General features: G+C 67.9%; 102 protein-coding genes, 4 tRNA genes and 1 pseudogene. 80 read left to right on the plus strand and 27 right to left on the minus strand.

The genetic code is table 11. The features are described from left to right. Window positions 1-211: 211 nt before the first annotated feature. Window positions 212-1,207, minus strand: a complete 996-nt coding sequence (locus ACWGE0_RS35860) for a M64 family metallopeptidase (RefSeq protein ID WP_452265338.1) — start codon at window positions 1,205-1,207, stop codon at window positions 212-214. A gap of 129 nt (window positions 1,208-1,336) precedes the next feature. Between ACWGE0_RS35860 and ACWGE0_RS35865 the strand changes: the two genes are divergently transcribed. The 4 genes from ACWGE0_RS35865 to ACWGE0_RS35880 all read left to right on the plus strand — a co-directional run bounded on the left by ACWGE0_RS35865 (window position 1,337) and on the right by ACWGE0_RS35880 (window position 6,038). Beyond that, window positions 1,337-2,113 carry a cytochrome c biogenesis CcdA family protein gene (locus ACWGE0_RS35865; protein ID WP_452265339.1) on the plus strand — a complete coding sequence of 259 codons (777 nt, stop codon included), beginning with the start codon at window positions 1,337-1,339 and terminating at the stop codon, window positions 2,111-2,113. Window positions 2,114-2,154: 41 nt separating this feature from the next. Beyond that, on the plus strand, window positions 2,155-3,642 hold the full coding sequence (gene resB, locus ACWGE0_RS35870) for a cytochrome c biogenesis protein ResB (RefSeq protein WP_452265422.1): 1,488 nt from the start codon (window positions 2,155-2,157) through the stop codon (window positions 3,640-3,642). Further along, window positions 3,642-4,565, plus strand: coding sequence for a c-type cytochrome biogenesis protein CcsB (ccsB, locus tag ACWGE0_RS35875; RefSeq protein ID WP_452265340.1), 924 nt, complete (start codon window positions 3,642-3,644; stop codon window positions 4,563-4,565). Before resB ends, ccsB begins: the two co-directional genes overlap by 1 nt. Before the next feature lie 102 nt (window positions 4,566-4,667). Beyond that, complete coding sequence (locus ACWGE0_RS35880; protein ID WP_452265341.1) at window positions 4,668-6,038, plus strand: AAA family ATPase; 1,371 nt, start codon at window positions 4,668-4,670, stop codon at window positions 6,036-6,038. 63 nt (window positions 6,039-6,101) lie between these two features. On the opposite strand, the gene ACWGE0_RS35885 is transcribed toward ACWGE0_RS35880, so the two are convergent. Both ACWGE0_RS35885 and ACWGE0_RS35890 read right to left on the minus strand, forming a co-directional pair. Then, the gene (locus ACWGE0_RS35885) at window positions 6,102-6,269 is read right to left on the minus strand and encodes a hypothetical protein (protein WP_452265342.1); all 168 of its coding nucleotides are present in this window, start codon (window positions 6,267-6,269) and stop codon (window positions 6,102-6,104) included. Window positions 6,270-6,326: 57 nt separating this feature from the next. Then, the gene (locus ACWGE0_RS35890; RefSeq protein ID WP_030473853.1) at window positions 6,327-6,533 is read right to left on the minus strand and encodes a BldC family transcriptional regulator; all 207 of its coding nucleotides are present in this window, start codon (window positions 6,531-6,533) and stop codon (window positions 6,327-6,329) included. 162 nt (window positions 6,534-6,695) lie between these two features. Between ACWGE0_RS35890 and ACWGE0_RS35895 the strand changes: the two genes are divergently transcribed. Genes ACWGE0_RS35895 through ACWGE0_RS35935 form a run of 9 tightly spaced genes read left to right on the plus strand, consistent with a single transcriptional unit; the run spans window position 6,696 to window position 14,491 of the window. Then, window positions 6,696-7,160 (plus strand): Lrp/AsnC family transcriptional regulator, encoded by a 465-nt coding sequence (locus tag ACWGE0_RS35895; RefSeq protein ID WP_452265343.1) that lies wholly within the window; start codon window positions 6,696-6,698, stop codon window positions 7,158-7,160. A gap of 4 nt (window positions 7,161-7,164) precedes the next feature. Further along, window positions 7,165-7,434 (plus strand): DUF4229 domain-containing protein, encoded by a 270-nt coding sequence (locus ACWGE0_RS35900; RefSeq protein ID WP_452265344.1) that lies wholly within the window; start codon window positions 7,165-7,167, stop codon window positions 7,432-7,434. A 26-nt stretch (window positions 7,435-7,460) separates the two neighbouring features. After that, a complete protein-coding gene (locus tag ACWGE0_RS35905) occupies window positions 7,461-8,549 on the plus strand; it encodes a PLP-dependent cysteine synthase family protein (protein WP_452265345.1) in 1,089 nt (362 codons plus the stop codon). A gap of 55 nt (window positions 8,550-8,604) precedes the next feature. After that, window positions 8,605-8,910 (plus strand): hypothetical protein, encoded by a 306-nt coding sequence (locus tag ACWGE0_RS35910; RefSeq protein WP_452265346.1) that lies wholly within the window; start codon window positions 8,605-8,607, stop codon window positions 8,908-8,910. Continuing rightward, window positions 8,907-12,233: a hypothetical protein gene (locus ACWGE0_RS35915; RefSeq protein ID WP_452265347.1), complete on the plus strand. Its 3,327-nt coding sequence runs from the start codon at window positions 8,907-8,909 to the stop codon at window positions 12,231-12,233. The genes ACWGE0_RS35910 and ACWGE0_RS35915 overlap by 4 nt, the downstream gene beginning before the upstream one ends. Next, entirely contained in the window at window positions 12,233-12,649 is a 417-nt protein-coding gene (locus ACWGE0_RS35920) for a hypothetical protein (protein ID WP_452265348.1), read from the plus strand. The genes ACWGE0_RS35915 and ACWGE0_RS35920 overlap by 1 nt, the downstream gene beginning before the upstream one ends. Continuing rightward, window positions 12,646-13,629 carry a hypothetical protein gene (locus ACWGE0_RS35925; protein WP_452265349.1) on the plus strand — a complete coding sequence of 328 codons (984 nt, stop codon included), beginning with the start codon at window positions 12,646-12,648 and terminating at the stop codon, window positions 13,627-13,629. Before ACWGE0_RS35920 ends, ACWGE0_RS35925 begins: the two co-directional genes overlap by 4 nt. Continuing rightward, window positions 13,629-14,090: a hypothetical protein gene (locus ACWGE0_RS35930; RefSeq protein WP_452265350.1), complete on the plus strand. Its 462-nt coding sequence runs from the start codon at window positions 13,629-13,631 to the stop codon at window positions 14,088-14,090. The genes ACWGE0_RS35925 and ACWGE0_RS35930 overlap by 1 nt, the downstream gene beginning before the upstream one ends. Beyond that, window positions 14,090-14,491 (plus strand): hypothetical protein, encoded by a 402-nt coding sequence (locus ACWGE0_RS35935; protein WP_452265351.1) that lies wholly within the window; start codon window positions 14,090-14,092, stop codon window positions 14,489-14,491. The genes ACWGE0_RS35930 and ACWGE0_RS35935 overlap by 1 nt, the downstream gene beginning before the upstream one ends. Before the next feature lie 2 nt (window positions 14,492-14,493). Here ACWGE0_RS35935 and ACWGE0_RS35940 read toward each other — a convergent pair whose 3' ends face one another. Together ACWGE0_RS35940 and ACWGE0_RS35945 are read right to left on the minus strand one after the other, a co-directional pair. Then, a complete protein-coding gene (locus ACWGE0_RS35940; RefSeq protein ID WP_452265352.1) occupies window positions 14,494-15,366 on the minus strand; it encodes a 1,4-dihydroxy-2-naphthoate polyprenyltransferase in 873 nt (290 codons plus the stop codon). Window positions 15,367-15,412: 46 nt separating this feature from the next. Continuing rightward, window positions 15,413-16,519, minus strand: a complete 1,107-nt coding sequence (locus ACWGE0_RS35945; RefSeq protein WP_452265353.1) for a hypothetical protein — start codon at window positions 16,517-16,519, stop codon at window positions 15,413-15,415. 175 nt (window positions 16,520-16,694) lie between these two features. Between ACWGE0_RS35945 and ACWGE0_RS35950 the strand changes: the two genes are divergently transcribed. Further along, a complete protein-coding gene (locus ACWGE0_RS35950; RefSeq protein ID WP_452265354.1) occupies window positions 16,695-17,891 on the plus strand; it encodes an RNA-guided endonuclease InsQ/TnpB family protein in 1,197 nt (398 codons plus the stop codon). 76 nt (window positions 17,892-17,967) lie between these two features. Here ACWGE0_RS35950 and menE read toward each other — a convergent pair whose 3' ends face one another. Both menE and ACWGE0_RS35960 read right to left on the minus strand, forming a co-directional pair. Then, window positions 17,968-19,002, minus strand: coding sequence for an o-succinylbenzoate--CoA ligase (menE, locus tag ACWGE0_RS35955; RefSeq protein WP_452265355.1), 1,035 nt, complete (start codon window positions 19,000-19,002; stop codon window positions 17,968-17,970). A gap of 9 nt (window positions 19,003-19,011) precedes the next feature. Beyond that, on the minus strand, window positions 19,012-19,914 hold the full coding sequence (locus ACWGE0_RS35960; RefSeq protein ID WP_452265356.1) for a 1,4-dihydroxy-2-naphthoyl-CoA synthase: 903 nt from the start codon (window positions 19,912-19,914) through the stop codon (window positions 19,012-19,014). Between the two features lie 72 nt (window positions 19,915-19,986). On the opposite strand from ACWGE0_RS35960, the gene menD reads away from it, so the two are divergent. Together menD and ACWGE0_RS35970 are read left to right on the plus strand one after the other, a co-directional pair. Continuing rightward, the gene (gene menD, locus ACWGE0_RS35965) at window positions 19,987-21,561 is read left to right on the plus strand and encodes a 2-succinyl-5-enolpyruvyl-6-hydroxy-3-cyclohexene-1-carboxylic-acid synthase (protein WP_452265357.1); all 1,575 of its coding nucleotides are present in this window, start codon (window positions 19,987-19,989) and stop codon (window positions 21,559-21,561) included. 55 nt (window positions 21,562-21,616) lie between these two features. Beyond that, window positions 21,617-23,131, plus strand: coding sequence for a M1 family metallopeptidase (locus ACWGE0_RS35970; protein ID WP_452265358.1), 1,515 nt, complete (start codon window positions 21,617-21,619; stop codon window positions 23,129-23,131). 104 nt (window positions 23,132-23,235) lie between these two features. On the opposite strand, the gene ACWGE0_RS35975 is transcribed toward ACWGE0_RS35970, so the two are convergent. Then, window positions 23,236-24,045 carry an IS3 family transposase gene (locus ACWGE0_RS35975; protein ID WP_452265359.1) on the minus strand — a complete coding sequence of 270 codons (810 nt, stop codon included), beginning with the start codon at window positions 24,043-24,045 and terminating at the stop codon, window positions 23,236-23,238. A gap of 41 nt (window positions 24,046-24,086) precedes the next feature. Then, entirely contained in the window at window positions 24,087-24,410 is a 324-nt protein-coding gene (locus ACWGE0_RS35980) for a transposase (protein WP_452265360.1), read from the minus strand. 272 nt (window positions 24,411-24,682) lie between these two features. On the opposite strand from ACWGE0_RS35980, the gene ACWGE0_RS35985 reads away from it, so the two are divergent. Both ACWGE0_RS35985 and ACWGE0_RS35990 read left to right on the plus strand, forming a co-directional pair. Further along, window positions 24,683-25,231, plus strand: a complete 549-nt coding sequence (locus ACWGE0_RS35985) for a GrpB family protein (protein WP_452265361.1) — start codon at window positions 24,683-24,685, stop codon at window positions 25,229-25,231. A 33-nt stretch (window positions 25,232-25,264) separates the two neighbouring features. Further along, complete coding sequence (locus ACWGE0_RS35990; protein ID WP_452265362.1) at window positions 25,265-26,017, plus strand: SDR family NAD(P)-dependent oxidoreductase; 753 nt, start codon at window positions 25,265-25,267, stop codon at window positions 26,015-26,017. A gap of 160 nt (window positions 26,018-26,177) precedes the next feature. On the opposite strand, the gene ACWGE0_RS35995 is transcribed toward ACWGE0_RS35990, so the two are convergent. Further along, on the minus strand, window positions 26,178-27,410 hold the full coding sequence (locus ACWGE0_RS35995; RefSeq protein WP_452265363.1) for an isochorismate synthase: 1,233 nt from the start codon (window positions 27,408-27,410) through the stop codon (window positions 26,178-26,180). A 78-nt stretch (window positions 27,411-27,488) separates the two neighbouring features. Here ACWGE0_RS35995 and ACWGE0_RS36000 point away from each other — a divergent pair, with 78 nt between their 5' ends. From ACWGE0_RS36000 to ACWGE0_RS36035, 8 genes are all read left to right on the plus strand, one after another. After that, a complete protein-coding gene (locus ACWGE0_RS36000; protein ID WP_452265364.1) occupies window positions 27,489-27,920 on the plus strand; it encodes a DUF3592 domain-containing protein in 432 nt (143 codons plus the stop codon). Between the two features lie 9 nt (window positions 27,921-27,929). Next, window positions 27,930-28,871, plus strand: coding sequence for a 1,2-phenylacetyl-CoA epoxidase subunit PaaA (gene paaA, locus ACWGE0_RS36005; RefSeq protein WP_452265365.1), 942 nt, complete (start codon window positions 27,930-27,932; stop codon window positions 28,869-28,871). Continuing rightward, window positions 28,868-29,152: a 1,2-phenylacetyl-CoA epoxidase subunit PaaB gene (paaB, locus tag ACWGE0_RS36010; RefSeq protein WP_090065945.1), complete on the plus strand. Its 285-nt coding sequence runs from the start codon at window positions 28,868-28,870 to the stop codon at window positions 29,150-29,152. Before paaA ends, paaB begins: the two co-directional genes overlap by 4 nt. After that, window positions 29,149-30,033, plus strand: coding sequence for a 1,2-phenylacetyl-CoA epoxidase subunit PaaC (gene paaC, locus ACWGE0_RS36015; protein WP_452265366.1), 885 nt, complete (start codon window positions 29,149-29,151; stop codon window positions 30,031-30,033). Before paaB ends, paaC begins: the two co-directional genes overlap by 4 nt. Continuing rightward, window positions 30,030-30,521 carry a 1,2-phenylacetyl-CoA epoxidase subunit PaaD gene (paaD, locus tag ACWGE0_RS36020; protein WP_452265367.1) on the plus strand — a complete coding sequence of 164 codons (492 nt, stop codon included), beginning with the start codon at window positions 30,030-30,032 and terminating at the stop codon, window positions 30,519-30,521. The genes paaC and paaD overlap by 4 nt, the downstream gene beginning before the upstream one ends. 1 nt (window position 30,522) lies before the next feature. Continuing rightward, window positions 30,523-31,578 carry a 1,2-phenylacetyl-CoA epoxidase subunit PaaE gene (gene paaE, locus ACWGE0_RS36025; RefSeq protein ID WP_452265368.1) on the plus strand — a complete coding sequence of 352 codons (1,056 nt, stop codon included), beginning with the start codon at window positions 30,523-30,525 and terminating at the stop codon, window positions 31,576-31,578. Window positions 31,579-31,652: 74 nt separating this feature from the next. After that, window positions 31,653-32,183, plus strand: coding sequence for a hypothetical protein (locus ACWGE0_RS36030; protein ID WP_452265369.1), 531 nt, complete (start codon window positions 31,653-31,655; stop codon window positions 32,181-32,183). A 120-nt stretch (window positions 32,184-32,303) separates the two neighbouring features. Next, window positions 32,304-32,921, plus strand: coding sequence for a hypothetical protein (locus ACWGE0_RS36035; protein ID WP_452265370.1), 618 nt, complete (start codon window positions 32,304-32,306; stop codon window positions 32,919-32,921). Here the strand turns inward: ACWGE0_RS36035 and ACWGE0_RS36040 are convergent. Further along, the gene (locus ACWGE0_RS36040; protein WP_452265371.1) at window positions 32,906-33,739 is read right to left on the minus strand and encodes an inositol monophosphatase family protein; all 834 of its coding nucleotides are present in this window, start codon (window positions 33,737-33,739) and stop codon (window positions 32,906-32,908) included. The genes ACWGE0_RS36035 and ACWGE0_RS36040 overlap by 16 nt on opposite strands. 144 nt (window positions 33,740-33,883) lie before the next feature. Between ACWGE0_RS36040 and ACWGE0_RS36045 the strand changes: the two genes are divergently transcribed. The 20 genes from ACWGE0_RS36045 to ACWGE0_RS36140 all read left to right on the plus strand — a co-directional run bounded on the left by ACWGE0_RS36045 (window position 33,884) and on the right by ACWGE0_RS36140 (window position 57,119). Beyond that, on the plus strand, window positions 33,884-34,957 hold the full coding sequence (locus ACWGE0_RS36045) for a glycosyltransferase family 4 protein (RefSeq protein WP_452265372.1): 1,074 nt from the start codon (window positions 33,884-33,886) through the stop codon (window positions 34,955-34,957). Next, a complete protein-coding gene (locus ACWGE0_RS36050) occupies window positions 34,954-36,051 on the plus strand; it encodes a glycosyltransferase (RefSeq protein WP_452265373.1) in 1,098 nt (365 codons plus the stop codon). The genes ACWGE0_RS36045 and ACWGE0_RS36050 overlap by 4 nt, the downstream gene beginning before the upstream one ends. Before the next feature lie 36 nt (window positions 36,052-36,087). After that, the gene (locus ACWGE0_RS36055; protein WP_452265374.1) at window positions 36,088-36,795 is read left to right on the plus strand and encodes a demethylmenaquinone methyltransferase; all 708 of its coding nucleotides are present in this window, start codon (window positions 36,088-36,090) and stop codon (window positions 36,793-36,795) included. A 33-nt stretch (window positions 36,796-36,828) separates the two neighbouring features. Continuing rightward, window positions 36,829-38,928, plus strand: a complete 2,100-nt coding sequence (locus ACWGE0_RS36060; protein WP_452265375.1) for an ATP-binding protein — start codon at window positions 36,829-36,831, stop codon at window positions 38,926-38,928. A gap of 49 nt (window positions 38,929-38,977) precedes the next feature. Beyond that, window positions 38,978-40,243, plus strand: a complete 1,266-nt coding sequence (locus ACWGE0_RS36065) for a geranylgeranyl reductase family protein (RefSeq protein ID WP_452265376.1) — start codon at window positions 38,978-38,980, stop codon at window positions 40,241-40,243. 266 nt (window positions 40,244-40,509) lie between these two features. Further along, complete coding sequence (locus tag ACWGE0_RS36070; protein ID WP_319971353.1) at window positions 40,510-40,875, plus strand: NADH-quinone oxidoreductase subunit A; 366 nt, start codon at window positions 40,510-40,512, stop codon at window positions 40,873-40,875. Between the two features lie 7 nt (window positions 40,876-40,882). Continuing rightward, window positions 40,883-41,434 (plus strand): NuoB/complex I 20 kDa subunit family protein, encoded by a 552-nt coding sequence (locus ACWGE0_RS36075; protein ID WP_090013186.1) that lies wholly within the window; start codon window positions 40,883-40,885, stop codon window positions 41,432-41,434. Continuing rightward, window positions 41,431-42,174: an NADH-quinone oxidoreductase subunit C gene (locus tag ACWGE0_RS36080; protein WP_452265377.1), complete on the plus strand. Its 744-nt coding sequence runs from the start codon at window positions 41,431-41,433 to the stop codon at window positions 42,172-42,174. The genes ACWGE0_RS36075 and ACWGE0_RS36080 overlap by 4 nt, the downstream gene beginning before the upstream one ends. Then, complete coding sequence (locus tag ACWGE0_RS36085; RefSeq protein WP_452265378.1) at window positions 42,171-43,565, plus strand: NADH-quinone oxidoreductase subunit D; 1,395 nt, start codon at window positions 42,171-42,173, stop codon at window positions 43,563-43,565. The genes ACWGE0_RS36080 and ACWGE0_RS36085 overlap by 4 nt, the downstream gene beginning before the upstream one ends. After that, the gene (nuoE, locus tag ACWGE0_RS36090; RefSeq protein ID WP_452265379.1) at window positions 43,562-44,281 is read left to right on the plus strand and encodes an NADH-quinone oxidoreductase subunit NuoE; all 720 of its coding nucleotides are present in this window, start codon (window positions 43,562-43,564) and stop codon (window positions 44,279-44,281) included. The genes ACWGE0_RS36085 and nuoE overlap by 4 nt, the downstream gene beginning before the upstream one ends. A gap of 12 nt (window positions 44,282-44,293) precedes the next feature. Further along, on the plus strand, window positions 44,294-45,574 hold the full coding sequence (nuoF, locus tag ACWGE0_RS36095; protein ID WP_452265380.1) for an NADH-quinone oxidoreductase subunit NuoF: 1,281 nt from the start codon (window positions 44,294-44,296) through the stop codon (window positions 45,572-45,574). Next, a complete protein-coding gene (locus tag ACWGE0_RS36100; RefSeq protein ID WP_452265381.1) occupies window positions 45,571-48,030 on the plus strand; it encodes an NADH-quinone oxidoreductase subunit G in 2,460 nt (819 codons plus the stop codon). The genes nuoF and ACWGE0_RS36100 overlap by 4 nt, the downstream gene beginning before the upstream one ends. Continuing rightward, window positions 48,027-49,346, plus strand: a complete 1,320-nt coding sequence (gene nuoH, locus ACWGE0_RS36105) for an NADH-quinone oxidoreductase subunit NuoH (protein WP_452265382.1) — start codon at window positions 48,027-48,029, stop codon at window positions 49,344-49,346. Before ACWGE0_RS36100 ends, nuoH begins: the two co-directional genes overlap by 4 nt. A gap of 2 nt (window positions 49,347-49,348) precedes the next feature. Continuing rightward, window positions 49,349-49,864, plus strand: a complete 516-nt coding sequence (gene nuoI / locus ACWGE0_RS36110) for an NADH-quinone oxidoreductase subunit NuoI (protein ID WP_093605905.1) — start codon at window positions 49,349-49,351, stop codon at window positions 49,862-49,864. Beyond that, window positions 49,861-50,709 (plus strand): NADH-quinone oxidoreductase subunit J, encoded by an 849-nt coding sequence (locus ACWGE0_RS36115; RefSeq protein WP_452265383.1) that lies wholly within the window; start codon window positions 49,861-49,863, stop codon window positions 50,707-50,709. The genes nuoI and ACWGE0_RS36115 overlap by 4 nt, the downstream gene beginning before the upstream one ends. Beyond that, entirely contained in the window at window positions 50,706-51,005 is a 300-nt protein-coding gene (gene nuoK / locus ACWGE0_RS36120) for an NADH-quinone oxidoreductase subunit NuoK (protein ID WP_109628915.1), read from the plus strand. Before ACWGE0_RS36115 ends, nuoK begins: the two co-directional genes overlap by 4 nt. 10 nt (window positions 51,006-51,015) lie before the next feature. Further along, a complete protein-coding gene (gene nuoL, locus ACWGE0_RS36125; RefSeq protein WP_452265384.1) occupies window positions 51,016-52,953 on the plus strand; it encodes an NADH-quinone oxidoreductase subunit L in 1,938 nt (645 codons plus the stop codon). Beyond that, entirely contained in the window at window positions 52,950-54,518 is a 1,569-nt protein-coding gene (locus ACWGE0_RS36130) for an NADH-quinone oxidoreductase subunit M (RefSeq protein WP_452265385.1), read from the plus strand. The genes nuoL and ACWGE0_RS36130 overlap by 4 nt, the downstream gene beginning before the upstream one ends. Window position 54,519: 1 nt before the next feature. After that, a complete protein-coding gene (gene nuoN, locus ACWGE0_RS36135) occupies window positions 54,520-56,097 on the plus strand; it encodes an NADH-quinone oxidoreductase subunit NuoN (protein WP_452265386.1) in 1,578 nt (525 codons plus the stop codon). Between the two features lie 56 nt (window positions 56,098-56,153). Further along, window positions 56,154-57,119: a polyprenyl synthetase family protein gene (locus tag ACWGE0_RS36140; protein ID WP_452265423.1), complete on the plus strand. Its 966-nt coding sequence runs from the start codon at window positions 56,154-56,156 to the stop codon at window positions 57,117-57,119. On the opposite strand, the gene rarD is transcribed toward ACWGE0_RS36140, so the two are convergent. Continuing rightward, a complete protein-coding gene (gene rarD, locus ACWGE0_RS36145; protein ID WP_452265387.1) occupies window positions 57,116-58,048 on the minus strand; it encodes an EamA family transporter RarD in 933 nt (310 codons plus the stop codon). The genes ACWGE0_RS36140 and rarD overlap by 4 nt on opposite strands. Window positions 58,049-58,193: 145 nt before the next feature. Between rarD and ACWGE0_RS36150 the strand changes: the two genes are divergently transcribed. Then, entirely contained in the window at window positions 58,194-60,269 is a 2,076-nt protein-coding gene (locus ACWGE0_RS36150) for a sunset domain-containing protein (RefSeq protein ID WP_452265388.1), read from the plus strand. 69 nt (window positions 60,270-60,338) lie between these two features. Here the strand turns inward: ACWGE0_RS36150 and ACWGE0_RS36155 are convergent, their stop codons facing one another. The 4 genes from ACWGE0_RS36155 to ACWGE0_RS36170 form a co-directional block, all read right to left on the minus strand. Then, a complete protein-coding gene (locus tag ACWGE0_RS36155; RefSeq protein WP_452265389.1) occupies window positions 60,339-61,388 on the minus strand; it encodes a 2-oxoacid:ferredoxin oxidoreductase subunit beta in 1,050 nt (349 codons plus the stop codon). Continuing rightward, window positions 61,385-63,223 carry a 2-oxoacid:acceptor oxidoreductase subunit alpha gene (locus tag ACWGE0_RS36160; protein WP_452265390.1) on the minus strand — a complete coding sequence of 613 codons (1,839 nt, stop codon included), beginning with the start codon at window positions 63,221-63,223 and terminating at the stop codon, window positions 61,385-61,387. The genes ACWGE0_RS36155 and ACWGE0_RS36160 overlap by 4 nt, the downstream gene beginning before the upstream one ends. 211 nt (window positions 63,224-63,434) lie before the next feature. Continuing rightward, window positions 63,435-64,175: an enoyl-CoA hydratase gene (locus ACWGE0_RS36165; protein WP_452265391.1), complete on the minus strand. Its 741-nt coding sequence runs from the start codon at window positions 64,173-64,175 to the stop codon at window positions 63,435-63,437. 10 nt (window positions 64,176-64,185) lie between these two features. Next, window positions 64,186-64,626 carry an Lrp/AsnC family transcriptional regulator gene (locus tag ACWGE0_RS36170; RefSeq protein ID WP_109628898.1) on the minus strand — a complete coding sequence of 147 codons (441 nt, stop codon included), beginning with the start codon at window positions 64,624-64,626 and terminating at the stop codon, window positions 64,186-64,188. Between the two features lie 147 nt (window positions 64,627-64,773). On the opposite strand from ACWGE0_RS36170, the gene ddaH reads away from it, so the two are divergent. After that, window positions 64,774-65,586: a dimethylargininase gene (gene ddaH / locus ACWGE0_RS36175; RefSeq protein WP_452265424.1), complete on the plus strand. Its 813-nt coding sequence runs from the start codon at window positions 64,774-64,776 to the stop codon at window positions 65,584-65,586. Between the two features lie 74 nt (window positions 65,587-65,660). On the opposite strand, the gene coaD is transcribed toward ddaH, so the two are convergent. Next, complete coding sequence (gene coaD / locus ACWGE0_RS36180; RefSeq protein WP_452265392.1) at window positions 65,661-66,071, minus strand: pantetheine-phosphate adenylyltransferase; 411 nt, start codon at window positions 66,069-66,071, stop codon at window positions 65,661-65,663. Window positions 66,072-66,158: 87 nt separating this feature from the next. Here coaD and ACWGE0_RS36185 point away from each other — a divergent pair, with 87 nt between their 5' ends. From ACWGE0_RS36185 to ACWGE0_RS36195, 3 genes are all read left to right on the plus strand, one after another. Beyond that, window positions 66,159-66,506: a hypothetical protein gene (locus ACWGE0_RS36185; protein ID WP_452265393.1), complete on the plus strand. Its 348-nt coding sequence runs from the start codon at window positions 66,159-66,161 to the stop codon at window positions 66,504-66,506. Next, on the plus strand, window positions 66,503-66,940 hold the full coding sequence (locus ACWGE0_RS36190; protein WP_452265394.1) for a MerR family transcriptional regulator: 438 nt from the start codon (window positions 66,503-66,505) through the stop codon (window positions 66,938-66,940). The genes ACWGE0_RS36185 and ACWGE0_RS36190 overlap by 4 nt, the downstream gene beginning before the upstream one ends. Before the next feature lie 210 nt (window positions 66,941-67,150). Then, on the plus strand, window positions 67,151-67,528 hold the full coding sequence (locus ACWGE0_RS36195) for a hypothetical protein (protein ID WP_452265395.1): 378 nt from the start codon (window positions 67,151-67,153) through the stop codon (window positions 67,526-67,528). On the opposite strand, the gene ACWGE0_RS36200 is transcribed toward ACWGE0_RS36195, so the two are convergent. Beyond that, window positions 67,525-67,764: a hypothetical protein gene (locus tag ACWGE0_RS36200; protein WP_452265396.1), complete on the minus strand. Its 240-nt coding sequence runs from the start codon at window positions 67,762-67,764 to the stop codon at window positions 67,525-67,527. The genes ACWGE0_RS36195 and ACWGE0_RS36200 overlap by 4 nt on opposite strands. Before the next feature lie 934 nt (window positions 67,765-68,698). Here ACWGE0_RS36200 and ACWGE0_RS36205 point away from each other — a divergent pair. After that, window positions 68,699-69,049: pseudogene (locus tag ACWGE0_RS36205) on the plus strand (transglycosylase SLT domain-containing protein); the annotation flags it as partial. 147 nt (window positions 69,050-69,196) lie between these two features. Continuing rightward, window positions 69,197-69,346, plus strand: a complete 150-nt coding sequence (locus tag ACWGE0_RS36210) for a hypothetical protein (RefSeq protein WP_319971336.1) — start codon at window positions 69,197-69,199, stop codon at window positions 69,344-69,346. Window positions 69,347-69,370: 24 nt separating this feature from the next. Here the strand turns inward: ACWGE0_RS36210 and ACWGE0_RS36215 are convergent, their stop codons facing one another. Further along, window positions 69,371-70,402: a LysR family transcriptional regulator gene (locus ACWGE0_RS36215; RefSeq protein ID WP_452265397.1), complete on the minus strand. Its 1,032-nt coding sequence runs from the start codon at window positions 70,400-70,402 to the stop codon at window positions 69,371-69,373. Window positions 70,403-70,627: 225 nt separating this feature from the next. Here ACWGE0_RS36215 and ACWGE0_RS36220 point away from each other — a divergent pair, with 225 nt between their 5' ends. The 4 genes from ACWGE0_RS36220 to htpX are packed head-to-tail and all read left to right on the plus strand — an operon-like array spanning window position 70,628 to window position 72,921. Next, on the plus strand, window positions 70,628-71,038 hold the full coding sequence (locus ACWGE0_RS36220) for an NADH-quinone oxidoreductase subunit B (protein ID WP_452265398.1): 411 nt from the start codon (window positions 70,628-70,630) through the stop codon (window positions 71,036-71,038). Beyond that, window positions 71,035-71,574 (plus strand): NADH-quinone oxidoreductase subunit C, encoded by a 540-nt coding sequence (locus tag ACWGE0_RS36225; protein WP_452265399.1) that lies wholly within the window; start codon window positions 71,035-71,037, stop codon window positions 71,572-71,574. Before ACWGE0_RS36220 ends, ACWGE0_RS36225 begins: the two co-directional genes overlap by 4 nt. Then, complete coding sequence (locus ACWGE0_RS36230; RefSeq protein WP_452265400.1) at window positions 71,571-72,035, plus strand: 4Fe-4S binding protein; 465 nt, start codon at window positions 71,571-71,573, stop codon at window positions 72,033-72,035. The genes ACWGE0_RS36225 and ACWGE0_RS36230 overlap by 4 nt, the downstream gene beginning before the upstream one ends. A 19-nt stretch (window positions 72,036-72,054) precedes the next feature. Further along, window positions 72,055-72,921: a zinc metalloprotease HtpX gene (gene htpX, locus ACWGE0_RS36235; RefSeq protein WP_452265401.1), complete on the plus strand. Its 867-nt coding sequence runs from the start codon at window positions 72,055-72,057 to the stop codon at window positions 72,919-72,921. On the opposite strand, the gene rfbA is transcribed toward htpX, so the two are convergent. Together rfbA and ACWGE0_RS36245 are read right to left on the minus strand one after the other, a co-directional pair. Beyond that, complete coding sequence (gene rfbA / locus ACWGE0_RS36240) at window positions 72,918-73,790, minus strand: glucose-1-phosphate thymidylyltransferase RfbA (protein WP_452265402.1); 873 nt, start codon at window positions 73,788-73,790, stop codon at window positions 72,918-72,920. The two genes, htpX and rfbA, sit on opposite strands and share 4 nt — an antisense overlap. Continuing rightward, complete coding sequence (locus tag ACWGE0_RS36245) at window positions 73,787-74,278, minus strand: YajQ family cyclic di-GMP-binding protein (RefSeq protein ID WP_319971329.1); 492 nt, start codon at window positions 74,276-74,278, stop codon at window positions 73,787-73,789. The genes rfbA and ACWGE0_RS36245 overlap by 4 nt, the downstream gene beginning before the upstream one ends. A gap of 119 nt (window positions 74,279-74,397) precedes the next feature. On the opposite strand from ACWGE0_RS36245, the gene ACWGE0_RS36250 reads away from it, so the two are divergent. The 5 genes from ACWGE0_RS36250 (at window position 74,398) to ACWGE0_RS36270 (ending at window position 76,620) form a co-directional block, all read left to right on the plus strand. Further along, window positions 74,398-74,478: transfer RNA gene (locus ACWGE0_RS36250), tRNA-Tyr, on the plus strand. A gap of 191 nt (window positions 74,479-74,669) precedes the next feature. Beyond that, window positions 74,670-75,464 carry a toll/interleukin-1 receptor domain-containing protein gene (locus ACWGE0_RS36255; RefSeq protein ID WP_452265403.1) on the plus strand — a complete coding sequence of 265 codons (795 nt, stop codon included), beginning with the start codon at window positions 74,670-74,672 and terminating at the stop codon, window positions 75,462-75,464. Window positions 75,465-75,476: 12 nt separating this feature from the next. After that, window positions 75,477-76,154 carry a protein phosphatase 2C domain-containing protein gene (locus tag ACWGE0_RS36260; protein ID WP_452265404.1) on the plus strand — a complete coding sequence of 226 codons (678 nt, stop codon included), beginning with the start codon at window positions 75,477-75,479 and terminating at the stop codon, window positions 76,152-76,154. Then, entirely contained in the window at window positions 76,151-76,393 is a 243-nt protein-coding gene (locus ACWGE0_RS36265) for a hypothetical protein (protein WP_452265405.1), read from the plus strand. Before ACWGE0_RS36260 ends, ACWGE0_RS36265 begins: the two co-directional genes overlap by 4 nt. Beyond that, the gene (locus ACWGE0_RS36270; protein WP_452265406.1) at window positions 76,375-76,620 is read left to right on the plus strand and encodes a hypothetical protein; all 246 of its coding nucleotides are present in this window, start codon (window positions 76,375-76,377) and stop codon (window positions 76,618-76,620) included. The genes ACWGE0_RS36265 and ACWGE0_RS36270 overlap by 19 nt, the downstream gene beginning before the upstream one ends. Here ACWGE0_RS36270 and ACWGE0_RS36275 read toward each other — a convergent pair. Then, window positions 76,610-76,963, minus strand: coding sequence for a winged helix-turn-helix transcriptional regulator (locus ACWGE0_RS36275; RefSeq protein ID WP_452265407.1), 354 nt, complete (start codon window positions 76,961-76,963; stop codon window positions 76,610-76,612). The two genes, ACWGE0_RS36270 and ACWGE0_RS36275, sit on opposite strands and share 11 nt — an antisense overlap. Window positions 76,964-77,046: 83 nt before the next feature. Between ACWGE0_RS36275 and ACWGE0_RS36280 the strand changes: the two genes are divergently transcribed. The 3 genes from ACWGE0_RS36280 to ACWGE0_RS36290 all read left to right on the plus strand — a co-directional run bounded on the left by ACWGE0_RS36280 (window position 77,047) and on the right by ACWGE0_RS36290 (window position 79,104). Then, window positions 77,047-77,865, plus strand: a complete 819-nt coding sequence (locus tag ACWGE0_RS36280; protein ID WP_452265408.1) for an NAD(P)-dependent oxidoreductase — start codon at window positions 77,047-77,049, stop codon at window positions 77,863-77,865. After that, window positions 77,862-78,596 carry an SDR family NAD(P)-dependent oxidoreductase gene (locus ACWGE0_RS36285; protein WP_452265409.1) on the plus strand — a complete coding sequence of 245 codons (735 nt, stop codon included), beginning with the start codon at window positions 77,862-77,864 and terminating at the stop codon, window positions 78,594-78,596. The genes ACWGE0_RS36280 and ACWGE0_RS36285 overlap by 4 nt, the downstream gene beginning before the upstream one ends. A gap of 82 nt (window positions 78,597-78,678) precedes the next feature. Further along, window positions 78,679-79,104, plus strand: coding sequence for a carboxymuconolactone decarboxylase family protein (locus ACWGE0_RS36290; protein ID WP_452265410.1), 426 nt, complete (start codon window positions 78,679-78,681; stop codon window positions 79,102-79,104). 111 nt (window positions 79,105-79,215) lie between these two features. On the opposite strand, the gene ACWGE0_RS36295 is transcribed toward ACWGE0_RS36290, so the two are convergent. Together ACWGE0_RS36295 and ACWGE0_RS36300 are read right to left on the minus strand one after the other, a co-directional pair. After that, window positions 79,216-79,425, minus strand: coding sequence for a hypothetical protein (locus ACWGE0_RS36295; protein ID WP_452265411.1), 210 nt, complete (start codon window positions 79,423-79,425; stop codon window positions 79,216-79,218). A gap of 140 nt (window positions 79,426-79,565) precedes the next feature. After that, entirely contained in the window at window positions 79,566-80,384 is an 819-nt protein-coding gene (locus tag ACWGE0_RS36300; RefSeq protein WP_452265412.1) for a GNAT family N-acetyltransferase, read from the minus strand. Window positions 80,385-80,413: 29 nt separating this feature from the next. Between ACWGE0_RS36300 and ACWGE0_RS36305 the strand changes: the two genes are divergently transcribed. From ACWGE0_RS36305 to rplA, 12 genes are all read left to right on the plus strand, one after another. Further along, window positions 80,414-81,166 carry a PhzF family phenazine biosynthesis protein gene (locus ACWGE0_RS36305; RefSeq protein WP_452265413.1) on the plus strand — a complete coding sequence of 251 codons (753 nt, stop codon included), beginning with the start codon at window positions 80,414-80,416 and terminating at the stop codon, window positions 81,164-81,166. Window positions 81,167-81,326: 160 nt separating this feature from the next. After that, window positions 81,327-83,933 carry an EAL domain-containing protein gene (locus ACWGE0_RS36310; RefSeq protein ID WP_452265414.1) on the plus strand — a complete coding sequence of 869 codons (2,607 nt, stop codon included), beginning with the start codon at window positions 81,327-81,329 and terminating at the stop codon, window positions 83,931-83,933. Window positions 83,934-84,007: 74 nt separating this feature from the next. After that, window positions 84,008-84,083 (plus strand) — tRNA-Thr (locus ACWGE0_RS36315). A 44-nt stretch (window positions 84,084-84,127) separates the two neighbouring features. Continuing rightward, window positions 84,128-84,200 (plus strand) — tRNA-Met (locus ACWGE0_RS36320). Between the two features lie 76 nt (window positions 84,201-84,276). Beyond that, window positions 84,277-84,441, plus strand: coding sequence for a 50S ribosomal protein L33 (gene rpmG / locus ACWGE0_RS36325; RefSeq protein WP_015105301.1), 165 nt, complete (start codon window positions 84,277-84,279; stop codon window positions 84,439-84,441). A 71-nt stretch (window positions 84,442-84,512) separates the two neighbouring features. Beyond that, window positions 84,513-84,962 (plus strand): MaoC family dehydratase N-terminal domain-containing protein, encoded by a 450-nt coding sequence (locus tag ACWGE0_RS36330; protein ID WP_452265415.1) that lies wholly within the window; start codon window positions 84,513-84,515, stop codon window positions 84,960-84,962. Next, window positions 84,959-85,366: a MaoC/PaaZ C-terminal domain-containing protein gene (locus tag ACWGE0_RS36335; protein WP_167970841.1), complete on the plus strand. Its 408-nt coding sequence runs from the start codon at window positions 84,959-84,961 to the stop codon at window positions 85,364-85,366. The genes ACWGE0_RS36330 and ACWGE0_RS36335 overlap by 4 nt, the downstream gene beginning before the upstream one ends. 236 nt (window positions 85,367-85,602) lie before the next feature. Further along, a tRNA-Trp gene (locus tag ACWGE0_RS36340) sits at window positions 85,603-85,675 on the plus strand. Between the two features lie 37 nt (window positions 85,676-85,712). Continuing rightward, complete coding sequence (gene secE / locus ACWGE0_RS36345; RefSeq protein ID WP_166044687.1) at window positions 85,713-86,126, plus strand: preprotein translocase subunit SecE; 414 nt, start codon at window positions 85,713-85,715, stop codon at window positions 86,124-86,126. 40 nt (window positions 86,127-86,166) lie between these two features. After that, window positions 86,167-86,967, plus strand: a complete 801-nt coding sequence (nusG, locus tag ACWGE0_RS36350; protein WP_452265416.1) for a transcription termination/antitermination protein NusG — start codon at window positions 86,167-86,169, stop codon at window positions 86,965-86,967. Window positions 86,968-87,054: 87 nt separating this feature from the next. Next, entirely contained in the window at window positions 87,055-87,489 is a 435-nt protein-coding gene (gene rplK, locus ACWGE0_RS36355) for a 50S ribosomal protein L11 (RefSeq protein WP_065915943.1), read from the plus strand. A 79-nt stretch (window positions 87,490-87,568) separates the two neighbouring features. Next, window positions 87,569-88,279 carry a 50S ribosomal protein L1 gene (gene rplA, locus ACWGE0_RS36360; protein ID WP_319971306.1) on the plus strand — a complete coding sequence of 237 codons (711 nt, stop codon included), beginning with the start codon at window positions 87,569-87,571 and terminating at the stop codon, window positions 88,277-88,279. 223 nt (window positions 88,280-88,502) lie between these two features. On the opposite strand, the gene ACWGE0_RS36365 is transcribed toward rplA, so the two are convergent. After that, entirely contained in the window at window positions 88,503-89,483 is a 981-nt protein-coding gene (locus tag ACWGE0_RS36365) for a GlxA family transcriptional regulator (RefSeq protein ID WP_452265417.1), read from the minus strand. Window positions 89,484-89,567: 84 nt separating this feature from the next. Between ACWGE0_RS36365 and ACWGE0_RS36370 the strand changes: the two genes are divergently transcribed. Continuing rightward, entirely contained in the window at window positions 89,568-90,449 is an 882-nt protein-coding gene (locus tag ACWGE0_RS36370; RefSeq protein WP_452265418.1) for an NAD(P)-dependent oxidoreductase, read from the plus strand. Here ACWGE0_RS36370 and ACWGE0_RS36375 read toward each other — a convergent pair. Beyond that, window positions 90,426-91,196 (minus strand): methyltransferase domain-containing protein, encoded by a 771-nt coding sequence (locus ACWGE0_RS36375; RefSeq protein WP_452265419.1) that lies wholly within the window; start codon window positions 91,194-91,196, stop codon window positions 90,426-90,428. The two genes, ACWGE0_RS36370 and ACWGE0_RS36375, sit on opposite strands and share 24 nt — an antisense overlap. Window positions 91,197-91,205: 9 nt before the next feature. Continuing rightward, on the minus strand, window positions 91,206-91,919 hold the full coding sequence (locus tag ACWGE0_RS36380; RefSeq protein ID WP_452265420.1) for a hypothetical protein: 714 nt from the start codon (window positions 91,917-91,919) through the stop codon (window positions 91,206-91,208). Between the two features lie 240 nt (window positions 91,920-92,159). Between ACWGE0_RS36380 and rplJ the strand changes: the two genes are divergently transcribed. Next, on the plus strand, window positions 92,160-92,714 hold the full coding sequence (gene rplJ, locus ACWGE0_RS36385; protein WP_452265421.1) for a 50S ribosomal protein L10: 555 nt from the start codon (window positions 92,160-92,162) through the stop codon (window positions 92,712-92,714). A gap of 56 nt (window positions 92,715-92,770) precedes the next feature. Further along, window positions 92,771-93,157, plus strand: coding sequence for a 50S ribosomal protein L7/L12 (gene rplL, locus ACWGE0_RS36390; RefSeq protein ID WP_319971300.1), 387 nt, complete (start codon window positions 92,771-92,773; stop codon window positions 93,155-93,157). The last annotated feature ends 209 nt before the right edge of the window (window positions 93,158-93,366 follow it).

A 93,366-nucleotide genomic window follows, 5' to 3' on the forward strand; every position in this document is an offset into this window, starting at 1 on the left:
GTGTCAACTCGACGAAAAGCGTGTCGAGTTGACACCCCTGCCTGGTTGCAGCAAGTGCTGAGGCACGACTCGTGACGGGACCACCCACCGGAACCTCGCGTTTCAAGCGGTAAAGACGCCTCGGCTTCGCCATCGGGACTGCTCGCCTTCGGCTTCGCCATCGGGACTGCTCGCCTTCGGCTTCGCTTGGGGGCTCGGCTTCGCCGTGCCGTTAGTTGGCTGGGGGTGGGCCTGGGGCCGTTTCGAAGTTCAGGCTGGGGATCTTTGCCTTGAAGGCCTTGATCATGGCGTCCCTGCCGATTGAGTTGAACTCCTTGCCCAGGGTTCGCATGATTGAGTTGCCCGTGGGGCGGTACAGGCCCGTTTTGTAGTAGCGGGCGCCTTCCACTGGGGCGATCACGCCGCCGTCTGGGGATGGTTGGCCCAGGTATGCGCGCCACTTTGCGCCGGTCGGGTCTTTGGTCACGTTGATTTCGATTGGTTCGGTGCCGGTGTAGGCGAGGTACGGGTAGTCGTATTCGTCGGCCAGGCCGCCGATTGAGTGGCCCAGTTCGTGGATTGCGATTTGGCCCGCTTGGGCGTTCGAGCCTGCTGCGGTGGCCACTGAGCCGCCTGCGCCGCCGTATTTGGCGGTGTTGCCTAGGGCGATTACCTGGTCTGCTTGGGGGGCTAGGGAGGCGAATTCCCTGGCCTTTGTTTCGTTCACGCACAGGAGGCGTTCGGTGTTCGGGTCTCGGCCTTGGCACCAGAAGCCCATGTCCAGGGCGGTGTCTTTGAGCAGGCCGTTGGTCGGGTCGTGGTCCACGCCGGACTCGTTGGAGATGACGTTGACTTGCCAGACGTTGAAGTATTGCTTGTAGGAGGCGAAGGGCTCGACCACTGAGAGCTCTGCCCACTTGCTCTGCACGTTGGCGGAGTAGGTGGCCATGTCGTCGGATTTGTAGCCGTCGCCTACGAAGACCAGGTCGAAGGCGTCGGCTGAGTTGCGGTCGCCGAAGATTTTGGTCACCTCGGCTGCCGCTGCGGCGCGGAAGCTGGTTGGTTCCTCGGCTGGGGGCTTTGGCGTGAGGACTTGGGTGATCGAGCCGTCTTCGTTGAAGACCTCGCGCCATTCCATCGCCGGGGCCGCGCCGCTGGCCGGCACCTGCGTGAACAGGGCCAGCGCGGCGACCGTGAGCGCCGGGAGGATCAGCCGGGAACGATGCATGCGCTGACGCTAAGCAACAGTGATGTCACCCACAAGCGGCAATCGTCGGTACTTATGGCCCAAGGCATGTGTCGGGTGAAAGTGGTGCCGGTCGTCGGGTGATCTGGGCAACTACCTACTCTGAGGTGTGTGAACCCCACCGATCTGGCGATCTCCGGGCCGCTGCTGCTGGCCACCGGGGTTGCCTTGCTCGCTGGGTTCATCTCGTTCGCGTCGCCGTGTGTGGTGCCGCTCGTTCCCGGTTACCTGGCGTATCTCGCTGGGCTCGTTGGTGCTGAGGCGCCTCGGGTGGAGGCGAACGAGCCGGCCAAGGCCGGGCGGTGGCGGGTGGCTGGGGCCTCGTTGCTGTTCGTGCTCGGGTTCACGGTTGTGTTCGCGTTGGCCTCCATGGCGATTCTTGGGGCGTCGGACGCGTTGTTCTTGAACGCCGATCTGTTCCAGCGCATCGGTGGCGTGGTCACGATCCTCATGGGACTGGTCTTCATCGGGCTCGTTCCGGCGCTGCAGAAGGACGTGCGGTTCCACGCCAAGCCGCGGGCCGGGTTGCTCGGGGCGCCGTTGCTCGGTGCTGTGTTCGCGCTCGGGTGGACGCCGTGTCTCGGGCCGACGCTGGCCGGGGTGCTGGCTGTGGCGCGGAGCACTGAGGTCGGGTCGTCGACGGTGCGCGGTGCGGTGTTGGTGCTGGCTTACTGCTTGGGGCTCGGGTTGCCGTTCGTGGTGCTCGCGCTCGGTGCGCGGTGGGCGTTGGGCGTCACCAAGTGGCTGCGGACGCATGCGCGGCAGGTGCAGATTTTCGGTGGCGTGCTGTTGATCCTGGTCGGCATCGCGTTGGTGACCGGGCTCTGGGGTGAGTTCGTCGGGTGGCTGCGCTACTCGTTCGTCGACGTCGTGAGGCTGCCGCTCTAGTGATCGCCTTCCTTCGCAACACCTGGCGCGGCCTCACGTCGATGAGGACCGCGCTCACTCTGCTGTTCTTGTTGGCGCTGGCGGCGATGCCCGGTGCGTTGCTGCCGCAGTTGTCGTTGAACGCCGCGAAGGTCGACGAGTACATCGCCCGGCACGGGTGGTGGGGCGATGTGCTGTTGAAGCTCGGCTTCTTCGAGGTGTACGCCACGCCGTGGTTCGCGGCGATCTACCTGCTGCTGTTCGTGTCCCTCGTCGGGTGTCTGCTGCCCCGCACGTGGGAGTACTTCAAGCAGATGCGCGCGAAGCCGGTTTTGACGCCGCGCAACCTCTCGCGGATGCCGCACCACGCGCAGGCCGTGCTCGACGTGACGCCGGAAGTGGCTGTCAGCAAGGCGAAGAAGACTCTGCGCGGCTGGCGGATGGACGCCGGTGAGGACACGGTCAGCGCCGAGCGCGGGTTCCTGCGCGAGACCGGCAACCTGGTCTTCCACTTCGCGTTGCTGGGCCTGCTGGTGTCGTTCGCGCTGGGCAAGATGTTCAGCTACGAGGGCCAGATCATCGTGCAGGCCGACGGCGGGCAGTTCTGCAACGGCGGCATCTTCAACTACGACTCGTTCCGGCCCGGTCTGCAGGTCGACGGCACAGACCTCACGCAGTTCTGCGTCGAGATCGGCAAGTTCTCCGCCGAGTACCTCGAGAACGGCCAGCCCGTCGGTTACCGCGCGGACATCCGCTACCAGTCGGGCGAGGATCTCGCGTCGAACACCTGGAAGCCGTTCAACCTCCAGGTCAACCACCCGCTGCGCACTGGCGGCGACCGTCTTTACCTGCTGGGCCACGGGTACACGCCGACGTTCACGGTGACGTTCCCCAACGGCGAGAAGCGCACGCAGGGCATTCAGTGGCTGCCGTCCGACCAGCTCACGCTGGCCTCGGAGGGCGCGACGAAGTTCGACCCGCCGGGCATCACGGACTCCGAGCAGCGGCGCAAGAACCAGATCGCCGTGACCGGGCTGCTGGCGCCGACGCCGTTGCTGCACGGGAACATCCTGAACTCGAAGTTCCCCGCCCTGAACAACCCGATGGTCGCCGTCGACGTGTACCGCGGCGACCTCGGCGTGGACAACGGCCGCGGTCAGTCGATCTTCTCGATCGACCAGAAGATGGTCGACCAGGGCCGGTTGCAGAAGGTCGCGCGCAAGAACCTCGCGCTGGGCGAGGAGATCGCGCTCGACGACGGCACCAAGGTGCGGTTCGACTCCGTGAACGACTGGGTGTCGTTGCAGGTCTCGCACGACCCGACGCAGGAGTACGTGCTGTTGTTCGCCATCCTGATCATCCTCGGCCTCGGGGTGTCGCTCACCGTCAAACGCCGCAGGGTGTGGGTGCGTGCGACGCCTCAGGAGGACGGGCGTACTTTGGTCGAGGTCGGCGGGCTTGCCCGCACTGACCAGGCAGGATACGGCGAGGAGTTCACGCGGCTGGCCCGCGCGGTGCTGACCGAAGACGCTAGTGGGGAGAAGTCCTGATGCCGGTCAACGAGACCCTCGCGACCTACAGCGACTGGCTGTACCGCAGCGCGCTGGGCGTCTACCTCTTCGCGATCCTGCTCTACGCGGTCGAGCAGGCGTTCGCCCGCGCCCCGCGCAAGGCTGAGGAGCTGGTCGGGGCCGGTGCGCCGACGCCGGGCATCCTCACCGACGAGCCGAAGAGCGCGCTGACCAGGTCCGAGCGCATCGGCCGCATGGGTGCCGCGATGACGGTCCTCGGCGCGGTGCTGCACCTGGGTTCGCTGGTCATGCGTGGTTTGTCCGCCGGGCGCGCGCCCTGGGGCAACATGTACGAGTACATGTCGCTGCTGTGCCTCGCCGCGGTCGTGACGTGGATCGTGCTGATGGCGAAGTTCCCGATCCGCCGCCTGGGCGTGTTCGTGCTGCCGCCGATTTTGATCCTGCTGTTCCTCGGTGGCACCGTTCTCTACGCCGAGTCCGCGCCCGTCCAGCCGGCGCTGCGGTCGTACTGGCTGGTCATCCACGTCTCGGTGATCTCGATCTCGTCCGGCGTGCTGCTGATCCCCGGCGTGACGTCGATCCTCTACCTGCTCAAGGACAGCAAGGCCGACCGCTTCCCCAAGCTGCCGTCCGCCGACGTGCTCGACCGGATGTCGTACCGGACCACCGTGCTGGCGTTCCCGCTGTTCACCGCGGGCATCATCTGCGGCGCGATCTGGGCGGAAGCCGCGTGGGGCCGGTTCTGGGGCTGGGACCCCAAGGAGACGGTGGCGTTCGTCTCGTGGGTGGTCTACGCGGCGTATCTGCACGCGCGTGCGACGGCCGGTTGGCGTGGTCGTGGGGCCGCTTGGATCAACGTCGCAGGCTTCGCTCTCAACGTGTTCAACCTGTTCTTCATCAACTTGGTTACTAGCGGGTTGCATTCGTACGCAGGTCTCTAACGAGTTAAGCCCCCAGGTCGATGGAACCGTTGCCGGTTGCGTACCGTCGCAACCTGGGGGTCGGGGAAGTCCTGGTCCCTCTTGCTCAGGAGGGCCACAGCAGTGACATGGCAACCACCGGGTGAGGAACAGGGCTCCGGCCCGCAGTACGTCGACCCGCAGGCGGCGGCCTACCTCGACCCGCAGCAGTCCGGTCCGCAGCACGTCAGCGGCGGCCAATCAGGCCCTTACCCCGTGGGTGGCAACCAGTCGGGGCCCTATCAGGTGCCCGGCAACGCTTCCGGCCCGTACCAGGTGCCGGGCAACGCCTCCGGTCCCTACCAGGTGCCCGGCAACGCCTCGGGCCCTTACTCCGTGTCCGGTGGGCAGTCCGGTTCGTACCAGGTGGGCGGCGGCCAATCGGGTTCTTATCCGGTCACCGGTGGTCAGTCCGGGCCGTACAACGTGGGTGGCGGCCAGTCCGGTCCCCACAACACGGCCCAGAACACGGCCCAGTACGGCCAGTTCGCCGGCGCGCAGTACCCGAACAACTTCCCGCAGCAGGAGTACCGCTCGCAGGCAGAGCAGGTGTCGTCGCAGCAGCTGATCAAGAAGGAGAAGCGGCCGCCGACGTCGGGCTGGCGCAAGTCGCTGCACTCGCTCACCGGTGGCGCCGTCAACCTCGGCGAAAGCCCCGCTGACCTGCGTCGGCGTGAGCTGATCGCGCGGATCAACCAGCCGCTGCGCGGGTGCTACAAGATCGCGATGCTGTCGCTCAAGGGCGGCGTCGGCAAGACCACGACGACGACCACGCTGGGCTCGACGTTCTCGTCGCTGCGGGGCGACCGGGTGATCGCGGTCGACGCGAACCCCGACCGCGGCACGCTGGCGTTGAAGATCCCGCGGGAGACCACGGCGACCGTGCGGCACCTGCTGCGCGACGCCACGCGGATCACGAAGTACAGCGACGTGCGCGCGTACACCTCGCAGTCGCCGGCGCGCCTCGAGGTGCTGGCGTCCGAGCAGGACCCGGCGGTGTCGGAGGCCTTCAGCGAGGAGGACTACCGGCGCACGGTGGCGTTGCTGGAGCACTTCTACAACATCGTGCTCACGGACTGCGGCACCGGTCTCATGCACTCCGCGATGAAGGGCGTGCTGGACGAGGCCGACCAGCTGGTGCTGGTGTCGTCCGGTTCGGTCGACGGCGCGCAGACGTCGGCGGCGACCCTGGACTGGCTCGAGGCGCACGGGTACCGCGACCTGGTCGCGAAATCCGTCTGCGTGATCAACTCGGTCCGCCCGAAGTCGGGCAAGGTCGACCTCGACAAGCTCTCCGCGCACTTCCAGCAGAGGTGCCGTGCGGTGGTCCGTCTGCCGTTCGACGAGCACCTCGAAGAAGGCGCCGAGATCGCGCTGGACCAGCTCGCGCCGGAGACCCGGCTCGCGTTGCTGGAACTCGCCGCCGTGGTGGCGGACGACTTCCCGCACTCCTAGAACCGGTCAGGTACCGCAGTCAGACCCGCGAAAGGGGCCCCGGGGTCGGGGCCCCTTTTCCGTTCACTCGTCGCGCTTGCGCTGCTCGTCGAGCTTGCGCAGGAACTCTGGGTCGTCGTCGGGTGCGATCACCTTGCGGCCCGGCGAGTACTCCGAGTGCTGCGGGGCGAACGCTCGCCACACGAGCACGGCCACGGTGAGCGCACCGATCACTGCCAGCAGGTAGATCATCTGGTCGCCACCTCCCTTTGCCACGAGATTACCCGCGGCACAGGGATTACTACGGTTTCAGTGCCGTACGGGTTCAGTCGCCTCGGTGGTCAGCTCCGAAAGCAGAGCCTTCACCTCCGTCTCACGGAACCTGCGGTGTCCTCCAGGCGTGCGGATCGAACCGATGCGACCTGCGGTGGCCCATCGGGTCACGGTCTTCGGGTCGACCCGGAACAGATTGGCGACTTCCCCAGGCGTCAACAGGCGCTCGGTGGCTGCAGTCACTCGTCCTCCTCAGATCAGACGTTCCGGTCTGATCGTGGCATCTGACCCATCAGGTACTCGAACGCTTGTTTTTTGGTAAAGAGGTAGTAAGGGACGACCGGGCCAAACCGGACATGTGACCGGGACTACGTGAGTGCACACGTGGGGCATAGGGTGTCGCGGGTGGATGCTCTTGATCGACAGATCATCGCCGCACTGCGTGCCAACGGACGGGCCACGTACGCCGATCTCGGCAGGAAGGTCGGCCTGTCCGCCTCCGCCGTGCACGAGCGGGTCGGGAAGCTCGAGTCCAGCGGCGTCATCGTCGGGTATCACGCGGTCGTCGACCCCAGCTCGGTCGGCCTCGGCGTCACCGCGCTGATCGGCATCCACCCCACCGACATCGCGGACGACAACGAGGTCGCGGTCGCGCTGGCCGAGCTCATCGAGGTCGAGTCCTGCTACCGGGTGGCGGGCGACGAGTCGTTCATCGTGAAGGTGCGGGTGGCGACGGTCGACGACCTGGAGCGCGCGCTCGGGCGGTTGCGGCGCATCCCCGGTGTTGCTCGTACGCGCACGACTGTGGTGCTGTCCACGCGGTTCGAGGGGCGGCCGAACACCGGCGACGAGGACGACGACGTAACCTGAACGGGTGCTCGCTCGCGATGTGACGCTTTACGTTCTCGCCCGCCTCGCTTTCGTCGCGGCTGTGACGGGCGTGCTCATGCTGGTCAAGGTTCCTTTGCTCCCTGCGTTGGCCGTCGGTGTCGTCGTGGCGCTGCCCGCGTCGTTGTTCCTGTTCAAGGGTCTGCGGCAGCGTGTGGCGGTCGGGTTGAACGAGCGCCAGGCCGTGCGTCAGTCCGAACGGGACAAGCTACGCGCCGAGCTCCGTGGTGACGAAGGTCCTCTCACCCAGGCGTAGGACGTTTTCGCCGTTATCGTGCGGCTGTGAGTACATCCGTTGACCGGTGTTGCAGCAGGACCAGGCACTGGGTGCGCGAGGCCGTGGGGATCATCGAGGCGGACGCGAACCGCAGCGCGGACACCCACCTGCTGCGTTATCCGCTGCCGCTCGACTGGGGCATCGACCTCTACCTCAAAGACGAGTCGACGCACCCCACCGGTTCGTTGAAGCACCGGCTGGCGCGGTCGCTGTTCCTCTACGCGATCTGCAACGGCTGGATCACCGGTGGCACCCCCGTCATCGAGGCTTCCTCCGGTTCCACGGCGGTGTCCGAGGCGTACTTCGCCCGGCTGCTGGGGCTGCCGTTCATCGCGGTGATGCCCCGCTCGACCTCGGCCGAGAAGGTCACGTTGATCGAGCGGCAGGGCGGCAGGTGCCATTTCATCGACGACCCGTCGACCATCTACGACGAGTCGCGGCGGCTGGCCTCCGAGCTCGGCGGCCACTTCATGGACCAGTTCACGCACGCCGAGCGCGCGACGGACTGGCGCGGCAACAACAACATCGCCGAGTCGATCTTCGACCAGATGAAGCTGGAGCCGTCGCCGGAGCCCGAGTGGATCGTCGTGGGCGCCGGCACGGGCGGCACGTCGGCGACGATCGGCCGGTACATCCACTACCAGAAGCTGAACACGCGCCTGGCCGTCGTCGACCCGGAGCACTCGGTGTTCTTCGAGGCGTGGCGGGACGGCAACCCGGATCTCGTGGCCACCCGCGGCTCCGGCATCGAGGGGATCGGGCGGCCGCGGGTGGAGCCGTCGTTCATCGGCCAGGTCATCGACCGCATGATCAAGGTGCCGGACGCGGCGTCCGTGGCGACCATCCGGTACGTCGAGGACCTGCTGGGTCGGCGGGTCGGCGGGTCGACCGGGACGAATCTCTGGGGAGCGTTCGAGATCGTTGCCCAGATGAGGCAATCTCGCACGCGCGGGAGCGTGGTGACTCTGCTGTGTGACGGCGGCGAGCGTTACGCAAACACCTACTACGACGACTCATGGGTATCCGCACAGGACATGGACCTCAACCCGTGCCTTGAACGGCTGAACAACTTCCACCGCACGGGGAACTGGTGACGAGAGTTGTGCGTCACAGCGTGACCTGAGCACCTGAGTCCGCAGGGGGGACGCTGTGTCGTCGATGTTCACCGACTCGGCCGAGCTGCGCGCGTACGCCGAGTACCTGCGCACCGAGGCGCAAGAGTTCGAGACGATCCGCAAGTACGTCCACGCCACGGCGTGCGACAAGGCGGGCTTCACCGGCCTGCTCACGTTGCTGCAGCCGGGCGTGGACATCGTGCGAGCTCTGTTCGACGAGACGCTCGACTTCGGCAAGGCCAAGCTGGAGGGCTCCGCGTCCGCGGTGGAGGCGACGGCCGACTCCTACGAGGCCGTCGAGCGTGCCCAGATGGCGATCTTCAACAGGATCCTCAAGTGACCGCGACGGGGTACCACGACCCGCGTCCCGTCGCGGCGTCGCTGAAGCAGCCGGACGTCGACACGGCGTCGCTGAACGAGATCCTGCAGGACCAGGGCTGGGGCGTTCAGGCCGTCAACTGGGTGTTCGAGGCCGTGACCGGCGAGTCGCTGGTCTCCACGATCATCACGCCGATCACCGGTGACTGGTCGAAGATCCGTGCCGACGGCGACGCGTGGCGCATGGTCGGCAACGCGATGAACGACGTCTCGTACAACCTGACTGACGCCGTGGGCAAAGTGCGCGAGCACTGGGACGGTGACGCCGCCCGTGCCCACGAGAAGTACGTCGCCCTCGGCTGGAAGGCCGCGCTGTTCGCGGAGATGGGCGTCGCCCAGCTGATCGCGAAGGGCTTCGACACCGTCGCGTCCGGCGCGGAGGCTCTCGGCAAGCAGGCCGCGCGGTTGCTGGACTACCTGGTCAACAAGCTGCTCGAGGCCGCGGCCACCGTCTGGATCCCGCTGGCCGGCTGGATCAAGGCAGCCGAGATGGTCTGGAACGCGTACCAGATCTACCGCCGCGTCATGGAGATCATCGACACGGTCAAGAAGCTCATCGCCGACGTCAAATCCCTGTTCGACGCCGTCGGCCGCGTCTTCTCCGCCATCGGCAAGCTGAAGGACGCCGACTCGCTCGCCGAGGCCATGAACGCCACCCAGGAGGTGGCGGAGGCCGGCCGCGACGTCCGCAACGCCGTCAACGACATCCGCGACGACATGACGTCCATCAAGGACTCGGCCACCGAGATCGCCGACCGCGGCCACGACATCGGCTCGAAGGTCCGCGAGGTCACCGCACCCCCAGGCGCGGACTCCTCCGACGGCACCAAACCGGCGGCCGTCTCCGCCGTCGCTCCCGGCGGCGCCCCGGTAGCCCCGACTCCCACCGTGCACGGCGGCCCCGACGCCCCCGCGACCCACACCGCCGCAGCCGCCGGCTCAACCGTCTCCGCGCCTCCTTCGATGGGCTCAGGTTCCGGCTCCGGCGCGGGCTCCAGCTCCATTCCTTCCGGCGCGGGCTCGGGCTCGGGCGGCGTGCCGGCCGCCCCACACGGCTCCTCCGGCGTGCCGTCCGGCGGCCACGGCCCCGCCGCGGCTCCACCGCGCCTCGACACCACCCACGCCGCCGCCGCAGCCCCCGCGGCCGCCCCACCGTCGTCGCACCAGACCCCGATGGGCGGCGCGATGCCGATGGGCGCCCCCATGGCCCCCGGCGGCGGTGGCGGCGACCAGACGCGCAGCTCCGGCTCACGCCCAGGAGCGGGAGGCGTCCCGTCCTTCCCGTCCGCCGGCGCTCCCTCCGGCCAGCCCAAGCCTCCGACCAGCGGCCTCCCCACCCCGCCCAGCTCAGGCCTCCCCACCCCGCCCAGTCACGGGACTTCGGCTCCCGGCGGTCCCGGCACCGGCGGCCCCCGCCCAGGCGGCTCAGGCCTGCCCACGCCTCCGTCCAGCCCCGGCACGCACACTCCAGGCACCGGTGGCGCGCACTCGACACCTCACACGCCGGGCTCTGCCGGCACGCCGCACACGCCGGGTTCCGGCGGCACGCACCCGACGCCAGGCTCTGCCGGCACGCCGGGTTCCGGTGGCACGCACCCGACGCCGGGCTCTGCCGGTACACCGCACACCCCCGGCAGCGGCCTGCCCACGCCTCCGAACTCCGGTGGACACCCGTCCGGCAGCGGCCTGCCGACCCCACCGAACTCCGGCGATCACACGCCCGGAACCGGCGGCACCCACCCGACGCCGGGTGGTTCCGGCTCCGGCCTGCCCACACCTCCGGGACACCCGACCGCCAGCACCGACACGGCAACGGCCCCAGCCCCCGCCGGCTCCGGCGGCGGCCTCCCGTCGCCTCCCGGACATCCCAGCCCGAGCGCTGGCGGCGGCCTGCCTTCCCCTCCCGGACACGCGAGCCCCAGCACGGATCACCCGTCACCGGCCAGCCCAAGCGGCACGCCCACGGCCCCGTCCGGCACCACGCCGCACGACCCGTCAGGCACCCGTCCCCACGACACGACGCCCCACGACGGCGGCACCCGTCCGCACGACGGAACGCCGGGTGACGGCGGGACGCGCCCGCACGACACCACGCCCACCGGGGCGACCGACACCAAGCCACACGACGCGCCAGACGGCACCAAGCCCCACGACGCGGATGGTCAGCCTCACGACACCGGCAAACCGCACGATGTCGATGGCAAGCCGCACGATGGCGACGCGAAGCCGCACGACACCGACACCAAGCCGCACGACGGCGATGCGAAGCCGCACGACGGTGACGCCAAGCCCGACGACGGCAAGCCCCAAGACACGGACACCAGCGGTGCCGAAGTCGTCCAGCCGCACGACCCCCAGCCCGACCACGACGCCACCCCTGCCGACCGCGACCCCAACCACGACGCCGACTCCAAGCCCCATGCCGACGACGCGCCCACCGGCCACGACGGCCAGGAGAACGCCCCGAGCAGCCCGCCCACCGGGCCGGACCTCAAGGGGCACTTCGACGCCGCCGCCATGGCCGCGCAGGGGCAGGGGTACCAGCACCAGCTCGAGCAGATGTTGCCTAACCAGGCCGACCGGGACCGGTACGTTGAGCTGAGCCAGAAGCTGACCACCGAGCTCAGCCCGCAAGAGGCCCAGCACGTGGCCGACGTCCGTAACCAGATCAAGGTCGACACCGGCGACATCGTCACCAAGGCGCTCAACCCGAGCGCGCTCAGCACCTACCTGCCGGACCAGCCGCACGCCCCCGGCACCAAGCAGGAGACCTGGCAGAACCAGATGGGCGGCTCGATCGCCAGGGGCCAGGACGTCGTGCCGATCAACACGCCGGCGGGTCTGCGCGACGGGCTGGCGCTCGACGACAAGGGCAAAGGCTGGACGCCCATCCCCGAGGGCGCCCAGACCGCGATGCAGCTGCGGTACGAGGTCACCGACCAGAACGCCGGGGCGCACAACGTGCCGTTCGGCGGGCCGAAGAAGGACGTGCCGGACTACAACACGTTCGGGCCACGGCAGGAGAGCGAGTACCAGTCGCCGCAGGAGCAGGCGCACTACGAGGCGTCGCAGCAGCAGATGGCGGCGGCCGGTGGGGCTGCTAAGCCGTATGACGGTTACGACCCGTTCACCGGTACTGGCAGCACGATGGGCGGGTTGCCGGAGTGGCGCGTCGATGGCGGCACGCCGTTGCCGGATCGTGCCGAGATCTGGCAGGTGAACGCGGACGGAACTGAGAAACTGCACGCTGTGTACGACCGCAAGTTCGGCTGGACGAAGCTCTGATGACCCAGTACTCGCAGGAGATGGCCGAGTACCGCGGCGAGGTGTTCTTCGCGGGCGCTGAAGGCGTGGACCAGGTCTGGCTCCGCAAGGTGCCCGGCACGGTCTACGCCAACGCCGAGGGCTTCGAGAAGTACGGCAACCGCGAGCTCAAGACGGTGAACGTCACCGAGCTCGACGCCTGGTACTTCGAGAAGATGACGGCCACCTGGCGCGGGCAGCCGTTCAACGTCATCGCCGTCGACGGCGGCAAGGCGGAGGCGGGGTACGCGGGCGGCGAGTACGTCTGGGCTGCGCAGAACGGGCTCGACGGCGACCAGTACAACGGTTACCGGGCCACGCTCGACGTCAGTGAGCTCGACAACGTGCAGGTCGACCGCACCGACTACTTGGCGCGGTGGAAGGAGAACCGGGGATGAGCACGCCACAGGCCGTGCGCAAGGCGGCCGGCATCGGGCCCGAGACGATCCTGCAGAAGATCGTGCACCCCGCGATCGCGCAGCTCTACCTGGGCAACGTCGTCGTGCCGGGCAAGTTCGAGCCGCATCGCGTCGCGGGGTTCGTGACGCGTGGGCAGGACTTCCCGCAGGGCACCTCGGACCAGTTCGCGGAGGCGTTCGGCGTCGACAAGGTGGCGGACTGGCCGCGCGGCACGCAGTACCTGCTGCGGTTCCTGGCCCACACCACGGAGCTCTTCGACACCAGCTTCGGCGGGCCGACGCTCGAGGGCGCGCAGAAGATGGGCACGACCCGCGTCTACCCGGTGCCGTTCACGGGCACCGGCTACACGCCGAGCGCGAACCCCGTCCCCGAGTACGTCATGGATCTCGCCGAACTCCCCGCGGGCACCGAACTCTGGCGGTTCGAACCGAACGGCCACGGACGCAGCGTCGGCAAGTACCTCAACCGCCAGGTCGGCTGGGTTCCCACCGGCGATGTCGGCTTCGGGCCCGGAAGGTATTGGCAGGCACCGGTTCCGCTGCGGCCGACTGTCCGGCGTGGACTGATCGGCCGGTACCGCGGCCAGGACTTCGACATCGACTTCGGTCCCACGCCCGGCTCCGTGCTGCTGCATCCGCTCGCCGGTCAGCCCGCACCGCCGGACTTCACCGACGAGAACGGCGTCCAGTTCCTCGAGGTGCCGGACGCGGTCGTCGAAGACCTCAAGCTGGTCCGCACGGTCTGCACGTACCGGGGCGCGGAGTTCGAGATCATCGGCGTCCTGGGCGACCAGGCGGTGCTGCACTTCCTCGGTGAGAACTACGAAACGGCCCAGCAACTCGGTCTGTCCGAAGTAGACTTCCGGCAGTGGCGCACCCTCGCCCAGCGCAACGAGGTGAGTGACATTCGCGGCGACGCCAGGCCGATTCAGCGCGGGCTCTTCGCGAGGGAGAACTGATGACCACCCCCACCGCGGGCCCGAACGACAGCTGGAAGCCGGCTGAGCTGCGGGCGGCAGAGGCGCAGGTCGACGCGCGCTTCAAGGAGGCGCAGGACCTCGCGAACCGCCTCAAGGACACGCCGCTGCCGCCGATCCCGCCCGTCGACTTCAAGGCGATCGCCCAGCAGGTCGAACGGGCGGCGCAGGAGCGGGACGCGCCGGAGCAGCTCAAGGCCCTGAAGCGCAAGGTGGACGCGGGCGAGTTCTCCTGGGAGGACGTCGTCTCCGGCAAGGCCGCCCAGGATCCCGACGTGCAGGCCATGCAGCAGGAGAACGTCAAGAAGATGAAGCAGGCGTTCCAGATGCTGCAGGAGGGCATGACCGCCGACGAGATCATGAACGCCCAGGATCCGCGCAGGAACCGGGGTGACGACGGCGACGAGAACGCCCCCGACATCTTCACGGAGGACAAGTGGTGATGACGGCCTGGCGAACACCGGACATCCTCGCGGCGGAGGACTTCCTGACGGGTGCCGTCGCGGAGGCGGACCGCGCGATGCGGGCCGCTCAGCAGAACATCAAGGGCAAGGAACCGTCCACTGAGGACGTTCGCAGGGTGATGCAGTTCGCCAAGTCGAGCGACGCCTCACCCGCGATGCGTCAGCTGGCCGACCGCATCGCCCGCGGCGCCGGGCTGAGCTGGCGCCAGGTGCTCACCGGCGAGGCGAGCCACGATCCCCTGGTGCGCCAGGCACTCGAAGCCGACCGCGCGAAGCTCGACGAGCTGATCAAGGGCGAGACGGCCCCACCGCCGGCTCCTCGCAAGCCCGCGCGTCAGGACGACGACGAGCCCACCCAGTTCACCGAAGACGCCTGGTAGAGCTAGTCCAGGAACAACCCGGCGCTGACGAGTACCGCCCACGCCAGCATCGCGATCCCGGTGAACTGCAGCACGGGGATCAGGTCACGGCCTCCGCGCCCGGCGGCCACCCGGCGCACGGCGGGCAGCAACACCGGCGCCGCGAGGAATCCGAGCAACGCGTAAGGCACCCGCACGGTCATCCCCAGCGCGATCAGGAACGGCACCGCCACCAGCGCCAGGTACAGCCTGCGGGTGTCCTTGTCGCCCAGCACCACGGCCAGGGTCCGCTTGCCCGACACGGCGTCCGTCGGGATGTCCCGCAGGTTGTTCGCCACCAGCACTGCGGCCGAGATCGACCCCATCGCGATGGACGACCCGATGCCGATGCCGGTGATCTCGCCGGACTGCACGTACAGCGTGCCCAGCACCGCGGCCGGCCCGAAGAAGAGGAACACCGCGATCTCGCCCAGGCCCGCGTAGCCGTACGGACGCTTGCCGCCGGTGTAGAACCACGCCCCTGCAATGCACACGGCGCCCAACGCGAGCATCCACCAGTAGCCGGACAACACCACCAGCGCGATTCCCGCCAGCGCGCCGACCCCGAGCGAGATGAACGCGGCCAGCCGGACCTTCGAGGGCTCCGCGGCACCCGAACCGGTCAGGCGGAACGGTCCCACCCGGTTGTCGTCGGTGCCGCGGATGCCGTCGGAGTAGTCGTTGGCGTAGTTCACGCCGATCTGCAGCGCCACCGACACGACCAGAGCGAGCACCGTGTAGAGCACGTTGAACTCGTCGATGTGGTGCGCCGCCGCCGCGCCGACGATCACTGGTGCGATCGAGTTCGGCAGCGTACGAGGGCGGGTCCCCTGGATCCACTGGACGACTGAGGCCATGCCTCCATCCTCCGCTATGGCCACTGAGGACCCGCCAACGGGTGTATCAGCAGCTAGTCGCTCCGGAGACGCCCGCCACGTACGCCTTGGCGATGTGCTTGCCGGACGCGATCCGGTACCAGATGTTCGACGTGCCCTGCGTGCCCGACACCGACTCACCGGTCAGCTGGCAGGTGACCCGCACCTGCGCGTAGTTGCCGGCCAGGCCGACCTGCGAGGTCGACGAGTTCGCGCCGCTTCGCACGTTCACGGTGCCGTTCGCCGCCGAGGTCCGCACCGTCCCGACAGGACCGGAGCCCGTCCACAGGTAGGTCACGGTCACCCACGAGTTCGTGGTCAGCTTCAGGCCGTCCCAGAACGTGCCGTCGGCCAGGTCGATGCCCGCCGGGTTCGCGACCTCACGCCCGTACTGGTCCTTGCCGCCGTTGTAGTTGTTCTCGTACGCGGCCTGCGCCTCGGGCTTGCCCTGCGGCAGGTCCTTCCACATCTCCCGGGTCGTGGACGGGTTCCAGTAGTCGTCCTTGGTGTTCCACGGGCCGACGTCCCACACGGGCGCCCACTCGCAACGGCCGTTCGACGCGCACACCTGCACGCTGTAGCTGCCGGAGTTGTTGGGCGCCAGGCCACGCCGCGACGGCAACGCCACGAAGTGGTCGCGCGAACGGATCGTGTGGCCGTTCGCCGTCGTGCCACCGACCAGGCCCTCACGCGTCGCGTACACGCGGTAGGACCGGCCCGCAGCAGCAGCGGTGAAGTCGTCGGAAGCCGCAGGCGCGGTCGTGGCCGACACCTTCACGCTGGAAGCCTTGCCGCTGTGGAGAACCACGCGGGTCTCCAGCGTCGAGGTGGTCACCGGCAACGTGACCGGCTGCGTGGCCGACGTCTCGTACCACTCGGTCCACTGACCATCCGCACGCAGACCGCGCACGTCCACCACACCGTCGCCGGCCACCGACGCCGTGACCGCGTTGGCGGGCTGAGCGAGTCTGTGCGACCCGAGCGGGATCAGGCCGATCTTCGGCGAGCCACCCCACGAGACGGCGCGGCCGCTCACGTCGGCGGTCCACTCGTTCGACTGCGGTGCTGCCTGGGCAGGGGATGCCAGCCCGGCGGTCAGCACCGCGCCGACGGCCAGCGGCAACAGGTAGCGCATGAGAAACCCCCATCGCTAACGCGCGCGGCTTGGGTCCGCGCGCTTCGCGGGAAGAGTTGTCCTCAGCGGTAAAGGTTCACCTAAATCTCCAACTATTTCGGCAGCAAGGTTGGTCGTTGCGGTCAACAGGAGCTGACCCAGCGGGGCTGCCGTCGTGGTGAGGTGGCGCAGTGCCATGCTGATCGATGTGAAGCAGGCGGTGCAGGTGCGGCTGCTGCCGACGCCTGAGCAGGCGGCGGCGCTGCTGGCGACCCTGCAGGCCTGCAATGCCGCCGCGTCGTGGCTGGCTGAGCGAATGCATGCCGCCGGTGAGTTCCGGAAGTTCGACGTGCAGAAACGCTTTTACACCGAACTACGCGAACGGTTCGGGCTGGCGGCGCAGCCGACGATCCGGGTGATCGGCAAGACCGTGGATGCGTACACGGCGTTGCGTGCCAACATCATGGCAGGGAACCACGGGCCTCCAGGGTCAGAGAAGCGTCGTAAGGCCGGGCTCAACCCGATTGGGTTCCGTTCGGAGGCGGGACAGCCGTTCGATGCGCGCTGCCTGTCCTGGCAGCTCGGGCAGACCGGCCGCGAGGGCACAGTGTCGATCTGGAGCACCGCAGGGCGGCTCCGCAACTTGCGGATCGTGGGACACCCTGGCCATCTCGCGCTGTTGCGGTCCGGGCCGATCGGGGAAACCGATCTGATCTGCCGTGACGGGGTATGGGTGCTGCATGCTGTCGTTGACAGCCCTGAAGCGCCCAGGCGGGAGCCCGCGAACGGATTCCTCGGGATTGACATGGGGATCGTGAACCTCGCGACCACCTCCGATGGTGATCGGATGTCCGGGGCTCGCCTGAACCACTACCGCAAGCGGCAGCAGCACCTCCGGAAGCGGTTGCAGGCCACGAAGACCTCCTCCGCGCGGCGATTGCTGAAGAAGCGCCGCCGTAAGGAGAAGCGGTTCGCCGCCGACGTGAACCATCAGATCAGCAAGCGCATCGTGGCCGAGGCTGAACGCACCGGACGTGGCATCGCCGTCGAGCTGTTGACGGGGATCCGTGACCGGGTACGGCTTCGCAAGCCCCAACGGACCACGCTGCATTCCTGGGCGTTCGCTCAGCTCGGCCGGTTCCTCGGCTACAAGGCCGAGAAAGCGGGCCTGGCGTTCGTGCAGGTTGATCCTGCCTACACCTCGCAGCAATGCAGCAACTGCGGTGAGATCGACAAGAAGAACCGGCGCTCGCAAGCGTCGTACGTCTGTGGTCGGTGCGGCTTCGTTGGGCACGCCGACCACAACGCGGCACGCAACATCGCAACACGCGGTGTGGCGGGCTGGGGCGAAGTCATGCGTCCACACGCAGCGCCCACCCTGGCAGCCAGCTAGGGCGGCAGCAGCAAGCCTATTGGCACCCCAGAACCCGAGGATCAGGAGACAAATCGCCTGTACCTGGGGGACGAGCTCATGACCTAAATGAGTCGGCAACAGCTGTTCTGTCGACTTTGCCCGGTCCGCGCAACGGCAGCTCGGACACGAACCGCACCAGCTTGGGCGCCGCCGCACGCCCCACGGCTTCGGCCACCGCAGCCCGCAACTCGTCGACCGACGGCTCCGCACCGCGCGCCACGACAGCCGCGGCGACGACCTGGCCCCACTCGTCGTCCGGCAGGCCGACCACACAGGCCTCCAGCACGCCCGCAACGGTGGACAGAGCCCGTTCCACCAGCACCGGGGGTACCTTCTCGCCGCCGGTGACGATCACGTCGTCCGCGCGCCCGAGCACCTCCAGCCGCCCGTCGCGCAGTCGTCCGAGATCGCCCGTGCGGAACCACTTGCCGAACGGTTCGCGCGCGCCGCGATAGCCCAAGGCGAGCACCGGGCCGCTGATCTCGATCACGTCGTCGGTGCGCAACTGCACGTCCCGCAGCGGCTCACCGTCGTATACACACCCACCAGCCGTCTCGCTCATGCCGTAGGTCGTGACGACCTGCACGCCGAGCGCGCGCGCCTGCTGGAGGAGGTTCGGCGGGGTGGCCGCCCCGCCGATCAGCACGCCGTCGAACTGCCGCAGCGCCTCGAGCCCCGGTCCTTCGCCGGCGACGAGCCGGGAGAGTTGCGTGGGCACCAGCGCGGTGTAGTGGCGGCCCGGCTGGGTCAGCACCGGCCGGGCGGCCTGCGCGAAGCCCATCGCCCGGAAGCCCTTCGACATGTCCATCGCGCCGGGCGTGGTGCCGGCGATGATCGACCGGACCAGCACCTGGACGCCGGCGATGTGGTTCGTGGGCAACGCCAGCAGCCACGTGCCGGGTCCGCCGAGCCGTTCGTGGGTGGCCTCGGCGGACGTCGTCAGCGCGTCGGCGTCGAGCAGGACCGTCTTCGGCTCACCCGTCGACCCGGAGGTGGGCACGCCGAGCACCGCCCGCTTCTCCCAGCCGTCGAGCGGGCCGTCGAGCAGGGGTTCTCCGCTGGTCAGCGCCGCGCGCAGTTCGTCCAGCACGTCGGCCGCTCAGAAGTAGTACGGGTAGTTCGACCAGTCGGGATCGCGCTTCTCCAGGAAGGCGTCCCTGCCCTCGACGGCCTCGTCGGTCATGTACGCGAGCCGGGTCGTCTCACCGGCGAACAGCTGCTGTCCCACCAGACCGTCATCGATCAGGTTGAACGCGTACTTGAGCATGCGCTGCGCGGTCGGCGACTTGCCGTTGATCTCGCGGGCCCACTCCAGCGCCGTGTTCTCCAGCTCGGCGTGCGGCACGACCTCGTTGACGGCGCCCATCTTGTGCATGTCCTCGGCGGAGTACGTGCGGCCGAGGAAGAAGATCTCGCGGGCGAACTTCTGCCCGACCTGCCGCGCGAGGTACGCCGAGCCGTAGCCGCCGTCGAACGAGCCGACGTCCGCGTCGGTCTGCTTGAACTTCGCGTGCTCCTCGCTGGCGATCGTGAGATCGCACACGACGTGCAGGCTGTGGCCGCCGCCCGCCGCCCAGCCGGGCACGACCGCGATGACGACCTTCGGCATGAACCTGATCAGCCGCTGGCACTCCAGGATGTGCAGCCGCCCCGCCCGCGCCGGGTCCACCGTGTCGGCGGTCTCACCGGAGGCGTACTGGTAGCCGCTGCGCCCGCGAATCCGCTGGTCACCACCACTGCAGAAGGCCCAGCCGCCGTCCTTGGGGCTGGGGCCGTTGCCGGTCAGCAGCACGACGCCCACGTCCGACGACATCCGCGCGTGGTCGAGCGCCCGGTACAGCTCGTCCACGGTGTGCGGCCGGAACGCGTTGCGCACCTCCGGCCGGTTGAACGCGATGCGGACCGTGCCCTGGTCGAGCGCGCGGTGGTAGGTGATGTCGGTGAAGTCGAAGCCCTCGATCGGCTTCCACAACGACGGGTCGAAGAGCTCCTGATCTGCCACGGACGAGAGCCTAAGCCTCCGCTGCTGAGACCAGCGGGCGACCTCTCAGCCCGGTCCGGTGACAATTGCGGGATGAACCCGTCCACGACGCAGGCGAGGGTGATCGTCGACGAACTGGTGCGCAACGGCGTCCGTCACGTCGTTCTGTGCCCCGGTTCGCGCAACGCCCCGCTGTCGTTCGCGCTGCACCAGGCCGAGCAAAAAGGCCTGCTCACGGTGCACGTGCGCATCGACGAGCGGAGCGGAGGATTTCTCGCGCTCGGCCTGGCGAAGACGGGCGAGCCCGCCGTCGTGACGTGCACCAGCGGCACCGCGGTCGCGAACCTGCACCCCGCCGTCATCGAGGCGCAGCTGACGAACGTGCCGTTGATCGCGCTGACCGCCGACCGCCCGGTCGACCTCTACCGCACCGGCGCCAGCCAGACGATCAACCAGCACGACGTGCTCGGCCTGCAGACGCTGCACATGCCGGAGGGCGCCGACGAGCCCACCACGCGCTCGCTGATCTGTCGCGCCATCGCCGCGGACGGCCCGTCGCACGTCAACGTGCCGTTCCGCCCGCCACTCACGCCTTCCGACGACGCCTGGCCCACGTCCGATCGCAGCGGCCCGTGGACCGTGACCGATCGCACCTCCGGCGTCGAGACCCGTCCGTCCGATCTGCCCGCCCGCACGCTGGTGCTGCTCGGCGAGGATCGTCCCGAGCGGCTCGGGAAGGCCTCCGGGCTGGGCTGGCCGGTGATCGCGGAGCCGACCGCGCCTGGTGGCCTGCGGCACGGCTCGTTGCTGCTCAACGCGGGCCTGCCGGAGCACCTGCGGCCGGACGCGGTGCTGGTCGTGGGTCGAGTGACCCTCTCCAGGGGCCAGCAGGCCCTGCTGGCCGGCACGCCGGTCGTGCACGCCGTCGGTGACCAGGCGCAGTGGCCGGACGTGCAGTTCACCGCCACGCGCGCGTCGACCTGGCTGCCGGAGCCCGTGGAGCTGGACGGGGAGTGGACGCAGGCGTGGCAGAGCGCGGTGAAGAACGTCAGCGTCGCCGTGGACGATCTGCTGGACGCCGAGCCGTGGCCGACCGGTCTGCACGTCGCCCGCGACCTCACCCAGGCGATGCCGCCGGGCGCGATGCTGTTCGTCGGCTCGTCCAACCCGATCCGCGACGTGGACTACGTGGGCGAGCGTCGAGCGGACGTCACCGTGCACGCGAACCGGGGTGCCGCGGGCATCGATGGCAGCGTTTCCACGGCCGTGGGTCTGGCTATGAACCATCAGGGTCCCGCATACGCGCTGATGGGCGACCTGACGTTCCTGCACGACAGCAACGGCCTGCTCGCCGACCGCCTGCCGGACCTCACGATCGTCGTGCTCAACGACGACGGCGGCGGGATCTTTTCCTTGCTGGAACAAGGCGCTCCGGAGTACGACCAGAGTTTCGAACGGATTTTCGGCACCCCGCACGGGACTGATCTGACCGCTTTGTGCGCGGGCTACCGAATTCCGCACTCCAAAGTGGACGGCCAGGAGGAGTTCCGTAGCGCACTTGCGCGCCCGTCGGGCCTCCGAGTGGTGGAAGTGCAGGCAAAACGTGAAGAACTGCGCGGGCTGCACCAACGTCTCAAGTCGACGGTGTCAACCGTTTTCAGCAGATAGGAAACATACGTAAGTCGGTGGTTGGTACCGCAAAAGTGTGGATAGCGTCGCGCGCATGTCGATCAGATCCAAGGCGACGGCCGCGGTCGCGTCCGCGGCTGCGATGACGCTTTTCGCGGGGACGGCGCTGGCGGCGTCCCCAGGCGCACCTGGCGCCGGTGATCCGTACTACCCGAAGTACGGCAACGGCGGGTACGACGTCTCCCACTACGACATCAGGCTCAACTACAACCCGAACGGCGACCAGCTGTCGGGCACGACGACGATCCTCGCCAAGGCCACCGAGAACCTCACGCAGTTCAACCTGGACTTCCTGCTCAAGGTGAAGTCGGTCCGGGTCAACAACGTGCCGGCCTCGTTCGTCTCGGACGACGGCGAGCTCACGCTCACCCCGCGCGGCGGTGTGCGCAAGGGCCAGGATCTGACGATCGTCGTCACCTACGCCGACACGCCTTCCGCAGTGAAGGACCGCAACGGCTTCACGGCGTGGACCAAGACCACCGACGGCGCCCTGGCCATCGGTGAGCCGGAAATCGCCTCCTGGTGGTTCCCGTCCAACGACCACCCGACCGACAAGGCCACCTTCGACGTCAACGTCGCCGTCCCGAACGGCGTCGAGGCGATCTCGAACGGCACCTTCGTCGGCCAGACCCGCCAGATCAACGGCTACACGCGCTGGAACTGGCGCAGCACCAAGCCGCAGGCGACGTACCTGACGTTCCTGACGATCGGCCAATTCGAGATCCGCCAGTCGACCACTCCGTCCGGTCAGCCGTCGGTCAACGCCTACTCCGAGCGCCTCGGCGACAACACCGACGCCGCGAAGGCCAGCATCGAGCGCACGCCCGAGATCAACGAGTTCCTCGCGGAGAACGTCGGCCCGTACCCGTTCGAGGCACAGGGCGGCGTCGTCACCCCGGACCTGGGCTACGCACTCGAGAACCAGACCCGCCCGGTCTACGACACGGCCTTCTTCCGCCGCGGCGCCAACACCTACGTCGTCGCGCACGAACTGGGCCACCAGTGGTTCGGCGACTCGGTGTCGGTGCACCACTGGCGCGACATCTGGCTGAACGAGGGCTTCGCTTCCTACATGGAGTTCCTCTGGTCCGAGCACATCGGTGAGGGCACGGCACAGGAGAACTCCGACTTCACCTACGACCTCTACCCGGCCGACAGCCCGTTCTGGGACGTCCTGCCCGGCGACCCCGGCGCCGACAAGGTCTTCGACGGCGCCGTCTACGACCGCGGCGCCCTCGCCGTGCACGCCCTGCGCGTGGCCGTCGGTGACGAGAAGTTCTTCGAGATCCTGAAAACCTGGACCGCCGAGAAGAAGTACTCCGACGCCACCATCGAGGAGTTCATCGCGGTGGCGGAGCGGGTGTCGGGCCAGCAGCTGGATCAGGTGTTCCAGACGTGGCTCTTCACCAAGGGCAAGCCGGCGGAGGCTCCTGGCCGTTCGTCGGACGTGGCCGCGAAGACGCTGTCGGTCGCGTCGGCCAAGGCTGCTGAGCCGAAGTCGCGCGCCAAGATCCAGCTGACGCACGAGCTGCTGGACGCGCACAAGTAAGCCGCTCGCCTGACCGCGATTTTCTGTCAGACCTGCTGAGTACGTTATGACGCAGGGGTTCCCAGTTTGCACTGCTGTCCGGAAGTTGGACTGGGGTGTGAAGGCTAGGTGGTGAGGGCCTGGGCTCGGTAGTCGGCCGGGCTCAGGTTTCCCAGCGTGGTGGAGATGCGCGTGGTGTTGAACCAGGCGATGTAGTCGTCCAGCGCGGTGGTGAAGTCCTCGACGCTGTCGAACTTGTTGTGGTGGAACAGTTCTTCCTTGAGGTGGCCGAAGAAGTTCTCGGCGATGGCGTTGTCCAGGCAGTTACCGCGCCTCGACATCGACTGGGTCAGCCCGGCGTCGGAGAGGATCCGCTGCCAGGAGTTGTGCTGGTAGTGGAAGCCCTGGTCGGAGTGCACCAGGGGCCGCTGACCTGGTCGCAGGGTGATGATGGCCCGGCGCAGTGAGGAGTTCGCCAGTTCCAGCGTGGGTGCGGACCCATGGCTGTAGGCGACGACTGATCGATCGAACAGATCGATCACCGGTGACAGGTAGACCTTGCGGTCACCGATCTTGAACTCGGTGAGGTCGGTGACCCATGCGGTGTTCGGCGCCGGCACTGTGAACTGGCGATCCAGCACATTCGCCGCAACCAGGCCTGACAGTCCTGACCAGCCCCGATAACGCCGGCGCCGCCGCACCTGGCAGACCAGGCCCAGAGTGTTCATCAGCTTCAGCACGGTCTTGGCCGCGACCTGCCAGCCCGCTCGCGTCAGCATGGCGTGAACCCGCCGATACCCGTAGCGGGCCTTGGCCTCGGTGAACACCTCCGTGATGGCGGCCTTGAGCGCGGCCTGCGGATCAGGCCGTGACAGCCGGGCCTGGTGATAGAAGAACGTCGACCGGGCCAGTCCCGCGACCTCCAGCAGCACCACCAGCGGAAACTCGGCCTTGAGAGTGACGATGGCCTGAGCCTTCAGTCTCGCCCCTGCTCCCTCAAGACCCGCAGTTTTTCCAGGTAGGCCACCTTCGCCGCCAGCCGCAGGTTCTCCGCCCGCAACCGCTCCAGCTCACCGGTCCCACCCGAACCCGGCCCCACTTCAGGCCGGGGTTCCTTCCGCTTGGGCCGCAACGCGTCCTCGCCACCGCGCCGGACCTCCCGCGCCCAGCTCTGCACCAGCTTCGGTGAGGACAGCCCGTACTCACCGGCCAGCTCGACCGCGGTCGCCTCACCCGCCGCGAACCGGCGCACCACCTCGAGCTTGACCTCGAACGAGTACACCCGCGCATCCCGCTTCACGACCAGCGCTCCCACACCCCTAAGCCGCCACCGATCATGCAAGCGTCCCACCGCCGCCCACCCCACACCCAACCTGGCCGCCACCGCCTTACGACCAAAACCCTGCTCGAACAACCGCACCGCAGCCTCACGCTGCCCCACAGACAACGAACTCCCCGAATACACAACACTCCCCGGACGAAGGAACTGGAACCAGTCCAACTTCCGGGGAGCAGTGCAGTTCAGGGGGACCCCTGCGTCAGCGTTTTCCGGGCCTGTGACGGGTGGGATCGATGAGCGAGGAAGCTCCCGCGTGGGCGTACGAGCGGGCCGAGATTCGTCCACACGACCCGCAATGGGCCGTCCGTGCGGAAGCAGAACGCGCACGCCTGACCGATCTGCTCGGCCCCTGGCTAGTCGACGGAATCGAGCACATCGGCTCGACAGCCGTCCCCGGCCTCGCCGCCAAACCGATCGTCGACCTGGCCGCCTCGGTGACCGACCTGGACACCACAGCGGCAGAAGCCTCCGAACACCTGGCAGCAGCCGGCTGGTCCTACGTCCCTCCAGAACTGGACCAACGCCCGTGGCGACGCTTCTACGTCAAACCGGACCCCACTGGCCAACGACGAGAAGCCCACCTCCACCTGATCGAGGCCGGTCACCAGCGGTGGATCGACCAGATCAGGTTCCGCGACGCCCTCCGCAACGACCCCACCAAGGCGCAGCAGTACGAGGACCTGAAACGCCAGCTGTCCCAAGCCAACGGGCACGACCGTGAGGCGTACACGGAAGGCAAGGCGGCATTCGTGGCGAGCGTCCTGGCCTCATCAATTGAGTAGCGGCCACCGACCGGTCAACACCAGGATCGGCCCATGCAGTCACGTGTCGCCCTGATCACCGGCGCTGGTTCCGGCATAGGCGCAGGCATCGCCCAGGAACTGGCCGGCCAAGGACACCAGGTAGCCGTCCTGGACCGAACGCCCGAGACCGCCAATGCGGTAGCCGATCAGATCAAAGCCTCAGGCGGCACAGCGCTGGCCGTCCACGCAGACGTCAGCGACCCCGCGCAGGTCACCCAGGCCGTAGCCGAGGTGGCAAAAGCGTTCGGCCCGGTGGGCATCCTGGTCAACAACGCCGGATTCGCCAAGGACAACAACGTCCTGGACATGCCGCTCGACGACTGGGACGCCGTCGTCAACACCCACCTGCGCGGCAGCTTCCTCACCCTCAAAGCCACCGCACCGGCCATGCGCGAGACCGGTTGGGGCCGCATCGTCAACATCTCGAGCATCTCCGCGCTAGGCGACGACGAGCGCATCAACTACGTAGCCGCGAAGTCGGGCCTGGAGGGCTTCACCCGAGCCGCCGCGCTGGATCTCGCCCAGCACGGGATCACGGTGAACGCAGTCGGCCCCGGCGTTGTGCACACGAAGATGACCACTGTCTCCGCAGCGCGGGCGGGCCGGACGCTGGAACAACATCTCGAAGCGCAGGCGAAGACGATTCCGGTCGGCCGGATCGGCACACCGCACGACATCGCGCGTGCGGTGTTGTTCTTCACGGCCGAGGACGCCGACTTCGTCACCGGCCAGGTCATCTACGTCAGCGGTGGACCACACGGTTAGTGGCGTGGCTCGAAACGTTGGCGGTGAATTCACGCTCAGCAGGACGCAGCGCGGCACCGCCCCCGCGCCCCCATACGACTCCGGTATGAGGACGCGGGGGCGGCACCACGCTGCGTCCGTCTGACCGCGAATTCGCACGGCAACGTTTCGAGCCACGCCACTAAAGACCTTCGAGGGCCTCACGCATCGGTCGCATCTTCGCGTGCGCCTCCTGCACCTCGATGTCCGGATCCGAGTCCGCCACGAGCCCGCAGCCAGCGAACAGTCGCGCGGTGGAGCCGGAGATCTGCGCACACCGCAAGGCGATGCCGAGTTCGCCGTCGCCGTTGCCGTCGATCCACCCGACCGGCCCGGCGTACCGGCCGCGGTCCATGCCCTCCAGCTGCGAGATCAACGTCGTGGCGTCCAGCCGGGGCGTCCCGCCCACCGCCGCGGTCGGGTGCACGGCCTCGCCGAGGTGCAGCAGCGACGTGGACGACGACAGCTCGCCGATCACGTCGCTGGACAGGTGCGACACGTTCGGCAGGCGCAGCACCGAGGGCCCCTCGACAGACATCGTGGTGCAGTACGGCCGGAGCGTCTCCGCGAGAGAGGTGATCGCGTAGTCGTGCTCTTCGAGGTTCTTCTCCGACGACATCAACGCCGCCGCGAGCTCCTCGTCCGACACACCGTCGTGCGGCCAGGTGGTGCCGGCAAGTACTCGGGAATCAACGACCGAACCGGTCCGGCGCAGCAGCAGCTCCGGCGTGGCGCCGACCAGCCCGTCGACGGCGTAGGCCCAGCACTCCGGATACCGCCGTGCGAGACCCTGCAGCACGAAGCGCTGGTCAAGGCGCCGATCGGTCACGGCCACCAGATCGTGGGCCAGCACGACCTTGTCCAGTTCGCCCGCGCGCATCCGGGCGACGGCCGAGCGCACGGCCTCGCGGTACTGCGTGACCGGCAGCTGCCCGTTCGCGTACCGGACCGTCGAGGGCCGCGACAGGGGTGCGATGTTGGGGGCCGGGTCCGAGGCGCCGATCGTGGTGATCCACTGCTCGCCGTTGCGGCGGCCGGCCACGACCTCGGGGACGATCAGCACCGAGTCGCCCGGCTCGTCGGCGAAGGCCATCGAGACGAACGCGACGGGGCCGCTGCCCGGCACGCCCAGCTCGTCGTCGATGTCGAGGTGCGAGACGAACTCGCGCCACCACTTGTCGGCCTGCGCGAACCTGTCCGGGCCGCTGACCTCCAGTCTTGCCGCTTCACCCCACCCCACGAGACCTGAACCGTCGCGCACCCAGGCGAGCGCGTGCTCCGGGTCTGGCAGCAGTCCGAGCAGGTCACCGGCGGTGTCCCGCTTCGACCGGACGCGAATTCGCTGCCGTGTGCGCGATGTCGGTGCAGAGGTCACGTCTCGACTGTATGGACCTCAACCTGAAAGCGCGGCACCCGCCCGGCTCTAGACTTCTCAGTTGTGGTGGAGGACGCAGTGACCAAGCCGCCGCTCGGTGTTCGCGTCCGCCGTGCGGTTACTAGAACGTTGCTCGTGGTCGGCGGGGTGGTCACGCTCGTGTGCGTGCTGCTGCCGATCGCTTGTTGGCGGGACGACATGGCCATCGAACGCAACGTGGGGCAGGCGGTCGCGCAGGTCGACTCCGTGGCCTTCAACAGGACGGTTGTGCGCTACGCCACACCGGACGGGCGCGTGATCATCCCGTCCCAGGGCGTGCTGTACCCGGCCGGGTTGAAGGTCGGGGACAACGTGCGGGTCGAGTACGACCAGACGAACCCGGAACTCACGCGCGTCGCGGGCCGGAGCGCCGTGCTCAGCCTGCTGCCCGTCGGCACCTTCCTGCTGGCCGTCTGGATCGTCATCGCAGCGGTTGTGACAGTTCTACGCAGATTCGGGACGCGGGTGTAACATCGGTGCATGGCGGATGACCTGGAGCTGCGCTTCGAGCGCACCGTGCAGGCCGAATCGCGCATCGAGCCGCGCGACTGGATGCCCGACGGCTACCGCAAGACCCTGATCAGGCAGATCGCCCAGCACGCGCACTCCGAGATCATCGGGATGCAGCCGGAGGGCAACTGGATCTCGCGCGCGCCCTCGCTTCGGCGCAAGGCGATCCTGCTGGCGAAGGTGCAGGACGAGGCCGGTCACGGCCTGTACCTGTACTCGGCGACCGAGACGCTCGGCGCCGACCGCGAGGACCTGACGACCAAGCTCATCGAGGGCCGCCAGAAGTACTCCTCGATCTTCAACTACCCGACGCTGACGTTCGCCGACGTCGGCGTGATCGGCTGGCTCGTCGACGGCGCCGCGATCTGCAACCAGGTGCCGCTGTGCCGCACGTCCTACGGGCCGTACGCGCGCGCCATGATCCGCATCTGCAAGGAAGAGTCGTTCCACCAGCGTCAGGGCTACGAGCTGCTCATGACGATGATGCGCGGCACCCAGCAGCAGCGCGACATGGTGCAGGACTCGGTGAACCGGTGGTGGTGGCCGGCGCTGATGATGTTCGGCCCGCCGGACGCGGAGTCCACGAACACCGAGCAGTCGATGGCGTGGCGGATCAAGCGCGACACCAACGACGAGCTGCGGCAGAAGTTCGTGAACATGAGCATGCCGCAGGCCGAGGCGCTCGGCGTGACGTTCCCGGACCCCGAGCTCAAGTGGAACGAAGAGCGCGGCGAGTACGACTTCGGTCAGCCGGACTGGGACGAGTTCTGGCAGGTCGTCAAGGGTGGCGGCGTCTGCAACGAGCAGCGCATCGCCCACCGCCGCAAGGCGCACGAGGACGGCGCCTGGGTCCGTGAGGCCGCCGCCGCACATGCCGCGAAGCACGCCGTTGCGAAGGAAGGTGCCGCGTGAGCACGTCTTGGCCGCTGTGGGAAGTGTTCGTGCGGGGCAAGCGCGGCCTGAACCACGTGCACGTCGGTTCGCTGCACGCGCCGGACGCGGAGATGGCGCTGCGCAACGCCCGTGACGTCTACACGCGCCGCAACGAGGGCGTCTCGATCTGGGTCGTGCCCGCCACGGAGATCACGGCCTCCTCGCCCGACGAGAAGGACCCGTTCTTCGCGCCGGCGGGGGACAAGGTCTACCGGCACCCGACGTTCTACGCGATTCCCGAGGACGTGCCGCACCTATGAGCTTCGACAACGCCTACGAGTCCTTGCTGGGCCATGAAGACGCGCACTGGGCGTTCGGGACGGGCTTCTCGGAGGCCCTGTCCGGCGTGAACCGCGAGTTCCCGGCCGGTGTGGACCGCGACGCTCTCGCCGCCTACTGCCTGATGCTCGGCGACGACGCGTTGATCTTCTCGCAGCGCCTGTCGGAGTGGTGCTCGCGCGCTCCGGAGCTCGAAGAGGACATCGCTCTCGCCAACATCGCGCTGGACCTGCTGGGCCAGGCCCGCATGCTGCTGACGCGTGCGGGCGAGGTGCTGGGCCGTGATGAGGACGCGCTGGCCTACCTGCGCGACGAACGCGAGTTCCGCAACGTGCACCTGGCCGAGATCGACTGCGGACCCGGCCCCGGCGGCGACTTCGCCACGACCATCGCGCGCCTGCTGGTGTTCTCGTCGTGGCGCCTCGCCCTGTTCTCCCGCCTGCGCGGTTCGGCGGACCCGGTGCTCGCCGCCATCGCCGAGAAGGGCCTGAAAGAGCTGGCCTATCACCGCGACCACGCCGCCCAGTGGACCGTGCGGCTCGGCGACGGCACCGACGAGTCGCACCGCCGCATGCAGGCCGGTCTGGACCGCGTGTGGCCGTTCGTGGACGAGCTGTTCGCGACGCACCGCGTTGAAGTTGCATTGACCGGCGTCGCGGTCGACCCGGCTTCACTGAGGTCCGAAGTGGACGGTGTGCTGGAGGCGGTTCTGTCTGCCGCCGGTCTCACACGCCCTGCCGACACGCGCGCTGCACGGGTGGCGGGCATGGCGGGTCGCGATGGCGTGCACACCGAGGCCATGGGCTTCCTGCTCGCCGAGATGCAGCACCTGCACCGCTCGCTGCCAGGAGCGGTCTGGTGACCACTGCACTCGAGATCGCGTCGGCCGTGCGGGACCCGGAACTCCCGGTCCTCACGCTCGCGGACCTCGGCGTGCTCCGCGAGGTGTCCGAAGAGGACGGTCGCGTGGTCGTCACCATCACCCCGACCTACTCGGGTTGCCCCGCGATCGACGAGATGGGTGCTGACCTGCGCCGTTCGTTGATCTCCGCGGGCTACGAGCAGGTCGAGGTGCGCCTGTCCCTGTCACCGGCCTGGACGACGGACTGGATCAGCTCAGAAGGGCGCTCGAAGCTGGCCGCCGCGGGCATCGCGCCTCCTTCGCGCGTCGGGCCTTCCGTCGCGGGGCCTGTGCCACTGAACCTCGTGCCGCCGTCACGGCAGGTCGCGTGCCCGCAGTGCGGCTCGCTGAACACCTCGGAGATTTCTCGGTTCGGCTCGACGGCGTGCAAGGCCCTGCGCCGTTGCCACGCCTGCGCCGAACCGTTCGAGCACGTCAAGGAGATCTGAGTTGTCGCCCAAAATCGGCAAACGGGGAGCCGCCTTCCACAAGCTCACCGTCGCCAGCGTCGACCGCCTCTGCGACGACGCCGTGGCCGTCACCTTCGACGTGCCCGCGGAGCTGTCCGAGGACTTCGCCTTCGCCGCGGGCCAGTACCTGACCCTTCGCCAGGGTGACGAACGCCGCTCGTACTCGATCTGCGCGCCCCACGGTGCCGCGCCCCGAATCGGCGTGCGCCGTGTCGACGGCGGCCAGTTCTCGACGTGGCTGGTGGATCGCGTCGCTCCCGGCGACGTGCTCGAAGTCCTGCCGCCCCTGGGCAAGTTCTCCCCGACCGGTGTCGGTACGCATCACGGCCTCGTGGTCGCCGGCTCCGGCATCACTCCGGCCCTGTCGATCGCCGCGACCGTGCTGGCCACCGGCGCCCGCGTGACCCTGCTGTACGGCAACCGCAGCACCAACACGGTGATGTTCGCCGACGAACTCGCCGACCTGAAAGACCGCTACCCAGCCACGTTCCAGCTGATCCACGTCCTGTCCCGCGAACCCCGCGACGTGGAACTGTTCACCGGCCGCCTGAACGCCGAGAAGCTGACCGCGCTGTTCGGCAGCGTCGTCCCGTTCGAGGCCATCGACGAATGGTGGCTCTGCGGCCCCTACGAGATGGTCCAGGACGCCACCGCCGTGCTGCGCGACCGCGGCGTCCCAAGCGATCGCGTGCACCACGAACTCTTCTACGTCGACGAACCGCCGCCCCCGCCCCGCCGTGCCGAGGCCGTGATCGATGCCGCCGCGTCCGTGACCGTGGTGCTGGACGGCAAGTCGACGACCCTGCCGCTGCCCGCCGACGAGCCGATCCTCGATGCCGCGCAACGCGTCCGCGCGGATCTGCCGTTCGCCTGCAAGGGCGGGGTGTGCGGCACGTGCCGGGCGCTGGTCACCGAGGGGTCCGTCGAGATGCGGCGCAACTACGCGCTCGACGAGTCCGAGGTGGCGGCGGGGTTCGTGCTGACCTGTCAGGCGCTGCCGACCAGCGAATGCGTGACGGTCGACTTCGACGCCTGAACGGAGTAGCTCGTTACTCCTTTGAGACCATATGGTTCATGTGGCACGGTTTTCTGGATGAGTCGCGACGAGGTATGACCTACCTGATCGTCGCGGTTGTCGTTCGTCCGCGTGAGCTGGACAAGATTCGCTCTGCCCTGCGCCGGCTGGTGAAGCCCGGCCAGCGTCGGGTGCATTTCAAGAAGGAGAGCGATTCGCGCAGGCGGGAGCTCGTGTCTCGGTTGCGCGAAATGGAGCTGCGAGCTGCCGTCTGGACGGTTCGCGATTCGGACGACGTCCACGCCCGGCAGCTGTGCTTGTCCGCTGCGGCGACCTGGCTCCAGGAACTCGGTGTCACCCGGCTGGCGATCGAGAGTTGTGCGCACCAGGACGTGCGCGATCGGCAAACCCTGGCATTGGCTCTGGAGAAGGTCGACGAGCCGTTCACCTACGAGCACCTGCGCCCGGCTGAAGACCCGGTCCTGTGGGCGAGCGATGCGCTCGCGTGGTGCTTCGGAGCGGGAGGCGACTGGCGGCAGCGTGTCCAGCCGATGCTCGACGCGGTGGTGCGGCTCGATCAGTGCCCAGAAAGCGCGAAACCCGGCAACCGACCGTCCGGACGGTGAACCGGGTCCACTTCCGGCTCCTACTGGAACCGACAGCAAAAACTATAGCAGAGATGATTCGCAGCTGATTGATTCCAGATGGACCGCGAACGCGCGGTGAACATGGCACGATCACGGGCTATGGGGGTTGTCGTCCGTTCAGCGCTCTGGGGTGCCGCAGCCGGCACCCTGCTCATGGGTGCCCTCACGGTTCTCGTCGAGGTGAGCGTTCCGAGCGAGAAGCCGTCCTCGCTCTTCGTGACGATCATCGCGATGATGTTCATCTCGCTGACCTTCGGCGGCATCCCCGGCCTCGCGATCGGCACGGGCATCGGCTTCATCCGCCGGTCGATCCAGCGCCCCGGCCAGCCGAGGCCCGCGTACGTGCCGATGCCGCAGCAGCCCTACGACATGTGGTCCGAGCTGGTCGAACGTTGTGCGGAGTCCACCAGGCGGGTCGCCAACGCGGTTCAGACGGTGCCCAAGTCGGCGGCCAAGGACTGGTTGCAGAGGATCAGCGAGCAGCTGACCAAGGAGCTGGACGACGTCCGCGGCATCGCGCAGCTGGGCAGGGCGCTCGGCGCGGTCGACCGGCAGCATCCGGTGTACCAGCGGCTGCTCAAGGCCGCGCACGACTTCCACCAGTTCGAGAACGAGGTGGGCCGGGTCGCGTTGCAGATGTTCGACCACCCGGAGCTGGACGAGGCGCGCACGCACCTCGAGGTGCTCGAGAAGCAGCTTCCTCAGCTGTCCGCTTGAAGCGCGGACTGCCACCAGCCCAGCACCTCGTCGGCGGCGTCGGGTGCGGCCACCAGTAGGCCGTCCACGGGCAGTTGAGCGCCCTCGCCGCGTCTGTCCAGCACGACCGCACCGGATTCGACGGCCAGTGACACGGCACCGGCCACGTCCCACTCGTGATAGCCGTGCAGCACTGCGGCAGCGACGTGGCCCAACGCCACTTGCGCCACGGCAAGGCATTTCGAACCCAGAACGCGCACGCCCGTGCCTGCTATCGCGGCCGTGGAGATGAATTCACCCATTCCGGGCCACGGACCCGTCCGAGTCATTTCGGTGCACACGACCAGTGAGTCGCCTTGGCGTTCGGTCAGACGGACCGGCGTGCCGTTGGCGCGCATGCCGCGGCCACGGGCGGCGGCGTAGATCTGGGAGCGGTACGGGTCGGCGACCACACCGACCACCGGGCCCCAGCGGTCCACCAGGGCAAGGCTGTAGGCGCACCAAGGCATGCCCGCCGTGTAGTTCGCGGTGCCGTCGACCGGGTCGACCACCCAGCGGAACTCGGAGTCGCCGGGCACGTCGGCGTCAGAATTCTCACAGAACACCGGGATCGCGGGGAACTCAGCCGTGAGCACGCGGCGGGTGTGGCGTTCCAGGGTGCGGTCGGTGTCGGTGACCCAGTCGAACGGCGACTCGTCGGAGTCGGGACGCACGCCGCGGCCGGCGGTGGCCATGATGACGTCGGAGGCGTCGTTCGCCAGGCGACCAGCCACTTCCAGCGCGATGGACACCAGTCCGGGATCGACTGGGTGCGCGGGGCGAGACGACAAGACGGTCATGCTGGCCTAGTTTCACCGCGTCGGGTGACCGGCAACCCAATCGAAGATGACGAATCGACGATCACCTGGCCACGACGTGAGGTGTTCTGACCGCGTCAAATTTCGCGTCACGCGGACTTCACACCGGCACTACAAGGTGTGTCTGTGCGCGTAGCGATCGTGACCGAGAGCTTCCTGCCCCAGGTGAACGGGGTCTCCAACTCCGTGCTCCGCGTCCTGGAGCACCTGCGCCGCAACGGCCACCAGGCGATGGTCGTCGCGCCAGGTGCCGGCGCGGACTCCCACCACGGCACGCCCGTCGTCAGAGTTTCCGCGGTCGACGTGCCCATGGTGACGAGTCTGCCCATCGGGGTGCCGAGCCCGAGAGTGCTGCACGAGCTGGCTGACTTCGAGCCGGACGTCGTGCACCTCGCGTCGCCGTTCGTGCTGGGTGCGTACGGTCTCAGAGCCGCGCGCAAGCTCGACGTGCCGACCGTCGCGGTCTACCAGACCGACGTCGCGGGGTTCGCCGGCAACTACGGCCTCGGGCTCACCAAGCGCGCCGCGTGGCGGTGGACCAAGCGGCTGCACACGCTGGCCGACCGCACGCTGGCGCCGTCCAGCTCCGCGGTCGAGGCGTTGGAAACGCACGGTGTGCCGCGCGTGCACCGGTGGGGCCGCGGCGTCGACATCGACCTCTTCCACCCGCGCCCGAAGCACAACGACGAGCTCACCGTGGGCTACGTCGGACGCCTCGCGCCGGAGAAGCAGGTGCACCGGCTGCGTGAGCTTCACGACCTTCCAGGCGTGAAGCTGCGGATCGTCGGCGACGGCCCCGACCGCGAACAGTTGGAACGCGACCTGCCCAACGCGGAGTTCCTCGGCTTCCGCACCGGCGCGGCGCTCGCCGAGGCCTACGCGTCGCTCGACGTCTTCATCCACACCGGACCGCACGAGACGTTCTGCCAGGCCGTGCAGGAGGCGCTCGCGTCCGGCCTGCCGGTGCTCGCGCCGAACGCGGGCGGCCCGCGTGACCTGGTTCACCACGGCCGGACCGGATACCTCTTCGACCACGACATCGCGCAGTACGTAGAACTTCTGCGCGACCCGCTGCAACGCAAGCGGTTCGGTCTCGCCGCCCGCAAGTCCGTGCTCTCGCGCACGTGGCCTGCGATCTGTGACGAGCTGATGGGCCACTACGCTGCGGTGATCGGACTAACTCACCAGGCGGCCGCTTGAGGATCGTTCAGCTAGCCAACTTCTACGGACCCAAGTCGGGCGGACTCCGCACGGCACTGCACCACCTGGGCACCGGCTACGTGCAGTCGGGTCACGAGGTGGTGCTGGTCGTGCCGGGCGACCGGCGTGCGGACGAGGTGCTGCCCGGCGGAGTCCGCCGCATCACGCTGCCGGCCGTCAAGATCCCGTACACCGGCGGCTACCGCGTGGTGGACCCGTGGCGCGTCAAGTCCCTGATGGAGCACCTGAAGCCGGACCGGCTGGAGGTCTCCGACCGGCTGACGTTGCGCGGCATGGGCGCGTGGGCGAGCGAGCGCGGCATCCCGAACGTCGTGATCTCCCACGAACGCCTGGATCGCTTGCTGCAGTTCGTGCTGCCGGAGAACCCGGCCGTGCGCGGTGCCGACTGGGCCAACCGCCGCATGGCCGCCTCGTACGACACCGTCGTCTGCACGACGGCTTTCGCGCGCGAGGAGTTCGACCGCATCGGCGCTGCGAACGTCACCCAGGTGCCGCTCGGTGTCGACCTGGCCACCTTCACCCCGCGTCGTCACTCGGTGGACCTGCGGCGGGATCTCCTGCAGGGCAAGGAGAACCTCCTCATCCACTGTGGACGGCTCTCACCGGAGAAGGCCGTCGAACGCTCCGTCGACACGTTGGCCGAACTGCACGAGCAGGGTCACTCCGCCCGCCTGGTGATCGCCGGCGACGGCCCTCGCCGCTCGTCACTGGAGAAGCGCGCGGCAGGCCTGCCGGTGACGTTCCTCGGTTTCGTGAAGTCGCGTTTGGACGTTGCGTCGCTGCTGGCTTCCGCTGATCTGTCGCTGGCTCCCGGCCCGCACGAGACGTTCGGCCTGGCCGCCCTCGAAGCCCTGGCCAGCGGCACCCCGGTCGTCGTCAGCCAGAGCAGCGCCCTCAAGGAGATCGTCCAACCGTCGTGTGGCGCGGCCGTCGACGACCACGCGGTCGCCTTCGCGTCGGCCGCTCAACGGCTCCTGGCCTCCGGTTCGCGAGAGGCCGCCAGAGCCCGCGCCGAGGAGTACCCGTGGCACGCGGCGGTGGACGGCATGCTCACGGCTCTGAAGGTGCCCTGAAGATGATCTCAGGTGCCCTGACTTAGTCTCTAGAACATGTCGCGAGCCGGCTTGGACAAGAACCCGCGCGAGGTCGCCGAGATGTTCGACGGCGTGGCCAAGGGCTACGACCGGACGAACTCGGTCATGACGCTGGGCTTCGACCGCCGCTGGCGGGAGTGGAGCCGCCGGGTGCTCGACGCCCGCCCCGGCGAGAAGGTCCTCGACCTCGCCGCCGGCACCGCGGTGTCCACCGTCGAATACGCCGCGTCCGGCGCCTGGTGCGTGGCCGCAGACTTCTCCGTTGGCATGCTCGCGTCCGGCGCCCACCGCCGCGTCCCGAAGGTGGCAGCCGACGCTCTGCGCCTGCCCTTCAAGGACAACTCCTTCGACGCCGTCACGGTGTCCTTCGGCATCCGCAACTTCAACGACACCGTCGTGGCGTTGCAGGAGATGGCCCGCGTCACCAAGCCGGGCGGCCGCATGGTGATCTGCGAGGTCTCCACCCCGGTGTGGAAGCCGTTCCGCTTCGTCTACATGCGCTACCTGCTCAAACTGCTGCCGCTCATCGCGAGGTTCGTGTCGAGCAACCCCGTCGCCTACTCCTACCTGGCCGAGTCCATGGCGACCTGGCCGAACCAGCGCGCCCTGGGCGAGCTCATCGAGAAGGCGGGCTGGGAGGACGTCGCGTGGTTCAACCTGACCGGCGGCATGGTGGCCCTGCACCGCGCGACGAAGCCCAAGCCGAAGGCAGAAGAGGCCTGACCTGAGCGCGAGGGCCGCGTCACACTGGGTCGTGTGAACACGAACGACCTCGGTGAGAACCACGGCAACGCCGTGCAGGCGGGGTACGTCGGCACCATCTCGTTCGCCAGCGCACCGGAACCTCTACCGGTGCCCCGGCAGTTGCCGCCGCTCGTTCCGAACTTCACGGGCCGGACCGAACAACTGGCGGTGCTGGACGGACAGCTGAGCGGTGGCAGCCGGATCACCGCCGTGGTCGGCACTGCGGGGGTCGGCAAGACCTCGCTGGTGGTCGAGTGGGCGCAGCAGATCCAGGATCGCTTCCCTCACGGCACGCTGTACGCGAACTTGAACGGCTACGGTCCCGGCGCACCAGCCACGGCAGGCGGCGTTCTCGCGGACTTCCTCGGTGCGCTGGGCGTAGCACCGGAACGGATCCCGCTGCGTCCCGACGCGCTCACAGCTTTGTACCGCACGGTGCTGGCGCGACGGCAAGTACTGATCTTGCTGGACAACGCGAGCGACGTGGCACAGGTGCGTCCACTGCTACCCGGTGGAACCGGATGCATGGTCGTGGTGACCAGCCGAGCCGATCTGAAAGGCCTGGTCGTCGGCCAGGGTGCACGGCACGTCCGGCTACCGCTGTTCACGGAACAGGAGGCGGTCGGACTGGTCAGGGCCGTCCTCGGCGAGGAGCGTGCGGATGCGGAACCCGACGCGGTCCTGGCTCTGGTCGGGGCGTGCGCGCGGCTTCCGCTGGCGCTGCGGGTCGCAGCTGGACGTGTCATCACACATCCCGACCTGACGGTCGCCGAGCTGGTCGACGAGCTGCGCGGTGAGCCTGCGCGGTGGGCGGCGCTGAGTGTGCCCGCGGACGAGCACAACGCGGTCCGGACCGTGTTCGACTGGTCCTACCGCAGGCTCGCCGATGACCAGGCGTTGATGTTCCGGCGTCTCGGGCTGCATCCGCCTCACTCGATCAGCGTGCATTCCGCCGCTGCCATGTGCGGCTGCGCTCTGGACGACGCGCGAAGGCTGCTGGCCTGCCTCGCGGACCAACACCTCATCGAGCCCAGCGGCCGGGACCGCTACACGTGCCACGACCTGCTGTGGGCTTACGCCGCCGACCTCGCTGAACAGGACAGCGGCAGCGATGAGGCGCGTCGCCGTCTGGTCGAGTGGTACGCGCACCACGCCAGGAACGCGTACCGCGTGCTGCGGCCCGGGATGCTGGTCGCGCACGCTGGAGCCGACCTTGTCACCCGTGGAGATCCAGAGATCGTTTTCGCCGACGCCAAGGATGCGTGGGCGTGGGCGGGGGTTGAGTCCGGCAACACGGTCGCACTGCTGCGGATCGCCGCACGATGCCGCACGCCGGAGATCACGATGATGCTGGCGAGCATCGCCACAGGCCAGCTCCACCTGGTGGGCCGATGGGACGAGGCGCTGGAGATGTGCGGTATCGGCCTGGCCGCCGCACGTGCGGCTGGTGATCGTCAGGGTGAGTGCGTGATGCTGGAAGACCTGGGCCAGCTGCACCAGTTCGTCGCACGGTGGCAGGAGGCGGCGGAGGCACTCCACTCGGCTCTGGCGCTTGCCCGCGAGCTGGGGGACATCGCGGTGGAGGCCGAGGTGCTCGGTCGTCTCGGCTGGGGATGTCTCGAACTCGCGGAGCACCGCGAGGCGAAGGAGTACCTGGACGCCGCACTGGTGCTGCTCGCCGACGAGCCATCGGCACGCTTCGGCGCCTTCATCCACGGCTGCCTCGCCAAGGCGTACACCGGAGTCGGCGACCACGAGCCGGCGTTGCGGCACGGCGAGAACGGCGTCGCGATGTTGAAGAGAGCAGGCATCGAGGGTGCTCAGCCCTACGCGTTCTACGGGCTGGCGGGCGCGAAGCAGGCGGTGGGCGAGCACGCCGAGGCGATCGGGTTGTGCGAGCGTGCACTCGAAGTCGCGTACGGCCACGGGAACCCGCGAGACCGTGCGCTGCTGCTCGACACCATGGGCGAGTCGTTGCGGCACACCGGTGAGCGGGAGCGGGCCATCGCGTGCTGGCGAGAGGCCTTGGCGATCTTCGAAGAGCGCGGCGACCACCGCGCACCAGATCTGAGGCAGCGCCTGGCGACCGAGGTCTCAGCGAGCTCCGGTTAGAGTCGCGAGCAGAGCTGTGAGCTGTGACGGGTACACGTAGGGAGTCTGGATGAGCAGGCGCGGGATCAACGAGGACGCCGACGTCATCGTGGTGGGGGCGGGACCGGCGGGCTCTACCGCGGCGACCTACCTGGCCAGGGCGGGCCTCGACGTCCTCCTCCTCGAGAAGAGCTCCTTCCCCCGGGAGAAGGTCTGCGGCGACGGCCTCACGCCCCGCGGTGTGAAGCAGCTGATCGACCTCGGGATCGACACCCGCGAGGACAACGGCTGGCTGCACAACAAGGGGCTGCGGGTCGTCGGCGGTGGCGTCACGATGGAGCTGGACTGGCCGGATCTGGCCACGTTCCCCAACTACGGCGTCGTGCGGCCGCGCATGGACTTCGACGAGATGCTCGCGAACACCGCCAAGCAGGCCGGCGCGCGCATGCACGAGAACACCACGGTCACCAAGGCCATCATCGAGAACGGCCGGGTCGTCGGCGTCGAGGCCAAGCAGGGGCCGGAGAAGAACCCGGTCACCTACCGGGCGCCGATCGTCGTCGGATGTGACGGTGTGTCAGCGCGGCTGGCCCTCAGCGTCGGGCTGCAGAAGGACGACGCGAAGCCCATGGGTGTCGCGGTCAGGCGGTACTACGCGAGCCCGCGCACCAAGGACGACTACCTCGAGTCGCACCTCGAGCTGTGGGCGCCGGACGGGAAGCTGCTGCCCGGTTACGGCTGGATCTTCGGCATGGGCGACGGCAGCGTGAACGTCGGTCTCGGCATTCTCAGCACGTCCAAGGCTTACGGCACCACGGACTACCGGCAGCTGCTGCGCTCCTGGCTGGACGGCACGCCGGAGGAGTGGGGCTTCCGCGAGGAGAACGCGACGAGCCGCATCGGTGGCGCCGCGTTGCCCATGGGGCTCAACCGCAAGCCGCACTACCGCGCGGGTCTCGTCCTGGTGGGCGACGCCGGCGGCATGGTCAACCCCTTCAACGGCGAGGGCATCGGCTACGCCATGGAGTCGGCCAAGATCGCGTCCGAAAGTGTCGTCCAGGCCCTCGCTCGGACGGGCGTCAACCGTGAACGGGCGCTGCACGGCTACCCGGTCCGGATCGAAGAAGCCCTCGGCAGCTACTACCGGCTCGGGAACGTCTTCTCGAAGCTCATCGGTAATCCGGCGATCATGCGGACCGCAACGAAGTACGGAATGCCGCGCAAACGCCTGATGAAACTGGTGCTCAAGCTACTCGCGGGCCTCTACGACCCGAAGGACGGCGACTCAATGGACCGCCTGATCGTGGCCGCCACGAAGCTCGCTCCCAGCGCGTAAATTACTCCGAATAGGTGACGGCACCGGCTCAATACGAGCCGGTGCCGTTTCGCATGTGTCGGGCAAGTTAAAGCCCCAGGTCAGACCCTGTGATCTAGGTCATTTACAGGCGTTCTACACTGGCCATCGACCTTGTGAATCACTTCACAACGGTCTGAACAAGCTTGTGAACTGTTTCACAAGCGTTTGTTAGGTTCGCCTAACAAACGAGTCGAAGAACAACACCCTTAGGGTGCGCCTCGACCGCGAGGAAAGGACGACGGAGCGTGCTTGACCCTTACCTCCCCCTCGTATTGATGTTCGCGCTCGCCGGGGCGTTCGCCCTGTTCTCGGTGACCGCAGCGCCCTACATCGGACCCCGCCGCTACAACAAGGCGAAGCTCGACGCCTACGAGTGCGGCATCGAGCCGAGCCCGCAGCCGGTCGTGGGTGGTGGGCGCATGCCCGTCGCCTACTACCTGACGGCGATGCTCTTCATCTTGTTCGACATCGAAATGGTCTTCCTCTACCCGTTCGCCGTGACCGCCGACAAGCTCGGCCTGTTCGGGCTGGTGGAGATCGTTCTGTTCATCGCCACGGTCGGCTTCGCGTACGTCTACGTGTGGCGTCGCGGCGGCCTCGACTGGAACTGAGGAAGTCATGGGTCTCGAGGAGAAGCTCCCGAACGGCATCCTGCTGGTCAGCGTCGAGAAGCTGGTCAACTGGACCCGCAAGTCCTCGCTCTGGCCTGCCACCTTCGGCCTGGCCTGCTGCGCCATCGAGATGATGACGACGGGTGGACCGCGGTACGACCTGGCCCGCTTCGGCATGGAGGTCTTCAGGGCCTCACCGCGCCAGGCGGACCTGATGATCGTCGCAGGCCGCGTCACCAACAAGATGGCGCCGGTGCTGCGGCAGATCTACGACCAGATGCCCGAGCCGCGCTGGGTGCTGGCCATGGGCGTGTGCGCCAGCACTGGCGGCATGTTCAACAACTACGCGGTGGTGCAGGGCGTCGACCACGTCGTGCCCGTCGACATGTACCTGCCGGGCTGCCCGCCGCGGCCGGAGATGCTGATGGACGCGATCCTCAAGATCCACGCCAAGATCATGGACGAGCCGCTGGGCGCCGTGCGCGCCAAGGCACTCGCCGACTCGGGCTACCGCACCGATCTCATCCCGTCCTCCGAGCGTTTTGCGAGGAAGAAGTGACCGAGCCAGGGGGAGAGCACTCCAGCGCCGACCGCGCTGTCGAGGGCCTCGAGAAGACCAACGGGGCTGAGGCGAAAGCGCCGCGGTTCGCCGGCCACGAGCGCAAGGGCCTCTTCGGCGTCACCGGCTCCGGTGACACGTCGGGCTTCGGCGGTCTGCGCCTGCCGGCTCACGTCGCCGCGCCCGCCGAGCGCCCGTTCGGGGGCTGGTTCGACGAGGTCGCCGACGAGCTGTTCGCCGCGATCAGCGACAAGGGCCTGCCCGCCGACACGGTGCAGCAGGTGACGGTCGACCGCGGCGAGATCACCTTCTACCTCCTGCCGGAGACGTTGCTGGAGGTCGCGCGGATCCTGCGCGACACCCCGTCGCTGCGCTTCGAGCTCTGCAGCTCGGTCTCCGGTGTCGACTACGGCGCCGACGTGCCGCAGCGCCTGCACTCGGTCACGCACCTGACGTCGATGACGTACCGCCGCCGCATCCGGCTGGAGGTCGCGGTCGACGTCGAGAACCCGCACGTGCCGAGCCTCGTCGAGGTCTACCCGACGGCGGACTGGCAGGAGCGCGAGACCTGGGACATGTTCGGGATCATCTACGACGGTCACCCCGGACTGACCCGCATCCTCATGCCGGACGACTGGGACGGACACCCCCAGCGCAAGGACTACCCGCTGGGCGGCATCCCGGTGGAGTACAAGGGCGCGGAGATTCCTCCGCCGGACCAGAGGCGGTCCTACTCATGACCGAGCGGCTTTCCGACGCGACCACCGGCACCGACACGAGCGGTCCCGGCAGCGACAGCGTCGAGATCAAAGAGACTCCCGAGACCCCGGAGATCGCCGACTCCAGGAAGACCACCGAGGGCACCGTCTACACGGTGACCGGCGGCGACTGGGACGAGGTGCTCGCGGACGCGGTCCACGACGAGCGCATCGTCATGAACCTCGGCCCGCAGCACCCGTCGACGCACGGCGTGCTCCGCCTGGTCCTCGAGCTCGAGGGCGAGACGGTCACCCACGCCCGCAGCGTCGTCGGTTACCTGCACACCGGTATCGAGAAGAACGTCGAGTACCGCAACTGGGTCCAGGGCGTCACGTTCGTCACGCGCACCGACTACCTGGCGCCGCTGCACCACGAGGCCGCGTACTGCATGTCGGTCGAGAAGCTGCTCGGCGTCACGGTCCCGGACAAGGCGCAGGCCATCCGTGTGCTGCTGATGGAGATCAACCGCATCAGCTCGCACCTCGTCGCGCTGGCCACCGGCGGCATGGAGCTCGGCGCCCTCACCGGCATGACCTCCGGCTTCCGCGAGCGTGAGGAAGCGCTGCACCTGCTGGAGCACCTCACCGGTCTGCGGATGAACCACGCGTTCATCCGGCCCGGCGGCCTCGCGCAGGACCTGCCGGACGACGCGGTCGAGAAGATCACCGCGTTCGTCAAGATCATGGAAAAGCGGCTGCCCGACTACGACAAGCTGCTCACCGGCCAGCCGATCTGGCGCAACCGCATGGCGGGCGTGGGTTACCTGCCCGTCGACGCGTGCCTCGCGCTCGGCATCACCGGCCCGATCCTGCGGTCCGCGGGCCTCGCCTGGGACCTGCGCAAGATCGAGCCGTACTGCGGCTACGAGAACTACTCGTTCGACGTCCCGACCTCGAACGCGGCGGACTGCTTCGCGCGGTACCTGCTGCGGCTCGAGGAGATGCACCAGTCGCTGAAGATCATCAAGCAGGTCGTCAAGAGCCTGCCGACCGGTCCGGTGATGGTCGAGGACGCCAAGATCGCGTGGCCCGCGCAGCTCACGATCGGCAGCGACGGCATGGGCAACTCGCTCGAGCACGTCCGCAAGATCATGGGTCAGTCCATGGAGTCCCTCATCCACCACTTCAAGCTGGTGACCGAGGGCTTCAAGGTGCCGGCCGGCCAGGTCTACGTGCCGGTCGAGTCGCCGCGCGGCGAGCTGGGCTACCACGTCGTCTCCGACGGCGGCACCCGGCCGATGCGCGTGCACCTGCGCGAACCCAGCTTCATCAACCTCCAGTCGATGCCCGCGATGTGCGAGGGCGGCATGGTCGCCGACGTCATCGCGTCCGTCGCCTCGATCGACCCGGTGATGGGTGGTTGCGACCGATGACTCGAGCACCAGAGACCACGACGTTCGACCAGTCCACTGTGGACCGCGCGCAGGCGATCATCGCCCGCTACCCGCAGGCCCGCAGTGCGCTGCTGCCGATGCTGCACCTCGTGCAGTCGGTCGAGGGCTACGTCTCGCAGGAGGGCATCCGGTTCTGCGCCGGGCAGCTCGACCTGAGCGAGGCCGAGGTCAGCGCGGTCGCGACGTTCTACACGATGTACAAGCGCCGTCCGTGCGGTGAGCACCTGGTGAGCGTGTGCACGAACACGCTGTGCGCGGCGCTCGGCGGCGACGACATCTACGCGACCCTCAAGAGCCACCTCGGGGTGGGTCACGAGGAGACCGCGGGCGAGCCGGGCACGCCGGGCTCGATCACCCTGGAGCACGCCGAGTGCCTCGCCGCGTGCGACCTCGGCCCGGTTCTCCAGGTGAACTACGAGTTCTACGACAACCAGACGCCGGACAAGGCGCTGGGACTCGTGAAGGCGTTGCAGTCCGGGGAAAAGCCCGCCCCGACGCGCGGCGCCCCGCTCACCGATTTCAAGCAGGCGGAACTGCAGCTCGCCGGCTTCTTCGAGGGCCGCGACGCGGACCTCGACGGACCGTCGGCGGCACCGGAGACGCTCCGGGGCACCCAGATCGCGAAGGACCGCGGCTGGGACGCACCGAAGATGCCGGCCAACGCCGAGTTCCCCGCCCTGCCGGAAAAGAAGTAGGGGGAACACCACATGGTCAACCCGCTGACTCCCGTTCTCACCACGCGCTGGACTGAGCCCAAGTCCTGGACCATCGACACCTACGAGCGCACCGGTGGCTACACCGCGCTGCCCAAGGCGTTGAAGGCCCACCCGGACCAGCTCATCCAGCAATGCAAGGACTCCGGGCTGCGCGGCCGCGGCGGTGCGGGCTTCCCCACCGGCATGAAGTGGGGCTTCATCCCGCAGGGTGACGGCAAGCCGCACTACCTCGTCATCAACGCCGACGAGGGCGAGCCCGGCACCTGCAAGGACATCCCGCTGATGATGGCGGACCCGCACTCGCTGATCGAGGGCGTGATCATCACGTCGTACGCGATCCGCGCGAACTTCGCGGCGATCTACGTCCGCGGCGAGGTCCTGCACTGCATCCGCCGCCTCAACGCGGCTGTCAAAGAGGCCTACGCCAAGGGCTACCTCGGCAAGGACATCCTCGGCAGCGGCTTCGACCTCGACGTGGTGATCCACGCGGGCGCCGGTGCCTACATCTGCGGCGAGGAGACGGCGCTGCTCGACTCGTTGGAGGGCAAGCGCGGCCAGCCAAGGCTGAAGCCGCCGTTCCCCGCGACCTCGGGCCTCTACGCGTCGCCCACCGTCGTGAACAACGTCGAGACCATCGCGTCGGTTCCCTTCATCGTCAACGGTGGCGCCGACTGGTTCCGCGAGATGGGCCGCGACCGCTCACCCGGTCCGAAGATCTACTCGCTGTCCGGTCACGTCACGAACCCCGGCCAGTACGAGGCGCCGATGGGCACCACGCTCCGGCAGCTGCTGGACATGGCCGGTGGCATGAAGGACGGCATCCCGCTGAAGTTCTGGACGCCGGGTGGCTCGTCCACCCCGCTGTTCACCGCGGAGCACCTCGACGTGCCGCTGGACTTCGAGGGTGCCGCCGAGGCCGGTTCGATGCTCGGCACGACCGCACTGCAGATCTTCAACGAGACCGTGTCCGTGCCGTGGGCCGTCATGAAGTGGACCGAGTTCTACAAGCACGAGTCGTGCGGCAAGTGCACGCCGTGCCGCGAGGGCACGTACTGGCTCGTGAAGATCCTGCAGCGGATGGTGGCGGGCAACGGCACGGCGAGCGACATCGACACGTTGCTCGACGTCTGCGACAACATCCTCGGCCGCTCGTTCTGCGCGCTGGGTGACGGTGCCGTCAGCCCGATCACCAGTGGCATCAAGTACTTCAAGGACGAGTTCCTGGCTCTCTGCGACCAGAACTCCAAGGTCCTGGCTGGAGCGAACGCATGACCATCGCCCCTGACAAGCCCGCCACGACCGAGGTGGTCGTGCCCGAGGGTCACGTCAAGCTCATCATCGACGGCGTCGAGGTCATCGCGCCCAAGGGTGAGCTGCTGATCCGCACGGCCGAACGCCTCGGCACGGTCATCCCGCGCTTCTGCGACCACCCGCTGCTGGAGCCCGCGGGCGCCTGCCGCCAGTGCCTCGTCGAGGTCGAGATGGGCGGCCGGCCGATGCCGAAGCCGCAGGCCTCCTGCACGATGACGGTCGCGGACGGCATGGTCGTGAAGACCCAGCTGACCTCGCCGGTCGCGGACAAGGCCCAGCAGGGTGTGATGGAGCTGCTGCTCATCAACCACCCGCTGGACTGCCCGATCTGCGACAAGGGCGGTGAGTGCCCGCTGCAGAACCAGGCGATCGCCCACGGCCGCAGCGACTCCCGCTTCCACGAGCACAAGCGGACGTTCCCGAAGCCGATCAACATCTCCACGCAGGTGTTGCTCGACCGCGAACGCTGCGTGCTCTGCCAGCGCTGCACCCGGTTCTCCGCGCAGATCGCCGGCGACCCGTTCATCGAACTGCTCGAGCGCGGCTCGCAGCAGCAGATCGGTGTGGCGCAGGACAAGCCGTTCCAGTCGTACTTCTCCGGCAACACCATCCAGATCTGCCCGGTCGGCGCTCTCACCAGTGCCGCGTACCGGTTCCGCGCCCGCCCGTTCGACCTGGTGTCGGCGCCCGGCGTGTGCGAGCACTGCTCCTCCGGCTGCGCCGAGCGCACCGACTACCGGCGGGGCAAGGTGCAGCGCAAGCTCGCCGGCGACGACCCGCAGGTCAACGAGGAGTGGATCTGCGACAAGGGCCGGTTCGCCTTCCGCTACGCCACGGCCGGCGACCGCATCAAGCGGCCGCTGGTCCGTGACGAGGAGACCGGTGAGCTGCGCGAGTCCTCCTGGACCGAGGCGCTGCAGGTCGCGGCGGCCGGTCTGGCTGCGGCACGGGACGCGAACGGCGTCGGCGTGCTGACCGGTGGCCGGCTGACCGTCGAGGACGCCTACGCGTACTCGAAGTTCGCCCGGATCGCGTTGCGCACCAACGACATCGACTTCCGCGCCCGGCCGCACTCGGCTGAGGAGCTGGAGTTCCTGTCCGGCACGACGGTGTTCACGAACCCGGACACCGGCGTCACGTTCCAGGGCATCGAGTCCGCGCCGGCCGCGTTGCTGGTCGCGTTCGAGCCCGAGGAAGAGGCGCCGATCGTCTTCCTGCGCCTGCGCAAGTCCGCTCGCAAGGGCACCACGAAGGTCTTCCACCTCGGCCAGTTCACGACCCCGGCCGTCGAGAAGACCTACGGCACGCTGCTCGCCTGCGTGCCCGGTGCCGAGGCGAACGCCATCAACGCGTTGGCGGAGCACGCTTCCGACGTCGTCGACCTGCTGGGCAAGCCCGGCTCGGTGATCCTGGTCGGCGAGCGCGCCGCCGAGATCCCCGGCGCGTTCACCGCGGTCGCGAGGCTGGCGGAGCGCACCGGCGCCAAGGTCGCGTGGATCCCTCGCCGTGCCGGTGAGCGCGGTGCGCTCGCGGTCGGTGCCACGCCGAACCTGCTGCCCGGTGGACGCCACGTCGCGAACGCGGCCGCGCGCACCGAGGTCGAACGCACCTGGGGCGTCGAGGAGGGCACGATCCCGGCCACGCCGGGCCGTGACACCACCGCGATTCTCGAGGCCGCCGCGAACGGCGAGCTGTCCGGCCTGGTGGTCGGCGGCGTCGACCCGTTCGACCTGCCGGACCCCGCGCTCGCCGAGAAGGCGTTGGCGGGAGCCGGTTTCATCGTGAGCCTGGAGCTGCGGCCGAGCGCGGTCACCGCGCGCGCCGACGTGGTGCTCCCGATCGCCCCCGCGGTCGAGAAATCCGGCAGCTACCTCAACTGGGAGGGCCGCCGCCGCGAGTTCGGCGCGACCCTCGAAGGCACCGGTGCCCTGGCCGACTGCCGCGTGCTCGACACCCTCGCGGTGGAGATGGACGCGGACCTGTTCACGCAGACGCCGGCCGCCTCGGCCGCCGACCTGGCTCGCCTCGGTGAGGGCGCCCCGAGCGGTTCCTCGCTCAACGTCGCCGCGCCGCTGCAGAGCCCGGCCGGTTCCGGCAAGGCGGTCCTCGCGACGTGGCACCGGCTGCTCGGCAACGGCTCGCTGCAGGTGGACGAGCCGCACCTGGCCGGCACCGCACGCCCGGTCGTCGCGAAGGTCGCGGAGGCCACCGCGCAGCAGTTCGGTCTGGAGTCCCACGTGACGGTGTCCACCGACCGCGGCGCGATCACGCTCCCGGTCGAGACCGACGACCTGCCCGAGGGCGTCATCTGGCTGCCGACCAACTCGGGTGACGTCACCGTGCGCCGCACCCTCGGTGCGGGCCACGGCTCGATCGTCTCCGTCAGCGCCAACTCCTCCACCGGGGTGAAGTCATGATCCAGCACGTCCTCGCGGAGAACGGCGACACCGCCAAGCTGCTCGTGGACGACCCGATCTGGCTGGTCCTGATCAAGGTCGTCGGGATCTTCGCGTTCCTGGTGGTCATGACCCTGTTCATGATCAACTGGGAGCGCAAGGTCGTCGCGCGCATGCAGCACCGCCCCGGCCCCAACCGGGTCGGCCCCAACGGCTGGCTGCAGTCGCTGGCGGACGGTCTGAAGCTCGCGTTCAAGGAGGACATCCGCCCGGTCCTCGCGGACAAGTGGGTGTTCTTCCTCGCCCCGGTGATCTCCTGCATCCCCGCGTTCCTCGCGTTCTCGGTGATCCCGCTCGCGGGTGAGGTCAACCTCTTCGGCCAGCAGACCGCGCTGCAGCTCGTCGACCTGCCGGTCGGCGTGCTGGTGGTGCTGGCCTGCTCGTCGCTCGGTGTCTACGGCATCGTGTTGTCCGGCTGGGCCTCCGGCTCGCCGTACCCGCTGCTCGGCGCCCTGCGGTCGGCCGCGCAGGTGATCTCCTACGAGATCGCGATGGGCCTGTCGATCGTCGCGGTGATCATGTTCACCGGCTCGATGTCGACCGGTGACATCGTGGGTGCCCAGGCCAGCACGGTGCTCGGCGCGTTCCCCGGCTGGTTCGGCTTCCTGCTGTTCCCCAGCTTCGTGATCTACGTGGTGTCGATGGTCGGCGAGACCAACCGCGCTCCGTTCGACCTCCCCGAGGCCGAGTCGGAGCTGGTCGGTGGTTTCCACACGGAGTACAGCTCGCTGAAGTTCGCGCTGTTCTTCCTCGCCGAGTACGTCAACATGGTCACCGTCTCGGCGCTCGCGACCACGCTCTTCCTCGGTGGCTACCACGCCCCGTGGAGCGGCGAGTTCATGAACACCGGCTGGTGGGGCCTGCTCTGGTTCATCATCAAGACGCTGGGCTTCCTGTTCCTCTTCATCTGGCTGCGCGGCACGCTTCCCCGCCTGCGCTACGACCAGTTCATGAAGCTGGGCTGGAAGGTGCTCGTCCCGACCAGCCTCGTCTGGATCATGGCCGTCGCGGTCATCCGCACCGGTGCGATCCAGCAGCTCTCCACGGCGCAGCGGCTCATCGCTCTCGGCGTGGTCGTCGGCCTCGTGCTGCTGGTCTCGTTCCTGCTGCCGGACAAGAAGGTCCAGGACACCAAGGGCGTTCCGCTCGCGGGTTCCGGCTTCCCCGTGCCGCCGCTCGACCTCGTCGTTCCCAAGGCCGCGCCGAAACGCAAGGTCAAGGTCGCCACTCTCCCCAAGGAGACGGCAGCCGTCACCACCGGTAAGGAGGCTGAGTAGGGATGTTCGAGTCCCTGAAAGGCTTCGGCGTCACCTTCGGCACCATGTTCAAGAAGGTGGTGACGGAGGAGTACCCCGAGGTCAAGAAGGTGACCGCGCCGCGGTTCCACGGCCGTCACCAGCTGAACCGACACCCGGACGGGCTGGAGAAGTGCGTCGGCTGCGAGCTGTGCGCGTGGGCCTGCCCGGCGGACGCGATCTTCGTCGAAGGTGGCGACAACACCGAGGAAGCGCGCTTCTCTCCCGGTGAGCGCTTCGGTGCCGACTACCAGATCAACTACCTGCGCTGCATCGGCTGCGGCCTGTGCATCGAGGCCTGCCCGACCCGTTCGCTCACGATGACGAACGAGTACGAGCTCGCCGACGACAACCGCCAGGACCTGATCTTCACCAAGGAGGACCTGCTCGCCCCGCTGCTGCCCGGCATGGAGCAGCCGCCGCACCCGATGCGGCTCGGCGACAACGAGCAGGACTACTACGTGAACGGGCCGCGGCTGGCGAAGGAGGCTCAGCAGTGAGCCTCCTGACCTTCCTGGCCCAGCAGCCGGAACCGGTGCAGCGCGCGGTCGACACCGTGACCACCGGCGAGGCGATCTCGTTCTGGGTCCTCGGTCCGCTGGCGCTGGCCGGCGCGCTCGGCATGCTCTTCGCGCGCAACGCGGTGCACTCCGCGCTGTGGCTCGTGGTGACGATGCTCAGCCTCGGTGTGCTGTACATGGTCCAGCAGGCGCCGTTCCTCGGCTTCGTGCAGATCATCGTCTACACCGGCGCGATCATGATGCTCTTCCTGTTCGTGCTGATGATGGTCGGCCGCGACAGTTCGGACTCCGTGGTCGAAGTGATCCGCGGGCAACGACTCGCGGCCGCGTTGCTCGGCATCGGGTTCGCCGTCCTGATGGTCGGCTCGGTCGCCCGCGCGCTCACCTCGGTGCAGCCGGTGGGCCTCGCCGAGGCGAACACCACGAACGGCGGCAACGTCGGCAACATCGGCCAGAAGCTCTTCACGGACTACCTGTTCGCGTTCGAGCTCACGTCGGCGCTGCTGATCACCGCCGCTCTCGGCGCGATGATCCTGGCCTTCGTCGGCAGGGACGGGAAGCCGTCCAAGAAGACGCAGAAGGAACTCGTCGAGGAGCGCTTCCAGTCGGGCAAGCGGGTCGGGTCCATCCCCGGTCCGGGTGTCTTCGCCACCGCGAACTCCGTGGCCACCCCCGCGTTGCTGCCCGACGGCAGCGTGTCGGAGGAGTCGCTGTTCGAGGTCATCGAGGCGACCGACAAGGCCACGCTCTCGGACGACGTCGCCGACGTGGCCGGCACCGGGCACGAGGCAGACGCGCACGCGCTCAAGGGAAGTGAGTCGTGACTCCCACCTACTACCTGCTGCTGTCGGCACTGCTGTTCAGCATCGGCGCCGTCGGCGTCCTGGTGCGCCGCAACGCCATCGTGGTCTTCATGTGCGTCGAGCTCATGCTCAACGCGGTCAACCTGACCCTGGTGACGTTCGCGCGGATCAACGGCTCGCTCGACGGTCAGGTGATGGCGTTCTTCGTGATGGTCGTCGCCGCGGCCGAGGTCGTCGTCGGCCTCGCGATCATCATGTCCATCTTCCGGACGCGTCGCTCGGCCTCGGTCGACGACTCGAACCTGCTGAAGTACTGAGGGGTCACCGGTGACGGAACCTGTTGCCGCCAGCGGGATCGCGAGTCTCGCCTGGTTGTTGCTCGCGCTGCCCGCGTTCGGTGCGGCGGTGTTGTTGGTCGGTGGCAAGCGCACGGACAAGTGGGGTCACCTGCTCGGCTGTGCCACGCTCCTCGGCTCGTTCGGCTACGCGATCGCGCTGTTCTTCTCCACCCTCGGCATCTCGAACGCCGAGGAGCGGGTGCAGAACGTGCACCTGTTCAACTGGATCGACGTCAACGCGCTGACCGTCGAGTTCGGACTGCGGATCGACCCGCTGTCGCTCACGTTCGTGCTGCTGATCACCGGTGTGGGTTCGCTGATCCACATCTACTCGGTCGGCTACATGGCGCACGAGGAAGGCAGGCGGAAGTTCTTCGCCTACCTGAACCTCTTCGTGTCCGCGATGCTCCTGCTGGTGCTGGGCAACGGTTTCGTGACCCTGTACTTCGGCTGGGAGGGCGTCGGTCTCGCCTCGTACCTGCTGATCGGCTGGTACCAGTACAAGCCGGAAGCGGCATCGGCGGCCAAGAAGGCCTTCCTGATGAACCGCGTCGGTGACCTGGGCCTCGCCATCGCGATCTTCCTGATGTTCAACAAGCTCGGGACCACGCAGTACACCGAGGTCTTCAGCCGCGTCGGCGAGTTCTCGTCCGCCGAGGTCCTCGCGATCACGCTGCTGCTGCTCCTGGGTGCCTGTGGCAAGTCCGGTCAGTTCCCGCTCCAGGCCTGGTTGCCGGACGCCATGGCCGGCCCGACCCCGGTGTCCGCACTGATCCACGCGGCAACGATGGTCACCGCCGGCGTGTACCTGATCGCCCGCTCGAACCCGCTCTACAACCTGAGCGAGGACGGCCGCCTGGTCGTGATGATCATCGGTGCCGTCACGCTGCTGATCGGTTGCATCATCGGCTGCGCCTACGACGACTTCAAGAAAGTCCTGGCGTACTCGACCGTTTCGCAGATCGGTTACATGATCCTCGCGGTGGGCCTCGGCCCGATCGGTTACGCGCTGGGCATCATGCACCTGCTGACGCACGGTTTCTTCAAGGCAGGGCTCTTCCTCGGTGCCGGTTCGGTCATGCACGGCATGAACGACGAGGGCAACATCCGCCGGATGGGCGGGCTCTACAAGTTCCTGCCGATCACCTTCGTCACCTGGACGCTCGGCTACCTCGCGCTGATCGGCATCCCGCCGTTCGCGGGCTACTTCTCGAAGGACGCCATCATCGCCGCGGCGTTCACCGGGGAGGGCTGGCGCCCGTACGTCTTCGGCGGCGTCGCACTGCTCGGTGCCGCGCTGACCGCGTTCTACATGACGCGCCTGCTGATCCTCGTCTTCCTCGGCCAGCCCCGCTGGAAGGAACTGAAGGCGGAGAACGGCAAGGACTACCACCCGCACGAGTCCCCGCTGTCGATGACCATCCCGATGATCATCCTCGCGGTCGGCTCGGTCGGTGGCGGTTGGTTCCTCTCGTCCGGTGGACGTCTGGCCGGCTGGCTGGAGCCCTCGCTGGGCGAGCTGAAGGAAGAGCACGGCGTGATCTCGCACGGCATGGTCGGGATCCTGACCGTCGTGCTCGCGGTGGTGGGTGCTGGTCTCGCGTTCCTGCTCTTCGGCCGCCGCAAGCAGCCGGTCGAGCGGCCGGCGCGGGTGGCCTGGCCGGTGCGCGCGGCTCGTGCGGACCTCTACGGCAACGCACTGAACGAGGCCCTGTTCGCGCGGCCGGGCACCTGGCTCACCCGCGCGCTGGTGTTCCTCGACCTGAAGGGCGTCGACGGTCTGGTCAACGGCACCGCGGCGCTGCTCGGCGGTAGTTCCGGCCGGTTGCGCAGGCTGCAGACCGGGTTCGTCCGCTCCTACGCACTGTCCATGCTGCTGGGCTCGATCTTCGTGCTCGGAGCGCTCCTGGTGGTGAGGTTCTCGTGACCTGGGTTCTGATCGCACTCCTGGTCGTGCCGCTGGTCGGCGCGCTGGTGGTGGCGTTCCTGCGCAAGGACGACACGAAGGCCAAGCTCGTCGCACTGGCGTTCTCGCTCGTCGAGCTGGTGCTCGCGGTTCTGCTGTGGTTCGCCTACGACCCGGACGGCGACCGCATCCAGCTCGCCGCGGGCGTGGACTGGATCCCGGCGTTCGGCGTGCGGCTGCAGTTCGGCATCGACGGCATCGCGCTGGTGATGATCGCGGTCATCGCATTGCTGATCCCGCTGGTGATCGGGGCCGGCTGGACGGAGAAGCTGCCGGCCGGACGTTCCCAGGGCGGCTACCTCTCGCTGATCCTGGTCCAGGAGGCCGTGACGGTCGCGGTGTTCGGCGCCACCGACGTCTTCCTGTTCTACGTGCTCTTCGAAGTCATGCTGATCCCGATGTACTTCCTGATCGGCGGCTACGGCGGCGCGCGCAGGCAGTACGCGGCGGTCAAGTTCTTCCTGTACTCGTTCCTCGGCGGCCTGATCATGCTGGCCTCCGCGATCGGCGCCTACGCGATGGCGTCGGACGAGCTGGGCAAGGGCACGTTCGACTGGGCGACGCTGGTGAAGGTGGTCAGCGACGCCGACTCGACGACGCAGACCTGGCTGTTCCTCGGCTTCTTCCTGGCGTTCGCGATCAAGGCGCCGCTGGTGCCGTTCCACACCTGGCTGCCCGACGCGGCCGCCGAGGCGCCCATCGGCGTCACGGTGATCGTCGTCGGCATCCTGGACAAGGTCGGCACGTTCGGCATGCTGCGCTACCTGCTGCCGATGTTCCCGACGGCGTCGAAGAACCTGGCGCCGCTGGTGCTGGTGCTCGCGGTGGCCGGTGTCCTTTATGGATCGCTGCTCGCCACGGGACAGCGGGACATGAAGCGGTTCCTGGCCTACGTCTCGATCGCCCACTTCGGCTTCATCGCGCTCGGTATCTTCTCGTTCACGTCGCAGGCAGGCGTGGGCTCGGTGTCGTACATGCTCAACCACTCGATCTCGACCGGCATGCTGATCCTGGTGATCGGCATGGTGATCGCCCGCGGTGGTTCGTCGCTGATCTCCGACTACGGCGGCATGTCGAAGGTGGCGCCGGTGCTCGCCGGGATGTTGCTTCTCGCCGGCCTGACCACGCTGTCGCTGCCGGGCACGAACTCGTTCGTCTCCGAGTTCCTGGTGCTGATCGGGTCGTTCCCGACGCAGCCGGTCTACACGATCATCGCGACGGTCGGCATGGTGCTCGCGGCGCTCTACGTGCTGTGGCTCTACCAGCGGATCATGACCGGCCCGCTGCGCGGCGACGCGCTGATCGGTGCGGCCGCCGGACCGGGCGCCGTCGGCGACCCGGAGAAGAAGACGGCCATCGGCGACCTCAGCAAGCGCGAGATCGCGGTGCTCGCACCGCTCGTTGTCATCGTGCTGGCCCTCGGGTTCTACCCGCAGCCGGTGCTCGACGTCATCACCCCGACTGTCGGGGCGACGCTGACCGAGGTCGGCGTCACCGACCCGGTCTCCGTGCAGGAAGGCAAGTGACGTGAACCTTCTCGTCGCTCAGGCGCAGACGATCGAGGCGCCGGAGATCGATTACGGTGCCCTCGCGCCGATGCTGATCGTGCTCGGCGCGGCCTGCCTCAGCGTGCTGCTGGAAGCGTTGCTGCCCAAGCATCAGCGGTGGGCCGTGCAGCTGGTGCTGACGCTCGTCACGCTGGTCGGTGCGGTCGGCGCGTTGATCCTCTACGCGACCTCGGAGCGCCCTGAGCAGGGTGTGTCGACGCTGGCGGGTGCGATCGCGGTCGACTCGCCGTCGCTGTTCCTGTGGGCCACGTTGCTGGTGCTGGGCTTCGGCTCGGTGCTGTTGATCGCCGACCGCTCGGTGGAGCCCGGTGGCGCGTTCGTGGCGCAGGCCGCGATCCGGCCGGGCACCGTGCAGGACCGCGCGCAGGCGACGAAGACCGGCATGCAGACCGAGGTCTTCCCGCTCACGCTGTTCGCGCTCGGCGGCATGATGACGTTCGTCGCGGCGAACGACCTGCTGACGATGTTCATCGCGCTGGAAGTCCTGTCGTTGCCGCTGTACCTGCTGTGCGGCCTGGCTCGCCGCCGTCGCCTGCTCTCGCAGGAAGCGGCTGTGAAGTACTTCCTGCTCGGTGCGTTCGCCTCCGCGTTCTTCCTGTACGGCGTAGCTCTGCTGTACGGCTACGCGGGTTCGGTGAAGCTCTCGGCCATCGCGACCGCCGCGGCCGGCACGGACCGCTCGGACACGCTGCTGTTCGCGGGCTTCGGCCTGCTGGTGGTGGGTCTGCTGTTCAAGGCGGCCGTCGGCCCGTTCCACGCCTGGACCCCGGACGTGTACCAGGGCGCTCCGACGCCGGTGACGGCGTTCATGGCCGCCTGCACGAAGGTCGCCGCGTTCGGCGGCATCCTGCGCGTGCTCACGGTCGCGTTCGAGAACACGCAGTGGGAGTGGCGCGGCGTGCTCTACGGCGTCGCGGTCGTGTCGATGGTGATCGGCGCGATCCTGGGTCTCACCCAGACCGACGTGAAGCGCATGATCGCGTACTCCTCGGTGGCGCACGCGGGCTTCCTGCTGATCGGCACGATCGCGCTGACCCCGGACGGCTCGGCCCCCGGCGTGAGCGCGACGCTGTTCTACCTGCTGGCGTACGGCTTCACCACGATCGCCGCGTTCGGCATCGTGTCGCTGGTCCGCAACTCGGACGGCGAGGCGACGCACCTGTCGCAGTGGGCGGGTCTCGCGAAGCGGTCGCCGATCGTGGCGGGCACCTTCACGTTCCTGTTGCTGGCACTGGCCGGAATTCCGCTGACGTCCGGCTTCATCGGCAAGTTCGTCGTGTTCAGCGCGGCGATCGAGGCCGGCCTGACGCCGCTCGTGGTGATCGCCCTGGTGGCCTCGGCCGTCGCGGCGTTCTTCTACCTGCGGGTGATCGTGCTGATGTACTTCAGCGACCCGGCACCGGACGGCCCGACCGTCACCGTGCCCGGTGCGTTCACCACGATCGCGATCACGCTGGGCGCCGTCGTGACCTTGGTGCTCGGTTTGTGGCCCACGTTCGTGCTCGATTGGGCGGGTACCGGCACCTTCCTCAGCTAGGTGTACGTAGTCTGGCTGCTGTGACCAGTAGCGAGCATGAGGGACCGGGGTTCGCGTTGGTGGACCCCGTGCTCACTCAGGTAGTCCAGGACGGCCTGGCCGAGGTGGAGCGCAACCTGCACGACGTCGTGCAGAGCGAGTTCTACCCGGTCACGGAAACCTCGCTTCATCTCGTGGAGGCGGGCGGAAAGCGGATCCGCCCGCTCTTCACACTCCTCGCATCGCAGTTCGGCGCTGATTGGGACCGGGACAAGGTCATCAAGGCGGCCACTGTGGTCGAGCTCACCCATCTCGCCACGCTCTACCACGACGACGTCATGGACGAGGCGACCATGCGGCGTGGCGCGGTGTCCGCGAACGCCAAGTGGGACAACAGCATCGCGATCCTGACGGGCGACTTCCTGTTCGCCCACGCGTCCCGGCTGACCGCGGACCTGGGGACCGATGCGGCGCGGATCATCGCGGAGACCTTCTCGGTCCTGGTGACCGGTCAGATGCGCGAGACCGTCGGCCCGCAGCCGGGCGAGGACCCGATCTCCCACTACCTCACGGTGATCGAGGAGAAGACCGGCGTCCTGATCGCGACGGCGGCGAGGTTCGGCGGGATGTTCTCCGACGCCACCGACGAGCAGATCGACGCACTGCGCCGGTACGCCGACGTGATCGGTGCCGCGTTCCAGATCTCCGACGACGTCATTGACATCGCGTCCCCGTCGGTCGAGTCCGGCAAGACGCCGGGCACCGACCTGCGCGAGGGCGTGAAGACGCTGCCGATGCTCTACGCGCTGCAGGACTCGTCCGAGACGCGGCTCGCCGAACTGCTGGCGGCTCCGATCACCGAGGACGAGCTCGTGGACGAGGCGCTCACGTTGCTGCGCAAGTCCTCCGGCATGGACAAGGCGCGCGAGACGCTCGACGAGTACGCGGACCGGGCCCGCACGGAGCTGGGCAAGCTGCCGCCGTGTGCCGCGCGGGACGCACTCGAGGAGCTCGCGACCTACGTGGTGGCGCGTTCCCGTTAGGCCGGGAGTTCGACCGGCGTGAGCACCTGCTTGCGCCGGTTCCGCAACGCGTCGAACGTGAAGATCGCCAGCGCCAGCCAGACGAGGGCGAATCCGATCCACCTGCTGGGCGGCATGGGTTCGTGCACCACGAACACGCCCCAGGCGAACTGCAGGATCGGCGCGAGGTACTGCAGCATGCCGATGGTGATCAGCGGGATCCGTTGCGCACCGGCACCGAACAGCACCAGCGGGACCACGGTGACGATGCCGGTGCTGAGGAGCATCAACGTGTGGCCGGTGCCCGCGGCGGTGAAGGTGTTCGCACTGCCGAGCGCGAGCAGGTAGGCCAGCGCGATCGGGGCGAGCACCGCGCTCTCCGCGGTGAGGCTGGTGATGGCGTCCAGCGGCACCTTCTTCTTGAGCAGGCCGTAGACGCCCCACGAACAGGCCAGGACGAGCGAGATCAGCGGCAGCCGGCCGTAGTCGATGGTGAGCACGATCACAGCGATGACGACCACACCGATCGCGATGCTCTGAGCGAGACGCAATCGTTCTTTGAGGAAGATCATGCCGAGTCCCACGCTCACCAACGGCGTGATGAAGTAGCCCAGCGCCGCTTCGACGACGTGGTGGCTGTTCACGGCGTAGATGTAGGTGCCCCAGTTCACCGTGATCAACACGGCGGCGGCGGTAACGATCAGCCAGCCTTTTCCGGATAATTCCAGGAGAGGACGCCATCGCTTGAGGAACGCGACGGCGACGGCGAGCGTGAGGAACGACCAGACGATCCGGTGTGCGAGCACCTCGATCGGCTGGGCGGGCACGAGGAGTGGCCAGTAGGCGGGGAACAGGCCCCAAAGGACGTAGGCGAGTGCGCCGTACGTGACGCCCCGCCCATGGGTGTGAACTTCTGGCGAACTAGTGGAAGAGGTCGTCAGAGGCGGCACAAAATCCCACTCTACGCTGGCGTTTCCACGGCTTGTTTGCGCTGAACGGCGTAGTGACGGAGCATCAACAAAGGCACTGTAGTTTGGCCGTGCTCACCCTTCCGAGTGAGTGGGGTCGGAGTGTGGTCGTAGAAGGGGCTTACCCGTGAATGTCTTCGGGCAGGTCTGGCTGTGGAGTCTGCTGTCTTTCGTCGCGGGAGCGTTGCTCACGTGGGTGTGGATGGTTCGGCCCGCACGCCAGCGAGTGGCCGAGCTCGAAGATCAACTTCTCGATGCGCGCCGGTCGGCACCCCCGATCGCGACGCAGCTTCGTGACGACGACTTCGAGGTCGACGAGTGGGACGACGCGCCGCCGCGGTCGCTGAGCGACGAGATGCTGGCGCCGCCCGCGCCGGTTCCTGCGCCGACTCCCGCGCCCGCTCCCGCCCCCGCGCCGTACGTGGAGCCGCCCGCCTACTTCGGTGAGCCCGTGCCGACGCCGTCGCTGGCGCCGCTGCCGGTCATCGAGCAGCCGGAGCCCGAGCCCGAACCTGAGCCCGTCGCCGCTCCCGCCGAGGCCGAGTACGACGAAGAGCCGTCCGCCCCGGTCCGCCAGTACATGGAGCCGGACGAGTCCCAGCGCCGCTTCGAGGAGCAGCTGGCCGAGCAGAGGGCGCTGGCAGAGGCCGAGGACGACCGCCCGCGTTCCCTGTTCGAGCGACTCTCTCCCGGTGACGTTCCCCCGGAGTCGCCCGCCGAGCAGACCACGGTGCTGCCGCTGTCCGGTCTCGAGGCCGCCGACTTCGACGACGAGCCCGAGCTCCCCGCCGAGCAGACGTCGTACGTGCCCACCGTCGTGGAGCCGACCGCGGAGGTCGCCCACCCCGCCCCGGAACCGACCGCGGGCCCTGAGATCGACGAGCAGGCCGACGACTTCATCTACCAGCCGCGCGAGGTCTGGGCGGACGAGGAACAGGAAGCGTTCCTCGACGAGGCCGGTGAGCAGGAGGACGAGCCCGCCGGCACCCGGTCCGAGCAGACGACGTTCATCGCGGTCGAGGAGAGCAGCTGGCCCGCCGGCGACCTCACCGGTGAGTTCCCCGGCATGCGCGACGAGCTCTCCGGTCATCTGGACGGGTTCGTCGAGCCGGAGTCGCCCGCCGAGCAGACCGGCCTGATCGAGCCGATCGACCTGGACGCGCCGCACGTGCGCAACGGCGTCTTCGAGACGACGCTGGCCGAAGAGCAGACGTTCACCGAGCCCGAACCCGAGCAGGAATCCGCGCACGCCTACCGCGAGCCGCAGGAGACCGAGCCCGAGCCGGTGGAGGCCGGGCATGCCGTGGTTGGGCAGGCCGAGCACGAGGAGGCCGAGCGGGTCTTCGAGGAGTTCGTCGAGCCCGAGGTCGGTTACGCCGAGGAGTTCAGCAACGGCGGCGCGCCCGCGCCGTTCATGGACGCCGGTGCCCCCGCGCCCGCGCCGTTCTCGGCGTTCGGTGCGCCCGCCGAGGTCGAGCAGATCCCGGAGCGCCGCCCGAACGGCGTCGGTGCCGCCTTCTCCTCCCAGGCCGTCGAGGCCCCCGCAGAGGTCGCTCCCGCACCGGTCGTGGACCACCCGCGGTCGCTGTTCGAACCGCTGCTGGACGCCGACGAGCCGTTGCCCGCGCTCGGTCAGACCCGCACGCTGCCGGAGCCGACCAACGACCAGCCGTTCGTGCCGACGTTCGTGCCGAGCGACGAGCCGCTGCTCGCCGCCCCGCCGGAGCCGGAACCCGAGCCCGAAACCGATCTGCCGCAACGGATCACCGAAGCGGGCCTGCCGGTCCGCGAAGCCCGCCGCACCACCCAGCAACGGCAGCAGACCTTCTCGGCGTTCGCGGCCTTCGAGTCGCCCAAGCCGGAAGCCCCGCCCGCACCCGCACCTGCCGCGGCAATGCCGTCACGGCCGCGCCCGGTCGGCTTCTCGCCGTCCACGGGTGGCCGTCCCAACGGCACGCCCGCCGGCCCGTCCTCGCGGTTCCAGCAGCCGGAGGGCTTCAACCCGCGTTCCCCGTTCGGTCCCGGCTCGGTGCTGCCCAAGTCGGACGGCCTCGCGCCGGCCGCGGACTTCTCGGTGAAGGCGACCCTGACCGGTCGTCGCTACTACACCGAGGGCTCGGCGAACTTCGGCGAGACGCGGGCGGACGTGTGGTTCCGCACCGAGTCCGACGCGGAGAAGGCAGGGTTCCGACCGGCGCCCTGACCGGTCGACAGGCCACATGCGAAAGGCCCGCCAGCAGCGTGCTGGCGGGCCTTTCGCATGTTCTGGGGACTAGCCGACCACGGTCCACGTGTCCTTGCCGTGCAGCAGCTTGCCGAGGTCCGCGGGCTTGGCAGCCTTCGCCTCGGCGACCTGCGCCCGCACGCCGTCGTCGTACGTCGCCCGGTCCGCACGCCGGAACACACCGGTGACGGTGTGCGTGAGGTCCTGCGTCGAAAGCCGCGAGAGCGCGAACGACAGGTTCAGGTCCGACGCGTCGTGGATGACGATGTCGCTCGCGTCCACGTCCGCGGACTTGGCGACCGCGAGCCCGAAGCCCTCGCGCACCACGCAGTACTCGCCCTCACGGCCGAACCGGATCGGCTCGCCGTCGACGACGTTGATGATCCGCCGCTGTGCCTCGTCCGCGTCCTTCAGCACGTCGAACGCGCCGTCGTTGAAGATCGGGCAGTTCTGGTAGATCTCCACGAGCGCCGACCCGCGGTGTTCGGCGGCCTGGCGCAGCACCGAGGTGAGGCCCGCCTTGTCCGAGTCCATCGCCCGGCCCACGAAGGAGGCTTCCGCGCCCAGTGCCAGCGACACCGGGTTGAACGGGTGGTCCACCGAGCCGAGCGGGGTCGACTTGGTGACCTTGCCTTCCTCGGAGGTCGGCGAGTACTGGCCCTTGGTCAGGCCGTAGATCCGGTTGTTGAACAGCAGGATCTTGAGGTTCACGTTGCGCCGCAACGTGTGGATCAGGTGGTTACCGCCGATGGACAGCGCGTCGCCGTCACCGGTCACCACCCACACGCTCAGGTCCGGCCGCGCCACGGCGAGACCCGACGCGATGGCCGGTGCACGCCCGTGGATGGAGTGCATGCCGTAGGTGTTCATGTAGTACGGGAACCGGGACGAGCACCCGATGCCCGAGACGAACACGATGTTCTCGCGCTTGAGACCCAGCGACGGCAGGAACGACTGCATGGTGTTGAGCACGATGTAGTCGCCGCAGCCGGGACACCAGCGGACTTCCTGGTCGGACTTGTAGTCCCTGGCCGTCTGCTTCTCGTCGGTGGTGGGAACCCCGGTCAGGCCGGGGAGCCCGATGTCGATGGCAGTCACGCCGACACCCCCTTGATCACGTCAGCGAGCACGTCCTGCAGCTCTTCCGCCTTGAACGGCAGGCCCTGCACCTTGGTGTACGACACGGCGTCCACCAGATACTTCCCCCTCAACAGCAACGCCAGCTGTCCCAGGTTCATTTCCGGCACGATGACCTTTTCGTACGACTTCAGCACGTCGCCCAGGTTCTTCGGGAACGGGTTGAGGTGCCGCAGGTGCACGTGCGCGACCGGCATGCCCAGCTTGCGGACTCGCCGTGCCGCCGCGCCGATCGGGCCGTACGAGGAACCCCAGCCGACGACGAGGACCTTCGCCTCGCCGCTCGGGTCGTCGACCACGACGTCCGGTACCTCGATGCCGTCGATCTTGGCCTGGCGCAGGCGCACCATCCGGTCGTGGTTCTCCGGGTCGTACGAGATGTTGCCGGTGATGTCCTGCTTCTCCAGACCGCCGATGCGGTGCTGCAGACCAGGAGTGCCGGGCACCGCCCACGGACGGGCCAGCGTCTCCGGATCACGGGAGTACGGCTGGAAGTTCTCCGGGTCCGTCGCGAACTCGACGGTCAGGTCGGGCAGCGTGTCGACGTCCGGGATCAGCCACGGCTCGGAGCCGTTCGCGATCGCGCCGTCGGACAGGAACAGCACCGGCGTGCGGTACTTCAGCGCGATCCTGGTCGCGTCGACCACGGCGTCGAAGCAGTCCGATGGGGACTGCGGCGCCACGATCGGCACCGGCGACTCGCCGTTGCGGCCGAACATCGCCTGCAGCAGGTCGGCCTGCTCGGTCTTCGTCGGCAGACCGGTGGACGGGCCACCGCGCTGCACGTCGATCACCAGCAGCGGCAGTTCGGTCATCACGCCGAGGCCGATGGTCTCGGACTTCAGAGCGATACCGGGACCGGATGTCGACGTCACACCGATCGCGCCGCCGTAGGACGCGCCGAGGGCGATGCCGATGCCCGCGATCTCGTCCTCCGCCTGCACGGTCGTGATGTCGAAGTTCTTGTGCTTGCTCAGTTCGTGCAGGATGTCCGACGCCGGCGTGATCGGGTACGTGCCGAGCACGACGGGCAGCTTCGAGAGCTGGGCCGCCGCGACGATGCCGTACGCCGTCGCCGTGTTGCCGGTGATCTGGCGGTACGTGCCGACGTTCAGCTTCGCCGGCGCCACCTCGTACGTGACCGCGAAGGCTTCCGTGGTCTCGCCGTAGTAGTAGCCGGCGCGGAACGCCAGGACGTTGGCCTCGGCGATGTCCGGCTTCTTCGCGAACTTCTCGCGCAGGAACCGTTCCGTGCCTTCGGTGGGCCGGTGGTACATCCACGACAGAAGGCCGAGCGCGAACATGTTCTTCGCGCGTTCCGCGTCCTTCTTGCCGAGCCCGGTCTCCTCGAGCGCGCCGATGGTCATCGTCGCCATGGCGACCTTGTGCACCTGGAACTTCTCGAGGGAGTCGTCCTCGAGCGGGTTCGAGTCGTACCCGACCTTCGTCAGGTTCCGCTTGGTGAACTCGTCGGTGTTGACGATGAGGATGCCGCCGTCCGGCAGGTCGACGACGTTCGCCTTGAGCGCGGCGGGGTTCATCGCGACGAGAACGTCGGGACGGTCGCCGGGCGTCAGGATGTCGTAGTCGGCGAAGTGCAGCTGGAACGACGACACACCGGGCAGCGTGCCCTGTGGTGCGCGGATCTCGGCGGGAAAGTTGGGCTGCGTGGCGAGGTCGTTGCCGAACGCCGCCGCTTCCGACGTGAACCGGTCTCCGGTGAGCTGCATGCCGTCACCGGAGTCGCCGGCGAAGCGGATCACAACGCGATCCAGCTTGCGAGTCTCAGTGCTCATTCCTACGCCGATACCTCTCTCCAAGGGTGGCCGTGCCCCACCACGAGGGTAGTCGCCGGGACCGCCTGCGAGACGGGCCGTGTACCACCAGGCGAGACGAACTGTCCCATCTGCCGCACCGGGTCCTTAACTAGACGGTAAGCACAGCACTACCAGCGGATACCCGAATGCGGCAGACGTCACCCTCGATACCTGTTACCAAAGGTAACACTTAACGTCCGCTGATCCGAGCCTTCATCGCGGCAAGCCTCGCAGCGAACTCTGGAGTGTCGATCGAAGCGACCTGTGGCCGCAGCTCCGTCTCGACCGCCTCCGCGTGGTCGTCGAGAACATCGGTCAGCCGCATCGTCGCCTTGATGGTCCGCACGAGTTCGCCTGGAGCATCGGCGGAGTGTTTTGCCAGCTCTTTCGCTACTGCCAGTGGGTCTTCGGCCTTCGCGTAGGCCAGCCCTTTCGCCACGGCCTGGTCGGCGTCGAGGATCTGTCCGAAGAGCGTCATCGCCGTGGCGGTCTGCTTGTCGGTGATCCTCTGCAGCATCCACGTCATGCCACCGCCGGGGTGGATGCCGAGCTGCAGGAACCGGGCGTCGAACCGCGCCTTGGGCCCCGCGATCCGGACGTCGGCCGCCAGCGCGAGGTTGAGCCCGGCGCCGACCGCCGCGCCGTTGACCGCGGCGATCGTCGGGATGGTGGCGTTGGCCACGGCGAGAAAGCCCCGGTAGATCTGCTTGAGGCCTTCGTCCTTGGAGTTGCCGAGCTGCGTGAGGTCCGCGCCGGCGCAGAACGCGGGCGGCGCACCCGTGATGATCAGCGCGTTGGCTGTCTGCTCTCCTTCTTCGACCTTGTCCGCGAGTTCCCGGGACAGGTCGATCGTGAGGGCGTTGCGCCGGTCCGGATCGTTGATCGTGATCACGGCGACGGAATCGTTGTGCTCCAGCAGAACCTCGGCCATGCCCCGGACTCTAGGGCGCGAGCGGCCGGTCCAGGAGCCGGGACAGCACGACCGTCGACACGGTCCGATCGATGATCTCCACGGCCCGCAGCCGCTCCAGCGCCGTCTCCAGGTGATGGATGTCGGCAGCCCTGAGGTGCACGATCGCGTCCGCCGCTCCAGACACCGTGTAAGCAGCACTGACCTCGGCCATTGGCTCCAGCCGGTGCTGGATGTCGTGCGGCGCGACGTTGCCCTTGCAGTGCACCTCGACGAACGCCTCGGTGCCCCACCCGAGCGCCTCCGGGTCCACCACCGCCGTGAACCCCCGCAACACCCCGTTGTCCAGCAGTTTGTCCACCCGCCGCTTCACCGCGGGAGCGCTCAGCCCCACCTCTTTCCCGATCTCCGCGTAGCTGGACCGTGCGTTGGCCATGAGGCACGAAATGATTCGCTGGTCGATGCTGTCCACACGCAACATTCTGCCCTAGTTAACGCAATGTCGCGGCGTTGTTCGATGGTCCAACGGCCCTTTACATTTCGATCCATGACCGTATCCATCTCCGGGCCCGGCGAGCCGATCACGCTCGACATCGCCACGCCCCTCGCGCCGACGCGCATGCCGACGACCCGTCGGTACCTCATGTGCCCGCCGACGTACTTCACGGTGGAGTACGCCATCAACCCGTGGATGGATCCGACCCGGCCCACCAGCACCTCGCTGGCAGTGGAGCAGTGGACGGCCCTGAAGGAGACCTACGAGCGCCTGGGCCACGAGGTCAACGTCATCGACCCGGTGGCCGGCCTCCCCGACATGGTCTTCTCCGCCAACAGCGGCACCGTCATCGACGGCCGCGTCCTAGGCTCCCGCTTCCGCGCCCCCCAACGCTCAGCCGAAGCCGACCACTTCCGCCGCTGGTTCCTGGCCTCCGGCTACAAGTCCGTGGTCATGCCCACCGCCGTGAACGAGGCCGAGGGCGACTTCACCTGGACCGGCTCCCTGCTGCTCGCCGGCACCGGCTTCCGCACCGACCCAGGCGCCCACTCCGAGGCCCAAGAAGTCCTCGGCGTGCCCGTGGTGTCACTGCAACTGGTCGACCCGCGCTTCTACCACCTGGACGTCGCCCTGTTCATGCTCGACGACCAGTCCCCGACCCCCCTGGTCGCCTACTACCCGGAGGCGTTCTCGCCGGGCTCGCAGGCCGTTCTTCGCCGGCTCTTCCCGGACGCCGTGATCGCCAACGACGACGACGCGGTCTGCCTCGGCCTCAACGCCGTGTCCGACGGCAAGCACGTCGTCATGCCGGTAGAAGCCACACACCTGGCCGAGCAGGTGGCGCGGCGCGGGTTCGAGCCCGTGTTCGTGGACATCTCGGAACTGCGCAAGTCGGGCGGCGGCCCGAAGTGCTGCACGATGGAACTGCGCGGCTAGACCTCGCCCACGCAGTCTGCGATCTGCGCTGGCTGAAGGTCCGAAACGGGCCTTCACCAGCGCAGATTTCGTCGCTACCGCCGCGCCGTCGCCACGACGGCGGTGGAGGAGATGTACGCCTGCGCGGGATCGGTCGGGACGAAGAGCGTTTCGAGGCCGCTCAGGTGACGGTTCATCTGAGCCATCGGCAACTCGCGCTCCAGGTCGGCTCCAGTGCGCACGCCGCGCACGATCACGTCGACCCCCGCCCCGCGGCAGTAGTCGACCAGTAGCCGGCCCGCACTGGAGTCCACCGTGAGGTTGGCCAGGTCGCTGGTCATGTCCGCCAGCAAGGCCAGTCGTTCGGCGAGGGGGAGCCGGCCGGTCTTCATCGGGTTGGTCAGCACGCACATGACGACCTCGTCGAACATGCCCGCGGCCCGACGCGCCACGGCGAGGTGTCCCTGCGTGGCCGGGTCGAAGGAGCCGGGGAAGACGGCGCGCATGGCTTGCGATGCTAGCGATCGGTGGTCAGTGGCAGGCCCTGGATCAGACTTGCATCCTGTACCGGGGTACGGGTTTACCGTCGGAACATGGCCACCACGGAGACCGACAGGGGCCAGGCCTGGGCGCCGCAGGCCTGCACCCTCCCGACCGCTCAGCAGCCGCTGCGGATCGCCGAGTTCGACGCCCTCTTCACGGCAGCTCTGACCGACGTGCAGCGGGCGGACGGAACGCACTTGCGGCTGACGCTCAAGGCCGGCGCGGAGGTGGAGGCGACCGCACGGGATCTCACCGCGAGGGAAAGCCAGTGCTGTTCGTTCTTCGTCTTCACGTTCGTTCACGCTGAGCAGGCGCTTCACCTCGATGTCGAGGTTCCTCCCGCCCACACGGACGTGCTTGACGGCCTCGAACCCCGCGCGTCAGGAGTAGGCAGATGACGGACCTGCTGCGCACGGGCCAGGTCGCCGAGGCGGCCGGGGTGAACATCCAGACCCTGCGCTACTACGAGCGCCGCGGCCTGCTGGCCGAACCGGAGCGCTCGCTGGGCGGCCACCGGATGTACCCGGCAGAAGCCGTGACGACGCTGCGGGTGATCAAGGCTGCCCAACGACTCGGCTTCACCCTCGAGGAGGTCGCCGACCTGCTCGATGCCGGCCGTCATCGGCATGGAGCCGCTGACTTCGGACTGCAATCTCGCGCCCGCGCCAAGCTCGAAGAAGTGGAGGCGCGCATCTCCGACCTCAACACCATCCGCACGTCGCTGCTCGACGCACTGGACGCCGGCTGCGACGACCTCGTGGCGTGTGCGGCCAGCTCGTGTTGCCCACTGCCGTTCGCCGAACTGGCCGACCCCCATGGAGAGCGTCGATGACCGCGCACCAGTCGAGCGAACCCACTACGGCTCCGCCGCGCAGCAGCAAGGCCATCGGCGGGTTCGCCGTCGCGGCATGTGCGGACGGCAACTGCTCCTGCTGAGCCGTGTCCTGCCCCGCCGGGTCCTCGAGCGTCCAGTCCAGGTAGCGCTACCCACGGAAGAACGGGCAGGCGTCACCGACGCCTCCGAAGGCCTAGCCTCGGGGGAGTGCCCAACATCCTTTCGATCGGCTTCGATCCGTACACCATCCCCGGCTTCGACCCGGCTCCCGTGGCCGCCGGCATCGAGCAAGGCAGCAAGGCGTTCGCCGAGCTGGGCCTGAACCAGGAACTGCTCCTCATCGACTTCGCCGAACTGGACGGCCGCGCCCAGGCCAAGATCGTCGAGCAGCTGAAGCTGAAGCAGTACGACGCCGTGCTGGTCGGCGGTGGCATCCGCAAGGGGCCGGGGCTGCTCGAGCTCTTCCAGACCGTGGTCAACCTGGTGCACTGGCACCAGCCGGACGCCGCGATCGCGTTCAACGAGAGCCCCGGCGACAGCCCTGACTGGGTGCTCAAGGCGCTGGAGCAGCGGCGCCGTCGTTAGAACAGCGTCCGCCAGGCCCACCAGGCGAGCAGCCCGACGGCGAACAGCAGGCCCAGCGCGGCCCACCAGAGCAGCACTTCGCCCAGTTCGGTGCCCCACCACTTGAGTCCTCGCCAGAAACGCCGTGGGACAGCGGTCAGCCAGGCGAAGAAGCGCTTCTGCCACCAGGGCCGCGCTGCCTCGAGCCGTGCCTCGCGCACGGCTCGGCGCGCGGCCTCACGATCGTGGTCCCCCATGAGATTCATAGTGCCGTGAACCGCTGAAGCGCTCTCTCCGTACCCCTCTTCAGAACGGCAGAAGACGCTGTCCAGCGATCAAGTCCGCGCAGGTCAGCCCCACACACCCCAACAACACTACGAAGCGTGATCGCATCACTCGATCGCGTGGTCGTGGACGTAACCCATAACGAGAGCCGGGCTCACACCGAACTAACAGACAGCTCCGCCAGTTCGTCAGGAGGCAACGATGAACTTAAACAGGATGCAAGCGGCTCGCTGACTGTCTGTCAGCAACGGATAGCCCGACTCATCGGAAACGTGACGAGAGTCACCCAACGGGCGCTCAAGCTTGCCTGCGCTCGTGACGCGAGGTTACGTTCTCGCCCGCCGATAACGGTTTGGTCACCGGCAGGACACAGGAACCACAGCACCAAGGGTCCAAAGTCCCCCAGGAATCCCCCGCCCGGGTTTGCCGGAGACCAAGCTCCCCGACGCAGGAGGCTCCCCCTTGGCCCGGCACAGCAAGGCCGCCGGCCGAACCGTGTACACGGTCGTGCCCACAGCTGAAGTGAAACCCGGCGCACATCGCGTCGAGGACGACAAGGTTCCGCTCGCCCACCGCGTGAGCGCCATCGTCGTCGCAGCAGGTGTCGCCGCCGGCACCGCCGCCATCGCCAACGCCGCGACCAGCGGGTCCTCGACGGAACTGGCCGCAGGTGCGGCCGAGCTGGGTGCCATTCCCGACCAGCAGGTGAAGTCGATCCAGACGATCCACGACGTCAACCCCGGTGGTGAGGTCGGTCGTCTGCTGCAGTTCCAGCAGATGTACGCCATGCAGACCTTCGAGCAGGCCACGAAGGTCGCCGCGGACGCGCACGCTCAGCGCGAGGCGGCCGCCAAGGCCGAGGCCGAGCGTCAGATCGAGATGCGCAAGCCGGCCAAGCAGCGCGAGGTCGAGGGCTGGATCAAGGAAGCCATCAAGGTCCTGCAGGCCAACGGCACGAACATCGACAACGGCAGCGTCGATGAGATCTACACGATCATCATGAAGGAGTCGAACGGCAACCCCAACGCCGTGAACAACTGGGACTCCAACGCGATGCGCGGCACGCCGTCCAAGGGCCTCATGCAGTGCATCGACCCGACGTTCCGGGCCTACAAGCTGGCCGGTTACGACAACATCCTCGCGCCGGTAGACAACATCATCGCGGGCGTTCGCTACACCTACGCCCGCTACGGCGGCTTCAACAACCACCCAGGGTTGGTTTCCATGAACCTGGGTGGCGGGTACCGGGGGTACTAAAGGGGCCAATCGCGCCGTGTCGGGGTGCGTGAAACGTATCGACGAGCGATGCTGTCAATCAGGTTCACCCACAAGCATGGCGGCCCTAGCGGGCACACGCCCGGTAGTGCTCCCATCGAAGCGATCCCCGAACGCAGGGAGTGGCCGATGAACGAGCAACAGGCACGCGACGACGAGCTGGCGAAGGTCCGCTCGGAGGCGACGAACTGGCTGGCCAAGATGGCCAAAGCCCAGCAGCGTCCCAAAGTCGAACAGCGGAGGCCTGAGCACGACGCCATGACACCCGCGAAGAAGTAGCAGGAAACATCGGAAGCGCCTCGGCTACGGCCGGGGCGCTTCTGCTTTGAAGGCCGACCACAGCAGGTTCAGCGGGTGATCCGCCGGATGCTTCGACAGCTCGTCCGTTCGGGCGAAAACGCCCACAAGCCGCTCCATCGAGTCATCTGCGAGCTCGACGACCCGGAGGCCGCCTCCCTCCCGGAGCTCGTTGTTCGACGCCACCACGCCCAAACCAGACGTCACGATCATGGCTCCCTGGACGAGGTTCGAGCGCAGCAGCGAGATGCCGTACTGGATCTCGTCGATCTCGGCCGCGATGTCGAGCCCCTGGCGGTAGTCCGGCCCGAACCAGCCCCGCAGGAACTCGGCGATCAGCCCCGCCCCCGGCACGACCAACGGGACCGATCTCAGCTGAGGTACCCGCACGCGGTCGCCGACAACCGTCTCCGGCAGATTCGTCAGCAACGCCAGCCCGCCGCGGCGCCACTCGATCACGTCGAACTCGGGCCGCTCCCAGTCCGCGCCGGCCCGCGTCACGACGCTGCCGCACACGATGTCGACCTCCTGCGTCTCGAGCTTCGTCCAGATGTCCTTGGTGCGGATGTGCACGACCTTGAGGTCCACGTCGCGCTCGCGGAACTCGTCCGCGACGTGGTGCCACGCCTTCGCGAGCGTGTCGAGCATGTATCGCGTCGTGCCGACGGTGACGGTCGTGCCGAGCTTGCGGCGGCACTCGTGAATTCCGTCGAGCCACTCCGCGAGGGTGTCCCGTGCCAATTCGACGAGCGACTCACCAGTCGGCGTGAACAGCACGTCTCTTCCGCGTCCCTGCTTCACCACGAGCGGTTCGCCGCACAGTTGCTGGAAGTTCCTGTTCAACGTGTCCAGCTGCTTCTGCACGCTTGATTGCTCGCGTCCCAACGCCCTCGCCGCCCGCAGCGCCGACCGGGTCTCGTGCACCGTCAGCAACGTCCTGAGCTGGTCCATCGTGGTGTCCAGCAGGGCAGGAGGCATGTTCAGCAGGCGGTGCAGGGTGGTGCTCGTGGGGAGCACCAACTGGGACGAGCCGGACATCGAGACCCTCTCTGATGTTCTACCGATCAGTTGAACTGAACTTGACCGCATTTCGCAGGGAAATTATCTGCAGATCCTGTTGGTAAATCTCTGGACTCTTATCGGGCGGTGTACAAAGCTATCTCCGGCGACCACGCGTGGGAGCCGATTCCGGGGGGAATCATTGGGGGGTGGGGGTCTGCCAGGCGCAAGCCGGCAGGCCCCCAAGTATTACCCTCGCCAGTTGTGACGGCTTCCGCTCGCCTGGAATGGGGCACCACCTACCAGGTCACCGTGCTCGAACTCGGACTCGCCTGCTGCGGGGTCGAAGTGATGGCAGCTCTCGACCGCCTTCCCGACCTCGGCGTCACGCCGGTCGACGGCGCGGGCGAGGCACACGTTCTCGTCGTCTCCGGCACCGTCACCGACGTCATGTTGCCTGCTGTGATCCGCAGTTACGAGGCCATGCCCGAACCCCGCTACGTGATCTCCGTGGGCGCCTGCAGCAACACCGGCGGCCCGTACTGGGATTCCTACAGCGTCACCAAGGGGATCGACCAGGCCCTGCCGGTCCACGTCGCCGTTCCCGGCTGCCCGCCGCGCCCGGAAGCCCTGCTCGAAGGCCTCAAGGCGCTGCACAAGCTGGTGAACGCATGACCGCCCCGAAAACGGCGCCCAAGACGGCTTTCGGTCAGACCGTCCACCACGTCGAGCTCGCCGACTGGCTCACCACCGCGACCGAGCACCACGACAGCGGCTGCACCATGTTCGACTGGCTCGGCGTCGAGGACGCGGGTCGGCCGGGAGCCGCAGGTCAACGCCACGCGGTGTTCCTGCACGTCATCAACCCGCAGACACGCGAAGGCGTCATGCTGCGGACCGAGATCGCCGAGAACGACGCGCTGCCGAGCGTCGCCCACCTCTGGAAGGGCGCACACTGGCACGAGCGCGAGGCCGCGGAGATGTTCGGGATCACCGTCGGCAGCGAACCGGAGCACCTGCTGCTGCCGGACAGCTTCCAGGGCCACCCGCTGCGCAAGGACTTCGTGCTGGTCTCACGGGTCGTGCGCCCATGGCCAGGCAGTCTTGAACCCGGCGAGGACAACACCAGTGCCCCGAGCCGCCGCCGCACCGCACCACCCGGAGTGCCGGACCCGTCCTGGGGTCCGCGCCGTGAAGAGGAGCAGTCGTGACCGGGCCAGAAAACAGCCTTCCGCCGCGTACGAGGGGCGTCATCGCGCTGTTGGACGCCAACTGCACGGTCTGCATGATCTGCGCGCGCGAGTGTCCTGACTGGTGCATCCACATCACGAGCCACACCGAAGTCGAGGAACAGCCGGGAAGCGCCCGCCCGCGCAGCCGCAACGTGCTCGACCGGTTCGCGATCGACTACGGCCAGTGTCTGTACTGCGGCATCTGCGTCGAGGTCTGCCCGTTCGACGCCCTGCACTGGGCACCGGAGTTCGGCTATCCGGGAACGGGCTCGATCGAGGGCGAGGGCGCCGTCGCGGAGCTGGTCCACGAACGGGACGTGCTGGCCACGTGGGTGGAGAAGGTGCCACCGCCACCACCGCTCGACCCGGCAGCAGAGGCCGCGCCGGAAACGGCCAGCGGAACTGGCAGGCGGCCCGGTTCGTTGAGAGGTAGGACGTAAAAGACCCGGAGGCAAAACCGTGCACAAGCACATCAACGGGTTGAAGACGGCCGTGCTGCTCGGCGGGATGAGCGCGCTGATCGTGGTGATCAGCGGCCTGTTCGGACGGACGGCACTGGTCATCGGCCTGCTGCTGGCCTTGGGCGTGAACGCCTACGCGTACTTCAACTCCGACAAGCTCGCGCTGCGGGCGATGCGGGCCCAGCAGGTGTCGCAGGTGGAGCAGCCCGTGCTCTTCGCGATCGTGCGGGAGCTCTCGTTCAAGGCTCGCCAGCCCATGCCGAGGCTGTACCTGAGCCCGACCGTCGCACCGAACGCGTTCGCGACGGGCCGCAACCCGCGCAACGCCGCCGTGTGCTGCACCACGGGCATCCTGGACCTGCTCGACGAACGTGAACTGCGCGCCGTGCTCGCCCACGAGCTCGCACACGTCTACAACCGCGACATCCTGATCAGCTGCGTGGCCGGTGCGCTGGCCGGCGTGATCACGATGCTCGCGAACCTGGCCCTGTTCGCCGGGATCTTCGGCGGCGGCGATGACGACGACGGCCCAGGCCCGGTCGGCCTGCTGCTGATCGCGTTGCTCGGCCCGATCGCCGCGACCGTGGTGCGCCTGGCCGTGAGCCGCTCGCGCGAGTTCCAGGCCGACGCGTCCGGCGCCGAGCTCACCGGCGACCCGCTGGCACTGGCCAGCGCGTTGCACAAGATCGACCTGGGGACGCGGGCGGCGCCGCTCGCACCGGAGCCGGAGGTGGTGTCGCAGAGCCACCTGATGATCGCGAACCCGTTCCGTTCGGGGGAGCAGTTCGCGAAGTGGTTCTCGACCCACCCGCCGATCGCCGACCGCATCCGCAGGCTGGAAGAGATGGCGCGCCGGGCCGGCTAACGCCCTGCCGTCGCCACGGCCATGAGGTACTCGCCGTACCCGGACTTGCCGAGCTTCTCGCCGAGCGCGTAGCACTCCTGGGCCGAGATGAAGCCCATGCGCAGCGCGATCTCCTCAGGACACGCGATGCGCACACCGGTCCGGTGCTCCAGCACCTGCACGAACTGCCCAGCCTCGAGCAGCGAGTCGTGCGTGCCGGTGTCGAGCCATGCGAACCCGCGGCTCAGGTCCACCAGCTGCGCCCGGCCCTCGCGCAGGTAGTGCAGGTTGACGTCGGTGATCTCCAGCTCGCCACGCGGCGACGGCTTGAGGTTGCGGGAGATGTCCACCACGCCGTTGTCGTAGAAGTAGAGCCCGGTGATCGCCCGGTTCGACTTCGGCTGCGCGGGCTTCTCCTCGATGGACAGCAGCTTGCCGGTCGCGTCGACCTCGCCCACGCCGTACCGCTCGGGGTCCTTCACCTGGTACCCGAACAGCACGCAGCCGTCCAAAGAGGACACCTGCTGCTGCAGCGTGGTGGAGAAACCCTGGCCGTAGAAGATGTTGTCGCCCAGCACCAGCGCCACGTCGTCGTCCCCGACGAAGTCCGCGCCGATGATGAACGCCTCCGCGAGCCCGTTCGGCGCGGCCTGCTCGGCGTACGAGAAGCTCATGCCCCACTGCGATCCGTCGCCCAGCAGCCGGCGGAACTGCGGCAGGTCCGTGGGCGTCGAGATGATCAGCACCTCGCGAATGCCGGCCAGCATGAGCACCGACAGCGGGTAGTAGATCATCGGCTTGTCGTACACCGGCAGCAGCTGCTTGGAGACGGCCTGCGTGATCGGGTGCAGGCGCGTGCCGCTGCCACCGGCGAGAACGATGCCCTTCACCGGTAGTTGGTGAACTGGAGGGCGATGCCGAAGTCGGAACCCTTCAGCAGGGCGATGACGTCCTGCAGGTGGTCCTTCTTCTTGCCGGACACCCGCAACTGGTCACCCTGGATCTGCGCCTGCACGCCCTTGGGCGCCTCGTCGCGGATCTTCTTGGCGATCTCCTTGGCCTTCTCCGAAGTGATGCCTTGCACGAGATTTCCCGTGACCTTGAACACCTTTCCGGACACCGCGGGCTCGCCGATCTCGAACGCCTTCATCGAGATGTTGCGCTTGACCAGCTTCTCCTGGAAGACGTCGATCGCCGCCTTGCACCGCTCCTCGGTCTCGGAGGAGAAAGCGATCGCCTCCTCACCGGCCCAGGCCACGGTGGTGTTGGTCCCGCGGAAGTCGAAGCGCGTGCTCAGCTCCTTGGCCGCCTGGTTGAGCGCGTTGTCGACCTCCTGCCGGTCCACCTTGCTCACCACGTCGAACGACGGGTCCGCCACGACTTCACTCCTCAACGATCTCGGGGTCACAGCCAGCGTCGATGCTACTGGGGTACCCCGATTTGGGGACTCCCGAAGGGGTTATGTATTGTTCTGCCCGCACCGTTACGACGGTGTGGGGCGGGTTGCCCGAGCGGCCAATGGGAGCGGACTGTAAATCCGTCGCGAAAGCTACAGAGGTTCGAATCCTCTACCCGCCACACAGGATGAAGGCCCTGTGACCAGGTCAACTGGTCACAGGGCCTTTGTAGTGTTGCCCGGTCGAGTGCGACTTGGGCATCGGGCGTGACGCAGCCACTTCGGGCTTGAGCCGTCGCGCCGCGCCACCGCAGGTCGAGCCGGTCTGTCGCTACGATCCTGCCGACCGAAGCCCATTGTTCGACGATCGGCGATGCTGGTGGACGTGTTCATCTCCTACTCCAGGCGTGATGTCCAAGATGCGCGGCAAATCGCGAACCTGCTCATCGAGGCCCAATACGACGTCTGGATCGACTGGGAACTGCTGCCGGGGCAGACCTGGAAGGGGATGATCAGGGAGAAGATTGAGAAATGCGACAGGTTTGTCTGCATCGTGACGCCGGAGATGCTCCTGTCTCAGTGGTGTCTCTGGGAGTTGTCCGTGGCGACCCGAATGTGCAAGCCGGTTGTTCCGGTGCTCGTTCGTGCGGGTGGGCAGGAGCACGCGGTGTTGCGGGCCATCCAGTTCGCCGACTTCACCGGTGGTCCCACGGAGGTGGCGGTGTCATCGCTGCTCAAGGGCGTGCTGGTGGCTGCTCCGACGGTTCCTGATCCGGGACTGCCGGTGGAAGCTCCGGAGAGCGAGCTGCTTCAGCCGTACTATCGTCGCCACTTCAGTGACGCCATCATCAGGCAGCAGTTCGATCTGCGGGGCACGGGTGAGGAGATTCTCGAAAAGAGGAGCGCTTCTCGGCTCGTGTTCGGATTTGTTCAGGTGGGAGGTCGTCTCACGCTGACGGATCTCCGGCTTCTCTTCGAAGCTCACGCATTCAACTTCAAGGCTGAGCGAATAGAAATCAGTCTCGCGGATGTTCAGAGTGTCGCCACGTTCACGGTCGGTGTTCTTCCGCCCGGCTTCACCGTGCACACCAGGTCCGGGCGGAAATACAGGTTCGTCCTCTACGGAAGAGACAGATATCTGGAGTTGATCGAGCAATATCGCCCGTGACAGGATCGGCGCGTGCGCACGCAGATGGCGACAGAGGCAGGCCGGACGACGGCGCCCAGCGAGGATCGCGCGCTGGTCGGGCCGAACCTCCTCGCCGTGCTCGACGGTGTGACCGCGAAGCCGGAGACCGGCTGCGAGCACGGCGTCGGCTGGTTCGCCGATCAATTGTCCGCCGAAATCCTCCGGGTCGCGCACCTCGATCCCGCTGCGGCGCTGGCAGGGGCCGTCGAGCAGACCGCGGCGCTGCACGGCGGCGGCTGCGATCTCGATCATCCGGACAGCCCCAGTGCGGCCGTCGGGCTGGTTCAGATCAAGGACGGCGTGCTGCGCTACCTGGTGCTCGGGGACGCCACCGTTGTGGTCGACACCAAGCGCGAGTTGCTCGTCGTGAGCGACACGCAGACCAACCGCACAGCCGGCGCGAAGCCTGCTGACGTCGAGCACGCGCTCACGGGCGAGGTGCCGTTGCAGGACGTGCGGCGCGTCGCGATCCTCTCCGACGGTGCCGCGCGGGCGGTGGACCTGTTCAACCTCTTCGACTGGCCCAAGGCGCTCGAACTGATGGCTGCCAACGGGCCGGACGACCTGATCCGCAAGATGCGTCAGGTCGAAAAGGAAGACTCCAAGGCCGTCGACTGGCCGCGCACGAAGGTTTCCGACGACGCGACTGTCGTTTATCTCGACCGATGACGTTCTCGGCGCTGGACGACGTACTGCGCGGTGCCGCGAGCGTCCGCGTCTCCGAGATCGAGTGGCACGGCGAGACCCTCGTCGATCTGTCACGCGCTGAGGACCGCGACCGCACTGGCTGGAGGAACACGGCCTGCCCGGCCCAGGGCTGCCATCGGCCGAACGACCGGAACGGCTGGCCTGGTGCGCGGCCGGTGTCGGCAAGCCGCCCTACGAGGACGTGCCCGGACTGGTTCTGAGGGACGTGCCGATCGCGGAGATCGTCATGGCGCTCCAGGACGAGCAGGCAGGCGAACGCCACGACGCGGGAGCGGCCCGGATTCTGCTCGTCGACAAGAGCCGGATCAAGCAACGGCTGGACGTCGCGCGGCTGCCCGGACCGCTCCGGGTCCGGGTGCGGGAGGCCGCCGCGGCCCGAGGTCATGAACTTCCGCAGTGGGCCGAGCGCCTGCTGCTCAATGCCTAGGCGCTGGTTCGACGCCTCGGCGGCGCGCGATCGCCTTCATGTTGTCCTCGCCCCAGCCGCCCAACGGCAGCAGCGCGTCGTTCAGGCGGACTCCCAGCGGTGTCAACGAGTATTCGACGCGTGGCGGCACCTCGTGGAACACCTCGCGGTGCACGATCTCGTCCGACTCCATCTCGCGCAGCACCTGGATGAGCATCTTCTCGCTGATGCCCGACACGGACCGGCGCAGTTCGCCGGTGCGCATCGGGCCGTGGTGCAGTGCCCAGAGGATCAGTGCTTTCCAGCGTCCGCCGATCACGTCGATCGCCGCGTCGAGGCCGCATGCGTACTGTCGTGGCTTCATCCAGGATCCTTACCAAAAGGTGGGTACCTGACTAAATAGTAGGTACTTGTCGCAATGACAGTGGCAGAACCAGCATTGCGGGCATGGGGATCAAGAAAACCGTGAGCGTGCTCGGCCTCGGCCGGATGGGCGGCGCGCTCGCCACCGCTCTCGTGAACGAGGGCTATGAAGTGACCACGTGGAACCGCACGCCCAAGACGTTGGCGGGCGCCAGAAGTGTTGCCACGCCTGGAGAAGCGTTCAAGAGTGACGTCGTTGTCACCTGTCTGTCCACTTACGACGTTCAGCAGCCGTTGCTCACCGACGAGATCAAGATTCTGGTCAACCTGACGTCCGGTACGCCGGAACAGGCCCGTGCCACTGCGCGGTGGGCGAAGGAGAACGGTGTCGAGTACGTCGACGGTGTGATCATGGCCGTGCCGCAGCAGGTCGGCACACCGAAGGCGCGGATCCTGTTCAGCGGCAACGAGAACCACCACGTGCTCGACGTGTTCGGCGAGCCCGTCCACGTGGGTGCGGACGCGGGACTGGCGGCGCTCTACGACCTGGCCCTGCTCGGCATCATGTGGGCGGCCTTCGGCGGCTACCTGCAGGCGGTCGCGTTGATGGGCACCGAGGGCATCGCGCCGGAGCGGTTCACGCCGATGGTCGCGGACTGGCTGACCGAGCTCGGCGCCATGCTGCCCGAGATGGGCGAGGTCACCCAGCACAGGAACTACGAGACCGATGTGTCCGCCTTGGACATCAACGTGTCGGGACTGCGCCTGCTCACCGAGGCCAACCGGGAACAAGGCCTCGACACCACGATTCCGCAGGCCCTGCACGACCTGTTCGAACGAGCCCAGCGCAACGGCCACGGCGCGCACAGCATCGCGAGTGTCATCGAGGTGATCCGGAAGTGAAGTACCTGGGGAAGAAGGCCGTCGTCACGGGCGGTACGCACGGCATGGGTCGTGCGGTGGTCGACAAGCTGATCGAGGGCGGTGCCGAAGTGCTGCTCACGGGCCGCACGACGGAGAAGGCCGAGGGCATCAAGGCGCACGCCATCGCCTCGGACGCGGCGAGCCTCGAGGACATCACCAAGCTCAGGCAGGAGGTCGAAGAGCGGCTGGGCGGCATCGACCTGCTCTTCATCAACGTCGGCTACGCGACGCTGTACGAATTCGCGGACGTCACGCCCGACGACTACGACCGCACGTTCGACGTGAACACCAAAGGCGCGTTCTTCACCGCGCAGCAGCTGGCGCCGCTCATCGAAGAAGGCGGGTCGATCGTCTTCACCACGTCGATCGCGCAGACCGGCGGTGCGAAGGCGCTGAGCGTCTACTCCGGGGCCAAGGCGGCCGTGCGGTCGTTCGGCAGGTCGTTCGCGGCGGAGCTGGCACCGCGCAACGTCCGGGTCAACGTGGTCAGTCCCGGCTTCATCGACACGCCGTCGATGGGCGTGACCGGTGTGTCGCAGGACGTTCTGGAGGCCTTCAAGCGGGAAGGCGACGAGATCACGCCGCTCAAACGGCACGGCGCCGCGAACGAGGTGGCCGACGCGGTGCTCTTCCTGGCGTTCGAGGCCACCTTCACCACGGGCGCGGACCTGCCGGTCGACGGAGGTCTCGGTCAGGGGCTCAGCGCGTAGGAAAATCTTCGAAGGACCTGTCACATCCGCGTCGCCTGCCGGGTCGACCAAGCAGAAGACGACGAAGACAGGGAGAACGAAGATGAGGATCGCCAACCCGATCATGTCCGTGCCCGGCGCGATGAAGGCGCTTCTGGACCTGTCCGCGGCCGCCGAGAAAACCGGACTGGACAAGGACTACGTCGAGTTGATCTGCCTGCGGGTCAGCATCATGAACGGCTGCGGCAGGTGCATCGAGTACCACTCCGACCTGCTGCGCAAGGCGAACGTGGCGGAGGAGAAGGTCGACTCCGTCGCCGAGTGGAGGGACGTCCCGCACTACACGGCGGCGGAGAAGGCAGGGTTCGCGCTCGCCGAGCAGATGACGCACGTGCACGTGAGCGACGACGTGTGGAACGAGGTGGCGAGGCACTACAGCGAGGAGCAGCTCGCGGGCCTCATGATCGCCATCGGGGCGATCAACCTGTGGAACCGGATGAACGTCGCCACGGAGCAGCAGGTGGCCTGACGAAGGTTGAAGCCGGCGCGCAAGAGCTTCCTCTCTCTTGCGTGCCGGCCTCAGCGCGGAGCATACCCCATATCGAACAGATGTTCGATCATTGAGCGATCAACGCGCCGGTCAGCTGGCGGCGAGTGCCGCTCGCCCGTCGTCGGTCAGTTCCGCGCAGACGCGAAGACCGAAACTCGTCGGCTGCATGGGGCGCAGCAAGCCGGCGTGCACGAGGTCGTGCGTCGCCATTTGGTCGCAGCAGGGCAGCCCGTCGACGTACAGCTCGGGCTCTCTGCCGCCTGTGACCTCGGCACGTCCCGCGGCGACAGCCCGCAGCATCGCTCTTGCTCTTCCGCTGAGTTCCATCTCGACCCCCCAGGTGTGGTGTCCGAATCCGCTACCCCTTTGTCGATATAGAGGCCGGATTCGTTCCACAAGTACGGGTTCGTTCGGGTTCTTCGCTTGTGTGAACGGGTAGATCATGTCCCACTAGGCCGTTCGGGTTGCGAAGACACGCCGGTGGAAGAGCGCAGCGCGGGGCGGCGGGCCCAGACCGTCCAGCGCGGCCGGTAGCCGTTCGAGTACCAGAACGGCGTCGAGCGCGGGTTCGGCAGCGCGTGGTGGAGCAGCGTCGACGCCACGCCGGCGTCGTCCAGAACGGAGTGCGCGTGCGCCGCGAGAGCGCTGCCCGCTCCGGTGCCCCGCACGTCCGGCCGGACGCCGAGATGTCCGAGGTACGCGAACGGGCGCGCCGTGGCGAAGCGCTCCATCCATCCCGCGTCCTGCGGCATGTCGACGTAGATCATGCCGACGGGCGTGTCGTCCAGGACGGCGAGCCACATCGCGTCGTGGTCGCGGCCGAGCACCTCGGCCAGCGCGGTCCGCAGATGTTCCGCGGTGTTCGGGCGTTCGGTGACCAGACCGAACGCCGCGTCGTACCGGACGGTGTGCATGTTCAGCTCGACGGCGACGTCCAGGTCGGCGGAAGTCGCGGGACGGATGCGCACGCCGGACGACCGCGGCGCGGGGGAACGTCCTGCGAGGCGTTCGGCGATCACCGTCAGCGGCGCGAAGCCGTGGTGGATCAACGGCAGCGCGGCGGCGGTCTCGTGGCTCGGCACGGTCACGATCGCCACGGTCTCCGGGTCGTCCAGGCCGGTGAGGCGGTGTTCCCACTCGTCCAGCAACGCCGGCAGGTCGCAGCCGGGCTGCCACGTCAGGCTGTGCGTGCGCCGAGCGCCCCAGGTGAGCAGGAGGGAGTCCGGGTCTGTCTCGCGGTAGGAAAATGTCTCGGCCACGCCCCATCTGAGCATGGCAAGGTCGGGCTGTGGAGATCTGCGTGGTGGATGCGTTCACCGACAAGCCTTTCGCGGGCAACCCCGCCGGCGTCGTGCTCCTGACCGAACCGCGCGACGACGCCTGGATGCAGCAGGTCGCCGCCGAGATGAAGCACGCCGAAACGGCCTTCGTCACCCCGGACAACCACCTGCGCTGGTTCACGCCCGAGGTCGAGGTCGACCTGTGCGGGCACGCCACCCTTGCCACCGCGCACGTCCTGGGCGGTGAACAGAAGTTCACCACGCGTAGTGGAGTCCTCACATGCGTATATGACGATGGGTGGATCCGGATGGACTTCCCGGCGGACCCTCCAGAGTTGACTGACCCGCCAATCGGACTAGCAGCGGCGCTTCCACATGCGACGATCAAGTCGGTCTCGCGTGGGCGCTTCGACTACCTGATCGAGTTGGAAAGCGCCGCGGAAGTCCGTTCCTTGCGACCTGATGTCCAAGGACTGACACAGATCTCGTCACGCGGAGTAATCGTGACGGCGGTCGGCGACGGCGACGCGGACATCGTGAGTCGATGCTTCTATCCGGCTGTCGGCATCCCGGAGGACCCCGTCACCGGTTCGGCCCACTGCACGCTGGCGTCCTATTGGGTGTCGCGGCTCCAGCGCGCTGACCTGCTGGCGGAGCAGGCGTCACCCCGTGGAGGGTTCGTCAGGGCCACCCTCGCCCAAGATCGCGTACTGCTCTCGGGGCAGGCCGTCACGGTGCTCCGGGGGCACCTGAGCGTGTAGCCACGTCTGGGTGAATCGAAGTCACCAGGCGTGCTCGACCTGCCATTTCGTCCCCCGAGCGGGGTACATTGGTGCCCCTGGAGGGGTCCTGATCGCCAAGTGCGGGACCCCTCAGTCACGCCTAGAGGTTCCCCCCACCCCAGGCCGACGAGGAGGCTGGATGTCCGACCGAGCGTCGGCCCCCGTGTCGGACTCGGCCGCCTGGTCGGCCAAGTCGACCAACCGCGCGTTCAGCGCGTTCGCCGTCACCCTCCTGGTGGCAGGCGTCGTCTGCGCGGGCATGGTCGCGGCCTGGCTGCCGGAGAGGGAGACCACCTCTCTCTTCTGGATCGGCCCCCTTCTCGTAGTCGGCTTTTTGCTGGCTGAGCAGCTCGCGATCAACGTCGACGTCCGCAGCGGCGTCGCGTGGACGATCTCCTTCACCGAGATTCCGCTGGTGCTGGGGCTGCTGGTAGCCCCGTTCGAGGTCGTGCTCGCCGCGCACGTGGTTGCCGGCGTGGGCACGTTGCTCGGCCGCCGGATCCTGGACCGCGCCGTGTACAACGCGGGCCTCATGTTCATGGAGATCTCCGTGGCGTTCGCGGCCGCCGAGGCCGTGAACCGGATGATCGGCGCGGGTGGGCCGTTCTGGGCGGGTGCCTTCGTCGGCACGATCACCGTGCCGTTGCTCGCGAGCGTGCTGGGCCTTTGCGCGTTGCGTCTCATGGGCAAGTCGATGCGCGTCGGCAACAGCGTCCGTCTGGTGCTGCAGACGCTGGTCGTGGCGTTGCTGAACACCTCGGCCGGCCTCGTCGGCTACCAGATCGTCGCCACCACGCCGTGGGGCGCCGCCCTGATCATCCTGGTGCTCGCGGGCATCGTGGCCACCTACCTCGCCTACTCCGGACTGCTGCGCGAACAGCGCGACCTGGAGGCGTTGAGCGAGGTCAGCCTTCGTGTCGCGAGGTCGGGACAGCACGGCACCGGACCGCGCCAGCCCGACGACGACCTCACCACGGGCGTGGAAGAGGACGAGTGGCAGCTCATCGCGGAACGCATCCGCGAGCAGCTCAACGCGAACAGGGTCGTGCTGCGCCTGCGCACCGACCCGCAGGAAGCCATGATCACCCTCGTCGCGGGCGAACCGCTGCCCGACGAGATGACCGCGACAGACCCACGAGCCGTGCGCGAGGACCCCGTTCTCCAGCTGCCCGGCACGCACGTCCGTTATTACCGCGTGGCCGACGCGACCGAGGACGTCACGGAGGCCCTGCTGCGCCGTGATGCGCAAGAAGCACTGGTCGTCCCGTTGCGCGGCGCGACCCAGCTGCTCGGCGCGGTCGAGGCGCACGACCGGTTGTCCCGGTGGCGCGGTTTCGGCAAGGCCGACATCCAGCTGCTCAGGACCCTGGCCTCGCACCTCGCGACGGCCGTCGACAACAGGCGTCTGCTGGCCCGTCTGCGCCACGACGCCTACCACGACCCGCTGACAGGTCTGCTGAACCGGCCGGGTCTGCGCGAGGCCTGCGCCGAGCCGTTGCGCGAATCCCAGAAGGGAGTGGTGCTGCGCATCGACCTCGACATCCTGTCGACGGTGTCCGATGCGCTGGGCCAGGCCTGGGGAAACCGCATGGTCGTCGCCGCCGGTCGCCGGCTGCGCGACGCACTCGGAGCCGACGTGCCGCTGGCACGCCTGGAGGGCGGCGCGTTCGCCGCGTACCTCGACGACTCGCGTGCCGGTGAGGCCCACGAGATCGCGGAACGGCTGCGCGCCGGGCTTTCCGTGCCCTATCCCGTCGACCGGCTCACGGTCGAGGCCTCCGCGGTCGTCGGTTACGCGTCCAAAGCGGACTCCGAGACCGAGGACCCGGACCCGGACGTGTTGCTGCAGCGGGCGGATGTCGCCGTGCGCGCCACGTCGGAAGGCACACCGGTGAAGGCCTACGCGCCTTCGATGGGCCACCTGTTCCTGCGCCGCTTCCAGCTCGTCACGCAGTTCCGCCAGGCCGTCGAGACCGGGCAGATCTCCGTGCACTACCAGCCCAAGGTGGCGCTGCCGTCCCGTCAGGTCGTGGGCGCGGAAGCGTTGGTGCGCTGGACACATCCGGAGTTCGGCCGTGTCGACCCCGACGAGTTCGTGCCCGCCGTCGAGGCCACCGGTCTCGTGGACGTGCTGACGGACTTCGTGATGGACCGCGCTCTCGAACGCGTGCGCCGCTGGCTCGACCGCGGGCTGCGGATGTCCATCGCGGTCAACCTGTCCGTGCGGACGCTGGGCGACGAGGACTTCCCGAACCGCGTGTCGGCGGCTCTCGAACGCCACGACGTGCCGTCCGGGCTGCTGACCTTCGAGCTCACCGAATCGGGCGTCATGGCCGATCCCGAGCGCGCTCTGCCGGTGCTGCGGCGCCTGCACGCGATCGGTGTCGTGCTGGCGGTCGACGACTTCGGCACCGGCTACTCGTCACTCGCGTACCTGCGGCAGCTGCCGGTGGACGAGGTCAAGATCGACAAGTCGTTCGTGCTCGGAATGGGCACGGATCTCGGCGACATGGCCGTGGTCCGGTCGATCGTGGAGCTCGGGCATTCGCTCGGTCTCGTGGTCGTGGCGGAGGGCGTCGAGGACGACGCCGCGCGCGACCAGTTGGTCGGCATGGGCTGCGATGTCGCCCAGGGCTACCTGATCTCCCGGCCGCTCTCCGAAGATCGCTTCGAGGCGTGGCTGCGCGCCCGAACGGTGCAGGTCAGGGGTGCTCGCGATGAGACGGTGCTCACGCTGGTGCACTAAGGCACCCCCCGGATTTCGTTCTTGGTTGCCGGGTGTTGTAGAGTTCTCCTCGCTCGGCAAGAACGAAAGAGCAAGCCCCTTTAGCTCAGTCGGCAGAGCGTCTCCATGGTAAGGAGAAGGTCTACGGTTCGATTCCGTAAAGGGGCTCCACTACTGGCCGCAGTGCTGAGCGCTGCGGCTTGTAGTTGTGTTAAAGCGGTGTAGCTCAGTTGGTAGAGCAAGCGGCTCATAATCGCTGTGTCGCCGGTTCAAGTCCGGCCACCGCTACTTCACAAGATCCCCGCCAGCCGGTAAGCCCGGACTGGGTTCTCGGGGCCCGTGTGCTCTCAGGAAGGCAAGGACCGTGGCTGCAACCGACGTACGCCCGAAGATCACCCTCGCGTGCGAGGAGTGCAAGCACCGGAACTACATCACCAGGAAGAACCGGCGCAACGACCCGGACCGCCTGGAGATCAAGAAGTTCTGCCCGAACTGCAAGACGCACCGCGCGCACAAGGAAACCCGCTGAGCGCGTAGCGAAGTCTTCGACGAGGCCCGTCCCACACGTGGGGCGGGCCTCGTCGCATATAGGCTCCTTCGGTGCCTCTCGACCCCGCTTTCACCGGACGTACATATCCGCCGTCGACGCCGTACGACGTGAGCCGCGAGAAGATCCGCGAGTTCGCCGACGCGATCGGCGCGACCAGCCCGGCCTACCGCGACGCTGAAGCGGCGAAGGCGTTGGGGCACAGGGATGTCATCGCACCGCCGACGTTCGCGATCGTGGTGTCGATGAAGACGAACGAGACGGTCATGTTCGACCCGGTGCTGGAACTGGACTACAGCCGCGTCGTGCACGGCGACCAGAACTTCACGCACCACCGGCCCATCACCGCGGGCGACCAGCTCGTGTGCGTGGCGCACATCGACGCCATCACGTCCCGCATGGGCAACGACATGGTGACCGTGCGGACCGAGATCAGCACGGTCGACGGCGAGCCCGTCACCACCGCCAAGTCGATGCTCGTCGTGAGGGGAGAAGGCGCATGAGCGTGGAGATCGGTACCGAGCTGCCGGCGCTGTCCGTCCGCCTCAAGCGCGACGACCTGGTGCGGTACGCGGGTGCCTCGCTGGACTTCAACCCCATCCACTGGAACGAGAAGACCGCGAAGGACGTCGGGCTCCCGGACGTGATCGCGCACGGCATGCTGACCATGGCCGTGGCCTCGCGGATCGTCGCGGAGTGGATCGGCGACCCCGGCGCGATCGTCGAGTACGGCTGCCGGTTCGGCCGGCCGGTCGTGGTGCCCAACGACGACGAGGGCGCGCTGGTCGAGGTGACCGCGAAGGTCACCAAGGACTTCGAAGACGGAACTGTGAAGGTCAACATCAACGCGGCTTTTGACGGCAAGTCGGTGTTGACGGGCGCCTTCGCCCGCGTGCGCGTCGGTTGATCATGTGATCAAGGACACCACCGGGCGGTCAGGTCCGGTGGTGTTTGCGGTGCTCACGGGAGATTCAGGGTCCCGCGGTGCTTCAGTTGCACGACCCTGATTCGTCTTCTCGGTTCGCGTGTGGGTAGGCTGTGCGACAGGCCGCTCGGCAAGTGCTTGAGCGGTCTGGTTGGAATGGACGGGACAGGCTCCCGTACACTTCCTGCTTGGCCAGGGGATCTCAGCAGAGATCTCAAAGGGGTGTAGCTCAACTGGCAGAGCAGCGGTCTCCAAAACCGCAGGTTGCAGGTTCAAGTCCTGTCGCCCCTGCTGTCGAAGCGCGTCATGGGTGGAGTGGAGGCACGGCATGAGCGAGGGCCGCGAGCAGGACCAGCCGGAGGAGCGCGAAGGCGCTGTCCGGCCGTCCACTGCTGCGGCGCGACGTGAACGTCGTGCCTCCTCCCGCCCGGCCGCCCGCAAGGACGGCAGCAGCGCTGAGTCGAAGAAGAGCGTCGTCAAGTCCGACGAGTCGGACGAGGACGCGAAGAAGGGTCGCCCGACCAAGACCCGTGAAGGACAGGAGAAGCGTCCCTCGCTGATCGGGCGGGGCTTCCGCTACATCCGCGAGGTCGTCGGCGAACTCCGCAAGGTGATCTGGCCGACGCGCAAGCAGCTCGTCACGTACACCGGCGTGGTCCTGGTGTTCGTGGTGTTCATGGTTGCGCTGGTGTGGGCTCTCGACCTCGGCTTCGGCGCGGCTGTTTTCGAGTTGTTCGGCTGAGCCGGACAGCTGCCGCTGCAATCAGGAAGCGAGATCCACAGTGACCTCCGATAACGGCGTCGACGCCCAGGAGAAGACCGACCTCACCGACGACGAGGTGTCCGAGGACACCGCGGTCGACGAGACGGTCGAGTCGGAGGACACGGACACCGCCGAGACCGACGAGACCGCCTCCTCCGAGGACGGCGACGTCGACGTGCTGGCGATCGACGAGACGCCGATCGACGAAGAGATCGCGGACCCCGCCGAAGAGCTGCGTCAGGCCCTGCGCCACGCGCCCGGCGACTGGTACGTCGTGCACTCGTACGCCGGCTACGAGAACAAGGTCAAGGCGAACCTCGAGACTCGTATCCACACGCTCGACATGGAGGACTACATCTTCCAGGTCGAGGTGCCGACCGAAGAGGTCACCGAGATCAAGAACGGCCAGCGCAAGCTGGTGCAGCGCAAGGTGCTGCCCGGCTACATCCTGGTCCGCATGGAGCTCACCGACGCGTCCTGGAGCGCCGTCCGCAACACGCCGGGCGTGACCGGGTTCGTCGGAGCCACCTCGAAGCCCTCGCCCCTCACGATCGACGAGGTGCTGAAGTTCCTGCTCCCCCAGGGCGAGCAGAAGCCGGCCGAGGGCAAGAAGGCCGCCTCCACCAGTGCACCGAAGCCGACCATCGAGGTCGACTTCGAGGTCGGCGAGTCGGTCACCGTCATGGACGGCCCGTTCGCCACGCTGCCCGCCACGATCAGCGAGGTCAACGCGGACGGCCAGAAGCTGAAGGTCCTGGTGTCGATCTTCGGCCGGGAGACGCCGGTCGAGCTGTCGTTCAGCCAGGTCTCAAAGATCTGAGCGATCTCTCCTCTCGGAGAGGTCGATCGGCCACGCTGCGGCTGGCAGGGCCGCGCGCGGACACCGCAATAACAGGAAGTACGGACAATGCCACCCAAGAAGAAGAAGCTGTCAGCGATCATCAAGCTGCAGATCAAGGCTGGTGCCGCCAACCCGGCGCCGCCCGTTGGTCCCGCGCTGGGTCAGCACGGCGTCAACATCATGGAGTTCTGCAAGGCCTACAACGCCGCGACCGAGTCGCAGCGCGGTCAGGTCGTGCCGGTTGAGATCTCCGTGTACGAAGACCGTTCGTTCGACTTCAAGCTCAAGACCCCGCCCGCCGCGAGGCTCATCCTCGCCGCTGCCGGTGTCGACAAGGGCTCGGGCGAGCCGCACCGCGTCAAGGTCGCCAAGGTGACCATGGAGCAGGTGCGCCAGATCGCCCAGACCAAGATGGTCGACCTGAACGCGAACGACATCGACCAGGCCGCGAAGATCATCGCCGGCACCGCCCGTTCCATGGGCATCACGGTCGAAGGCTGATCACACCCTCTTTTAGCAAGCGTGGGAGAGCCGAGCGCGGCTCATTCACCACGAACTGATCCACGGTAAGGACAGAGTTATGAAGCGCAGCAAGGCCTACAAGGCCGCCGCCGAGCTGGTGGACCGGGAGCGGCTGTACTCGCCGCTGGAGGCCGCCAAGCTCGCCAAGGAAACGTCCAAGGTGAAGCTGGACGCCACCGTCGAGGTTGCGATCTGCCTCGGCGTCGACCCTCGCAAGGCCGACCAGATGGTCCGCGGCACCGTGAACCTGCCGCACGGTACGGGCAAGACCGCCCGCGTGATCGTCTTCGCAACCGGTGACAAGGCCGCTGAGGCCGAGGCCGCCGGTGCGGACGCCGTTGGCTCCGAGGACCTGATCGAGCGCATCCAGGGTGGCTGGCTCGACTTCGACGCCGCGATCGCGACCCCCGACCAGATGGCGAAGGTCGGTCGCATCGCTCGCATCCTGGGCCCGCGTGGCCTGATGCCGAACCCGAAGACCGGCACCGTGACCCCCGAGGTCGCGAAGGCCGTGAACGAGATCAAGGGCGGAAAGATCAACTTCCGCGTTGACAAGCAGGCCAACCTGCACTTCGTCATCGGCAAGGTCTCGTTCGAGTCCGAGAAGCTGGTCGAGAACTACGCGGCCGCTCTGGACGAGATCCTCCGTGCGAAGCCGTCCGCGGCCAAGGGCCGGTACGTCAAGAAGGTCACCGTCTCCACGACGATGGGCCCTGGCATCCCGGTTGACCCGAACCGCACCCGCAACATGCTGGTGGACGAGGCCTGAGCCTCTCCCCGGTTTGTAGCTAGCTGAGAAAGGCCCCCGGCGGTTGCCGGGGGCCTTTTGCGTTGTCTCGGGTCGGGATTGCGGTGGTTCCGTTGCGTTGTTGGGGCGCGTTCCAGCGGAGGGGCCGCTTTGCGTGCGAGTGGTCGCGTTCCAGCGTGGTTGCGTGGGCATTGACGAGGCGTGGGGGTGCATCGCCGCTGCGCCAGAGCAGCCGTCCGTGCTGTCAGCGGTGGTGGCGGGGGAACGCCTGCCGGTAGTCGGTGGGGGATGCCCCGACCTGCTTCAGGAAGTGGTGCCGGAGGTTGTTCGCCGTGCCGATGCCGCTCAACCCCGCGATCTTCTCCACGGACAGGTCGGTCGACTCCAGCAGCGCTTGTGCCCTGGCGATGCGTTCGTTGAGCAGCCATTGCAGCGGGGTTGTGCCGGTGGTGGCGTGGAGGCGGCGGTAGAAGGTTCGCGGGCTCATGGTGGCGCGGCGGGCCAGGTCGTCGATGGTCAGCGGTTCGTCGAGGCGGGCTCGGGCCCAGTCGAGCACCGGTTCCAGGCCCTGTTCGTCGTTGGCGGGGACGGAGAGGTCGACGTACTGGCTGCGGTTGCCGGGGCGGTGGCCTGGCACGACCATTCGGCGGGCCAGTTGGTTGGCGACGTGGGCTCCCAGGTCGCGGCGCACCAGGTGCAGGCAGAGGTCCAGGCCTGCGGTCATGCCCGCGCTGGTCAGGACGTCGCCCTCGTCCACGTAGAGCACGGAGTCGTCGACCTGGATCTTCGGGTAGCGCTCGGCCAGCAGGGCGGTGTGCATCCAGTGCGCGGTGGCTCGGCGTCCGTCCAGCAGGCCGGCTTCGGCCAGGGCGTAGGCGCCGACGCACGCTGACACGATGCGCGCGCCGTTGTCGTGGGCTTGGCGCAGGGCTGAGACCAGTTCGGGTGGGACGGGGGCGTTCTCCTCGATGACCTCTTCCGGCACCCACGACACCATGACGGTGTCCGCGTTCACGACGTCATCGAGTCCGCGGGTGCTGTGCAGGGTGAAGCCCGGGTCGGTGTCCCGTGTGCGGGTTCCGGTGCCGCACAACCACATCTCATACCAGGGGTCGGCGAGGTCGGGTTGTGGCGTGCCGAATACGGCCGCGGGGATGCCCAGTTCGTAGAGGTCCATGACGCCGAAGTCGCTGGGGACGATCAGGGCGACGGTTCCAGCGCTCATGAACTCCAGCCTATGGCAGGAATTTGGCGAAAGGGGTCATTCCGGTCACTGGTTGAGTTGATCACGCGTGGCGAAGCTGGAGGCATGACACCTGAAGCGATCACCGTGCTGGGTCTCGGCAACCTCGGACGTGCGCTGGCGCAGACGTTTCTGCGGAGCGGGCATCCCACCACGGTCTGGAATCGTTCTGCCGCAAAGGCTTCTGAACTCGCGGTGAGCGGGGCGAACGCGGTCGGCACCGTGAGCGAGGCGGTGGCGGCAAGTGGGCTGGTGGTTGTCGCCGTGCTGGATCACCAAGCGGCACAACAGGTTCTGGACGGTGTGGACGTGCGCGGGCGGGCGCTGGTGAACCTCACCTCTGGTACGCCTGATGAGGCGCGCGAGATCGCGGACTGGGCGGCGGAGAACGGGGCGGAGTACCTGCACGGCGCGGTTTACGCGGTGCCGCAGACGATCGGAACCGCCGAGTCGTCGATCATCTACAGCGGCTCGGCAGCCGTACACGAACGTTGGCAGAAGCAGTTGGCACTGCTGGGAAAGGTCACGTTCCTGGGTGCGGATGCCGGTGGGGCTTCCGGGTACGACGTGGCGATCCTCTCCGGGATGTACGGCCTGATCGGCGGCTTCCTGCACGCGGCGGCGCTGGCGCGAGCCGGTGGCATCAAGGTCACCGAGCTCACGCCGATGATGTTGTCCTGGCTGACGGACCTGCATCCTGCGCTGGTCACGTTCGCCGAGGAGATCGACAGCGAGAAGTACGGCACCGAGGAGTCGAGCCTGGCCATGAACCAGTCCGGGCTGGCCACGCTCATCCGGGCCACGGAGGCGCAGGGTGTTCCCTTCGCTGCGCTCGACTCGCTCAAGGCGTTGGTCGACCAGCAGGTCGCCGACGGGCACGGCGCGCTGAGCCTCGCTCGCGCTGTCGAGTCGTTCGGCGTTGTCTCACCACGGTTTGCGCGCGGCTAGCAGGAACATCAGCGGCGCTGCCAGGAAGTCGCCGTCCTGGAACTCCACCAGCCAGCGTTCGCCGTCCGCGCGGTCGATGGCGCCCGCGCGGATCGCTCGTTCCGTGTTGCGGGAGAAGGCGAAGATCTCGTCCGCCTCGGCGAAGTCGCGGAACACGGGTGCGGCTGTGCGGACGGTCTCGATCTCGAAGCCGGCGGCGCGGGCCAGGCGCCCGAGCTGGCGGCCGATCGTGGCGTTGCGGACCATCGTCGAACAGACGAAACGGTTGAACGCGCGGTTCATCTCCAGATCACCGTCGACGGTGAGCGCGTCCCAGTCCGGTTCGCCGATCCGCAGCAGGCCACCCGGCTTGAGCACCCGCAGGAGTTCGGACAGGACCGCAGCTGGGTCCGCGACGTGCTGGAGCGCGCGGTCCATCCTCGCCCGGTCGAACGTGGCGTCCTCGAACGGCAGCGCGTGGCCGTCGGCGAGGTGGATCTCGATCTGCGGGTGGTCGCGGAATCGCTCGTTCGCCGCGTCGACCATCCGCGGGTCGATGTCGACGCCGGTCACGCGGCCGGACGGTGCCACCGCGCCGGCCATCACCGCCAGGTCCGCGCCGGGACCGCAGCCCAGGTCGAGGACGGTCAGGCCCGGTCGCAGCTCGAGCAGGTCGAGCAGCTGCCGCTTGTAGCCGACCGCGGCCGCGGCCACGTTGTCCATGTACGCGGCCTTGTCAGGGCTGGGCACCCCCAGTGCGTTTGCCATGCACCCCAATCAACCACAGGTGCTGGGGGACCAGTCCGTGATGACCCAGCCGTTCTTGATCTTCTCCACCACGAAGGTGCCGAGGCGCGGGCCACCTTCGACGGTCAGGGCGCAGGAGTCGATGGTGACGGTGTTCGTGGTCGGCGTCTTGAGCATGTCCGGCGGGAACATCACCTGCTGGAACTTGTCGACGCTGGTCACCTTGGTCTTCAGCGTCTTGACCGCCTCGGCGCAATCGCTTGCGCCGAAACCGTTCGCGAACTTCTGGCGGGTGTCGTCGCGCAGGAAGAGCGTGCAGGCGCGAGTCGTGTCGGCGAACGAGACGTGTTTGTAGAACATGCCGACGGTGCCCTGCAGGCCGGCGGGGGCGGAGAGGCCCTGGGCGGGGCCGGTCACGCCGCCGCTGTCCTGGGCGATGTCGCCGGGGTCGTCGACGCCGAAGAAGTGGTTGTAGGCCCAGATGATGGAGCCGATGACGAGCACGAAGAACAGCGAGCGCCAGAAGATCCGGCTGCCCAGCACGACGAGCCACCAGCGCTTGCCGCCGGCCTGTTTCGGAGCCTGGGGCGCCTGGCCCGTGGCCTCCTGGTAGCGCTGGTATTCCTGGAAGCGCTGGAACTCCTGGAACTGCCGGAGCTGCTCCGGGTCCACCTGAGGGGCAGGAGGCTGCGGCTGGGGCTGCGGCTGGCGGGGCGCGAGATCCTTGCCGGGCTCGTCTGTCACAGGTCACATCATGCCGATTTGGTCCGGCGGACACGACTCGCGTACTCTCAGTTCCGGTTCTACCGAAGACCGCAGGTGTTCTCCGCAAGGAGAGCGAAGGCCCCGTTGCAACACGGGCGGCCCGCGCAGGGAGGACGAGGTCAGTCTTGCGACGCCCCGTGCTGCTTGTGCGCGAGGGCGTTTTTGTTGTTTCGGAGCCTTCTCATCGGCGGTCTAACCCAGCCCAGAGAGGAGGCGATCATGGCGAAGCCCACGAAGGTTACGGCGGTCGCTGAGCTCGCGGACCAGTTCCGCACCAGCTCGGCAGCGGTTGTCACTGAGTACCGTGGACTCTCCATGGCGCAGCTCACCAAGCTGCGTCGCGCTCTCGGCGCGGGCACCAAGTACACCGTCGCGAAGAACACGCTGGTCAAGCTGGCCGCTGCGGACGCCGGTGTGGAGGGCCTCGAGGCCCTTCTTTCCGGTCCGACCGCCATCGCGTTCGTCGAGGGCGAGCCCGTCGACGCCGCCAAGGCGATCCGCGACTTCGCGAAGGACAACAAGGCCCTGATCATCAAGGGCGGCTACATGGATGGCCGCCCGCTCTCGGTCGACGAGGTCACCGCTATCGCGGACCTCGAAACCCGTGAGGTGCTGCTCGCGAAGCTCGCGGGCGCGATGAAGGGCAACCTGGCCAAGGCCGCGGGTCTGTTCAACGCCCCGGCTTCCCAGGTCGCTCGCCTGGCTGCTGCCCTGCAGGAGAAGAAGGCCGCTGCGGCTCCCGCCGCCGAGGCCGACGCTCCCGCCGAAAGCTGATCACCCGCAGACACACCCGACGCTTTCGCGCGGGAAATTAGAAAGGACCGCCGATCATGGCGAAGCTCAGCACCGACGAGCTGCTCGACGCGTTCAAGGAGATGACCCTCCTCGAGCTGTCCGAGTTCGTGAAGCAGTTCGAGACGACCTTCGAGGTCACCGCCGCGGCGCCCGTCGCCGTTGCCGCTGTTGGTGGCCCGGCCGCCGCTGCCGAAGAGGCCGAGGAGCAGACGGACTTCAACGTCGTCCTCGAGTCCGCCGGCGACAAGAAGATCCAGGTCATCAAGGTCGTCCGCGAGGTCGTCTCGGGCCTGGGCCTGAAGGAGGCCAAGGAGCTGGTCGAGTCCGCTCCGAAGGCGATCCTCGAGGGCGTGGCGAAGGACGTCGCCGACGCCGCCAAGGAGAAGCTCGAGGCTGCCGGCGCCAAGATCACCGTCAAGTGATCTGGGCCCCCTCGGGGGCTCGCGCTATGCCTTGCAGTGACTGAACGGGCGTGCACCTTTTCAACGGGGGTGCACGCCCGTTTTTGTTGTCTGGGGGGCCTTGAGGGGCGCGAGTTTTGAGGGTGGTCGCCTTGCGGGCGGCGAGTCCTGTTGCGTGCGTTTCCTGGGGGCGCTGCCCCCAGACCCCCGCCAATCTGATCAGGGGGTCC

This window comes from Lentzea sp. NPDC054927, assembly GCF_053610285.1.

Coding starts and splice junctions, on each gene's coding strand:
- ACWGE0_RS35985 (WP_452265361.1), top strand. CDS start 24,683: ATGAGCGAGGAAGCTCCCGCGTGGGCGTACGAGCGGGCCGAGATTCGT.
- ACWGE0_RS36190 (WP_452265394.1), top strand. CDS start 66,503: ATGACGGACCTGCTGCGCACGGGCCAGGTCGCCGAGGCGGCCGGGGTG.
- ACWGE0_RS36365 (WP_452265417.1), bottom strand. CDS start 89,483: ATGAGCGCTGGAACCGTCGCCCTGATCGTCCCCAGCGACTTCGGCGTC.
- coaD (WP_452265392.1), bottom strand. CDS start 66,071: ATGCGCGCCGTCTTCCCCGGCTCCTTCGACCCGGCCACGCAGGGACAC.
- ACWGE0_RS36185 (WP_452265393.1), top strand. CDS start 66,159: ATGGCCACCACGGAGACCGACAGGGGCCAGGCCTGGGCGCCGCAGGCC.
- ACWGE0_RS35950 (WP_452265354.1), top strand. CDS start 16,695: ATGCTGATCGATGTGAAGCAGGCGGTGCAGGTGCGGCTGCTGCCGACG.
- resB (WP_452265422.1), top strand. CDS start 2,155: ATGAGGACCGCGCTCACTCTGCTGTTCTTGTTGGCGCTGGCGGCGATG.
- paaA (WP_452265365.1), top strand. CDS start 27,930: ATGGCGGATGACCTGGAGCTGCGCTTCGAGCGCACCGTGCAGGCCGAA.
- rplK (WP_065915943.1), top strand. CDS start 87,055: ATGCCACCCAAGAAGAAGAAGCTGTCAGCGATCATCAAGCTGCAGATC.
- ACWGE0_RS35860 (WP_452265338.1), bottom strand. CDS start 1,207: ATGCATCGTTCCCGGCTGATCCTCCCGGCGCTCACGGTCGCCGCGCTG.
- paaC (WP_452265366.1), top strand. CDS start 29,149: ATGAGCTTCGACAACGCCTACGAGTCCTTGCTGGGCCATGAAGACGCG.
- rplA (WP_319971306.1), top strand. CDS start 87,569: ATGAAGCGCAGCAAGGCCTACAAGGCCGCCGCCGAGCTGGTGGACCGG.
- ACWGE0_RS35970 (WP_452265358.1), top strand. CDS start 21,617: ATGTCGATCAGATCCAAGGCGACGGCCGCGGTCGCGTCCGCGGCTGCG.
- ACWGE0_RS36210 (WP_319971336.1), top strand. CDS start 69,197: ATGAACGAGCAACAGGCACGCGACGACGAGCTGGCGAAGGTCCGCTCG.
- ACWGE0_RS36275 (WP_452265407.1), bottom strand. CDS start 76,963: ATGAAGCCACGACAGTACGCATGCGGCCTCGACGCGGCGATCGACGTG.
- ACWGE0_RS36255 (WP_452265403.1), top strand. CDS start 74,670: ATGCTGGTGGACGTGTTCATCTCCTACTCCAGGCGTGATGTCCAAGAT.
- nuoF (WP_452265380.1), top strand. CDS start 44,294: ATGGTCAACCCGCTGACTCCCGTTCTCACCACGCGCTGGACTGAGCCC.
- ACWGE0_RS36225 (WP_452265399.1), top strand. CDS start 71,035: ATGACCGCCCCGAAAACGGCGCCCAAGACGGCTTTCGGTCAGACCGTC.
- ACWGE0_RS36335 (WP_167970841.1), top strand. CDS start 84,959: ATGAGCGTGGAGATCGGTACCGAGCTGCCGGCGCTGTCCGTCCGCCTC.
- rplL (WP_319971300.1), top strand. CDS start 92,771: ATGGCGAAGCTCAGCACCGACGAGCTGCTCGACGCGTTCAAGGAGATG.
- ACWGE0_RS36290 (WP_452265410.1), top strand. CDS start 78,679: ATGAGGATCGCCAACCCGATCATGTCCGTGCCCGGCGCGATGAAGGCG.
- nuoI (WP_093605905.1), top strand. CDS start 49,349: ATGTTCGAGTCCCTGAAAGGCTTCGGCGTCACCTTCGGCACCATGTTC.
- ACWGE0_RS36310 (WP_452265414.1), top strand. CDS start 81,327: ATGTCCGACCGAGCGTCGGCCCCCGTGTCGGACTCGGCCGCCTGGTCG.
- ACWGE0_RS36100 (WP_452265381.1), top strand. CDS start 45,571: ATGACCATCGCCCCTGACAAGCCCGCCACGACCGAGGTGGTCGTGCCC.
- ACWGE0_RS36200 (WP_452265396.1), bottom strand. CDS start 67,764: ATGGGGGACCACGATCGTGAGGCCGCGCGCCGAGCCGTGCGCGAGGCA.
- ACWGE0_RS36370 (WP_452265418.1), top strand. CDS start 89,568: ATGACACCTGAAGCGATCACCGTGCTGGGTCTCGGCAACCTCGGACGT.
- ACWGE0_RS35920 (WP_452265348.1), top strand. CDS start 12,233: ATGACCCAGTACTCGCAGGAGATGGCCGAGTACCGCGGCGAGGTGTTC.
- ACWGE0_RS36040 (WP_452265371.1), bottom strand. CDS start 33,739: ATGACCGTCTTGTCGTCTCGCCCCGCGCACCCAGTCGATCCCGGACTG.
- ACWGE0_RS36375 (WP_452265419.1), bottom strand. CDS start 91,196: ATGGCAAACGCACTGGGGGTGCCCAGCCCTGACAAGGCCGCGTACATG.
- ACWGE0_RS36085 (WP_452265378.1), top strand. CDS start 42,171: ATGACCGAGCGGCTTTCCGACGCGACCACCGGCACCGACACGAGCGGT.
- rplJ (WP_452265421.1), top strand. CDS start 92,160: ATGGCGAAGCCCACGAAGGTTACGGCGGTCGCTGAGCTCGCGGACCAG.
- secE (WP_166044687.1), top strand. CDS start 85,713: ATGAGCGAGGGCCGCGAGCAGGACCAGCCGGAGGAGCGCGAAGGCGCT.
- ACWGE0_RS36075 (WP_090013186.1), top strand. CDS start 40,883: ATGGGTCTCGAGGAGAAGCTCCCGAACGGCATCCTGCTGGTCAGCGTC.
- menD (WP_452265357.1), top strand. CDS start 19,987: ATGAACCCGTCCACGACGCAGGCGAGGGTGATCGTCGACGAACTGGTG.
- ddaH (WP_452265424.1), top strand. CDS start 64,774: ATGCCGACGACCCGTCGGTACCTCATGTGCCCGCCGACGTACTTCACG.
- ACWGE0_RS36065 (WP_452265376.1), top strand. CDS start 38,978: ATGAGCAGGCGCGGGATCAACGAGGACGCCGACGTCATCGTGGTGGGG.
- ACWGE0_RS36030 (WP_452265369.1), top strand. CDS start 31,653: ATGACCTACCTGATCGTCGCGGTTGTCGTTCGTCCGCGTGAGCTGGAC.
- ACWGE0_RS35925 (WP_452265349.1), top strand. CDS start 12,646: ATGAGCACGCCACAGGCCGTGCGCAAGGCGGCCGGCATCGGGCCCGAG.
- ACWGE0_RS36160 (WP_452265390.1), bottom strand. CDS start 63,223: ATGAGCACTGAGACTCGCAAGCTGGATCGCGTTGTGATCCGCTTCGCC.
- ACWGE0_RS35945 (WP_452265353.1), bottom strand. CDS start 16,519: ATGCGCTACCTGTTGCCGCTGGCCGTCGGCGCGGTGCTGACCGCCGGG.
- ACWGE0_RS36165 (WP_452265391.1), bottom strand. CDS start 64,175: ATGGCCGAGGTTCTGCTGGAGCACAACGATTCCGTCGCCGTGATCACG.
- ACWGE0_RS36280 (WP_452265408.1), top strand. CDS start 77,047: ATGGGGATCAAGAAAACCGTGAGCGTGCTCGGCCTCGGCCGGATGGGC.
- ACWGE0_RS35930 (WP_452265350.1), top strand. CDS start 13,629: ATGACCACCCCCACCGCGGGCCCGAACGACAGCTGGAAGCCGGCTGAG.
- ACWGE0_RS35940 (WP_452265352.1), bottom strand. CDS start 15,366: ATGGCCTCAGTCGTCCAGTGGATCCAGGGGACCCGCCCTCGTACGCTG.
- ACWGE0_RS35990 (WP_452265362.1), top strand. CDS start 25,265: ATGCAGTCACGTGTCGCCCTGATCACCGGCGCTGGTTCCGGCATAGGC.
- nuoH (WP_452265382.1), top strand. CDS start 48,027: ATGATCCAGCACGTCCTCGCGGAGAACGGCGACACCGCCAAGCTGCTC.
- ACWGE0_RS36035 (WP_452265370.1), top strand. CDS start 32,304: ATGGGGGTTGTCGTCCGTTCAGCGCTCTGGGGTGCCGCAGCCGGCACC.
- nuoE (WP_452265379.1), top strand. CDS start 43,562: ATGACTCGAGCACCAGAGACCACGACGTTCGACCAGTCCACTGTGGAC.
- ACWGE0_RS36215 (WP_452265397.1), bottom strand. CDS start 70,402: ATGTCCGGCTCGTCCCAGTTGGTGCTCCCCACGAGCACCACCCTGCAC.
- ACWGE0_RS35935 (WP_452265351.1), top strand. CDS start 14,090: ATGACGGCCTGGCGAACACCGGACATCCTCGCGGCGGAGGACTTCCTG.
- ACWGE0_RS35885 (WP_452265342.1), bottom strand. CDS start 6,269: ATGATCTACCTGCTGGCAGTGATCGGTGCGCTCACCGTGGCCGTGCTC.
- ACWGE0_RS36295 (WP_452265411.1), bottom strand. CDS start 79,425: ATGCTGCGGGCTGTCGCCGCGGGACGTGCCGAGGTCACAGGCGGCAGA.
- ACWGE0_RS36265 (WP_452265405.1), top strand. CDS start 76,151: ATGACGTTCTCGGCGCTGGACGACGTACTGCGCGGTGCCGCGAGCGTC.
- ACWGE0_RS36055 (WP_452265374.1), top strand. CDS start 36,088: ATGTCGCGAGCCGGCTTGGACAAGAACCCGCGCGAGGTCGCCGAGATG.
- ccsB (WP_452265340.1), top strand. CDS start 3,642: ATGCCGGTCAACGAGACCCTCGCGACCTACAGCGACTGGCTGTACCGC.